This is a genomic window from Microbacterium sp. UFMG61 (assembly GCF_015354505.1).
GTDB lineage: Bacteria > Actinomycetota > Actinomycetes > Actinomycetales > Microbacteriaceae > Microbacterium.
Genome location: NZ_JACAFP010000004.1, coordinates 103,497 through 218,144, shown reverse-complemented (window position 1 = coordinate 218,144; position 114,648 = coordinate 103,497). Strand labels below are relative to the sequence as shown.

Here is a 114,648-nt window from a genome sequence, read left to right as displayed (position 1 = left end):
ACGGGTTCGTCATCGGACGAGAGCGCTGCATGCACATCGCTGGCATCGGTCTCGTAGGCGAGTCTGGCAGCGAAGTAGTCGGCACGATCGATCATGACGCCAGCCTAGGAGGCGCGATGTCCAGCCCGCCGCTGTCTTTCGGACGCCGGCGCATGCCTTCTTGCCAACCTGCGCGGGCGCGAAGTTCCGCGAGCGGCGAAGCTCAGAGCTCTGCGGTCATCTGCAGGCGTCGACCGTAGCGATCCAGACCCAGGTCAGCTTCCGTGTCGACGAGCCCCCGCTGGAACGCCGTCTCCGGGAGGCTCTCGAGGAAGCCGCAGGACGCGTAGAAGGGGGCGTTCCAGGGAATCTCCGCATATGTACGCAGGGTGATCCGCGTGTATCCGCGCTCTCGCGCCTCCGCGAGCGCAGCGTCGACGAGGAGACGCCCGAAACCCTGTCGTCCCGATGCCGGGAGCACCGACAGCTGTTCGAGATGGGCGTGCCCCTCTGCATCGAGAACGTGAACGAAGCCAACAGGGGAGGAGTCCACCGGATCCTCGAGAATCAGGACGAATCCGGGACTGCCCAGTCGCTCGAGGGCATCCCCGGCCGGAGGCCACTCGGGTGCGCCGAGGCTGTCGGTGAGCAGGGCGTCGGCGTGCGCTTCGATCATCCCGATGATCTGAGCGTCATCCGCGACCGCCGGGCGGATCACGGGGGTCATCGGACGCCCTCCGCGACGTCTGTGACATCCGCGACGGCGGCCACGGCTTCGATCTCGACGAGTTGGTGATCGTAGCCGAGGACAGTCACTCCGAGAAGAGTGCTCGGCACGTCGTGTGAGCCGAACGCCGAGTGGATGACGTCCCAGGCGGTGACGAGATCTGCCTGCCGCGTCGATGCGACCAGGACTCGTGTGCTGATCACGTCTGTCATTGCGGCGCCGCTCGCGCGTAGCGCGGCCTGCAGCGTCTCGATGCAGCGCGCGGCCTGCGCGGCGTAATCGCCCGGAGCAGTGGTCGTGCCGTCGTCCTCGAGCGGACAGGCGCCGGCGAGGAAGATGAGCCGAGAAGTGGCCGGAGCGGTGGCCGCATACGCGTAGGGAGCGGCGGCGAGGTCGGTCGAACGGATGAGTTGGACTGCGGAGCTCATGCCACGATCCTTCCACGCCGAGATGGGAGGTGCCCGGACAGAAGAAAGGCCCTGTCCGAAGCAGACAGGGCCTTTCACGGGGGAGGGGCGGACTTACTCGCCCTCCTCCGTCTTCTTCTTGCGAGGCTTCTTCACCGGCTCCGTGGAGATGACGGTGCTCGGCGTGTTGGGCGTCTCGTCGACGTGCGTCTCGCTGACCGTGAGCGGGGCATCCGGGAACCCGGCGCGCTCGTGCGCTCCCTGGATCTCGGCGGCCTCGGTCTCTTCGTTGTGAGCCGTGACGTGGTGCTGGTGAGCATCTGCGGCCTCGATCTCGGCCTGCGTGAGCGGGGCGAGACGGTCCTCGAAGAACCACCGCGACACGGAGGAACGCAGGTTCTCAGTCCACGAGATGCGGCCCTTGGCGTTCGGACGGACGACGAGCGGCTCGTAGCCGTCGACATCGATGAGCTTCCAGCGGTCGTACTTGTCGACCGGCTGGTGCACCTCGATGAATTCGCCGCCGGGGAGACGCACGATGCGGCCCGACTCGTAGCCGTGCAGCACGATCTCGCGGTCCTTCTTCTGCAGAGCGATCGCGATGCGCTTCGTGACGAAGTATCCGAGGATCGGGCCGACGAACAGCAGGGCCTGCAGGGTGTGGATCACACCTTCCATCGTGAGCATGAAATGCGTCGCGATGAGGTCGGAAGATGCCGCAGCCCAGAGCACTGCGTAGAAGATGACACCGGCCACGCCGATGGCGGTGCGGGTCGCGGCGTTGCGGGGACGCTGCGCGATGTGGTGCTCGCGCTTGTCGCCCGTGACCCACGCCTCGAGGAAGGGGTAGATCGCGACGAGCACGATGAACAGACCGAGCACCGCGACCGGGAGCAGGATGCCGAACGACCAGGTGCGGTCGAGGAACACCACGTCGAGGTTCGACGGAGCGAGTCGGAGCGCGCCGTCCGCGAAGCCGATGTACCAGTCGGGCTGGGTACCGGCGGACACGGGAGACGGGTCGTACGGGCCGTAGTTCCAGATCGGGTTGATCTGGAAGAACGTCGCGATCAGGACGATCGTGCCGAAGACGATGAACAGGTAGCCGCCCATCTTCGACATGTAGACCGGCATCATCGGGTACCCCACGACGTTGTCGTTCGTGCGGCCGGGGCCGGCGAACTGCGTGTGCTTGTTGACGATCATCAGCATCAGGTGCACGACGATCAGGCCGATGACCAGCAGCGGCAGCAGCAGGATGTGCAGCGTGTAGAGGCGGCCGACGATGTCGGTGCCCGGGAACTCGCCGCCGAAGAGCAGGAACGAGATCCAGGTGCCCACGACCGGGAAGCCCTTGATCATGCCGTCGATGATGCGGAGGCCGTTGCCCGAGAGCAGGTCATCGGGGAGCGAGTAGCCGGTGAATCCCTCGGCCATGGCCAGGATGAAGAGCACGAAGCCGATGACCCAGTTGAGCTCGCGCGGCTTGCGGAAGGCCCCGGTGAAGAAGACGCGCAGCATGTGCACGCCGATACCGGCGACGAACACCAGAGCGGCCCAGTGGTGGATCTGGCGGACCAGGAGACCACCGCGGAGGTCGAACGAGATGTGCAGCGACGACTCGAGGGCAGCCGACATCTCGATGCCACGCATCGGGGCGTAGGCACCGGTGTAGTGCGTCTCGACCATGGATGCCTGGAAGAAGAACGTCAGGAAGGTTCCGGAGAGGAACACGACCACGAAGCTCCACAGCGCGATCTCGCCGAGCATGAACGACCAGTGGTCGGGGAAGATCTTGCGTCCGAGCTCCTTGACGAAGCCGGAGATGCTGGTGCGCTCATCGATGTAGTTCGACGCGGCGCCGACGAATCGGCCGCCGAGAGGCGCCTTGTTGTCCTTGTCCTCTTTGGACAGCGTTGCGGTGCTCAATGGCGCTCCCAGAAGCTCGGGCCGACGGGCTCGGTGAAGTCACTGCGTGCGATGAGGTAGCCCTCGTCGTCGACGGTGATGGGCAGCTGCGGCAGCGGACGTGCGGCAGGTCCGAAGATGACCTTGGCGTGATCCGTGACGTCGAACTGCGACTGGTGGCAGGGGCAGAGGAGGTGGTGGGTCTGCTGCTCGTACAGCGCCACGGGGCAGCCGACGTGGGTGCAGACCTTCGAGTACGCGACGATGCCGTCGTACGACCAGTCCTTGCGGTCTTCGGCCTCGATCAGCTGCTCGGGGCGCAGGCGCATCATCAGCACGATGGCCTTGGCCTTCTCCTCGAGGTAGCCGTCGTGGTGGCTGAGGTCTGCGAGGTCTTCCGGGATCACGTGGAACGCGGAGCCGAGGGTGACGTCCGCTGCGCGGATCGGCGTGCCGTCGGGGTCGCGCACCAGGCGCGCGCCCTTCTCCCACATCGTGTGCTTGAGCAGCGCGACCGGGTCGCCGGCAGTCGGGTCGTCGGGTGTGCTGTGCGGGGCGAGCCCGCGGAACAGCGTCACGCCGGGGATGATCGAGGCCACGATCGCTGCGAACAGCGAGTTGCGGATCATCGTGCGACGTCCGAAGCCGGACTCCTCGTTGGCGGTGGCGAATGCCTCGACAACCGCCTCACGGGTCGAGTCCTTGCCACGCGTCGGGTGGCGGTGCTCGATGTGCTCCTTGTCGCTCATCAGAGCCTTGGACCAGTGGATCGCACCGATTCCGATCGCGAGCAGTGCGAGCGAGATGCCGAGACCGATGAAGAGGTTGTTCTGACGGATGTCGATGAGCGCGCCGCTCTCGATGGGGAAGAGCATGTAGGCGGCGACCGCCCAGATGCTTCCCGCCAGCGAGAGATAGAACAGGGTGTAGACCGTGCGCTCCGCAGCCTTCTCGGCGCGCGGGTCCTTGTCGGTCATCCGCGCGCGGTGCGGCGGCAGCCCGGGGTTCTGCACGGGATCGCTGACTGCGACACCCAGCCCCGGAGAGGGCTGGTAGGCCCTGTCAAGAGCCTGCGAGTCGTCGTCGTGTGCCATGGTGCTCCTCGTACGTTCCTCTTCGATGAATAAGCGTCAGTTGGACTTCGCCGTGATCCACACGGTGATGGCGACGAGCGCGCCGATTCCGAAGATCCAGACGAACAGGCCCTCGGACACGGGACCCAGCGAACCGAGCGAGAAGCCGCCGATCTGCACCGACTGCTGCTGGTAGAGCAGAGCCGAGATGATGTCGCGCTTGTCTTCGTCGGACAGGTTCATGTCGCCGAACACGGGCATGTTCTGGGGGCCGGTGACCATCGCGGCGTACATGTGCAGCGCGCTGGTCTCGGTGAGTGCCGGAGCGTACTTGCCCTCGGTGAGTGCGCCACCCGCGGCGGCCACGTTGTGGCACATCGCGCAGTTGACGCGGAACAGCTCCGCGCCGTTCGCAACATCGCCCTCCCCGTCGAGAATGTGCTTGTCGGGGAACGTCGGGCCGGGAGCGGACTCCTGCACGAACGACGAGATCGCGAGGATCTGGTCCTCGGTGAACTGAGGCTGCTTCTGCGGTGCCTGCGGCCCCTGCATCTGCAGGGGCATGCGACCGGTGGAGAGCTGGAACTCGGTCGCGAGCTCACCCACGCCGTAGAGGCTGGGGCCGTTGGCGGTGCCCTGCAGGTCGAGTCCGTGACAGGTCGCGCAGTTCGCCTGGAACAGCTTCTCGCCGTCCTCGACGGTGAGCGTGCTCTCCGCAGCGGTCGTGGTGTCGGTCGCGGCGAACGCAGCCGATGCGCCGGCGTACACGGCGCCGGTGATCATGAGTCCTGCTCCGATGAGGGCCACCGCAGCCAGGGGGCTGCGACGGCCGTTCGAACGGCGCTTCTTCTCTCGTGCCATCTCGGGGATCAGCTCCGCTCTTATTTCAGGAAGTAGATAACGACGAACAGCACGATCCAGACGACGTCGACGAAGTGCCAGTAGTAGGACACCACGATCGAGGAGGTCGCCTCCTTGTGCCGGAAATTCTTGACGGCGTACGCACGTCCGATGACGAGCAGGAACGCGATGAGGCCGCCGGTGACGTGCAGTGCGTGGAAACCGGTCGTCAGGTAGAAGGCCGAGGCATACGAGTCGGCGCTGATCGGCATTCCTTCAGCGACGAGCGTCGCGTACTCCCACACCTGACCCGCGACGAAGATCGAGCCGAGAGCGAAGGTGAGGAAGAACCACTCGACCATGCCCCAGCCGAAGAGGCGACGGCGTCCCGCGCCGTTCTTCTGGCCCTTGGCGATCCGGTAGGGCTGCAGGTCCTCGGCCGCGAACACGCCCATCTGGCACGTGAACGAGGAGAGCACCAGGATGGCCGTGTTGACGAACGCGAACGGAACGTTCAGCAGTTCGGTGCGGTCGGCCCAGAGCTCGGGGGAGGTGCTGCGGAGTGTGAAGTAGATCGCGAAGAGTCCCGCGAAGAACATCACCTCGCTGCCGAGCCACACAATGGTGCCGACAGCTACCGGGTTGGGGCGCTTGATCGTTCTTGCCGCCGGGGCATACGTCGCTGAGGTCGTCACCCTTCCATTATGGCCGATCCTCGGGCGTGATTCTCGCACCGACGACCCTCAAATGGACCGGATTCGACTTAGGCAACCCTAAGAAAACACTGCGAATCCTCGGTGAATCCGCGGGAAACGGGGGATGCCGCGAGCGGGACCACTCGTGTGGAAGAGTCTGCACGTTTTCCCCGCGCCGATAGGATCGCACACATGGCTGATTCCCTGACCTGGTCCGACGTGCTCACCACTCTTCTGGAGCGTCGCGACCTCAGTGTCTGGGAGTCGACGTGGGCGATGCGGAAGATCATGCGCGGGGATGTCACCGAGGCGCAGCTCGCGGGCTTCCTCGTGGCGCTGCGCGCCAAGGGCGAGACCATCGACGAGATCGTCGGCTTCCGCGACGCGATCCTCGAAGCCGCCGTTCCTCTTCCCGTCTCGCCCGATGTGCTCGACATCGTCGGCACCGGGGGCGACCGTGTCGGAACAGTGAACGTGTCGACGACCGCGGCGGTGATCATCGGCGCGACCGGAGTGCCCGTGGTGAAGCACGGCAACCGAGCGGCGAGCTCGTCGTCCGGGTCGTCCGACGTGCTCAGCGCTCTCGGCCTCGAGCTGACGCTCGATCCGGCGTCGGTCGCGTCGATCCTCGACAGGACCGGCATCACCTTCGCCTGGGCGGGTGCCTTTCACCCCGGCTTCAAGCACGCCGGGGCCGTGCGCGCCGAGCTCGGGGTTCCGACGGTCTTCAACATGCTCGGACCGCTCTGCAACCCGGCGCGCGCGGAGGCGAACGCGGTCGGAGTCGCACAGCTCGAGCGGGTGCCGCTGATCACGGGCGTGTTCCGCACCCGCGGCGCGACCGCGCTGGTGTTCCGCGGCGACGACGGTCTCGATGAGCTGACGACGACAGGTCACAGCCGCATCTGGGAAGTCACCCGAGGCGACATCCATGAGCACGATCTCGACCCGCGTGACCTCGGAATCCCGCTCGCAGACCTGAGCGATCTCATCGGGGGATCGCCGGAGCACAATGCCGAGGTGCTCCGCCGGACGCTCTCGGGCGAGATCGGCCCGGTCCGCGACATCGTGCTGCTGAATGCGGCCGCGGGCATCGTCGCCTACGAGCTCTCCCAGGACGCGAATCAGGTGCAGCGCCCGATCCTCGAGAGGCTGCGCGAGGGGTACGCCCGTGCTGCGGCGGCCGTCGACGACGGTCGCGCCGCCGCGAAGCTCGACGAGTGGATCGGCGTGAGCCGGGAACTCGCCACGGCGTAGGTCGCACATGGACCCGGTCGCCGCGCTGCTCGAGATCGCATCGCTGCTCGAGCGCGAGCGGGCGTCCCGATATCGGGCGAAGGCGTTCCGTCAGGCGGCGGCCAGTCTGCAGCAGCTGCCGGATGACGTCCGCTCAGACCCGACCAGGCTCCGCGCGGCCAAGGGCATCGGCGAGTCGACGTTCGCGGTCATCCGGCAGGCCCAGGGGGGAGAGGTCCCCGACTATCTCGTGGAGCTGCGTGGCGAGGTCGAACCGGAGATCGTGTCGGAGCTCAGGGGAAAGCTGCGCGGCGATCTGCACGCGCATACGGACTGGTCCGACGGCACGACGTCGATCCCGGTGATGGCGGCCGCCGCGCGAGCACTGGGACACGAGTATCAGGCCGTGACGGATCACTCGCCGCGGCTCAGGGTGGCACGGGGGCTGTCTGCAGACCGGCTGCGCGAGCAGATGCCGCTCGTCCGGGCCGAGTCGGGGGAGGGTTTCGCTCTTCTCGCCGGCATCGAGGTCGACATCCTCGACGACGGTGCCCTCGACCAGGAGGACGCGCTGCTCGGCGAGCTCGACATCGTCGTGGCGTCCGTCCATTCGAAGCTGCGGATGGACGCGAGGCCGATGACCGCGCGCATGATCGACGCGGTGTCGAATCCCCGAGTCAACGTTCTCGGGCACTGCACGGGACGCCTCGTGCAGGGTGAGCGCGGAACTCGACCGGCTTCCGCCTTCGATGCCGAAGCGGTCTTCGCCGCGTGCGCGGACAACGGCGTCGCCGTCGAGATCAACTCCCGACCGGAGCGGCAGGATCCGCCGGACGAGCTCATCGCGATCGCGCTCAAGGCGGGATGCCTGTTCTCCATTGACTCCGACGCCCACGCTCCGGGGCAGCTGTCGCTGCTCGACCATGGGGCCGCACGAGCGGAACGTGCCGGCGTGCCCGCATCGCGCATCATCACGACCTGGGGGCTCGAACGTCTTCTCGCCTGGGCCGGCTGACCCCGTCGCCCGAGGGCGTGGGCGAGCTCAATCTCCTGTCGTCGCCACGGCGGCGATCGCGCGGGTCATCGAGGTGCCGAGGTTCCACTTCTCCGCGACAGCGGTCGCCACATCGACGTCCGACGGGTCCAGCGGACGGAGCGCGGCATCGGGTGCCGTGATCTCGAGAGCGGTCGCGACGGCGACGACCGTCGGCGCGACGTCGAGGTAGTCCGATGCGGCGAGCACCTTGGCCCGCACGCCGGCACTCATGCCTTCACCGGATTCCGCGGCGGCGCGGACTCCCGCGAGGTCTCCGTGCGCCTGCAGCAGGGTGGCCGCCGTCTTCTCGCCGACCCCGGCGACGCCGGGCAGGCCGTCGGATGCGTCGCCGCGCATCGTGGCGAAGTCGGCGTACTGGCTAGGCAGCACTCCGTACTTCGTGACGACGACCGAATCCGTGACGATCTCGAGGTTGCTCATGCCGCGCGCCGTGTAGACGACGCGAACGTCCCGTGCGTCATCGACGAGTTGGAACAGGTCGCGATCCCCCGTGACGATGTCGACCGGCATGGTGGCGTGCGTCGCCAGGGTGCCGATCACATCGTCGGCCTCATGCTCGGCCACGCCGATGATCGGAATCCCGAGCAGCCCGAGGGTCTCGCGGATCAGAGGGATCTGCGCCTCGAGCGGATCCGGCACCTCTTCGACGTCGGGTCCGGTCGGGACGGCCTCCACCACGCGATGCGACTTGTAGCTCGGGATCAGATCGACCCTCCACTGGGGGCGCCAGTCGTCGTCCCAGCAGGCCACGACGTGGGTCGGTTCGTACAGCGTCACGAGCTTCGCGACGATGTCGAGCATGCCCCGCACCGCGTTGATCGGAGAGCCGTCGGGAGCCGTCACCTTGTCGGGCACGCCGTAGAAGGCGCGGAAGTAGAGGCTTGCGGTGTCGAGCAGGAGGAGCTTGTCGGCGCGAGGCATGAGCACAGTCTTGCAGTGCCCGCCGGATTCCGTCATCGTCATCCTCCGTCGGCGCCCGACATCTGATAGCCTGAAGTGTCACTCGTGGCGTGCCTGTGCATGCCCTCGTGGCATCGAACACCCCATCAACCGCTGTGGAGCATGCTGTCGGACGTGCGCGTCCGTTGCCCCGCAGCCCGAGACTCCATTCAACAAGGACAACCCACTACATGACTACCGCAACGACCGCCCCGGCCACCAAGCAGGTCGCCATCAACGACATCGGATCTGCTGAGGACTTCCTGGCCGCGGTCGAGAAGACCCTGAAGTTCTTCAACGACGGCGACATCATCGAAGGCACGATCGTCAAGATCGACCGCGACGAGGTCCTGCTCGATGTCGGATACAAGACCGAGGGTGTCATCCCCTCGCGCGAGCTCTCGATCAAGCACGACGTCGACCCCAACGAGGTCGTCAAGGTCGGCGACGAGGTCGAGGCCCTGGTTCTCCAGAAGGAGGACAAGGAAGGCCGTCTGATCCTCTCCAAGAAGCGTGCTCAGTACGAGCGTGCCTGGGGAGACGTCGAGAAGATCAAGGAGAACGACGGCGTCGTCACCGGCACCGTCATCGAGGTCGTCAAGGGTGGCCTCATCGTCGACATCGGCCTCCGTGGCTTCCTCCCGGCCTCGCTCATCGAGCTGCGCCGCGTCCGCGACCTCACGCCGTACCTCGGCCAGGAGATCGAGGCGAAGATCCTCGAGCTCGACAAGAACCGCAACAACGTGGTCCTGTCGCGCCGCGCTCTGCTCGAGCAGACGCAGTCCGAGTCCCGCACGACGTTCCTCAACAACCTGCACAAGGGTCAGGTCCGCAAGGGTGTCGTCTCGTCGATCGTCAACTTCGGTGCGTTCGTCGACCTGGGTGGCGTGGACGGCCTCGTGCACGTCTCCGAGCTGTCCTGGAAGCACATCGAGCACGCCTCCGAGGTCGTCGAGGTGGGCCAGGAGGTCACCGTCGAGATCCTCGAGGTCGACCTCGACCGCGAGCGCGTCTCCCTGTCGCTGAAGGCGACGCAGGAGGACCCGTGGCAGGTGTTCGCCCGTACCCACGCGATCGGTCAGGTCACGCCGGGTAAGGTCACCAAGCTCGTTCCGTTCGGTGCGTTCGTGCGCGTCGCAGACGGCATCGAGGGCCTCGTCCACATCTCCGAGCTCTCCAGCAAGCACGTCGAGCTGGCCGAGCAGGTCGTCTCCGTCGGCGAAGAGGTGTTCGTCAAGGTCATCGACATCGACCTCGAGCGTCGCCGCATCTCGCTGTCGCTGAAGCAGGCCAACGAGTCGGTCGACCCCAACGGCACCGAGTTCGACCCGGCTCTCTACGGCATGCTCGCTGAGTACGACGAGAACGGCGAGTACAAGTACCCGGAGGGCTTCGACGCCGAGACCGGTGCGTGGAAGGACGGCTTCGACGCTCAGCGCGAGGCATGGGAGCAGGAGTACGCTGCAGCCCAGGCTCGCTGGGAGGCCCACAAGGCTCAGGTCACCAAGGCGGCCGAGGCCGAGGCTGCTGCCGGCGAGGACTTCGGCGGCCAGGCGTTCTCGAGCGAATCCGCCGGTGCGGGCACGCTCGCTGACGACGAGGCACTCGCGGCTCTGCGCGAGAAGCTCTCGGGCGGCAACGCGTAAGCATCACGCTTTCTGGAACGGGCCGTCATCCTTCGGGATGGCGGCCCGTTCCGCGTATCCGCCCGTCCCGGCGGAGTGTGGGGGTCCGTGACCGAACATTACGTTCGCATTCGTCACATTTCGTCCGGTTGGACAGCATAGGGACATGACCTCTCTGCTCTCCGCGCCCTCGACGGCGCGCGGTCCGGCCGTCGCCGGCACTGCGCAGCCCGTGCGCCTGCACGGGGTGGAGCGGAGCTTCGCCGTCACACGTGGCCGCCGCGAGGTCCTCCGCGGAGTCGACGTCGACGTCGCCGCCGGCGAGATCGTCGCGATCGTCGGGCCGTCCGGATGCGGGAAGTCGACGCTCCTGCGCCTTGTCGGCGGGTTGGATGCGCCGACGGGCGGACGCATCCTGATCGATGACTCCGGTGTCGCCGATGTCGACGAGCGCACCGCGATCGCCTTCCAGGAGCCGCGGCTCCTGCCGTGGCGAACCATCGCGCAGAATGTCGAGCTCGGACTTCCTCGCGGCACCGCGCGACGTGAGGGCCGCGAACGAGTGCGCGAGCTGCTCGCTCTCGTCGGACTCGAGCAGGCGGCCGACCAGCGCCCACGCGAGGTGTCCGGAGGGATGGCGCAGCGCGCCTCTCTGGCCCGCGCGCTCGCCCGCAATCCCGGCGTCCTTCTGCTCGACGAGCCCTTCGGCGCGCTCGACGCCCTCACGCGATTGCGGATGCACGATCTGCTCCTGAAGATCCACGCCGCCGAGCCCACCACCGTCCTCCTCGTCACCCACGACGTCGAGGAGGCCCTCTACCTCGCCGATCGCGTGCTGCTTCTACGCACTCTCGTCGGCGACGACGAGTCGGATGCGCCATCCATCGCGCGAACGATCACCGTGCCCGGCTTCCGCCCCCGTGACCGCGCCGATCGCGGCCTCGCGAACCTCCGTGCCGAGCTCCTCGAGGGACTCGGCGTCGACACCCACCACAGCACCGCCACCGAGGAGACCCGATGAGCACCATCACCCGCCGAATCATCCCCGCGATCGCCATCGCCGGGACGATGATGCTCGTCGCATCCGGCTGCGTCGCCGGAGAGAACGCCACGGCCTCGGACACGACGACGGACTATGCGGCCGCGTCGGGCGAATGGTCCGCAGACACGCTGTCGATCGACTTCGCGACCTACAACCCGCTCAGCCTCGTGATCCGCGACCAGGGAATCCTCGAGGACATCCTCGGTGACGACGTCGCGGTCGAGTGGGTGCAGTCCGCCGGCTCCAACAAGGCGAACGAACTGCTGCGCTCCGGATCGATCGACGTGGGGTCGACCGCCGGCTCGGCCGCGCTGCTGGCCCGATCGAACGGCTCGCCCATCCAGGTCATCGACATCTTCTCGCAGCCCGAGTGGTCGGCCATCGTCGTCGGTCCTGACAGCGACATCACGTCGGTCGAGGATCTCGCGGGCAAGTCGGTCGCCGCGACGAAGGGCACGGATCCCTATTTCTTCCTGCTGCAGTCGCTCGAGGAGGCGGGCCTCTCGGTCGACGACGTCGAGGTGCAGAACCTCCAGCACGCGGACGGGCGCGCTGCGCTCGACGGCGGTTCGGTCGACGCCTGGGCCGGACTCGACCCGATCATGGCCGCGGCCGAGGTGGAGTCGGCCGACCAGCTGGTCTACCGCAACGTCGACTTCAACACGTACGGGTTCCTGAACGCCTCCGAGGATTTCATCGAGAACCACGCCGATCTCGCTCAGGCCGTCGTCGACGCATACGAGCAGGCGCGCGAGTGGGCCCTCGAGAACCCCGATGAGACGGCTGCGCTGCTCGCCGAAGTCGCCGGCATCGACATCGAGGTCGCGGAGACCGTGATCACCGAGCGCTCGAACCTCGACGTGAGCGGCATCCCGGGCGACGATCAGATCGCCGTGCTCGAGAAGATCGCCCCCGTGCTCGTCGATTCCGGCGATGTCCAGGGCGGCAAGGATTCGGTCGACAAGGCACTCGACTCGATCGTGAACGCGACGTTCGCCGAGAAGGCGGTCGGGGACGAGTGATCCTTCCCGACCAGCGCGTGGTGGTGCCCGCAGACACGAGGGACGCGCTCGACGCCGGCCGCGGCGTCCGTCGGCACTCTGAGGTGGGCGCTCGGCATGCGTGGGACCGCCCTGCGGTGCGGATCGCCGGTGGGTTCCTGCTGCCTGTCCTCATCGTCATCACCTGGCAGATCGCGACGACCACCGGGTTCGTCGCGCCCTACCTCCTCCCGTCTCCGGAGTCCGTCTTCTCCGCGGGCGTCGAGCTGGCCGAGCGCGGGCAGCTGTGGACGCACATCGCGATCTCGGTGCAGCGCGTGCTGCTCGGTTTCGCGATCGGATCGGTGATCGGACTCGTGATCGCGGGTATCGTCGGGCTCTCGCGGATCGGCGACGTGCTGCTCAGTCCCACGCTCTCGGCGGTCCGCGCTGTGCCGTCGCTGGCCTGGGTGCCGCTGCTGATCCTGTGGATGCAGATCGGCGAGGAGTCCAAGGTGACGCTGATCGCCATCGGCGCCTTCTTCCCCGTGTACACGACCGTCGCCTCGGCCCTCCGTCACGTCGACCCTCAGCTCGTGGAGGCAGGTCGCTCGTTCAGCCTCCGAGGCTGGTCGCTGTTCCGCACCGTGCAGCTGCCCGCCGTCGTGCCATCGGTCGTCGCAGGACTCCGCCTCGCTCTCGCGCAGGCCTGGCTGTTCCTCGTCGCCGCCGAGCTGATCGCCTCGTCGATGGGACTCGGGTTCCTGCTCACGGACTCGCAGAACAGCGGCCGAGTGGACAGGATCATCCTGTCGATCGTCCTGCTCGCGCTTCTCGGGACGATCACCAACGCTCTTCTCGTGCTGGTCGAGAAGTATCTGCTCCGACGGTGGGTGTGACCGTGACGGAAGCACGACTGCACGAGACCCGCACGTACCCGGCGCCCGCAGGGATAGCCTCGACGGCGAACGTGACCGCCGAGGCGTACGCGCGGGCGGCGTCGGATCCGACCCTCTTCTGGGAGCAGGCGGCGACGCGGCTCGACTGGGCCGAGACCTGGCACACGGCTCACGAGTGGGAGCCGCCCGTCGGGGATGCCGTTCCCGCCGCACGATGGTTCGTCGGCGGACGGCTCAACGTCGCGTACAACTGCGTCGACCGCCACGTCGAGGCCGGACGCGGCGACAAGGTCGCTCTGCACTTCGAAGGCGAGCCGGGCGACCGCATCGTCGTGACGTACTCCGACCTGCAGGAGAGGGTGTCGCGCGCGGCCAACGCGCTGATCGCACTCGGCATCCGGCCCGGTGACCGCGTCGTGGTCTACCTCCCGGTGCTGATCGAGACGGTCGTGATCACGCTCGCCTGTGCGCGGATCGGCGCCGTGCACTCGCTCGTGTTCGGCGGGTTCTCCGCTGAGGCGGTGCGATTCCGGCTCGCCGACACCGGAGCCAAGCTGCTCGTGACGAGCGACGGCCAGTTCCGCCGCGGCACCGCCACCGAGGTCAAGTCCACCGCCGATGTCGCGGCCGCCGACCTCCCCGACCTCGAGCACGTCCTCGTGCTCCGGCGCACCGGGCAGGACGTGCCCTGGACCGAGGGACGCGACGTGTGGTGGCACGACGTCGTCGACACCGCCTCGTCCGAGCACGTGGCAGAAGCGTTCGATTCCGAGCATCCGCTCTTCATCATCTACACGTCGGGCACCACCGGGAAGCCGAAGGGACTCGTCCACACCTCCGGCGGCTACCTCACGCACGCGAGTTGGGCGCATTGGGCCCACTTCGACGCGAAGCCCGATGACGTGCACTGGTGCACGGCGGATCTCGCCTGGGTGACCGCCCACACGTATGAGATCTACGGTCCGCTCTCGAACGGCCTGACGCAGGTCATCTACGAGGGCACGCCGGACACGCCGAGCCGCGAGCGACACCTCGAGATCATCGAGCGCTACGGGGTGACCGTCTACTACACCGCGCCCACGCTCATCCGCACCTTCATGACCTGGTTCGGCGCCGATCTGCCGGAGGGGCACGACCTCTCGACCCTGCGTCTGCTGGGAACGGTCGGCGAAGCGATCAACCCCGAGGCGTGGATCTGGTTCCGCCGGAACTTCGGGCGCGACGAGCTCCCGGTGGTCGACACCTGGTGGCAGTCCGAGACCGGGGCAGCGATGATCGCACCGCTTCCCGGCGTCACGACGCTCAAGCCCGGATCGGCGTCCGTGCCGCTGCCGGGCATCGACGCGACGGTCGTGGACGCGAACGGTGATGAGGTGGCGCCGGGGAGATCCGGCACGCTCGTCGTGCGCCGTCCGTGGCCGGGGATGGCGCGGACCGTGTGGGGCAACTCGCAGCGCTACCGCGACGCGTACTGGTCGGCGTATGCCGGACGCGGTGAGCACGGCGGATACTACGTCGCCGGTGACGGGGCGACCCGAGACGCGGACGGGTACATCTGGATCCTCGGTCGACTCGACGATGTCGTGAACGTGTCGGGACATCGCCTGTCGACGATCGAGATCGAATCCGCCCTCGTGGCGCATGACACGGTCGGGGAGGCGGGCACCGCCGGCGTGGCCGATGCGGTCACCGGGCAGGCCGTGGTCGCGTTCGTCACCGCATCCGGACGCTCTGAGGTCTCGACCAGCGAGCTCCGGGGCCAGGTCGCCACCGCCATCGGCCCTGTCGCGAAGCCGAAGCACATCGTCGTGGTGCCCGACCTGCCGAAGACCCGTTCGGGCAAGATCATGCGGCGACTGCTCGCACAGCTCTGGGAGGCCGAACAGGACCGACGAGCAGGACGCGCGCCCGCGCCGCTCGGGGACACGACATCTCTGCAGAACCCGTGGGCCGTCGACGACATCGCCGCCGTGCTCGAGAACGCTGAACTGAGGACACCATGACGGAAGAACATCGCTTCGGATTCCGGACGAGGGCGCTGCACGCCGGCGGCACCCCCGATGCCGCCACGGGCGCTCGCGCGGTGCCCATCTACCAGACGACCTCGTTCGTCTTCGAGGATGCGGCGGACGCGGGCAACCTCTTCGCTCTGCAGAAGTACGGCAACATCTACTCCCGCATCGGCAATCCCACCGTCGCCGCACTCGAGGAGCGCCTGGCCTCGCTCGAGGGCGGAATCGGTGCCGTCGCCACCGCCTCGGGCATGAGCGCGGAGTTCATCACGTTCGCGGCGCTCGTCGGAGCGGGTGACCATGTAGTGGCCTCCGCGCAGCTCTACGGCGGCACGGTGACGCAGCTCGATGTGACGCTGCGCCGCTTCGGCGTCGAGACGACGTTCGTCGCCTCGACCGACCCGGCCGACTATGCCGCCGCGATCCGCCCCGAGACGAAGGTCATCTACGTCGAGATGATCGGCAACCCGTCGGGCGAGATCGCCGACATCGAGGGGCTCGCCGACGTCGCGCACGCCGCCGGTGTACCGCTCGTCGTCGACGCGACACTGGCCACTCCGTACCTCGCGCGTCCGCTCGAGCACGGCGCCGACATCGTCATCCATTCGGTGACGAAGTTCCTCGGCGGTCACGGGACGACCCTCGGCGGTGTCGTGATCGAGAAGGGCACGTTCGACTGGGGCAACGGACGCTTCCCGCAGATGACGGAGCCGGTCGAGTCCTACGGCGGGATCAAGTGGTGGGACAACTTCGGCGAGTACGGGTTCCTCACCAAGCTCCGCACCGAGCAGCTGCGCGACATCGGGCCGGCGCTGAGCCCGCAGTCCGCGTTCAACCTGCTGCAGGGTATCGAGACGCTTCCGCAGCGCATCGACGCGCACCTCGCGAACGCCCGCATCGTCGCGGACTGGCTGGCCTCGGACCCCCGCGTGGAGTACGTGACCTGGGCGGGGCTCGAGGGGCATCCGCACCATGAGCGCGCCGCGAAGTACCTGCCGCTCGGACCGGGGTCGGTCTTCGCCTTCGGGGTCAAGGCCGAAGACGGCCGCGCGGCGGGGGAGAAGCTCATCGAGAACCTGCAGCTCGCCTCGCATCTGGCGAACATCGGCGACGCGAGGACGCTCGTCATCCATCCGGCATCCACGACCCACCGCCAGCTCACCGAGGCGCAGCTCACGGCGGCCGGTGTTCGCCCCGACCTGATCCGCATCTCGGTCGGCCTCGAAGACGCCGATGACATCATCTGGGACCTCGACCAGGCACTGACGACCGCGACGGGAACGAACCGATGAGCTCGACGGATACGGGATCCGCAGCATCCTGCGCCCTTCCGGCGCCCACTGAGGCCGCGGCCTGCGAGCTGCCCGGGACTGCTTCGGCGGCTCCGGGGCGCTCGTGGGTCGGGCCAGGCCAGCAGTCGCGGTTCGCGTTGCTTCGGCGCTCCACCTCCGTCGCGATCGTGGGCGCATCGAACAACCCGGCCCGAGCGTCGTACTTCGTCGGCACGTACCTGCTGTCGAGTTCGTCGTACGACGTCTACTTCGTCAATCCGCGCGAGACCGAGATTCTCGGGCAGCCGGTCTACGCGTCGCTCGCGGACCTGCCCGTGGTCCCCGACATCGTCGACGTCTTCCGCAGGCACGATGACCTGCCGGGCGTCGCGCAGGAGGCCGTCGACGTCGGCGCTCGTGCGCTGTGGCTGCAGCTCGGATCGTGGAACGAGGATGCCGCTGCCATCGCCGAGGCTGAGGGGCTCTCCGTCGTCATGGATCGATGCATCAAGATCGAGCATGCGCGATTCCACGGTGGACTGCACCTCGCCGGATTCGACACCGGAGTGATCAGCTCGCGTCGGCAGCTGCTCGGCCGCTGAGCCTCCGCATCGCCGAAGCCTAGACTGGCGGGATGCCACTCATCGCGCTCACCGGCGGCATCGCGTCGGGGAAGTCGACCATCGCACGGCGACTCGCCGATCACGGGGCCACCATCGTGGACGCCGATCAGATCGTCCGCGACGTCCAGGCTCCGGGATCGCCCGTGCTCGCAGAGATCGCCTCGACGTTCGGCGCTGAGGTCATCGCCCCTGACGGCTCACTCGATCGGGCGGCCCTCGGTGCCGTCGTGTTCGCCGACAAGGACAAGCTCGGGCAGCTGAACGCGATCGTGCATCCGGCGGTCCGTGCCGAATCGCAGCGACGCTTCGACGAGGCGGGGCACCGTGATCCGCAGTCCGTGGTCGTGTACGACGTGCCTCTGCTCGTCGAGGCCAGGGTCGACGATCCCTGGGATCTGATCGTCGTCGCGCATGCACCGGCGGACATCAGGAGGCGGCGACTCGTCGACCTGCGCGGCATGACGGACGCGGAAGCCGAGGGACGGATCGACGCCCAGGTGTCGGACGAGAAGCGGCTCGCCATCGCGGACGAGGTCATCGACACGTCCGGTTCGATCGCGAAGACGCTCGAGCAGACGGATGCTCTGTGGGAGCGGATCACGCCGCGGTGACGTTCTCCGGTCACGCGCCCGGCTCTCCCGAGTACCGACGGCTGATCGCCGGACTCTTCTTCGCAGGCATCGCGACCTTCGCGCAGCTCTACTCGCCGCAGGCCGTTCTGCCGGCGTTGTCGGTCGACCTCGGCATCGCGCCGGCGTCGGCGGCACTCGCCGTGTCTGCGGCGACGCTCGGACTCGCTGCAGCCGTGATCCCGTGGTCGATGGTCGCGGATCGCCTGGGGCGCGTGCAGGCCATGGTGATCGGCGTACTCACCGCGACGGCGCTCGGGCTCGTCGCGCCGCTGAGCACGGGCCTGGAGATGCTGCTCGCGCTGCGGCTTCTCGAGGGGATGGCCCTCGGTGCGGTCCCGGCGGTGGCACTTGCCTATCTGAGCGAGGAGATACGTGCTCGCAACGCGGCGACCGCGGCGGGCAGCTACATCGCGGGCACGACGGTGGGGGGACTCCTCGGACGCATCGTGTCGGGAATCGTCGGTGAGCAGATCGGTTGGCGTGCCGGCATGTGGACGGTGGCCGCCGTGTGCGCCCTCGCGGACGTGCTGTTCCTGTGGCTCGCGCCCCGGGCTCGAGGCTTCGTCCCGGGCAGACACCGCGAACACGCCGCAACCGGGATGCTGACGCGGTTGTTGACGCCGCTGCGTTCGGCCACGCAGCTCGCGCTCTACGCTCAGGGCTTCCTTCTCATGGGCGCGTTCGTGGCGGTGTACAACTACCTCGGCTTCCATCTCGTCGAGCCGCCCTTCGCCCTTCCCGTCTGGCTCGTGACCCTGCTGTTCCTGGCCTACCTCGCCGGGACCGTGTCATCGCCCTGGGCGGGGGTGCTGGCCTCTCGGCTGGGGCGGTTCCCGGTGCTGCTGGGGTCGATCGCCGTGATGTCGGCAGGAGCGATGGCGATGCTCGCTCCCGTGACCTTCGTGGTGCTCGCCGGCCTCGTGCTCTTCACCGGCGGCTTCTTCGGAGCGCACGCGGTGGCGTCCGGCTGGGTGCCGGTTGTGGCCGATCCGGATCATCGGGCTCAGGCCTCGTCGCTCTACTACTTCGGCTACTACGCCGGTTCGAGCCTGTTCGGCTGGGTGCTCGGAGTGGTGTTCGGAGCGGCTGATTGGGTGTGGTTCATCGTCGCCGTTCTCGCGATGTGCGGGATCGCCGCGATGCTCGCCGCCGCCGCTCTGCGCGGGATGCCGTACGGACGTCGCTGAGAGGCCCAGCCGGGGAGCGGCCTCAGCGCGGCCGCGTCACGCGCCCGACGGGCTGACGCTCGCGCCGCAGGCGAGCCCGTCGGCGGAGGAGCGCGATGACGGCGACGACGAGCCCGATGAGCAGCGCGGCTGCCAGGATCGGGACGATGATCGCGGCCGCCGCGAGGGCGAAGGACGCGCCGTCCTCCGCCGCGCTGAGGACGGGGGCGGCGAGCCCTCCTGTCGCCGCATTGGCGGTCACCCGCGCCGTCGCCTTGACGATGTGGACCACGAGTGCGACGGCGATGCCCACCGCCACGGGAACCCATTGATTGTCGGCGAAGAGCGAGGCCGGATCGTCGACGGCGACGGTCTGCGCGCCCGCACCCGCTCCGAAGGCGATGCCCCCGGCCGCCGGACGCAGGATGCTCTGGACGATGTCGTTCATCGAGTCGAGAGCGGGGATCTTGTCGGCGATGATCTCGAGGAGCAGCAGAGCTCCCACGATCCACAGGGCGAGGTCGCTCGACAGCCACGCCCACGCGGACGGCAGCTCGACGGCGGGCAGGAGCCGATCCGCGAGGCCGAGCAGGAACAGCGGCATCCAGGCGTTGAGGCCCGCCGACGCTGCAAGGCTGGTGCCGATGATGAACTCGATCACGCCCCCACTCTAGGTGCGGCCTCCGACACGGCCCCGATGTCGGTGGCCACGCCTACGCTGGAGGTATGCAACCCACCCGCAGTGTCCGTCCGTTCGAGGTCATCAGCGAGTACGCGCCGGCCGGTGACCAGCCGAAGGCCATCGCCGAGCTCGCATCGCGCATCAATGCGGGCGAGACCGACGTCGTGCTCCTCGGTGCGACGGGTACCGGCAAGTCTGCGACCACCGCCTGGCTGGTCGAGCAGGTGCAGCGTCCGACACTCGTGCTCGCGCACAACAAGACACTGGCCGCGCAGCTCGCCAATGAGTTCCGCGAGCTCATGCCCAACAACGCGGTCGAGTACTTCGTGTCGTACTACGACTACTACCAGCCCGAGGCGTACGTGCCGCAGACCGACACCTTCATCGAGAAGGACTCGTCGATCAACGCCGAGGTCGAGCGTCTGCGCCACTCGACCACGAACTCTCTCCTCAGCCGCCGCGATGTGATCGTCGTGTCGACCGTCTCCTGCATCTACGGCCTCGGCGCGCCGGAGGAGTACCTCCGGGCGATGGTCGCCCTCCAGGTGGGGGAGCGGTACGACCGCGACGCGCTCATCCGGCAGTTCATCGCGATGCAGTACAACCGCAACGATGTCGACTTCTCGCGCGGCAACTTCCGCGTGCGAGGCGACACGATCGAGATCATCCCGGTGTACGAAGAGCACGCGATCCGCATCGAGCTGTTCGGCGATGAGATCGAGGCCCTCTATTCGCTGCACCCTCTCACGGGCGAGGTGATCGAGAAGCTCGATGCGGTGCCGATCTTTCCCGCCTCGCACTACGTGGCGGGGACCGACGTGATCCAGCGTTCGATCGGCACGATCGAACACGAGCTCGAGGAGCGTCTCCAGGAGTTCGAGCGGCAGGGCAAGCTTCTCGAGGCGCAGCGTCTGCGCATGCGCACCACGTTCGATCTCGAGATGCTGCAGCAGCTGGGCTTCTGCTCCGGTATCGAGAACTATTCGCGGCACATGGACGGTCGTCAGCCCGGCGAGCCTCCGCACACGCTGCTCGACTTCTTCCCCGACGACTTCCTGCTCGTGATCGACGAGTCGCATGTCACCGTGCCGCAGATCGGTGCGATGTACGAGGGCGACGCGTCGCGCAAGCGCACACTCGTCGACCATGGGTTCCGCCTGCCGAGCGCGATGGACAACAGGCCCCTGCGCTGGGACGAGTTCAAGAATCGCATCGGTCAGACCGTGTACCTCTCGGCGACTCCCGGAAAGTACGAGATGGGCATCGCCGACGGGGTGGTCGAGCAGATCATCCGCCCGACGGGACTCGTCGATCCTCACATCATCGTGAAGCCCTCGAAGGGGCAGATCGACGACCTGCTCGAGGAGATCCGAGTGCGCGTCGGCCGTGACGAGCGCGTCCTCGTCACCACGCTCACGAAGAAGATGTCCGAGGAGCTCACCGACTTCCTGGGCGAGCATGGCGTGCGGGTGCGGTACCTGCACTCAGACGTCGACACCCTTCGTCGCGTCGAGCTGCTCAGCGAGCTGCGGGCGGGTGTCTACGACGTGCTCGTCGGCATCAACCTGCTGCGTGAGGGCCTCGACCTTCCCGAGGTGTCGCTGGTCGCGATCCTCGACGCCGACAAGGAGGGCTTCCTGCGCTCGGGTACGTCGCTCATCCAGACCATCGGGCGAGCAGCGCGAAACGTGTCGGGCGAGGTGCACATGTACGCCGACAAGATCACCGATTCGATGGCCAAGGCGATCGAGGAGACCGATCGTCGTCGCGAGAAGCAGATCGCCTACAACACGGAGAACGGCATCGATCCGCAGCCGCTGCGCAAGCGCATCGCCGACATCACCGAGGTGCTGGCGCGCGAGGGCGCGGACACGGCCGAAATGATGTCCGGTCGCGGGCGGGCGACCGGCAAGGGCAAGTCGCCGACGCCGAACCTGCGACGCACGGGTATCGCCGCCGAGGGGGCGCAGCAGCTCGAAGCCGTCATCCAGGACCTGTCCGATCAGATGCTCGCGGCAGCGGCCGAACTCAAGTTCGAACTCGCGGGTCGACTGCGCGACGAGGTGCAGGACCTCAAGAAGGAACTGCGCGCCATGGAGAAGGCCGGGCACGCCTGAGGTCGAGGCCGAGCACGAGGGGCGAGGTGGGAGAGGGCCGCGGACGATGGGGACCGGCTGGTTGGACGTCTCGCCCGCTGCTGTCGCGACCGATGACGACCTGGCTTTCTGGCTCGACGTGGCGCGAGGCGACGCTGCCCCTTCGGGCTGAGGCGCCCGCAGAAGAACCCGTCGGAGGCCGTCGTCGCCCCCCGCCGCGATCAGGGGCAGTGCACCAGTGTCTTCGGACCCGAGCGGTCGATCTCGTGCGCGCTCATCGCGGCGCCGCAGAGCGGGCAGGCGCGCTCTGCGCGTTCGGTCGCGGTCGGCGGCGGCGTCGTCTCGTAGGGGCCGACAGACGCGGGGCCGGCGAGTCGGATGAGGTTCGAGTTGATCCAGGCGTACAGGCCGCCGGCTTCCCTGATCCGGGAGCGGAGGGGAGGGCGATCCTTCGGGTGGGCCATGTTGCTTAGTGTACTAATCATTAGTGCCGTTGTATAGTCGATGCCGTGACGGCATCCGAGGACCTGCTCAAGCTCGACAACCAGCTCTGCTTCGCGCTGGTCACCGCCGCGCGGAATGTCGTCGCGATCTACCGCCCGATCCTCGAGCCACTCGGTCTCACGCATCCGCAGTACCTCGTGATGCTGGCGCTGTGGGAGCGGTCACCACGACCGCTCAACGATCTCGCCGCCGACCTCGCGCTCGAGCCGGCCACAGCTTCGCCCCTGGTGAAGCGACTCGAAGCGGATGGTCTGGTGGCCAGACAGCGCAGTGCACAGGATGAGCGTCGTCTGGACATCACCCTGACCGAAACCGGGCGCGCGCTGCGTGATCGAGCGCTCGACGTGCCCGGACAGGTCATGGCCGCGGTGGGGATGGACTTGCAGCAGGTCGCGACCCTGCGCGACGGCTTGTCCGCTTTCGCGGGTCGCCGCCCCGTCCAGGAGTGACCGCGGCATAGGGTGTGGGGCATGCCGGCCGCTCACTCGACACGTCACGCGCGTGCGAGCATCCGCGGGGTGGCGACCGTGGGCTCGGTCATCTTCCTCTTCGCCGTCGCGATGCTCGCATCGGGTCTGCAGGAGGCGCCGACCTTCCGCCCCGACTCGCTGTTCGCTCCGGCGACAGCGGAGCCGGTGCCGACGGTCGCCCCTGCCGTGACCGGTCTGCCCGAAGAGGTGGAGATCGACCCCGCCGGAGCCGCGATCGCGCAGACGTTGGGGATCATCCTCCTGGTTCTCGTGGGTGCCGCACTGATCGCCCTCCTCATGCTGATCGTGCGGGCGCTCATCCGGGCATGGCGCAACAGGCCGCTGGGACGCCGGGATGCCGCCGACGTCGCCTCGGAGTTCGGGGAGATCGACGCCGCTCCGGACTCGGATGCGGCCGCCCCGGTGATCCAGCGGGGCATCCTCGGCGCTCTGCGATCGATCGATGACAGAGCTGATCCCTCCGACGCCATCGTCGCGGCATGGGTCGGACTCGAGGAGACCGCGGCGGATGCCGGCGTCCGGCGCGACGCGAGCGAGACGCCAGGGGAGTTCGCACTCCGCATCATCACCCTGCGATCCGGCGTCGCCGACGAGGCCGCCCGGTTGCTGGTGCTCTATGAGCGGGTCCGGTTCGGTGCGCACATCGCCTCCGAGCGTGACCGCGAGAGCGCGAGGCAGGCTCTCCGGCGCATCGAGGGGGCGTGGCGATGACGCTGCGCGGAAATCTCCTCGCGGTCGGGGCCACGGTCTCCACCGCGCTCGCACTGTTCGTCTTCGGATTCACCGAGCCCTTCATCGTCGGCTGGAGCCTGCTCGCAGGGGCGGTGGCACTGCTGGCGCAGCTCGCCTTTCCCGAGGAGCCGCAGTCCGACGCGCCGCACATCGTCGCCGAGCTCAAACGTCGACCCACGGAGATCTCACGGATGTCGTGGGCGCTGAACACGCACACGGGTCTTGCAGGTCAGCAGATCACGAAGAGGGTGCGAGAGATCCTGCGCCATCGGCTGCAGCGAGTGGGTGTCGATCCGGACGACCCCGATCACCGCGACGCTGCCGCAGCACTGCTCGGGCCCGACCTGTGGGCCCGGCTGACCGGTCCGCGCACGACGATCGTCGACATCGAGCATGCGCTCGACGCGATCGATCGACTCGCGCCCGATCGCACCTCGCCACCCCCTCGATCAAGGAGCTGACATGACCGCCGCCACCGAGATCGCCGACACCGGAGCGCAGATCCTCACAGCTGTGCGTACCGTCGTGGTCGGCATGGACGACCCACTCGAGATCGCGCTCGCGTCGATCCTGGCCGGCGGGCACCTCCTGTTCGAGGACGTGCCCGGTCTGGGGAAGACTCTTGCGGCCAGGAGTCTCGCCTCCGCTCTGGGGCTGTCGTTCCGGCGGCTCCAGTGCACCCCCGACATGTTGCCGGGCGATGTGACGGGTTCCTACGTGTATTCACCGGATTCCGGCGAGTTCGTCTTCCGCCCCGGGCCGATCTTCACCGGACTGCTTCTCGCCGATGAGATCAATCGCACCACTCCGAAGACGCAGTCGGCGATGCTCGAGGCGATGGCCGAGCGCCAGGTCACGGTGGAAGGGAACAGCTTCGCGCTGCCCGCGCCGTTCCATGTGATCGCGACGTCGAATCCGATCGAGTACGAGGGCACCTATGCGCTCCCGGAGGCGCAGCTCGACAGATTCATGGTCCGCCTCTCGATCGGCTACCCCGAGGTGGAGGGGGAGGCACGGATCCTGCAGAACCGCGTCCTGCGACGGGAGGAGGCCACGCATGTTCCACCCGTCATCGACGCCGCCCGTCTCGTGCAGCTCCAGACGGCGGTGGAGGCGATCCATGTGGATCAGGACATCACGCGATACTGCGTCGAGGTCGCGCGCGCGACGCGCTCGGCACCGCAGGTCGAGGTCGGGGCCTCGCCGCGCGGCTCGCTCGGCCTCGTGCTGCTGGGGCGGGCGCTGGCGGCGCTCGACGGCCGCGACTTCGTGCGTCCCGACGACATCAAACGCATCGCCGTGCCGGTTCTGGCGCACCGTCTCACACTCACTCCGCAGGCCTGGTCGCAGGGGGCATCGGCAGCGGACGTGGTGCGATCGGTCGTGGGCCAAGTCGCGGTGCCTCCGACGGTCCGAGCGCTCGGATGACGACGCGGACCACGGACGGTCGGTGGAGTCCGGCGCTGGCGGTGGCGATCGGCGGGGCCGTGCTCCTCGCGGTGCTCGGTCTTCTGTTCTCCCGCCCGGACATCGTCGCGATGGGAGTACCGCCCGCTCTCTGGAGTGCGTTCGCCCTGTCGAGGCGAGCCGGAGGGATCGAGGCCCGGGTGATCGTCGACGCGCTGCCCGCCGCCGACGGCGAACTGCGCACGTCGATCGCCGTCGAGAGCGATGCGGATGCCGTCGAGGTGCTCATCGTCCAGTCGGAGCGCCGGACCCGCCGCGTGTTCGTGCCGGGCGGCGGGCGCCCGATCGTCGCCCGCAGCCGCGTGCTGCACTCCGGTCCGGGTGTGCCCGTGCAGCTGTCCACCCGGGCGCTCGCATTCGACGGCGCAGTGCTCGGCGTCGCTTCGCCGACCGTGACCAGCTCTCGGCAGGTGGCGCCCGCGCTCGTCCGCATCGACGACGTGCCGCTCCCGAGGCGACTCACCGGTCTGCACGGCACTCACGAGGGCCGCAGGCCAGGACAAGGCGGGGATTTCCGCGACATCCATGCCTTCGCGCCGGGAGATGAGTTGAGGCGGGTCGACTGGCGGGCCACCGCGAGGCTGGCTCGGCGGCCAGGTGACCTCCTCGTGCGTCGCACCCATACGCTGAGCGACGCATCTGTCGTGATCGCCATCGACACTTCGGAGGATCTCGGCGAGGTCGTCTCCCTGTGGGGGAGCGGCGACGACGAGCGAAGCGGCGTGACCTCTCTCGATCACGCCCGTCAGGCGGCTCGATCGATCGCCGCCGAGACGATCGCCGACGGCGACCGCGTCGCGCTGCATGTCCTCGTCAACGGCGGTCGCTCGCTGCGCAGCGGTGGCGGTTCGCGCCACCTCGCGCGGGTGGAGGCGGCGATAGCAGCGACAGGGCAGGCGCGTGAGGATGCGTCGTTCCGAAGGACTCCCCACGTGCCGCATGGGTCCGTCGTCTTCGTGCTGTCGTCCTTCTTCGAGGGGGCGGCCGCACAGACCGCCCTCCTCTGGCGTGCGAGCGGCCATCGCGTGGTCGCCGTCGATGTGCTGCCCCGCCTCGACCGTGCGCGTCTGACCCGTACGCAGACGATCGGTCTGCGCACCGTGCTGGCGGAGAGGGAGAACGTCTTCGCCGATCTCGAGGGAGCCGGTGTCGATGTGGTGACCTGGGCTGAGGACCCGGCCGCCGCGCTCGCGAGCATCGCGGGAGCCCGGCGGTGAGAGTGCGCAACGATTCTCTCGAGACGGCACCAGCGGTGTCGTGGCTGGTCCTGCGCCTCGCGCTCGTGGCGGTCGCGGCCACGGGCGCGTTCGTCCTGTGCCCGCTGGTCGGATGGCAATGGGCGGCCGTGGTCCTCGCGCTCCTCGGCGCCGCGCTTCCCCCCACGTTCGGCGGGTGGGGGGCGATCGCGTGCATCGTGATCGGGATGCTCGTCTCGGAGCCCGATCTCGGTCGCGCGATGCTCGCCGTTCTCATCGTGCACCTCATCCACGTGCTCACATCACTCACCCTGGTCGTACCGCGCGGATCGCGCGTCGTGCTCGCAGCCCTGCGTCGGAGTGGAGTACGGCTGGTGGCCGTGCAGACGATCGCTCAGCCGGTGACCGTCGCCGCTCTTCTCGTCACAGCGGGAGCGGCGGGTGCGACCCCCTGGGCGGTGGTCGCGGCTGCCGTCGCCGTCGCGGCGGCAGCGGCGGTGTTGATCAGCGGGTCTCACCGCGGCGCTCGATGACCATCGGCCTCTTCCTGTGAGGCCTCACGGAGCCAATGTCCGTGGCCCCTCGTAGACTTGGTCGGTGCCTATCGTCCCGGTTGCAACCCCAGGAAAACTCAGTGTTCGCGGTGCCCGCGTGCACAATCTCAAGAACGTCGACATCGACATCCCACGCGACTCGCTCGTCGTGTTCACCGGCCTGTCCGGTTCCGGAAAGTCCAGCCTCGCGTTCGACACGATCTTCGCCGAGGGGCAGCGTCGTTATGTCGAATCGCTGAGCGCGTATGCGCGGCAGTTCCTGGGCCAGGTCGATCGACCGGACGTCGATTTCATCGAGGGGCTGAGCCCTGCGGTGTCGATCGACCAGAAGTCGACCAACCGCAATCCGCGGTCGACCGTCGGCACGATCACCGAGATCTACGACTACATGCGACTCCTCTGGGCGAGGATCGGCATCCCGCACTGCCCCGAGTGCGGTGAGCGCATCCAGCGGCAGACCGTGCAGCAGATCGCCGACCAGCTCATGGGCTTGCCCGAGCGCACCCGATATCAGATCGTCGCGCCGATCGTCTCGCAGAAGAAGGGCGAGTTCGTCGACCTGTTCCGTGAGCTCGGCGCCAAGGGATACTCGCGTGCCATCGTCGACGGCGACCTGATCCAGCTCGCCGAGCCTCCCACACTCAAGAAGAGCTACAAGCACGACATCGCGGTCGTCGTCGATCGCCTCGTGACCGCCGACGACATCCTCGGCCGTGTCACGGACTCGGTCGAGACCGCGCTGGGCCTCGCCGGTGGCGTCGTGCAGGTGAACTTCGTCGATGAAGAGGGCGATGACGCCTGGCAGTCGTTCTCCGAGAAGCTCGCCTGCCCCAACGGCCACGCGCTCACCCTCACCGAGATCGAGCCGCGCACCTTCTCGTTCAACGCGCCCTTCGGTGCGTGTCCTGCGTGCTCGGGCCTCGGTACCCGCATGTCGGTGGACGTCGACCTGATGCTCGGCGACGAGGAGCTCTCGATCCGCGAAGGCGCGATCATCCCGTGGACCACCCAGGGCAAGGGGCTCTTCCAGTATTACGAGCGACTGCTCGAGGGCCTGGCTGCTGACCTCAACTTCTCGCTCGACACCCCGTGGCAGGATCTGCGGGTCGATGTACAGGATGCGATCCTTCGCGGCGACAACTACAAGGTCACGGTCAAGTTCAAGAACCGATACGGCCGCGAGATGCGCTACGCCTCGGGATTCGAGGGCGTGGTGCCGTACATCGAGCGCCAGTACGCGCAGGCCGAGTCCGACACGCAGCGCGCGCGCTGGGGCGAATACCTCCGCGAGGTGCCGTGCCCGGTGTGCGACGGCAACAGGTTGAAGCCTGAGGTGCTCGCGGTGCAGGTGCACGGGCACTCGATCGCCGAGGTCTCGCACCTCAGCCTCGTCGACGCCCGCGAGTTCATGGAGACGCTGACTCTCACCGACCGTGAGGCGAAGATCGCAGCGCAGGTGCTCCGCGAGATCCGTCTTCGGCTCGACTTCCTGCTGCAGGTCGGGCTCTCGTACCTCAACCTCAGCCGCTCCGCCGGCTCGCTCTCGGGTGGTGAGGCGCAGCGCATCCGCCTGGCAACGCAGATCGGCTCCGGTCTCACCGGCGTCCTGTACGTGCTCGACGAGCCGTCGATCGGGCTCCACCAGCGTGACAACCGACGCCTGATCGACACACTGCTCAAACTGCGTGATCTGGGCAACACCCTCATCGTCGTCGAGCACGACGAAGAGACGATCGAGGCGGCCGACTGGGTCGTCGACATCGGACCGGGTGCCGGCGTGAACGGTGGCGCGGTCGTGCACTCGGGGCCGTATGCTGCCCTGCTGGACGAGCCCGACTCGATGACGGGGGAGTACCTCTCGGGAGTCCGAGAGATCCCGACGCCGACCACGCGACGCAAGCTCGACAAGAAGCGCAAGATCAGCGTCGTCGGGGCCCGGGAGAACAACCTCAAGAACGTGAGCGTCGACTTCCCGCTCGGAGTCCTGACGGCGGTCACCGGCGTCTCCGGATCGGGCAAGTCCTCGCTGGTCAACGACATCCTGTACCAGGTGCTCGCCTCGCGGCTCAACGGAGCGCGCACCGTTCCCGGCAAGCACACGCGCGTCTCGGGACTCGACAACCTCGACAAGGTCGTGCATGTCGACCAGGCGCCGATCGGTCGCACGCCGCGGTCGAACCCGGCGACGTACACCGGAGTCTTCGACAGGATCCGCTCGCTGTTCAGCGAGACCCCCGAGGCGAAGGTGCGCGGCTACCAGCCCGGCCGATTCAGCTTCAACGTCAAGGGCGGGCGCTGCGACGCCTGCTCGGGCGACGGCACGATCAAGATCGAGATGAACTTCCTCCCCGACGTGTACGTCGACTGCGAGGTCTGCCACGGCAAGCGCTACAACCGCGACACGCTCGCCGTGCACTACAAGGGCAAGAACATCGCCGAGGTCCTCGAGATGCCGATCGCCGAGGCGGCAGAGTTCTTCGAGCCGATTCAGGCGATCCACCGGTACATGAAGACGCTGGTCGACGTGGGTCTCGGATACGTGCGCCTCGGTCAGTCGGCGACGACCCTGTCCGGCGGAGAGGCGCAGCGCGTCAAGCTCGCGACCGAGCTCCAGCGGCGCAGCAACGGCCGCAGCATCTACGTGCTCGACGAACCGACCACGGGTCTGCATTTCGAAGACGTGCGCAAGCTGCTCGAGGTCTTGAACGGCCTCGTCGACAAGGGGAACACGGTCATCGTGATCGAGCACAACCTCGATGTGATCAAGTCGGCGGACTGGGTGATCGACCTCGGCCCCGAGGGTGGATCGGGCGGTGGCGAGATCCTCGCCACCGGAACACCCGAGCAGATCGCCCGAGTGCAGGAGAGCCATACCGGGCAGTTCCTCGCCGAGATCCTGGATGAGGGGCGCTCCGCGCGGAAGGCCAGCTGATGGCCGACGTGCTCCACTACAAGCCGAGGGCGGGTGAGATTCCCACCAACCCCGGCGTGTATCGGTTCCGGGACGCCGATGGGCGTGTGCTCTACGTGGGGAAGGCGAAGAACCTTCGGCAGCGACTGTCGAACTACTTCGCTCCTCTGCGCACCCTGCACGAGCGCACTCGTCGGATGGTGACGACGGCTTCGTCGGTCGAGTGGACGGTCGTGCCGACGGACGTCGACTCGCTGCAACTGGAGTACATGTGGATCAAGGAGTTCGATCCGCCCTTCAACGTCCGATATAAAGACGACAAGTCATACCCGTTCATGGCGGTCACCCTCGGTGACGAAGCGCCCAGGGTGATCGTCACCAGGAACCGCAAGATCCCCGGCGCACGATACTTCGGCCCGTACCCCAAGGTCTGGGCGGTGCACGAGACGATCGATCTGATGGTCAAGGCGTTCCCGATCCGCACGTGCAGCGATTCGAGCTACAAGCGAGCCATGCAGACCGGGAGGCCCTGCTTCCCCGGACAGATAGGCAAGTGCGGCGGCCCGTGCTCCATGACCGTGACGATCGAAGAGCACCGTGCCATGGTCGACGACTTCGTCGCATTCATGGCCGGTGGAGACGAACGGTTCACGCGAGAGCTGACCAAGCGGATGCTCGCGGCCTCGGCGGCGATGGACTACGAAGCGGCGGCCAAGTACCGCGACAAGCTCTCCGCGATCGAAGCCGTGCTCGGCAAGAGCGCCCTGGTGCTGGCGAGCGACGAGGACGCCGATCTGTTCGGCATCGCAGAAGACGAGCTCGCGGCCGCCGTGCAGCACTTCGTGATCCGAGGCGGACGCGTGCGCGGTGTCCGTGCGATGACGATCGAGAAGGAGATCGACATCTCGTCGGCCGACCTCGTCGATCAGGTGCTCCAGCGCGCGTACGGTGACGCGCAGGATGTGCCCCGTCGCATCATCGTGCCGACGATGCCGGACGATGCTGCCGAGCTCGAGGAGTGGTTGCGGGAGCGACGGGGCAAGAAGGTCGAGATCGCGGTCGCTCAGCGCGGGCAGCGCGCCGATCTCATGCGCACCGCCACTCTCAACGCCCAGCAGGCCCTGATCCGGTACAAGACCCGTCGTACGAGCGACTACGTCGCGCGCACCCAGGCGCTCACCGACCTGCAGGAGGCTCTGGGTATGACCGAAGCACCCCTGCGCATCGAGTGCTTCGACATCTCGCACCTCAGCGGCACGAACGTCGTCGCATCGATGGTGGTGTTCGAAGACGGGCTGCCGAGGAAAGACCAGTACCGGTCGTTCAACATCCCAGAGACGACAGACGACACGGATTCGATGTACCAGGTGCTGCGGCGTCGTCTGGCGTATCTCGATCGCCCCGAGGAGCAGGATCCGCAGGAGCAGGCCGCCGAGGACGCCCTCGCTGAGGGGGTCGTGACCGAGGTCAAACGCAAGCCGCGTTTCGCGTATCCGCCTCAGCTGCTGCTCGTCGACGGTGGCCAGCCGCAGGTCGAAGCCGCGGCGCGGGCGCTCCGCGATGCGGGACACAGCGAGATCGCGGTGTGCGGTATCGCGAAGCGACTCGAGGAGATCTGGCTGCCGGGGGAGGACTTCCCGGTGATCCTGCCGCGCACGAGCGAGTCCCTCTACCTCCTGCAGCGCCTGCGCGACGAGGCCCACCGATTCGCCATCACCCACCAGCGGAAGCGGCGAAAGGGAGATATCACCACGGTCCTCGCGGAGGTTCCCGGACTCGGCGCCTCGCGCATCAAGGTGCTTCTCAAGCATTTCGGATCAGTGACCGCGCTCAAGTCGGCGGCTCCGGCGGAGATCGAAGAGGTGCAGGGCATCGGCCCCGTGCTCGCACGGAACATCCACTCGCATCTGTCCACGCGGTAGCGCGCAGTCGATAGGCTTGACGTCAGCGGGGGAGAAGGAGTCAACCATGGCGGACGGCGATAAAGGCGAGTTCCTCATCGTCACGGGCATGTCGGGTGCAGGACGCACGACTGCCGCCAACGCACTCGAGGACCTCGGGTGGTATGTCGTCGACAACCTTCCGCCCCAGATCCTCCGTCCGCTCCTCGACCTCACCGACATGGGTGGCACCTCGCTGCCGAAGATCGCTGCGGTGGTCGACGTCCGTGGGCGCAATCTCTTCGACGATTTTCCCGGCGTGACACGCGCCCTGCGCTCTCGAGGGTCGATCCGGATCCTCTTCCTCGACGCCTCCGATGACGTGCTCGTCCGTCGTTTCGAGGCCGTGCGTCGTCCGCAGCCGCTGCAGGGCGACGGAACGCTGCTCGACGGCATCCGCACCGAGCGCGCCAAACTCGCTCCGATCCGCGAAGCGGCCGACCTCGTGATCGACACCTCGTCGCTCAACATCCATCAGCTCGCCACCCAGGTGTCCGAGCTGTTCTCCGAAGAGGGGGCGGCCCGTCACCGCGTGACTCTGATGAGCTTCGGGTTCAAGTACGGACTCCCGACCGACGTCGACCTCGTGGCGGACATGCGATTCCTCCCGAACCCCTTCTGGAACGAGGAACTGCGCGGTCTCACCGGCCAGGACGAGCCCGTGCGCGACTACGTGCTCTCTCGCGAAGGCGCCGCAGAGTTCCTCGATGCCTACGCGGCCGCCCTGACGCCCGTGCTCGAGGGATATCAGCGAGAGAACAAGAGCCATTCGACCGTCGCGATCGGGTGCACGGGGGGCAAGCATCGCTCCGTCGCGATGGCCGAGGAGCTCGCTCGGCGCCTCGCGGCGGTGCCCGGAGTGGCCGTCAACGTGCGGCACCGGGACCTCGGCCGGGAGTAGGAACCGCCTTGGGCCGAGTAAGCTGGAGGTTTGCGTCGCGATCCGGCGCGTGAGCGTAGAGGAGTGTCGTGGCACTAACCACCGACGTCAAGGCTGAGCTGGTCAGCATCCGCAATGCACCCCCCACGGTGCGCGTCGCGGAGGTCACATCGATCCTCCGGTTCGCCGGTGGGCTGCACTCGATCGCCGGGCGGGTCGCCGTCGAGGCCGAGGTGGATGCCGAGGTGCTCGCTCAGCGCGTCGCCCGCGATCTGGCCGAGATCTACGGCGTCCGCCCGGAGATCGCCCAGGTGCAGTCGAGCACCGCGAACGACGGCGCGCGATGGGCTGTCCGAGTGATCGCGGCAGGCGAGACCCTCGCTCGTCAGACCGGGCTGCTCGACCAGCGCCGCCGCCCCGTTCGCGGCCTTCCCAACCGCCTCACGACCGGCTCGCGAGCCGAGATCGCCGGTCTGTGGCGAGGGGCGTTCCTCGCCGCCGGCACTCTCAGCGAGCCCGGCCGCTCGGCCATGCTCGAGGTGTCGTGCCCGTCGTCGGAAGCAGCGATGGCCCTCGTCGGTGCCGCGCATCGACTGGGCGTCGCTGCGAAGGCCCGCGAGGTGCGCGGCATGCCGCGCGTCGTCGTGCGCGAGGGTGAGGCCATCCGCACGATCCTCAGCGAGATGGGCGCCCAGAAGACGGCTGTGGCGTGGGAGGAGATGCGTCAGCGCCGCGAGGTGCGCGCGGGAGTCAACCGCCTGGTCAACTTCGACGATGCCAACCTCCGCCGTTCGGCGCAGGCCGCGGTCGCCGCGTGCGCCCGGGTCGAGCGGGCTCTCGAGATCCTCGCGGACGACGTGCCCGACCACCTCAAGGTCGCAGGCGAGCTGCGTCTCGCTCATCGCGACGCCAGCCTCGACGAGCTGGGCCACCACGCCGACCCGCCGATGACGAAGGACGCCGTCGCCGGCCGCATCCGTCGCCTCCTGGCGATGGCCGACAAGCGCGCGCAGCAGGAGGGCATCCCCGGCACGGAGGCCGCGGTCCCGGCCGGACTCGACGTCTGAGACGTTCACGGACATCAGCGAGGCGATCCCTGTCAAGGGGTCGCCTCGCTTCGTCATATCGGGGAAGGATCAGGGTCGACGACGCGTTGTCGTCACTAGGATGAGTTAAGTCCGCTCCGCACCGCACTTCGGTGGCGCGGAGGATCGGCAAGCGCCGCGGCGCGGCGCGGATTGGATGAAAGCGATATGGCGACCTACACGCTCCCCGACCTTCCGTATGACTTCGCAGCACTGGAGCCGCACATCAGCGGCAAGATCATGGAGCTGCACCATGACAAGCACCACGCGACCTACGTCGCGGGCGCGAACACGGCACTCGAGCAGCTCGCCGAGGCTCGTGAGACCGGCAACCTGGCCAACGTGAACAAGCTCGAGAAGGACCTCGCGTTCAACCTCGGCGGTCACGTCAACCACTCCATCTTCTGGACCAACCTGTCGCCCACCGGCGGTGGACAGCCCGAAGGCGAGCTCAAGGCCGCCATCGACGAGTTCTTCGGCTCGTTCGAGAAGTTCCAGGCTCACTTCACCGCCAACGCACTCGGCATCCAGGGCTCCGGCTGGTCGGTGCTCAGCTGGGACTCGATCGGTCAGCGCCTGATCATCCAGCAGCTGTTCGACCAGCAGTCGAACACGGCTCAGGGCACAGTGCCCCTGTTCCAGCTCGACATGTGGGAGCACGCCTTCTACCTCGACTACCTGAATGTGAAGGCCGACTACGTCAAGGCCGCCTGGAACATCGCCAACTGGGAGAACGTGGCCCAGCGCTTCGAGGTCGCCCGCGAGAAGACGAACGGCCTGCTGGTACTGTCGTAATCGGGTCGCGTCCCGACGGGCTCAGTCTCGTCGGGACGCCATCTCAGCCAAAAACCCCCGCGCATCGCGTATGCACTTTTGCTGCGCACCGCGCACGAGAAACAGGGAGACCTGAGTGTCTGTCAAGATCGGTATCAACGGCTTCGGCCGCATCGGACGCAACTACTTCCGCGCGGCTCTCGCGCAGGGAGCGGACATCGAGATCGTCGCGGTCAACGACCTCACCGACAACAAGACCCTTGCCCACCTTCTGAAGTACGACTCCGTGGGCGGCGTCCTCGACGCTGACATCAGCTACGACGACGAGAGCATCACGGTCAACGGCAAGACGATCAAGGCGTTCGCCGAGCGCGACCCCGCCGGCCTCCCGTGGGGCGAGCTGGGCGTCGACATCGTCATTGAGTCGACCGGCTTCTTCACCAAGGCCGAGCTCGCCAAGAAGCACATCGAGGCAGGCGCCAAGAAGGTCCTCATCTCGGCACCGGGCACCGGCGTCGACGGCACGTTCGTCATGGGCGTGAACGAGGACACGTACAACCCGGAGACCGACCACATCATCTCCAACGCGTCCTGCACGACCAACTGCCTCGCACCGCTGGCGCAGGTCTTCAACGACGCCTTCGGCATCGACCGCGGCTTCATGATGACGGCGCACGCGTACACCGCTGACCAGAACCTGCAGGACGGCCCGCACAGCGACCTGCGCCGTGCCCGTGCCGCCGCGATCAACATCACGCCGGCCTCGACCGGTGCTGCCAAGGCGATCGGCGAAGTCCTGCCCGAACTCCAGGGCAAGCTCAGCGGCTCGTCGTACCGCGTTCCGGTTCCCACCGGCTCGATCGTCGACCTGACGCTGATCACCGACCGCGAGAACCTCACGGTCGATGAGGTCAACGAGGCCTACAAGAAGGCTGCTGCCGACGGACGCCTCGCCGGCTTCCTGCAGTACAACGAAGACCAGATCGTCTCGAGCGACATCGTGCACAACCCGCACTCGTCGATCTTCGACGCGACGCTCACCAACGTCAGCGGCAACCTGGTCAAGGTCTCCAGCTGGTACGACAACGAGTGGGGCTACTCCAACCGTCTCGTCGACCTGACCGAGTACGTGGCAGAGCGTCTCTGAGACACCTCCCATGACTCTGCGCACCCTGGATTCACTGGGTTCGCTCGAGGGCAAGCGCGTCATCGTCCGTTGTGATCTCAACGTCCCCCTGCGGGATGGGATCATCACGGACGATGGCCGTGTCCGCGCCTCGTTGCCGACCCTCAATGCACTCATCAACGCGGACGCCCGCGTCGTCGTGTGCTCGCACCTCGGACGCCCCGACGGTGCGCCCGACCCGCAGTACAGCCTCGAGCCGGTCGCCCAGCGACTGTCCGAGCTGCTCGGCAAGCCGGTCGCGTTCGCGCGCGACACCGTCGGCGAGTCCGCTCAGGAGGCCGTGTCCTCGCTGGAAGACGGCGGCATCGTCGTCATCGAGAACCTGCGGTTCAACCCGGGGGAGACCTCGAAGGACGACGCCGAGCGCGGCGCCTTCGCGGCTCAGCTCGCAGAGCTCGGCGACGTGCTCGTCTCCGACGGTTTCGGTGTCGTGCACCGCAAGCAGGCGAGCGTCTACGACCTCGCCGAGCTGCTGCCGTCCGCTGCCGGTCTGCTCATCGCTGCCGAGCTCGACGTGCTCGACCGCCTCACCGAGAACCCCGAGCGCCCGTACGCGGTCGTGCTCGGCGGGTCGAAGGTGAGCGACAAGCTCGGAGTGATCTCGCACCTGCTGCCGCGGGTCGACCGCATCCTCGTCGGCGGCGGCATGCTGTTCACCTTCCTGAAGGCGCAGGGCCACGCCGTGGCATCCAGCCTGCTCGAAGAGGACCAGCTCGAGACCGTTCGCGGCTACATCGCCGAGGCCGAGAAGCGCGGCGTCGAGCTCGTGCTCCCGACCGATGTCGTCGTGGCAGCGTCGTTCTCAGCGGATGCCGACCACGAGGTCACCGCTGCTGACGCGATCGAGAGCACCGCTTTCGGTTCGTCCGGGATCGGCCTCGACATCGGACCTGAGACGGCTGCGCGGTTCGCGGAGGTCATCCGCGGCTCGAAGACGGTGTTCTGGAACGGCCCGATGGGCGTGTTCGAGTTCCCCGCGTTCGCGCACGGAACGAAGACCGTCGCGCAGGCGCTCACCGAGGTCGACGGCCTGAGCGTCGTCGGCGGCGGCGACTCCGCCGCGGCGGTGCGCCAGCTCGGATTCGCCGACGATCGCTTCGGTCACATCTCGACCGGTGGCGGCGCCAGCCTCGAGTTCCTCGAGGGCAAGAAACTACCCGGCCTGGAGGTGCTCGGATGGGTGTGAACACCCGTACCCCGCTGATCGCGGGAAACTGGAAGATGAACCTCGACCACCTGCAGGCGGTCGCGTTCGTGCAGAAGCTGCACTGGACGTTGAAGGACGCGAAGCACGAGGACGGTTCGGTCGAGGTCGCGGTCTTCCCGCCCTTCACCGACATCCGCAGCGTGCAGACGCTGATCGACGCGGACAAGATCCCCTTCGCGCTCGGCGCGCAGGACATCTCGGCCCACGACTCCGGTGCCTACACCGGTGAGGTGTCGGGAGCCTTCCTGGCCAAGCTCGACGCGAAGTACGTCATCATCGGCCACTCCGAGCGCCGCGAGTATCACGCGGAGTCGAATGACGTCGTCGCTGCGAAGACGAAGGCGGCGCTGAAGAACGGCCTCTCGCCGGTCATCTGCGTGGGCGAGACGGCTGAGGATCTCGAGAAGTTCGGCGCCAGCGCCGTGCCCGTCGGTCAGCTCGAGGCTGCGCTTCAGGGGCTGTCGAAGGATGCCGACATCGTCGTGGCCTACGAGCCCGTCTGGGCGATCGGATCGGGTCAGGCCGCCACGCCCCAGCAGGCGCAGGATGTCTGCGCCGCGCTGCGCGCGGTGATCGCCAAGGTCCTCGGTGACGACGCTGCCGCGCGCACCCGGATCCTGTACGGCGGATCGGTCAAGGCGGCGAACATCGCCAGCTTCATGCGTGAGCCCGATGTCGACGGCGCACTCGTCGGAGGCGCAAGCCTCGTCGTCGACGAGTTCGCGGCGATCATCCGCTTCGAGAAGCACGTCGGCGTGTGAGGGCGTGCGGCGGGGCTCCGGCCCCGCCGCACCGTATACTTGACCGTTACCGGGGCAATCCTGCCCCAGCGAAAGGCTCTTCCTCGTGGAAATTCTCGAGTTCGTCCTGCAGGTCGTGCTGGGTATCACCAGCGTCCTGCTGACTCTCCTCATCCTGCTCCACAAGGGTCGCGGTGGCGGCCTGTCCGACATGTTCGGCGGAGGCATGACATCGGCGGTCGGATCCTCCGGCCTCGCAGAGCGCAACCTCAATCGCTTCACGGTGATCCTCGCCCTGGCGTGGTTCGTGGCGATCGTCGCGCTCGGTCTCATCACGAAGTTCGAGGTGATCTGATGGCTACCGGTGGAAACGCCATTCGTGGGACCCGTGTCGGTTCCGGCCCCATGGGCGAACAGGACCACGGCTACCACGCCGACCGCATCGCGGTCTCCTACTGGGACGGTCTCGGCAACGAGACGGTCCGCTACTTCGCCGCCGGCCTGCCGGAGGAGGAGATCCCCGAGACGATCGATCACCCGCAGTCCGGGCTCCCGGCCGGTCGCGACAAGGAGAACCCTCCCGCGCTCGCCAAGACCGAGCCGTACAAGACTCACCTCGCGTATGTGAAGGAGCGTCGTACCGACGAGGAAGCCGTCCAGCTCCTCGAGGACGCACTCACTCAGCTGCGCGAACGTCGAGGTCAGTGACCTCGATCTGAACTCATGATGAAGCCGCCGCGATCCGTTCGCGGCGGCTTCTTCTGTGCCCGCTGCGCTCAGAGCCCGAGTCAGCGGCAGCCGTACGCGGCATCGATGTAGGACTGCGGAGGGTAGCCGTACGCCCAGACCCCGTTCGCGTCGTCGGTGAACCCCATGCTGATGGCCCACGCGGTCGCCCACTTCTCGATGCTGTCCTGGGTCGATGAGTCGTACATGTCCTCGCACTTGACACTGATCGCGTGGCCGACCTCATGCGCGACGAGTGCCCGGCTGCGCTCGGACGGCCACTGCTCGGCCACCGAGTTCGACAGCTCGATCGTCGCGCGATCGGGGTCGTCCCACCACCAGCGCGTGAGGCCGCCCATGCTGCCGTTGAGTCCGGCGCCGTTGACGATCTGGTTCCAGTCGAACTCCAGCAGCACTCCGGGCGCCAGCGAGCGCGCGAAGGCCTCGATCTCGAGGCGGGCCCCTTGCAGCGGGCCGGCCTTCTCCGCGAGCTCGACCTGTTCGGTCGCCACCACCTGGGCCGCAGCATCCTGCAGCGTCACCAGTGCGCCGACGGCGGACTCATCCAGCGTGGCGGTGAGGGATGCGGCCGACGCCGCGTTGCGGAGCGCGAGCACGGCGTCGTTCTTCGCCGACAGGTGCGCGGCCTCGAAAGCCGGGGCGGCTTCGGCTGCCGAAGCGAGAAGAGCGATCCCGGTGTCTGTCACACGCGTGGCCGCGTCAGCGATCGACGGCGCCACGTCGCCGAGATCACGGTCGAGCGTCTGAAGATCGCTCGTCTGCGCGGCGAGTTCACTCGATGCGGCGAAGAGGTCCCAGAACGGGTCGGGCTTGGGTCTGGCCACGGGGAGATCGGTGCCGAGCAGCTCCTGCGCCGGGACCGAGACCTCGCCGGCCGCGGTCGCGGCAGCGGACAGCTCGTCTCGTGCGGCGGGGAGGACGAGTGTGCCCGAGTCCGACTGCACCAGCAGGTCTGCGACGTCGGCAACCGCAGTGAGCTCGTCCACGTCCTGCCGAACGACCGCCGCCGTGCTCTCGGCGGACGTCAGGGCATCGTCGAAGGCCGCGCGCGCCTCGTCATAACCGATGTTCGCCGTGACCTGGATCGCGCCGACCATGACCGCCGCGACCGCCACCGCGAGGACGCCCACGACGAGTCCGGTGCGCGCGCGGGTGCGTGGCGGCGACTCGCCCACCGCGCTCGCGAAACGCACGGGGAGCGAATGGGTGCCGCTCGCGGAGCGGACCACGTCGACGGGTGCGGTCATGCGATGGACCTCCGAGGGGAACCTGCGTACTGAGACTCTGCCAGATGTGCCTGGCCTGGAGGATGCGGCAATGCAGAAAGGCCCCCGCGTCGCGGGGGCCTTTCTCGAGTGGAGGGGCTGACGAGAATCGAACTCGCATCATCTGTTTGGAAGACAGAGGCTTTACCACTAAGCTACAGCCCCGTTGTCGGCGGTGAACCCGGAGGAACTGTGCCGACTCATCGATCATAGCGGACTGTCGGACGTGCTCATGTCCGTTAGACTCGGTGGGGCTGAATCTGCGTGCAGATTCCCCGGGGCGTAGCTCAGTTTGGTAGAGCGCCCGCTTTGGGAGCGGGAGGTCGCAGGTTCAACTCCTGTCGCCCCGACACGGCTCGAACGGCCTGACAGCCGCGATTCAGCGCGGAAACCACAAGGAGAACACACCAGCATGGCGAACAGCACCGTCGAGAAGCTGACCCCGACCCGGGTCAAGCTCAGCATCACGGTCACCCCCGACGACCTCAAGCCCAGCATCTCGCACGCCTACGAGCACATCGCTCAGGACGTCCAGATCCCCGGCTTCCGCAAGGGCAAGGTCCCGGCCCCGATCATCGACCAGCGCATCGGGCGCGGCGCGGTCATCGAGCACGCGGTCAACGAAGGCCTCGACAAGTTCTTCCGCGAGGCGACTGCCGAGCACAAGCTGCGCATCGTCGGCCGCCCGGCAGCCGAGATCACCCAGTGGCCGAACGAGAAGGACTTCTCCGGAGACCTGCTCGTCGACATCGAGGTGGACGTCCGCCCCGAGATCGAGATCCCCGCGTACGACGGCATCACCCTGACGGTCGACGCCGTCGAGGCTGACGACGCCGCACTCGACGAGGAGATCGAGAAGCTCCGTGCCCGATTCGGCACGCTGGTTCCCGTCGACCGTCCCGCCGCGAAGGGTGACTTCGTCGAGCTCGACCTCGTCGCCACCATCGATGGCGCCGAGATCGACCGCGCCGAGGGCGTCTCGTACGAGGTCGGCTCGGGCGAGCTGCTCGAGGGCATCGACGACGCCATCGAGTCGCTGACCGCCGGTGAGGACACCACGTTCCGCTCGGCTCTCGTGGGCGGCGACCACGCCGGCTCCGAGGCCGAGGTCTCCGTGAGCGTCAAGGCCGTCAAGGAGCGCGAGCTCCCCGAGGCCGACGACGACTTCGCGCAGATCGCCAGCGAGTTCGACACGATCGCCGAGCTCCGCGAGAGCCTCGCCGAGCGCGTCGCGCAGCAGGGCGTCTTCACGCAGGGCTCCGCCGCGCGCGACAAGCTCGTCGAGACGCTTCTCGAGCAGATCGAGATCCCGGTCCCGCCGCAGCTCATCGAAGACGAGGTGCACAACCACCTCGAGGGTGAGAACCGCCTCGAGGACGACGTGCACCGTGCCGAGGTGACCGAGGCCAGCGAGAAGCAGTTCCGCACGCAGGTGCTGCTCGACACCATCGCCGAGCAGGCCGACGTGCAGGTCTCGCAGGAGGAGCTCTCGCAGTACCTCATCCAGTCCGCATCGCAGTACGGCATGGCGCCTCAGGAGTTCGTCGAGGCGCTGCAGTCCTCGAACCAGCTCCCGGCTCTCGTCGGTGAGGTCGCCCGTAACAAGGCGCTCGCCATCGCGCTCGGCAAGGTGAAGGTCGTCGACACCAACGGCAAGGCCGTCGATCTGTCCGACTTCGTCGTGACCGACGACGAGGCCGAGACCGAGGCTCCCGCCGAGGAGAAGCCCGCGAAGAAGGCGCCCGCCAAGAAGGCCGCTGCGAAGAAGGCCGACGACGCCGAGGCTGCGGAGAAGCCCGCTGCGAAGAAGCCGGCCGCCAAGAAGGCTCCGGCCAAGAAGGCCGACGACGCCGAGGCTGCGGAGAAGCCCGCTGCGAAGAAGCCCGCTGCCAAGAAGGCTCCGGCCAAGAAGGTAGCCGACAAGGCTGAGTGATCGACCACGATCTCTGAGGAAGGGGCGGATGCTGAGGCATCCGCCCCTTTCTCGTCACCAGACTGGACCGGATGAGGAGCAAGGACATGACGAAGACCTGGGATGAGCGCATCGACGAGGTGTGGGCTGATGCGTCGGGCGAGGAGGTCGGCACCGACACCATCGCGCGGATCGACGCATTGGCTGCCGAGCGTGGCTCGGACGATGCGCGTGCGGAGTTCGAGCGAGCCGGTGCCAGGGACTCCGCCGGGATGCCGGCTGAGGCCGTCCAGCTCTATCGACGCGCGCTCGCACTCGGCCTCGATGACGAGCACCGCCCGCAGTGCGTGATCCAGCTGGCCAGCTCTCTGCGCAACCTCGGTGAATACGACGAGGCGCTCGAGGTGATCCGCGCCGAGGGTGAGCTCTCCGCCGACGGGCCGTACCGAGACGCGGTGGCGACCGTGCACGCCCTGATCCTCGCGAGCGCGGGCAGGCCCGCGCAGGGACTCTCGGTCGCACTGCTGGCCCTGGTGCCGCACCTGCCCCGGTATCACCGTTCCATGACTGCCTACGCCCACGAGATCGCCGAGCTCGACCGCTGATATGCCGACGGCGAACACGGCCTGGGCGCCGCGTTGTCGCCGGTAGATTCGAATCACTGAAACACGGAATCAGGAGCTGACATGGCTGCAGAACCCCTCCTCGCTACGAGCGTCTTCGACAGGCTGTTGAAGGACCGCATCATCTGGCTGGGATCGGAGGTGCGCGACGAGAACGCCAATGAGATCTGCGCGAAGATCCTCCTTCTCGCCGCAGAGGACTCCGAGAAGGACATCTACCTCTACATCAACTCGCCCGGTGGATCGATCACTGCCGGTATGGCGATCTACGACACGATGCAGTTCGTGCCGAACGACATCGTCACGGTCGGAATCGGTATGGCCGCATCGATGGGTCAGCTGCTGCTGACGGCCGGCACGAAGGGCAAGCGCTACATCACCCCCAACGCCCGCGTGCTGTTGCACCAGCCGCACGGCGGCTTCGGCGGAACCTCGAGCGACATCCAGACGCAGGCGCAGCTCATCACCTCGATGAAGAACCGCCTCGCCGAGATCACCGCCTCGCAGACCGGCAAGTCCGTCGAGCAGATCAACGCAGACGGTGACCGCGACCGCTGGTTCACCGCTGACGAGGCGCTCGAATACGGCTTCGTCGACCACATCCGCGACTCGGCCACCGACGTCGTCGGCGGCGGCGGAACCGACCAGGACACCAAGTAACGGAAAGCGAAAGGACTCTCATGTACGCACCCACCTTCCGCTCTGCCGGCAACCTGCCCTCCAGCCGCTACGTGCTCCCTCAGTTCGAGGAGCGCACCGCGTACGGCTTCAAGCGCCAGGATCCCTACAACAAGCTGTTCGAAGACCGCGTGATCTTCCTCGGCGTGCAGGTCGACGACGCATCGGCCGACGATGTCATGGCGCAGCTGCTCGTGCTCGAGAGCCAGGACTCCGAGCGTGACATCACGATGTACATCAACTCGCCCGGCGGCTCGTTCACGGCCATGACGGCGATCTACGACACGATGCAGTACGTCGCGCCGCAGATCCAGACGGTCGTGCTCGGCCAGGCGGCATCCGCCGCATCCGTGCTGCTCGCCGCCGGACACCCCGGCAAGCGTCTCGCTCTGCCCAACGCCCGTGTGCTCATGCACCAGCCGGCGATGGGTGAGGCCGGACACGGTCAGGCATCCGACATCGAGATCCAGGCGGCGGAGATCCTCCGTATGCGCACCTGGCTCGAAGAGGCCATGGCCCGCCACACGGGCAAGCCCGTGGAGCAGGTCAACCGTGACATCGACCGCGACAAGATCCTGTCGGCCGCCGAGGCGCTCGATTACGGCATCGTCGATCAGGTTCTCACCTCGCGCAAGCGCATGTGATCACCCGCATCGGAAAGGACGTCGGCCTCCGGGCCGGCGTCCTTTCGTCGTCTCCGGCAGATGTGCGGATCACCTCCTAGGATTGCTCATATGAGCAGACGGGTGCGCGAAAGCCGCAGTCCGCGTACTCTGAGAACGAGGAGGATGCTGTGGATGACGAGCTGACGATGGTCCGCGTCGCCGAGTTGTATTACGACGAGGAGAAGACGCAGGACGAGATCGGAGCACTCCTCGGGCTCTCCCGCTGGAAGGTCGGGCGTCTGCTGATCCAGGCGCGCGAGCGAGGCATCGTCCGCATCGAGATCATCCATCCCCGTGCCCGCCGACTCGGACTCGAGCGTGAGCTCGTGGATCGACACGGTCTCGCGGCAGCCGTGGTCGTTCCGGCGCCCGAAGGCGACGACGGAACGCTCGAACGCGTCGCGCAGGCTGCCGCCGACTACCTCACGGCCATGCGTCCGGTGCCCCGCACTCTCGGCGTGAGCTGGGGGCGCACTCTGCGTGCTGTGGCCGAGGCGCTGCCGGACGGGTGGGCGACAGGTGTCACGGTCGTGCAGCTCAACGGCGGGGTGAGCCTCAATCGGCGATCCGGCGGAGCAGCTGGGCTCGCCGTCACGATCGCGCAGCGCGCCTCGGGGCAGGTATCGCTGCTCCCGAGTCCCGCCATTCTCGAGCGCGTCGAGACCAAGCAGGCCATCGAAGCCGACCGCACCGTCGCGGCCGTGCTCGAAGAGGCCGCGGAAGCACAGGCGTTCCTTTTCACGGCGGGACCGTGCGACGCCAGTTCGGCCCATGTCGAGAACGGCTACCTCTCGGCGTCCGAGGTCGAGGAGCTGTCGCGCCGTGGGGCCGTGGGGGACGTCCTCGGCCGATACATCGACGCCGACGGCAACATCGTCGATCCGCAGCTCGATGCGCGGACGGTCGGGGTCGATCTCGGCCGGCTTCGCGGAGCGAGCCGAGCGGTCTTCGTCACCGCGGGTGACGCCAAACATGACATCGCGCGTACAGTCGTGACCAGCGGCCTGTGCAGCGTTTTGGTGACAGATGAGAACACAGCACGAGCATTGTTGGAGGAACGATGACGACCCATGAACTCAGCCGCAGATCGGCGGTGGACGTTCTCGGCGGTGAGCCGGACGACGCCACACTCCGCCGCTTCCTGCATGGCCTTCCCGGCGTCGATGCGGTCGGTCTCGAGCAGCGCGCTGCCGGACTCGGCACGCGATCGATCAAGACGACGTCGAAGGCCTGGGCCCTCGACACGATCATCAAGCTGATCGACCTCACCACCCTCGAGGGCTCGGACACACCGGGCAAGGTCCGCTCGCTCGTCGCGAAGGCCAAGAACCCGGATGCCGCTGACCCGTCGACTCCGAAGGTCGCCGCCGTCTGCGTCTACGGTGACATGGTCGGCGACGCGGTCGAGGCGCTCGGCGCCCTGCACGGCGACCCCGACGACGGACTCATCTCGGTCGCGGCCGTCGCCACGGCCTTCCCGAGCGGGCGCTCGTCGCTGGCGATCAAGCTGGCCGATACCGCCGAGGCGGTCGCCGCCGGTGCAGACGAGATCGACATGGTCATCGACCGCGGAGCCTTCCTCTCCGGACGCTACGGTCTCGTCTTGGATCAGATCGCGCAGGTCAAGGAGGCGTGCCGTCGTGCCGACGGCTCCTACGCCTCGCTCAAGGTGATCCTCGAGACCGGCGAGCTGAACACCTACGACAACATCAAGCGGGCGTCGTGGCTCGGCATCCTCGCCGGAGGCGACTTCATCAAGACGTCCACGGGGAAGGTGCAGCCCGCGACCACCCTTCCGACGACACTGCTGATGCTCGAGACTGTGCGTGACTGGCACCGCGGCACGGGTGAGCGCATCGGCGTGAAGCCGGCCGGCGGGATCCGCTCGTCGAAGGATGCCGTGAAGTACCTCGTCACCGTCGCCGAGACCGTGGGGGAGGAATGGCTTCAGCCGCATCTCTTCCGTTTCGGCGCGTCGAGCCTGCTGAACGACGTGCTCCTGCAGCGCCAGAAGCTCACCACCGGCCACTACTCCGGCCCTGACTACGTCACGATCGACTAGGACCCCGATATGTCATTCCTGGAATATGCTCCGGCTCCGGAGTCGAAGGCAGTCCTGAACCTGAAGGACAGCTACGGCCTGTTCATCGACGGTGAGTTCGTCGACGGTTCGGGCTCGAGCTTCACCACCATCTCGCCGGCCGACGAGACCCGCATCGCTGAGATCGCCTCGGCGAGCGACGAGGATGTCGACCGGGCCGTCGCCGCTGCACGACGCGCGTACGACAAGACGTGGTCGAAGATGAGCGGTCGCGATCGGGGCAAGTACCTCTTCCGCATCGCCCGCCTCGTGCAGGAGCGCGCGCGAGAGCTCGCCGTCGCCGAGAGCCTCGACAACGGCAAGCCGATCAAGGAGAGTCGCGACGTCGACGTGCCGCTGGTGGCTTCGTGGTTCTTCTACTACGCGGGGTGGGCCGACAAGCTCGACTACGCCGGACTCGGCGCCAACCCGCGTGCACTCGGTGTGGCCGGGCAGATCATCCCGTGGAACTTCCCGCTGCTGATGCTCGCGTGGAAGCTCGCTCCGGCTCTCGCCGCCGGTAACACCGTCGTACTCAAGCCCGCAGAGACGACGCCGCTCACGGCGTTGATCTTCGCGGAGATCCTGCAGCAGGCCGACCTTCCCGCAGGCGTCGTGAACATCGTGACCGGTGCCGGTGACACCGGTGCCACTCTCGTTCGCCACCCGGATGTCGACAAGGTGGCCTTCACCGGCTCGACCGGCGTCGGCCGTGACATCGCCCGCGCCGTCGCCGGCACCGAGAAGAAGCTCACGCTCGAGCTCGGCGGCAAGGCCGCGAACATCGTGTTCGATGATGCGCCCGTCGATCAGGCGATCGAGGGCATCGTGAACGGCATCTTCTTCAATCAGGGGCACGTGTGCTGTGCGGGCAGTCGTCTGCTCGTGCAGGAGTCGATCCACGACGAGGTCATCGATCGTCTCAAGAACCGCCTCTCGACTTTGCGCCTCGGTGACCCGCTCGACAAGAACACCGACATCGGTGCGATCAACTCGGCAGCGCAGCTGGCGCGCATCCGCGAGCTCAGCGACATCGGCGAGGCCGAGGGTGCGGAGCGCTGGACTGCGGACTGCGCGATCCCCGACAAGGGGTTCTGGTTCGCGCCCACGATCTTCACCGGTGTCGAGGCCTCTCATCGCATCGCCCGCGATGAGGTCTTCGGTCCCGTCCTCTCCGTCCTCACCTTCCGCACGCCCGCCGAGGCGATCGCCAAGGCCAACAACACGCCGTACGGGCTCTCGGCCGGCATCTGGTCGGACAAGGGATCGCGGATCCTCGCGGTGGCCGATCGCCTCCGCGCCGGGGTCGTGTGGGCCAACACGTTCAACCGTTTCGACCCGTCGAGCCCGTTCGGCGGATACAAGGAGTCCGGATACGGCCGTGAGGGCGGACGTCAGGGCCTCACCGCGTACCTGAAGGGGGCCGCAGCATGAGCAAGCGACTCAGTGTTCCGAAGACGTACAAGCTCGCCATCGGCGGAGCATTCCCACGCAGCGAGTCCGGCCGCACCTACGAGGTGCTCTCGGCGAAGGGCGTGTTCCTCGCCAATGCCGCGCAGGCGTCCCGCAAGGATGCCCGAGACGCGGTCGTCGCCGCCCGTGCCGCTGTGAAGGGCTGGTCGGGTGCGACCGCCTACAACCGCGGACAGGTGCTGTATCGGGTCGCCGAGGTGCTCGAGGGGCGTCGTGCGCAGTTCATCGACGAGATCACCGCACAGGAAGGCGTGTCGGCCTCGGCTGCGGCGACCCAGGTCGACGACGCGATCGACCTGTGGGTCTGGTACGCGGGATGGTGCGACAAGTACGCCCAGGTCGCGGGCAACGCGAACCCGGTCTCGGGGCCGTACTTCAACATCTCCGTGCCCGAGCCGACCGGGGTCGTCGCGATCGTCGCGCCGCAGGACTCCGCGCTGCTTGGTCTCGTCTCGGTCGTGGCGCCCGCACTCGTTGCGGGCAACGCGGTCGTCGTTATCGCCAGTGAGCGGCATCCGCTCTCGGCCATCAGCCTCGCCGAGGTGCTCGCGACGAGCGACGTGCCAGGGGGAGTGGTCAACGTCCTCACCGGCTCGCCCGCCGAGATGGCGCCGTGGCTCGCGTCGCACCAGGACGTCAATGCCCTGGACCTCGCCGGTGCTGGCGCGCTGGATTGGGTCGACCTGCAGATCGCCGCGGCGGAGACGCTGAAGCGCGTCCTCGCGCCCGGCGAGGTCATCGCGTCGCCCGAGCGCATCGGCGCCTTCACCGAGGTCAAGACGGTCTGGCACACGAAGAGCATGGTCTGATCCGAACACCTCGGAGGCCCGTCCCGCGCAACGCTCGGGGCGGGCCTCCCGTGTACCGGTCGATACGGACTCGAGATGTCCCCCGACGCGCCAATGCGTCCCGGTGTCGGGTGCAGCGGTTAGGCTCAGTAGACGATCTCTGGATCCCCCTAGGAGGACGCGCATGGCCCGTATCGGTGAAAGCGCTGACCTGTTCAAGTGCTCGTTCTGTGGAAAGAGCCAGAAGCAGGTGCAGCAGCTCATCGCTGGCCCCGGTGTGTACATCTGCGACGAATGCGTCGAACTGTGCAACGAGATCATCGAGGAGCGGATGGCCGAGTCCTCCGCCGAGGGGAATGCAGACTTCGAGCTCCCCAAGCCTCGCGAGATCTTCTCGTTCCTCGAGGAGTACGTCGTCGGTCAGGAACCTGCGAAGAAGGCGCTCGCCGTCGCGGTCTACAACCACTACAAGCGCATCCGTGCGCATGGCACCCTGCAGACGGCCGAGCAGAAGGCCGAGAGCGTCGAGATCGCCAAGAGCAACATCCTGCTCATCGGTCCGACCGGCTGCGGCAAGACCTACCTCGCGCAGACTCTCGCAAAGCGCCTGAACGTGCCGTTCGCGGTTGCGGACGCCACAGCGCTCACCGAGGCCGGTTACGTCGGTGAGGATGTCGAGAACATCCTGCTCAAGCTGATCCAGGCCGCGGACTACGACGTCAAGCGGGCCGAGCAGGGCATCATCTACATCGACGAGGTCGACAAGATCGCCCGCAAGGCCGAGAACCCCTCGATCACCCGGGACGTCTCGGGCGAGGGTGTGCAGCAGGCACTGCTCAAGATCATCGAGGGCACGGTCGCGTCGGTGCCGCCGCAGGGCGGGCGCAAGCACCCGCACCAGGAGTTCCTGCAGATCGACACCTCGAACGTGCTGTTCATCGTCGCCGGCGCGTTCGCGGGGCTCGAGGACATCGTCTCGGCACGCGTCGGCAAGCACGGCATCGGTTTCGGCGCTCCGCTGCACGACAAGGGCAAAGACCTCGATCTGTTCAGCGAGGTCCTCCCGGAGGACCTGCACAAGTTCGGGCTCATTCCCGAGTTCATCGGACGCCTCCCGGTCGTCACGAATGTCTCGCCCCTCGATCAGGACGCGCTCATCGACATCCTCACGGGGCCGCGCAATGCGCTCGTGAAGCAGTACCAGCGCATGTTCGAGCTCGACGGCGTGCAGCTCGAGTTCGAGGAAGACGCGCTTCGGTCGATCGCCGACCTCGCGGTCGAGCGCAAGACCGGCGCCCGCGGCCTTCGCGCGATCCTCGAAGACGTGCTCGGTCCGATCATGTTCGAGATCCCTTCGGCCGAAGACGTCGCGAAGGTCATCGTGACCCGTGCGGCCGTCGACGAGGGTGCGCCTCCCACGATCGTGATGGAGCGCAAGCGCAAGAGCGCGTGAGTTCGGCTCCGGCGCCCTGGCGGGTCGTCGACCTCTCGCCCGCGATTGCATGCGCGTCGCAGAGCCGGAACTCTCACCCGGCGGCGCTGAGAAAGTCCGCGATCAGGACCGTGTCCGTCCCGTCAGTCCATGTCGTGTGGCTCGCGAGGATGAAGCCATGCGGCGCGAACGTCGCCGCGATCGCCTCAGCAGTGGCATACGGGTCGTGATCCGTCGGGTAGGGGCGCGCGGAGGTCGGCGACGTGATGCCGCTCAGATGCGGGGAGGCGAAGCTCGCGGTGACGAGATGTCCGCCCGCCCGCAGCACGCGCGTCCACTCGCCGAGGGCCGCAGGCACATCCGGGATGATGTGCAGTGCGGTGACGCACGTGGCGATGTCCACGGATCCGTCTGCGAGAGGAAGGTGCGACGCATCGGCCTCGATCCACTCCGCCGACGGAAGCTCGCGCTCTGCGACGCGGAGCATCTCAGGAGAGATGTCCACTCCGACGAGGCGGATGCCCGAAGCGCTGCCGGATCCGTCTATCGAGCGCAGCACCAGGCCGGTGCCGGTCGCGATGTCCACGATGGTCTCGACGCCGACGAGATCGAGCCCCTCGGCCACGGTTCCGGCCAACCCCCGGTGCATCGCGCTGTCGTCGTAGCGCTCGGCGCGCTGGTCGAATGCCGACCGAATGGGATCGAGCCGGTCAGGCATCGAGCCCCCGCCGCTTCAGCAGCGGACCGATCTCGGCATCCCTCCCGCGGAAGTCGCGGTAGGCGTCGAGCGGGTCCTTCGAGCCTCCCACGCCCAGGAGGCGTGCACGGAACCGATCGCCGTTCTCGCGTGTGAGCCCGCCGTTCTCGCGGAACCACTCGACGGTGTCGGCGTCGAGCACCTCACTCCAGATGTACGAGTAGTACCCGGCGCTGTACCCGCCCGAGAACACGTGCGCGAAGTAGGTCGACGAGTAGCGCGTCGGCACCACCGGGTCATCGAGGCCGATGTCGGCGAGCGCCGCAGCCTCGAACGCGGCGACGTCGGCGACCTCGGCATCGGAACCCACTCGGTGCCATGCCTGATCGAGCCACGCGGCCGCGAGATACTCGCTGGTGTCGTGCCCCTGGTTGAAGGTCTCTGTCGCGCGCAAACGCTCGACGATCGCCGGGTCGAGTGCCTCACCGGTCTCATGGTGCCGGGCGTAGTTGTCGAGGACCTCGGGCCAGAGGATCCACATCTCGTTCACCTGGCTGGGGAACTCGACGAAGTCGCGGAAGACGTTGGTCCCCGCGAAGTGCGGGTAGGTCACGACGGCGAAGAGACCGTGCAAGGCGTGCCCGAACTCGTGGAACAGCGTGGTGACCTCGTCGAGGGTGAGGAGGGTGGGCTCTCCGTCGCCAGGCAGCGGGACATTGAGGTTGTTCACCACGACCGGTAGTGTGCCGCGCAGCCGTGACTGGCTGACGATCGGGTTCATCCAGGCACCTCCCCGCTTCGAATCGCGCGTGTAGAGGTCGAGCACGTACAGCCCGAGCTCGGTGCCGTCAGTGTTGTGCACCTCGAACACGCGAGCGCCCGGGTGATAGGCCACCAGGTCGTGCCGTTCGCTGAAGGTGATGCCGTAGAGCTGTGTGGCGGCGAAGAAGACGCCGTCTTGCAGCACTCGCTCGGCTTCGAACCAGGGGCGCAGAGCGCTCGTGTCGACGTCGTATCGTGCGGTGCGCACCTTCTCGGTGAAGTAGGCCCAGTCGTGCGCCTCGACCGGGAAGGGAGCGCTCTCGGTCTCGTCGACGATGGCCTGCAGGGCTTCCCGCTCAGCGCGGGCGTTGCGCGCCGAGGGAGCGGCGAGTTCGCGCAGCATCCGCTCGACCGCCTCGGGAGTCCCCGCCGTCTCGTCGGCCGTGACGTAGGCCGCGTGCGAGGTGTAGCCGAGCAGCTCAGCGCGCTCTGCGCGGAGTCGCACGATCTCGCGCAGCACCGGGCGGTTGTCGTTCGCGTTGTCTCGTGATCCTCTGGCTCGAGAGGCGGCCATGATCCGCCGGCGCGCGTCGCGATCACGGAGTTGAGCCAGGTACGGGTGCCCGGTGAACAGCGGCAGCGAGACGACGAACTTCCCGTCGAGGCCGCGCTCCGCGGCAGCGCGCGACGCTGCCGAGAGCTCGCCCGCGCTGAGTCCCGCGAGCTCGTCTGCGGACTCGAACACGACCGCGAGGTCGTTCGTGTCGTTCAGCAGATTGCGTTCGAACGTGGTGCCGAGTGTCGACAGCTGCTGGTTCAGCGCAGTGAGCCGCGCCTTCGCGTCGTCGTCGAGGGCGGCTCCGGCGTGCGTCATCTCGCGGTGGTGTCGTTCGACGAGGTACCGTTGCTCGTCGTCGAGATCGAGTTCCGCGAGGTGCGCGTGCACCTGCTGCACCCGCCAGTACAGCGTGCCGTCGAGAGTGACCGCGTCGTTGTGAGCGGCCATCAACGGTGCGAGCTGCTCGTCGACCGCCTGGATCTCGGGCGTCGCGTCAGCGGAGCTCACCGTGTAGAATGCGTGGGCCACACGGTCGAGAAGCTCTCCCGACCGTTCGATCGCCTCGATCGTGTTCTCGAAGGTCGGCATCGAACGCACCATCGTGATCCGCGAGATCTCGTGCAGGTGCTCCGCGAACGCCGCCTCGAAGGCGGGCAGATAGTGCTCGGGCCTGATCGCGCGATAGTCGGGGAGCCCGTACGGGAGTTCTGACGGCTGGAGCAGCGGATTCGAGGCGTCGGTCATGGGTCGAGCCTAATGATCAGCAGTCCACGATGATCGAGACCCTCCGTCGCCCAGGGCAGCGGAGGGTCTCGATCATGACCGCAACGGGTCGATCAGTCCTCAAACGGACGGGCGATCACGTCACCCGTCGAGGTCTGCACGACCTCCCAGCCGGCGTCGAGTTCGGCGATCGCGCGACCCTCGAGCCAGGTCAGAGTCCAATGGCCGTCAAGGCCATGGGATTCCACTTCGGCGATCGATGGTCGCAAGGCTGCGGGTACGGATGCCGGCGGCTCGGACCCGGTAGCCCACCGCGTGCCCAGCTGCATCAGGCGCCCTCGACGGGCGCGAGCTCGATCGCGGTGACCGCGAACGCCTCGGCCTCGGTGAACTCGAGCTCGGCGATCCGGCCCACGGCGCGGAGATCGTCTGCTGCCGCCTGCAGCGACTCGAGCTTGGCAGCCGGCGCTGCGATGGCCGCGCGCGAGACCGGCGTCTTCTGGGACGCCTTCGCCTCGGTCTTGGCGCGGCGGATGCCGATCAGCGCCTCGCTCGCTGCCGACAGCACAGCGGTATCGCCCTCGATCCCGAGGGGCTCGGGCCAGGCGGCGGTGTGCACGGAGCCCTCTTCGAACCACGACCAGACCTCTTCGGTCGCGAACGAGATGATCGGGGCGAGCAGTCGCAGCAGCGTCGACAGTGCCAGGCGCAACGCGAGCGCGGCGGATGCCTGGCCTGTGTCGTTCTGGTTGTACGCGCGCTCCTTGACGAGCTCGAGGTAGTCGTCGCAGAAGGTCCAGAAGAACGCCTCGGTGACCTCGAGTGCCTTGGCCTGGTCGTAGTTCTCGAAGGCCTTCGTCGCCTCGACGACCACGGCGTCGAGAGCCGTCAGCATCGATGCATCGAGCGCGTGCGTGACCTGAGCGCCCTCGGGGACCGGGAACGACAGCACGAACTTCGCGGCGTTGAGCACCTTGATCGCCAGACGGCGACCGATCTTCACCTGCGTCGGGTTCTGCGGATCGAAGGCGGCGTCCATGCCGAGCCGGCTGGAGGCGGCCCAGTAGCGCACCGCATCCGATCCATGGGTGTCGAGGATGTCCGCCGGGGTCACGACGTTGCCCTTCGACTTCGACATCTTCTTGCGGTCCGGGTCGACGATGAAGCCGGAGATCGCGGCGTTGCGCCACGGCGAACGACCGTCTTCGAGAGTCGAGCGCAGCATGGTCGAGAAGAGCCAGGTGCGGATGATGTCCTGTCCCTGCGGGCGCAGGTCGAACGGAGCCGTGAGCTGCCAGAGCTCCTCGTCGCGCTGCCAGCCGCCGGCGAGCTGCGGAGTCAGCGAGGAGGTCGCCCACGTGTCGAGGATGTCTGCTTCGGCCTCGAATCCGCCGGCCACACCACGCTGATCCTCGGTGTACCCCGCCGGCACATCGGTGGTCGGATCGATGGGCAGAGATGCGTGGTCGGGGGAGAGGACGCGGTCGTAGTCGCGCTCGCCGTTCTCGTCGAGTCCGTACCAGAGGGGGATCGGCACGCCGAAGAAGCGCTGACGCGACACCAGCCAGTCACCGGTGAGGCCGCCGACCCAGTTCTCGTACCGTACACGCATGAACTCCGGGTGCCAGGCCAGCTCGGTGCCGTGGGCGAGCAGCTCGTCGCGGAGCTTCGCGTCGCGGGCGCCGTTGCGGATGTACCACTGGCGCGTCGAAACGATCTCGAGAGGACGGTCGCCCTTCTCGAAGAACTTCACCGCGTGGTTGAACGGCTTGCCGACCGCGGTCATGTCGCCGGTCTCCTGCAGCTTCTCGACGATCGCCTTGCGGGCCGAGAACACGGTCTTGCCGGCGAGCTCGGACGCGTACCAGTCGATGGCCTCGGCGTTCGCGACGATCGACGGAGCGGTGGGCAGGAAGCGCCCGTCGAGGCCGATCGTGGTCATGTTCGGCAGGTCGGCGCCGGTCGTCGTGCGCAGCTCGCGCCACCAGATGATGTCGGTCACGTCGCCGAAGGTGCAGACCATGGCCGCGCCCGTACCCTTGTCGGGCTGGGCGAGGTGGTGTCCGTGGATCTCGATCTCGGCGCCGAAGAACGGCGTGCGCACCTTCGTGCCGATGAGGTGCTTGTGCGGCCCCTCGGGGTGCGTCACGATCGCGATGCACGCGGGCAGAAGCTCGGGGCGGGTCGTCTCGATCGTGATCGAGCCGGAGCCGTCGGAGAAGGGGAAATCGATCGTGTGATAGGCGGCCTGCTGGTCGCGATCCTCGAGTTCCGCCTGAGCGATCGCCGAGCGGAAGTCGATGTCCCACAGGGTGGGTGCGAGCGACTGATAGGCCTCGCCGCGCTCGAGGTTGCGCAGGAACGCGAGCTGGCTCTGACGGATAGTGTCGTCGGAGATCGTGCGGTACGTCTGGGTCCAGTCGACCGAGAGGCCGAGCTGGCGGAACAGGGCTTCGAACTGCTTCTCATCCTCGATGGTCAGACGCTCGCACAGCTCGATGAAGTTGCGACGGCTGATCGGCACCTGGTCGGCAGCGCGGCTCGACTTGTTGTCCCCACCCTCGAAGGGCGGCGTGAAGTCGGTCTGGTACGGGAGGGTCGGATCGCAGCGCACGCCGTAGTAGTTCTGCACCCGGCGCTCGGTGGGCAGGCCGTTGTCGTCCCAGCCCATCGGGTAGAACACGTTCTTGCCGCGCATGCGCTCGAAGCGCGCCTTGACGTCGGTGTGGGTGTACGAGAACACGTGGCCGATGTGCAGGCTGCCGGATGCCGTGGGCGGGGGAGTGTCGATCGAGTACACACCCTCACGGCCGAACTGTGCGGCGCGGAGTCGGTCGAACAGGTAGGTGCCCTGCTCGGACCACGACTCACCCCACTTCGCTTCGAGGCCTTCGAGCACGGGCTTGTCGGGAATCACAGACATGGAGGTCTCCTCGAGCGATGTATGCGGCACTGTGTGAGCGTGCCTGAGTGTGGGTTGTGCCCCTCAGTCTAATCGCCCCAGACCGCCTTGACGATCTCGATGGCCTGCTCGTTGTCGACCAGCAGTGTCGTGTCGGAGGAGCCGAACAGCTCGACATCCGGCGCTGCCTCCAGAGCGATCGCTTCGAGATCGAGGAAATCTCCCTCCGCATTCTGCACTCTCAGACGAACTTCGTCTGTCGGCAGATCGTTGCTCTCCAGGATCGCTCGAAGGAAGCCCGCGAGGTCATCCGCGTCGACGGTCTCCCGATCCACATCGATCCCGACACTCAGATAGAAAGTGAAGCCGTCGAGGCCCTTCGCCGCATAAGAGTCTGTGACACCTCGATCGGACTCGGCGAGCGCTGCGGGAACGGTCTCCGCGAACTCTCCGTCCGACACCTCCTTGAGCACCACTCCGCACCCGCTCAGCGTCAGCGCGAGCGCGACGGCGGTGAATCCCGCCCCGACTCCCGGGATGGTGCGCCGACCATCGCGGTGTGAGCCCATCAACGCTCGACCCGTGCGATCTTCGAGTGCAGACGAACCTGCTCGGAAAGCCCCTCGCACACTGTTCCCCCTCCGCCGGTGTCTTCGCAGTATAGGAGGGCCCTGCGATATGTCGTATCGCGCCTGTACGCGCGACCAGGACGTAGAATTGGATCGAGTCCAAGAAATCGACGCGCTTCTGCGTCGTCCCCCTCCTTCCCTCTCGAGGATCCCCATGCCTGCCTCCCTCCTGCGCCGCGCTCTGCCGATCAGCGCCGTCGTCGCCGCGTCCGCACTTCTGCTCAGCTCCTGCGCCGCTCCCGCATCCGATTCCGACGGCGGCGAGCTCGTCTGGTCGATCGAGGGTGCGAACCTGTCGGCGGGGCACATGGATCCGCAGGTGAGCCAGCTCGACGTCTCGGGCATGGTGCAGCGCGCAGTACTGGACTCGCTGGTGTTCCAGGAGGACGACGGCTCGTTCACTCCGTGGCTGGCGAAGGAATGGACCGTGTCGGACGACAGCACCGAGTACACCTTCGTGCTCCGTGACGACGTCACGTTCACCGACGGCGAGCCGTTCGATGCCGAGGCGGTCAAGGCCAACTTCGATCGCATCGTGGACCCCGAGACGGAGTCGGCCCAGGCCGCGGCGATGCTCGGCGCTGACTTCTACGAGGGCACCGAGGTCGTCGATGAGCACACCGTGAAGGTGAGCTTCACACAGCCCTACGCGCCGTTCCTGCAGGCGGCCAGCACACCGCAGCTCGGCTTCTACTCGCCTGCGGTGCTCGCCGAGTCTGCCGATCAGCTGAAGGCCGGGGGCCCCGGCGTCACCGTCGGCACGGGTCCGTACGAGCTGACCGAGTACACGCCGGATCAGGAGCTCGTCTACGCCCGAAACGACGACTACGCCTGGGGCCCGCACGGCGAGGACGCGCCGAAGGTCGAGACGCTGCGCGTCGAGATCCAGCCGGAGGCCTCCGTGCGCACCGGCGTCGTGCAGAGCGGTGAGGCGGATCTCGCGAGCAACATCCCGCCGAACCTCGCGGGAGACCTCGGCGACGGCATCACGGTCGATTCGATCGAGTACCCGGGGCTGCCGTACTCGCTGTACCTCAACGAGAAGTACGGCGTCTTCGCCGACGAGAAGGTGCGTCAGGCGTTCGCGCGCGGGATCGACATCGATGCGGCGGTCGAGGAGATCTTCTTCGACCAGTTCCCCCGTGCGTGGAGCGTGCTCGGGTCGACCACTCCCGGATACGACGCATCGCTCGAAGGCACGTGGGCCTTCGATCAGGACGCGGCGAGCGCACTGCTCGACGAGGCGGGCTGGACGCAGCGCGACAGCGACGGCATCCGCATGAAGGACGGGCAGCGCCTCTCCGCGCGTTGGATCGCCTGGACGCCGGTTCCCGACGACAAGGCGGCTCTCGCGAACGCCATCCAGTCGGACCTGAAGGGGATCGGCTTCGAAGTCGTCCGCGAGGTGCTCGAGCCCGGGGCGTACAACGAGCAGTACGGTCCGAAGACCTTCGACCTCACGGACTGGGGCTTCTCGGGTGTCGACCCCGACTTCCTGCGCGCACACCTGCACACCGACGGATTCCAGAACGCCTCGCAGGTCACGGACCCCGAGATCGACACGCTGCTCGATCAGGCCGTCGCGTCGAGCGATCAGGCCCAGCGTGATGAGATCTACACGCAGCTCCAGGAGTGGAACGCCCGGTACACGGCCATCGTGCCGCTCTACAGCCCGTCGGCCATCACCGCCGTGGGTGAGCGCGTCAGCGGTCTCGACTACGACCTGTACGGGCGCCCCCTGTTCTACGACGTGAGCGTCGGCTGACGCCTGCGCCGTCGAGCGCCCTTCGCTGCCGCGCGATATCGTTCCTGAGCGAGCGCCGCGAGCCGAGGGGCGCCCAGGAGTCTTCGAGAGGGCGAGAACGGTGAAGGCAGCGCTCCTCCGCATCGCCGGTCTCGTGGCGTCGGTCGTGGTCGTGCTGTGGGGAGCGGCGACGCTGGTGTTCCTCGCGTTCCGCGTGATACCCGGCGATCCGGTATCGGTGATGCTCGGCCCCCAGGCTCAGGTCTCAGATGCCGTCAAGGACGGCATCCGCGCCGAGCTGGGACTCGATCGCCCGCCGCTCGAACAGTACATCGCCTTCATCGGGCAGCTCGCTCGTGGGGACCTGGGCGAGTCCTACCAGCTGCGGATGCCGGTGACCGAGGTCATCGGCCGTCAACTCGGTTCGACGCTGCAGCTCTCCGCCCTCGCCCTCGTGATCGCCGTGCTGCTGGCAGTGGCCGTCGCGCTGCTCGTCCGCGGTCAGGCCGGGCGTGCGGTCGCTGCGGGCGTCGAGCTCGTCATCCTGTCGTCTCCGGTGTTCTGGATCGGGCTGATCCTGCTCAGCGTCTTCGCCTTCGGACTCGGGTGGTTCCCCGTCTCCGGGGCCCGCAACCCCGCGACGATCGTCCTTCCGGCGATCACTCTCGCCCTGCCCGTCGCGGCGCTCCTGAGCCAGGTGCTGCGCGACGGACTCGTGCAGGCCGAGCGGATGCCGTTCGCCGAGACCGTGCGTGCGCGCGGAGCAGGTCCGTCGTGGTTCACGCTCCGACACGGCCTGAGGCACGGCGGGGCGAACGCGATCACGCTCGCCGCCTACCTCACCGGATCGGTGCTCGGGGGAGCGGTGCTCGTCGAGACGGTCTTCGCGCGGGCCGGGCTCGGCCGGGTCACGCTCGCCGCCATCACCAATCGCGACCTGCCCGTGATCACGGGCATCATCCTGCTCAGCGCGATCGTGTTCGTCATCGTCAACCTCGTCGTCGAGCTGCTGCATCCCATCATCGATCCCCGTCTGCGACGCGACGGCGAGGGCGTCCGATGAGGCGCGCTCAGGTCGTGTTGCTCTGGTGTGCGGCCGCAGTGCTGCTGGTGTTCGCTGTCGCCGCCGTCTTCCCCGGCCTGCTGGCCACGCATGACCCCCTCCAGACCGATGTGCGGGCCGCGCTGCTGCCGCCGAGTGCCGATCACCTGTTCGGTACCGATCAGAGTGGTCGCGACGTGTACTCACGGGTGGTCCACGGGGCGGGACGCTCGATCGGCATCGGTCTGCTGGCCACGGGGGTCGCGCTCGTCGCCGGGCTCGTCGTCGGCGCGCTGGCGGGTCTGGCACCGCGCGGCGTCGACGCGGCGATCATGCGCGTGAACGACGTGCTGATGGCGTTTCCGGAGTTCCTCGTCGCACTCGTCGTGGTGGCGGTTCTCGGGCCGGGCCCGGTGAACATCGCGATCGCCGTGACTCTTGCGGCTGTGCCCGTCTACATCCGTCTCGCGCGGGTGCAGACGCGCACGCTGCGTCGCGCCGAGCACGTCGAAGCCGCGCACATCCTCGGAGTCCGTCCGGCACAGGCATTCGTCCGGCACGTGGTGCCAGGGGTGATCGGCTCTCTGAGCGTGATCGCGACGATCGGGATCGGCTCCAGCATCCTCGCCGCCGCCGGCCTCAGCTTCCTCGGGCTCGGCCCGTCGGAGCCGACTCCCGAGTGGGGGCTGATGCTCTCGGGTGGGCGGAACGTGCTCGGTCAGGCCTGGTGGATCGCCGTGTTCCCCGGTTTGGCGATCACCCTCACGGTCATCTCCGCCACGATCGTCGGACGTATCCTGCGAGCCAGAGCAGAGGGGCGGCGGTCATGAGCGCGGCGCTGGAGCTGAGCGGTCTGCGAATCGACTTCGGGGGAGCCCCCGTCGTCGACGGAGTCTCGATGACGGTGTCTCCTGGCGAGTGCGTCGCGATCGTCGGCGAGTCCGGGGCGGGGAAATCGCTCACCGCGCGGGCGCTGCTGGGCCTGACCCCCGAGACGGCACGGGTGCGGTTCGACCGCTTGATCGTCGACGGAACGGACGTGGAAGGATTCGGTGAGCGGCGGTGGCGCTCGGTGCGGGGCACCGGCATCGCACTGGTGTCTCAGGATGCTCTCGTCTCTCTCGATCCCCTGCAGCGGGTGGGATCGGAGATCGCCGAGCCGCTGCGGATCCACGGACTCGCATCGGGTCGAGGGGCTGTGCGTGCGCGCGTGCAGGGTCTTCTCCGCCGTGTCTGGATGCCGGACCCGGAGCGCAGAGCGCGGCAGTACCCGCATCAGCTCTCCGGCGGGCTCCGGCAGCGGGCGCTGATCGCCTCGGCCATCGCCGCCGATCCGGCCATCCTCGTCGCGGATGAGCCGACCACGGCGCTCGACGCGACCGTGCAGGCGCGCATCCTGACCCTGCTGCGAGACATCGCGGATGCGGGGACCGCGGTCGTCTTCATCAGCCACGATTTCGCCGCCGTGCGCCGAATCGCCGATCGCGTGCTCGTGATGCGCCATGGTGCGGTGATCGAGTCCGGCTCTGTCGCCGAGGTGCTCGAAGCGCCGGCGCACGCGTACACCCGTCAGCTGATCGCCGCGACCATGCACGAGCCGCGCGAGGGAACCGAGGACTCCGCCGAACCTGTGCTCGTCGCAACGGGGGCGACCAAGCGATTCGGCGAGCTCGTGGCCGTGCAGGACGCATCGTTCGCCCTCCCGCGGGGGCGCACGCTCGGCATCGTGGGGGAGTCGGGATCCGGTAAGACCACTGTCGCTCGGATGATCGTCGGGGTCGAACCGCCGGACGCCGGTGACCTGCGCTGGATCGGGGGGCACCGGGTGCAGCTCGTGCACCAGAATCCCCTCGGCGCGTTCGACCCGAGGTGGACGATCGGACGATCGCTGCGAGAGGCACTCGCCGCAGGGGGCGTTCCCCGCGACCGGCGAGCCGCGCGGGTCGCGGAACTCCTCGCCGAGGTCGACCTCGACTCGGCGCTGGCCGCCCGGCGGCCTCTCGCGCTCTCGGGTGGGCAGCGTCAGCGTGCGGCGATCGCACGAGCTCTGGCGGCCGAGCCCGAGGTCCTGGTACTCGACGAGCCCGTCTCGGCGCTGGACCCCTCGGTGCGCGAACGCGTGCTGCAGCTGCTGCTCCGCCTGCAACGCGAGCGACACCTCACGATGGTGTTCGTGTCGCACGATCTCGATGTGGTGGGTGCGATCGCAGACGAGGTGCTCGTGATGCAGGACGGCGTGATCGTCGAGCAGGGGGCGGTCGCGGACGTGTTCGCGGCCCCGCAGCATCCGTTCACTCGGGAGCTGCTGGAGGCGAACCGTCCCGTCAGTCCCTGACCTGGATGCCGAGGCCTGCCGCGAAGAGTGGAGCGAGCTGCTGCACCTGGAAGCTGCTGAGGGTCGTGCCGCGCAGACTGTTGGCGTCGAGGAACGATCTCGCGTCGAGGCCGCGGAGATCGACGTCCTTCGCGCGCAGTCCACGGGGATCCACCTCGTCCGAGATGCTCTCGGAGAAGCGCACGCGCGTGAGTTCGGCCTGCGGCATGTCGAGGGTGCGGATGCCGCAGTTCGAGATCTCGAGGTCGACTCCGCGCGCGCCGCCCAGGTTCAGGTAGTCGATGCGCACGTCATCGATCTCGAGCTCGTCGATGCGCGCGCCGCTCAGGTCCAGCGTGCCGATGCGCCCTCCGACGACCCGCAGGCGGCGGATGCTCGCATCCCGAAGGCGCAGCGATGCGATGCGCGCTCCGACGATCTCGGCATCGATGATCGTCGCGCCCTGGAGGTCGACGGACTCCGCGTCTGCGGAGATCGTGCACTGCTCGAGCGAGGCGTAGGCGAGATCGACCGTGCCCGTGAGATCGAGTCGTGCGGCGAGCAGATCCGCCCCGCGGGCGGGCGAGGCCGGGTCCAGCTGCGGTGGCAGATCGGGAGGGGAGACGCGGGGCGCGGCGGGGGATCGCGTGGTGCGGGCCATGCTCGGAGGCTACCGTTTTCCGGGCACAGGAACGGAATGCCGGAATGCGCGCTCCGGTTTCGGCGCTTTCGTCGAATCGGGGGCCCGAGTGGGGAGTAACGTTGCTGACCAATCTGGGGATTTGGGGAAGTGGCGGCTGGGGCATGTCACCTCGACGTCGTTCGTGAGTATCGCCTGTGGGTACGGAGATGACTCGACACGACAGCAGGACGGGTGCATCGATCGCGCCCGGTGGCGAACGGCCCATCTCCTCGAAATTCTGAAGGGGAGACCATGAGGCGCGAGACCTGGGTGCGGATTCTGCCGCACGAGATGCGCATCACCGCGAAGCAGTCGTTCGCGACTCGACGCGTTCCGCTCGAGTCGATGCGGACGCTCGTCGGGGGTGCGATCCGTCCGCGTTCGGGCGATGTGGTCGTCGCCCGCATCGAGAGGCTCGGCCACCATCGCCACGTCGAGCAGCCGCACGGTCGTCGCAGCCTGCTGCACGTCGGCGATCTGATCATCGTCGCCTACGCGGACCGCTACGCGACGGATCAGTTCGAGTCCTACGTGCCCAGGCACCTGGGGCCGGTCAACCTCGTCGCGAGCGGAGGTATCGCGTCTGCGGCGATCTCTCGGAGCAGATCGGTGCGGGCGGCCACGGACATCGTGCCGATCGGGCTCATCGGCGATGAGGCAGGTCGACCGCTCAACGTCGCCGACTTCCGATTGCCGACGTTGACGCCACCCGCCGAGAGACCGCGCACGATCGGCGTGCTGGGCACCTCGATGAATGCGGGCAAGACGACGACGATCCACTACATGGCGCACGGGCTGTCGAAGGTCGGGATGCGACCGGGGGTCACGAAGGTGACGGGCACCGGATCGGGCAACGATTACTGGGTCATGCTCGACGCCGGAGCGCACATGATGCTCGACTTCACGGACGCAGGACTCGCGTCATCCTTCCGACAGCCCACGTCCGTGCTCGAAGAGGTGATGACGCAGCTGGTGGCCAACCTCTCCCTCGGCGGAAGTCGGGTGAACTTCGTCGAGATCGCCGACGGGGTCTTCCAACGCGACAACAAGAGCCTGCTGGAATCGGCGGTCGTGCACGAACTCATAGACGGCGTCGTGCTGGCGGCATCCGATGCGATGGGAGCGGCGCAGGGCCTTCGATCGCTGACGGAGCACGGCTTCGACGTCGTCGCGTTGTCGGGCACTCTGACGAAATCGCCGCTCGCCATGCAGGAGGCCGCTGAGGAACTCGGCCTCCCGATCTGGGGGATTCCGGAGCTCGAGAATCCCGATCTCGTCGCACCGGTGCTGGGCATCGATCCCGCCCTGATGAGCCCGCCGATGCCGCTGCCGCAGCCCGCATGGCCGATCGACCTCGACGGCCTCGCGAACGTGTCGGAGATGACGCGGAGCGCCCAGGCCACCGAACTGGGAGGTCGTCGGGGCGGGTTCGTCGATTCGCGCGAACTTATCGAGCATGTTCGCGCATCGTCGATGGTGCTCTCATGACGATGGAGATCGATGACATCGATGAGATGGATGCCGCGGGTGGATCGGCCCCGCGGCGTCTCCGACCCCTGTTCCGACTGCGCCGCCGAGACTTCCTCGTGGTCGGTCTGCTGGGCTTCCTGCAGGCTGCTCTGCTGGTCGACTTCATCCTGATCACCCGGCTCGTGGTCGATCAGCTCGTTCCCGCGGGCGTCGGCGACGCCGCCGAGGCGACGTATCAGCAGTCGCTCTGGTTCTGCGCGGCGCTCGCCGGGGCCGCCATCCTGTTGGGCCTGGCTCGGTCCTGGGAGTTCACCTGGGCGGAGCGCGCAGGTTACGACGTCGTGCGGAGGTTGCGGATGGAGATGTATGCGCACCTCCAGCGCATGCGACCCGAGCATCTGCGGCATCGAGCTCGCGGGGGACTCCTGCTGCGTCTCACCGGAGATCTGTCGATGCTGCGCATGTGGATGAGCCGCGGACTCCTCGAGGGGCTCTCGGCCGCCATCGTGCTCATCGCTGCACTCGGTGTGCTCGTCGTGCTGGACCTGTGGCTCGCGCTCGCGGTCGTCAGCGTGCTCGCGTCGGGCGCGGCTCTGTCGCTCAGTCTCGGACGGTCGATGCGCGATGCGACTCGATCGATGCGGCGGCGCAGGTCGTCGCTCATGAGCACGGTCGACGAGCAGATCAATGCCATCCGTGTCAGTCAGGTATCAGGTCGTGTGCGCGGCGAGTTCCGTCGACTGTCCCGCCAGAACGACGCGCTCACGGTCTCGCTCTCCCGGGTCGCCGGACTGAGAGGCCGCCTGCGGGGCATATCTGCGGCCACGTCGCTGATGAGCGTGGTGGCCGTCCTCGCCATCGGTGTCATTCAGGTCCAGCGCGGGGCGACGACCGTGGGCGGCGTCGTCGTCGGAGTCCTGCTCGCCCGCTATCTCGCACGTCCCGTGCGCACACTGGGTCTCGCTCACGACTACTGGCATCGGGGATTGATCTCACGGCAGAAGGTCGTGGACTTCCTGACCAGCTCCAGTCGTGGTATCGAGGAGGAGTCGAAGCCGCCGTTGGTGGTCAGGGGCGGGCGCATCGAGTTCGTCGACGTCACGGTTCCCGGCGCCCTGGCCGGGTTCGCTGCCGTGGCCGACCGTGGGGAGTTCATCGCCATCACCGGTCCGTCCGGCGCAGGCAAGTCGGCCGTGCTCGACGTGCTCACCCGAATGGTGGAGCCGACCTCGGGTGGCGTCGTGATCGACGGACAGCCACTGTCGGACACGGCACCGTCGTCGATCGGGTCGATGATGGGCGTCGCGGGGCCGGATCTTCCTCTGCTGCGCGGAACCGTGCTGCGCAATCTGACGTATGCCGATCGCGGGGTCGCCCCTGGTGAGGTTCAGAGGATCGTGAAGACGCTCGGGCTCGACGACGCGCTCAGGCGCCACGATGACCAGGGGGTCATGGGCTGGGTCATGGAGGGCGGAGCGAATCTCCCCGCCGGCGATCGCCAGCTGGTAGCGCTCGCCCGGGCCATGATGGGGACGCCCCGCATCCTGCTTCTGGACGAACCACTGGCCGGAATGGGCGCCGAGGCGCGGTCTCTCGCGCGCGAAGCCATCCTGCGTCACCGGGGAACCGTGCTGATGGTCACGCAAGACCCCGATGCGCTCTCGCTGGCCGACACCATCTGGGTGATGGAGGAGGACGGCACGGCGACGACGCTCACCGGCGAGGAGTATCGAGATCACCTCTGGCGCAACCGAAACGCGAGGAGCAAGAGATGGACGGCGAGCGCATGATGACGACCCGTCGCAGGACGCGAAGGCGCCGTGCAGGACGCAACCTCCGGCGAGACCGCCGTCTGATCGGGGGGAGCCTCGTGCTCGCGGTCGGCTCTGCGGGGCTGCTCGGCAGCCAGCTGGCGTTCGCCACTCCGGAACCCCCGCCGGTCGTCGCGGCAGAGGCGCCGGCGCTCGACGACGGTGTCCTCGATCTCGGGTTCGCCGGGGACACGATGTTCGGCGACGGCTCCGAAGAGAAGCTCGCGGCATCCGGCGCGGCACCGCTGCTGGCGGGGGTCGCACCGCTGTTGGACGGCTTCGACTACACGATCGTCAACGCGGAGGTTCCGTTCACGACGATCCAGACGCCGGCCAACCCGGGAGCGAAGTACACCTACGCCAGCGATCCCGCCCATCTCTCCGCACTGCGCGAGATCGGAGTGGACGCTGTGAACCTCGGCAACAACCACGCGATGGACCGAGGCGGAGCGGGACTCGACGACACGATCCGCCATGCGGGCGAGGGCGGACTCGCCGCGTTCGGAGCCGGTGCGACCAGAGCCGAGGCGTCGATGCCGCTGCTCGTGCGTTCTGAGCAGCTCAATGTGGCCGTGGTGTCGTTCGGCGAGGACTTCGGCGCGCTCCATCGCAGCACCGAGACGACGCCCGGTATGGTTCCTCTCCGTCTGGATCGCGTCGAGCAGGTGCTGCGCGCGGCGCGGGACAACGGCGCCGACAAGGTGGTGGCCTTCGTGCACTGGGGGAACAACTACGAAGACGTCAACGCGCAGCAGCGCTACTGGGCAGGGGTCTTCGCCGACGCCGGCTATGACGCCGTGATAGGCAGTGGATCGCATACCCTGCAGGCGGTCGAGATGGTCGGCGGTGTTCCGGTGGTCTACGGGATCGGCAACTTCGTGTTCGGAGCTCCGGGGCGCTTCGCGAGCTACGGCAAACCGGGTCTCGGGGCGATCGTCGGCCTGCGCTGGAACCAGAGCGGGGTCGGCTCGATCACTCTCCGCGTGATCGAGACGGACAACAAGATCGTCGACTACGTCGCTCGCCCGCTGCCGGAAGGCGAGCTTGCGACGGCGAAAGCCATCATCGGCGATTCCGTGACCTGGCGCGCGGATCACGCGGTGCTGCGCTTCTGATGCGCCGACGGTGGGGGATCCTGATCATCATGGCACTCGTGCTGTCCGGCGCGCTCGCCGCCTGTTCTCCGTCGCCGCCGGCTTCCGGGCTGCTCGGCAGCGGCAAGTTCGAGCTCCGCATCGAGGGGCGGGAGTCGATCCCGGTGTATTACGTCACGGGAGCCCGTGCGACCGAGGAGGCGACGATCATCGTCGTGATGCACGGGGTCGAGCGCAATGCCGCCGAGTACCGGAACACCTGGACCGAACTCGTGCGGGACCGCGATGTGGTGGTGGTGGCGCCGCGGTTCAGCGATGACGACTTCCCCGATGCCGAGGGGTACAACCTCGGCGGTCTCGCCGACACCGATGGCGACAACGACGACGACTCGCGCGTGCTCGACGGGGCGTACGGATACATCGAGCCGCTCTTCGAGAGCGTACGCGCGAGGATCGGTGGCGAGCAGGCAGGATTCTCGATCTTCGGGCACTCTGCGGGTGCGCAGTTCGTGCATCGATACGTGGAGTTCGTGCCGCACGCTCCCGTGAATGTCGCCGTGGCCGCCAACGCGGGGTGGTACACCATGCCGGACGAGTCGGCACGATTCCCCTTCGGTCTCGGCGGCGACGCCCCTCAGTTCGATGCCTCCGCGGCCTTCGGTCGGCACCTGGTCATCCTGCTCGGAACCGATGACGTCGGGACCAAGAACCTGCGGCGGGACGATGAGGCGCGGGCACAGGGGGACACACGTCTCGAACGCGGCAGGGAGTTCTTCGATCGGGCGCTGCGCGCGTCGGCTCGCGAGGACGTGGCTCTCCGGTGGGAGATGCACGAGGTCGACGGCGTCGATCACGATCAGGTCGCGATGGCGGCCGCAGCCGTGCACTTCCTCGTGGAGTGAGGGTGCGGCGCGGGCGAACCGCCTACGGTGTTTCCGGTTGACGCGTACAATGGACGTACGAGCTGTGATCCGATATCACCGGGGAGCTCTCGGAAGAACACTTCGGCAGGCTCAGTGCAGGCGGGGGTAAGTAGAACCGAGCGGGGCAGGCCCGTCACAGCCGCAGTGAGAGTGGTCCCGCCGTGAGGCGCGGCACGCGAGGTGGTACCGCGGTCCCCGGAACGACAAGCCGGACGGATCGTCCTCGCAGCAGCATCCGCCACGACTCCTGCGAGACGACATGACCTACCCGCGTTCCTCCTTCGGCCCCGCCGCCGACGCTTCGACGAGCTCAGCATCCCAGAGCGTCGCCCCGAGCCCTCGGTTCCCCGAGATCGAGCGCGACGTGCTCGACTTCTGGGAGACCGACCAGACCTTCCGCGCCTCGATCGAGCAGCGTGAGGGCAACGACGAGTGGGTGTTCTACGACGGACCGCCGTTCGCCAACGGCCTGCCGCACTACGGGCACCTGCTGACCGGTTACGCGAAGGATGTCTTCCCGCGCTTCCAGACCATGATCGGCAAGAAGGTCGACCGGGTGTTCGGGTGGGACACGCACGGTCTGCCCGCCGAGCTCGAGGCGATGAAGCAGCTCGGCATCACCGAGAAGAGCCAGATCGAGTCCATGGGCATCGACGTCTTCAACGCGAAGGCGAAGGACTCGGTTCTCAAGTACACGCACGAGTGGCAGGACTACGTCACGCGTCAGGCTCGCTGGGTCGACTTCGAGCGCGGCTACAAGACCCTCGACCTCGGGTACATGGAGAGCGTGCTCTGGGCGTTCAAGACCCTGTACGACAAGGGTCTCGCCTACGAGGGCTACCGCGTGCTGCCCTACTGCTGGCGTGACGAGACGCCGCTGTCGGCGCACGAGCTGCGCATGGACGACGACGTCTATCAGAACCGTCAGGACCCGTCGGTCACCGTCACGTTCCCGCTGACCGGTGCCAAGGCCGAAGCCCTCGGGCTCACCGCTGTGCGCGCGCTCGCCTGGACGACCACGCCCTGGACCCTGCCGACCAACCTCGCGCTCGCCGTCGGACCCGACATCGAGTACGTCGTCCTCCCTGCCGGCCCGAACGGAGCCGCCGATGTGCACGCGGCGGCAGGGACCACCGATGCCGCGATCGAGGCGTCGGCGCACCGCTACCTCCTCGCCCGCGAACTGCTCGGCGGCTATGTCAAGGACCTCGGCTACGAGAGCGTCGATGACGCGCTCGCCGCGGTCGACGCCACCGTGCGCGGTGCCGACCTGCAGGACGTCACGTACGACCGGCTCTTCGACTACTACGCCGACACCGAGACCTACGGCACCGAGAACGCCTGGCGGATCCTCGTCGACGACTACGTCACCGTCAGCGACGGCACCGGCATCGTCCACCAGGCTCCGGCGTATGGTGAGGACGACCAGCGAGTGGCAGGGGCCGCCGGCATCCCGACGATCCTGTCTCTCGACGACGGTGGAAAGTTCCTCCCGAACGTCACCGACGTCGCCGGCCAGCTCTGGATGGACGCCAACACGCCTCTCATCCGCGTGCTGCGCTCCGAGGGCCGCCTGCTGCGCGAGCAGAGCTACGTGCACTCGTACCCGCACTGCTGGCGGTGCCGGAACCCCCTGATCTACAAGGCCGTGTCGAGCTGGTTCATCCGCGTCACCGACATCAAGGACGACCTGCTCGCGAACAACGAGCAGATCACCTGGGTGCCCGACAACGTCAAGCACGGCCAGTTCGGCAAGTGGCTCGAGGGCGCACGTGATTGGTCGATCAGCCGCAACCGCTACTGGGGCTCGCCGATCCCGATCTGGAAGAGCGATGACCCCGAGTACCCGCGCGTCGACGCGTACGGTTCGCTCGAGGAGCTCGAGCGCGACTTCGGCACGCTGCCGCGCAACCCCGAGGGCGAGATCGACCTGCACCGTCCGTACATCGACGACCTCACCCGTCCGAACCCCGACGACCCGACCGGCACGAGCACCATGCGCCGCATCGAAGACGTCTTCGACGTGTGGTTCGACTCAGGGTCGATGCCGTACGCGCAGGTGCACTACCCGTTCGAGAACCAGGAGTGGTTCGACACGCACGCGCCCGCCGACTTCATCGTCGAGTACATCGGGCAGACCCGCGGATGGTTCTACGTCATGCACGTGCTGTCGACCGCACTGTTCGACCGCCCGGCGTTCACCGGTGTGAGCTGCCACGGCATCGTCCTCGGCAACGACGGCTACAAGATGTCGAAGTCGCTGCGCAACTACCCGGACGTCTCCGAGGTGCTCGACCGGGACGGTTCCGACGCGATGCGCTGGTTCCTCATGTCGAGCTCCGTGCTCCGCGGAGGCAACCTCGCGGTGACCGAGGAGGGCATCCGCTCGGGCGTGCGCGAATTCCTGCTTCCGCTGTGGAACTCGTGGTACTTCTTCGCCACGTATGCGAACGCGGCGAAGCCCGGCGGATACGAGGCGACCTGGCGCACGGACTCGACCGACGTTCTCGACCGCTACATCCTGGCCCGTCTCGGCGACCTCGTGCGCGAGGTGCGCGCCGACCTCGAGGGACTCGACTCCACCACGGCCTCCGCGCGGCTGCGCGACTTCGCCGAGGTGCTCACCAACTGGTACATCCGCCGCTCGCGCGATCGGTTCTGGGAAGGATCCAGCACCGACGCGTTCGACACGCTCTACACCGTGCTCGAGACGCTGACTCGCGTCGCTGCTCCGCTCGTGCCGCTCATCAGCGAGCGCGTGTGGCAGGGGCTCACGGGTGGACGCAGCGTGCACCTGCAGGACTGGCCTGATGCCTCGGCATTCCCCGCGGCGGACGAGATCCGCGATGCGATGGATGCCGTGCGCGAGCTCTCGAGCGTCGGCAACGCCCTGCGTAAGAAGGAGAAGCTGCGCGTGCGTCTGCCGCTCGCGCGTCTCACGGTCGTGTCGCCGCTGGCGGCGACGCTGGGCCAGTTCGAGGACATCCTGCGCGAGGAGCTCAACGTCAAGTCCGTGGAGCTCGTGCAGCAGTCGGAGACGACGGCAGGGGAGTACGGTATCAGTCACCGCCTGAGCGTCAACGCCCGCGCTGCCGGTCCGCGACTCGGCAAGAACGTGCAGACGGTGATCAAGGCCGCGAAGGCGGGCGACTGGTCGGAGTCCGACGGGGTCGTGACCGCCGGCGGGATCGCGCTCGAGCCTGCCGAGTACGAGCTCGCGTTCGAGACGACCGGACGGCCGGAGGGCGAGGCGCTCGCCCTGGTGCCGACGGGTGGATTCGTGCTGCTCGACACGCAGACGACGCCCGAACTCGAGGCTGAAGGACTCGCCCGTGACGCGATCCGAGTCGTGCAGGAGGCGCGCAAGAACGCCGGTCTCGACGTCAGCGATCGCATCGTGCTGGCCCTCAACGCGACCCCGGAGGACGCTGCGGCGCTGACGGCCCACGCGGAGCTCATCTCTCGTGAGACCCTGGCGATCGCCTTCGCCGCGCAGCCGACGGACGGACTGGACGCGGTCGTCGACGATGTCGCGAGCCCGGGCGACGGCGTGTTCCGCTCCGGAGCCCGCGCGCTCGGATCGGCGAAGGGACCGGTCATCGTCACGATCGACGCCACCGCCGTGGTGCGGGAAGCAACGAAGGGGGGAGCGGCCTGATGAGCGCACGGGACAGGGCGGATGCCGTCTATGAGACCCTCCTGAGCCGCGCCGGTGAGCGCTGGGTGCAGCCCCGCAAGGAGCGCACCGCGCGCCTCCTCGCATTCCTCGACGATCCGCAGCGCACCTATCGCGTCGTGCACATCACCGGTACCAACGGCAAGACGTCGACGGCGCGCATGATCGAGAGCCTGCTCCGGGCTCACGGACTGCGCACGGGGCTCTTCACCAGCCCGCACCTCGAGCGCTTCACCGAGCGCATCATGATCGACGGTGAGCCGATCGAGGACGCCGCGGTCGCTGACGCCTGGGACGAGATCGAGCCCTTCGTCGAGATCGTCGACGGCGAGCTCGAGGCCGCGGGAGAGGAGCCGCTCACGTTCTTCGAGCTGCTCACGGTGCTCGCCTTCGTCGCGGTGGCCGACGCGCCCGTCGACGTGCTCGTGCTCGAGGTCGGGATGGGGGGCGAGTGGGACTCGACGAACACGGCTGACGGCGACGTCGCGGTCTTCGCGCCCATCGACATCGATCACGCGGACCGCCTGGGGAACACGATCACCGAGATCGCGACGGTCAAAGCGGGGATCATCAAGCAGGGTGCGGCCGTAGTCTCGGCGCAGCAGCCTGCCGAGGCGGCGGAGGTGCTTCGCCGCGTCACCGCGGAGAAGAGTGCGACGATCGTCTTCGAGGGCGACGAGTTCGGTCTGACCGATCAGAAGCTCGCGGTGGGCGGCCAGCTCATCTCCATTCGCGGACTCGCGGGCGAGTACCTCGAGGAGTACCTGCCGCAGTACGGCGCACACCAGGGGCACAATGCGGCCCTCGCGGTCGCGGCCGTCGAGTCGCTCATCGGCGGGGCGGAGCGGCGGATCGCCGATGACATCATCTCCGAGGGTCTGCAGGGCGCGACCTCTCCGGGAAGACTTCAACTGCTCGGCATCTCGCCCACGGTAATCGTCGACGCGGCACACAATCCGCACGGTGCAGCGGCGCTCGCGCAGGCGATGGACGACAGCTTCGACTTCGACGAATGGGGGGTCGTGCTCGGCATCCTCGCCGACAAGGATGCCGCAGGCATCGTCGCGAAGCTCGCTCCGGCTGCTGCGCACGTGTTCGCGACCGCGCCGGATTCGGATCGCGCGAGCGATGCGGATGCCATCGCCGACCTCGTCGAGGCAGCCGGCCACCGCGCGACCGTGCACCCCACGCTCGCGGATGCCGCGGATGCGGCACGCGAATGGGCTGCCTCGACAGACCGTCGGGCGGTCGTGATCGCCGGTTCGGTCGTGCTGGCCGGTGAAGCGATCGCGCTCTCGGAAGACGAGGACTGGAAGTCCGGGTGGCGCGCGTGAGGGACGGATCCGCACCCACTCGGGCGCCTCGACCACAGCGTCCTCCGCGCACGCTGGTGCAGAAACTCGCCCCGATCGTGCTCGGCTTCGAGTCGATCGTCGTGTTCCTCGCCGGTCTGACGGTCTTCGGACTGAAAGCGCTGCCTGCCGGAGTCCCGCCGTGGTGGGGGATCGTCGGCGGTGGCATCGTCGGTCTCGCATGCATCGCGGTCGCGGGCATGATCACGAAGCCCTGGGCGATCACTGCGGGCTGGGTGCTCCAGGCGATCATCGCCCTCTCCGCGATCCTCGTTCCCGCGATCCTGCTGGTCGTCGTGATTTTCGGCGGCATGTGGGGGTATGCGACGATCATGGGGGCCCGATTGGACGCACGACGTCCCGCCGCGCCCGCCACCGAGACTCAGACAGAGAGTGAATGACATGGCCACTGAAGAAACCCTCGTCCTCGTCAAGCCCGATGGAGTCGCCCGCGGCCTCACCGGAGCGATCCTGGCGCGCATCGAGTCGAAGGGCTATGCGCTCGTCGACATCCGCCTGGTCGAGCCCGACCGTGACCTGCTCGCCGCCCACTACGCCGAGCACGAGGGCAAGCCCTTCTACGAGCCGCTCCTCGAGTTCATGCTCTCCGGCCCCTCGGTCGCGATCCGACTTGCCGGCAACCGGGTGATCGAAGGCTTCCGCTCGCTCGCCGGTACGACCGATCCGACCACCGCCGCGCCCGGCACGATCCGCGGCGACTTCGGCCGTGACTGGGGTCTCAAGGTGCAGCAGAACCTCGTGCACGGCTCCGACAGCGTCGAGTCGGCCGAGCGTGAACTGGCGATCTGGTTCGACTGACCTGAAGAACGCCGCGCACCGCGCAGACGACGAAGCCCGCCCCACTGGTTCGTGGGGCGGGCTTCGTCGTCGATCGACGGTGCGATCAGAAGATCATCCCGACGACCTCGCCGAGCAGGTCGAGCCCGCGCAGCTGCGCGAGCAGGATCACGAGCGCATAGGCGAGGATCGTCGCGAGCGGCACCCAGGGCATCAGCTTCGCGCCCGCGTCCATGACCTTGGGGTTGCGCGAGAATGTCCCGTTCCGCGCGAGATGCACCAGCGTGGCGAAGAAAGTCGGGATGGTCACCGCCCACGTGAGCATGCACCAGGGGCACAGCACGCCGAGGTTCGGGGCGTACAGGCTCTGCCAGATGAGCCAGCACACGAGGCCGAAGGCGAACGTGACGCCGACGCCGAACAGACCCCAGAACCAGCGCGGGAATCGCGCACCGGCCAGGATCGCGACGCCGATGACGAGCGGCGCCGTCCAAAGTGTGAGCCCGATCAGCGGGTTGGGGAAGCCGAAGATCTCGCCCTGCCAGGAGCCGAGGTTCTTTCCGCACTGGATCATCACGCTGACATTGCAGCTCAGATCGGCGTCGGGGTTCTCGAGCTGGATGAACTTGTCGATCGTCAGCTGGAAGGCGGCGAACCACCCGAGCACGCTGGCGATGATCAGCCAGACGGCGTAGACGACGGGGCGGGTGCGCTGCTCGCTCATATGTGGATTATCCCAGCGATCGCTATGGATCGGGCGAGAGCGCACCGGCGAAAATGAAGCGGAGGCGGGGATGATGCCATGAACCGGGCCAGTTGGTGCGATAATGGCCTGTGATGCACCGCTCGACCCTGTCGAGGCCGGCATCGACGCAGACTTCGGGGCCGTATGCCCCTCGCGACCAGAGCCATGAGCCGGTCGCACACCGAGTGAGTTCGCGGCATCCACGGATGCCGCATGAGAATTCGCGGGGCACCAGGTGCACCGCGCGAGGAGTAAGCCAGAGATGGCCGATGAGAACAATGACTACGACGCCCCTACCCTCGACTTCCCTGCGGATGCTGACGCGCCCGCAGAGGTGACGACCGACGCTCCGCAGGAGCCCGGCACCGTCGAGGATTCGCCTGCTCAGGAGGCTCCTGCTGTCGAGGAGGCTCCCGCTGTTGAGGAGGCTCCTGCTGCCGAGGAGGGTCCTGCAGTTGAGGAGGCTCCTGCAGTTGAGGAGGCTCCTGCTGTTGAGGAGGCTCCCGCTGTTGAGGAGGCTCCTGCTGTCGAGGAGGCTCCCGCTGTTGAGGAGGCTCCTGCTGCCGAGGAGGCTCCTGCTGTTGAGGAGGCTCCTGCTGTTGAGGAGGCTCCTGCTGTTGAGGAGGCTCCTGCTGTTGAGGAGGCTCCTGCTGTTGAGGAGGCTCCTGCAGTTGAGGAGGCTCCTGCAGTTGAGGAGGCTCCTGCAGTTGAGGAGGCTCCTGCAGTTGAGGAGGCTCCTGCAGTTGAGGAGGCTCCTGCAGTTGAGGAGGCTCCCGCTGCCGAGGAAGCTCCCGCTGCGGAGGAGGCTCCCGCTGTCGAGGAACTGAAGACCGAGATGCCGTCCGCTCCGGAGCCGCTGACCGCGGTGTCGCTCGGCCTGCTGCCTGAGGTGTTCGTGTCCCAGGTCTCGACCCAGCTGCACTTCTACGCGCCCGAGATCGTTCCGCTTCCGGCACGTCCCGGACGCGAACGCGTGTTCGATCGCATCGCCGAGCGCGAGCAGCAGGACGAGCCGGTGTCCGGCCGTCGTGGCCGCCGCCGCCGCGGAGGATCCGACGAGGGAGAGCACCGCGAGCAGCGCGATGAACCTCGCCAGCCGCGTCAGCGCGTCGTCGAGTACATCACCGAGCCGAAGGCGATCAAAGGATCGACGAGACTCGAGGCCAAGAAGCAGCGTCGGCGTGACGGTCGCGATGCAGGGCGTCGCCGTCCGGTCGTGACGGAGGCCGAGTTCCTCGCCCGCCGCGAATCCGTCGACCGCAAGATGGTCGTGCGCTCGAAGAACGGCCGCACCCAGATTGGCGTCCTGGAAGACGGCGTGCTCGTGGAGCACTACGTCGCCCGCAACCAGGATGCATCGCTGATCGGCAACGTCTACCTCGGTCGCGTGCAGAACGTGCTGCCGAGCATGGAAGCCGCGTTCGTCGACATCGGTCGCGGACGCAACGCCGTGCTGTACTCGGGTGAGGTCGACTGGGACGGTGTCGAGACCGGCAACCAGCCGCGTCGCATCGAGCTTGCGCTCAAGGCAGGCGACCGTGTTCTCGTGCAGGTGACGAAGGACCCGGTGGGCCACAAGGGCGCTCGTCTGACCAGCCAGATCTCGCTCCCGGGTCGCTACCTCGTGTACGTGCCCGGCGGATCGATGAACGGCATCAGCCGCAAGCTGCCCGACAACGAGCGCGCGCGCCTCAAGCGGATCCTCAAGGAGGTCCTCCCGGAGTCGTCCGGCGTGATCGTCCGCACCGCGGCGGAGGGCGCCACGGAAGACCAGCTCACGCGCGACGTGCAGCGTCTCACGACCCAGTGGGAGCACATCCGCACCCAGGTCGAGAACCAGCAGGCGCCCGCGCTCCTGCATGCAGAGCCCGACCTTCTGGTGAAGATCGTCCGCGATGTCTTCAACGAGGACTTCACGAAGATGCTCATCCAGGGTGAGGAATCGCAGCGGACCATCCGCGCGTACCTCGAGAGCGTCGCCCCCGATCTTCTCGAGCGCGTCGAGTCCTACGAGGACGAGGCCGACCCCTTCGACGCGTTCCGCATCACCGAGCAGATCGAGAAGGCGCTCGACCGCAAGGTCTGGCTGCCATCGGGCGGTTCGCTCGTGATCGACCGCACCGAGGCCATGACGGTCGTCGACGTCAACACCGGCAAGTTCGTCGGCTCCGGCGGAAACCTCGAGGAGACCGTCACCAAGAACAACCTCGAGGCTGCTGAGGAGATCGTCCGCCAGCTGCGTCTGCGCGACATCGGCGGCATCATCGTCGTCGACTTCATCGACATGGTGCTCGAGTCCAATCGCGATCTCGTGCTGCGTCGCCTCATCGAGTGCCTCAGCCGCGACCGCACGAAGCACCAGGTCGCCGAGGTCACCTCGCTCGGCCTCGTGCAGATGACCCGCAAGAAGCTCGGCCTCGGACTCCTCGAGACGTTCAGCGAGGCGTGCGACGTGTGCGCCGGACGTGGGGTGATCGTGCACCACGACCCCGTCATGAAGCACCGTGCCAGCAACAACGGGAACGGCAACGGCAACGGCAACTCGTCGTCGAACCGTCGCCAGCGGGGCGGGAACAACCAGAGCCAGAACCAGGCTCCTGCATCCGTGACGACCCACAGCATCCCCGAGGGAGCCAAGTCAGCGCTCGCCCAGATCGCTGCGTCGACGCGCGCACCGAGCGCGGACGATGCGGCGTCCGACGCCGTCGAGCCGGAGCAGCCCGTCGAGGCGCCGATCGCTCAGGAGCGCCCGAAGAAGCCCCGCAAGAAGCGCGGCTCCGATCGGAACTCTCCGAAGTCGCCTGCAGAGGCACTTCTCGACTCGGTTCTCGACGCTCTCCCGGAGCCGAAGGCGCCGGGTCAGGGGCGTGGCCGTCGCCGCGTCTCCACGGCGGCTCTGACGGGTACTCCGGTCTCCGTCAACTCCGAGCCGTCAGCGCCGGTCGCGGGCGGGGATTCGCAGTCCTGATGCGATGAGCCGCCGGACCAGCTCCTTGCCGTCGACGTGTTCCGCGCCGGCGGCGATGAGCCGGGGGATGAGCTCTTCGGGGACGTCGTAATGGTCGAGGTCGAAGGCGCGCGCAGGCACATCGTGCGACCTCGCGAAGGCATGCAGCTCGTCCAGGTTGTCGTCGCTCACGAGATGAGCCCAGAGTCGCCCGTGCGCGGGCCAGCGGGCGTCATCCACGAGAACGGTCATCACGTCAGCCTACGGCCGGACACACCGGCCGGTACGTTTTGCCAGAGTGTCCTGCATCCGGTAAAGTAGTCCCTTGGTGCGTATGCCGCGTCGTCCTGGACGGTCGAAGCGGAGAGTCTTGCGTTCGTGCCCGTCGCCCCCGCGATGCATGCAAGCAACAGTCTTCCCGTGAGATCTCGGAGCTGCGAGCTCCCCAACGAAACAGGTATGAAGTGGTTTACGCAGTAGTGCGCGCCGGTGGGCGGCAGGAGAAGGTCGAGGTCGGCACGATCGTTCAGCTCGACCGTGTCAAGGCTGCCCAGGGCGAGAAGATCGAGCTGGCCGCAGTGCTGCTCGTCGACGGCGCCACGGTGACCACCGACGCTGATTCGCTGGCGAAGGTCAAGGTCACGGCAGAGGTCATCGGCAACCTGCGCGGCCCGAAGATCATCATCCAGAAGTACAAGAACAAGACCGGCTACAAGAAGCGTCAGGGCCACCGCCAGGAGCTCACGCGCGTCAAGATCACCGGCATCAAGTAAAGACCGAGGAGACCAGGACATGGCACATAAAAAGGGCGCAAGCTCCACCCGTAACGGTCGTGACTCCAACGCTCAGCGACTTGGCGTCAAGCGCTTCGGCGGACAGCAGGTTCTCGCCGGCGAGATCATCGTCCGCCAGCGCGGCACGCACTTCCACCCCGGCGTGAACGTCGGCCGCGGAGGCGACGACACGCTTTTCGCTCTGGCCGCCGGCGCGGTCCAGTTCGGCGCGAAGGGCGGCCGCAAGGTCGTCAACATCGTCGCCGCTGCTGAGTGATCACAGCACGACAGTAGACATCCGATTCGGGGCGGGCTTCGGCCCGTCCCGAATTGCTGTATCAGGCCGAGCCGCCGCGTCACGCGCGGTTCACTATCGAGGAGAGAGACATGGTCAGCTTCGTCGACACCGTGACGCTGCACCTGCGCGCGGGTAAGGGCGGCAACGGCTGTGTCTCGGTGCACCGCGAGAAGTTCAAGCCGCTCGGCGGACCCGACGGCGGCAACGGTGGTGACGGTGGCGACGTCGTCCTCGTGGCTGACACGCAGACGGGCACGCTTCTCTCGTACCACCACTCGCCGCACCGCAGCTCCGGCAACGGGGGCCCTGGAATGGGTGACCACCGCGCCGGCTTCATGGGCGAGGACCTCGAACTCCCGGTGCCCGTCGGAACCGTGGTGAAGAACACCGCCGGTGAAGTGCTGATCGACATGATCGAGCCCGGAGAGCGATTCGTCGTCGCGAAGGGCGGCCACGGCGGCCTCGGCAACGCCGCCCTCGCCACGCCCAAGCGCAAGGCGCCCGGATTCGCGCTGCTCGGCACCCCCGGCTACGAGGGCGACGTCGTCCTCGAACTCAAGACCGTCGCCGACGTCGCTCTGGTGGGCTATCCGTCCGCCGGCAAGTCGAGCCTCATCGGCGCGATCTCGGCGGCCCGGCCGAAGATCGCCGACTACCCGTTCACCACGCTGCACCCCAACCTGGGTGTCGTGCAGCAGGGTGACTTCCGCTTCACCGTCGCCGACGTCCCCGGTCTGATCGAAGGCGCCAGCGAGGGCCGTGGCCTCGGACTCGAGTTCCTGCGCCACGTCGAGCGCTGTTCCGCACTGCTGCACGTGCTCGACTGCGCGACCCTCGAGCCCGGGCGCGACCCGATCTCCGACCTCGACGTGATCCTCGCCGAGCTCGCCGCGTACGAGGTTCCCGAGGGGCAGGCCCCTCTGCTCGAGCGCCCTCAGCTCATCGCGCTGAACAAGGTCGATGTGCCAGAGGCCCGCGATCTCGCAGACCTCGTGCGCCCCGACCTCGAGGCGCGCGGCTTCCGGGTCTTCGACATCTCGACCATCTCGCACGAGGGACTCCGGCCGCTCACTTTCGCGCTCGGTGAGATCGTCGACAAGTACCGCGCGGAGCTGGCGGCTGCAGAGCCCGTGCGCGAGCGCGTCGTCATCCGACCTCGGGGATCGAAGAAGGAGTTCACGATCCGTGTCGAGGGCGGCTCCTACGGCGACCTGTACCGGATCCTCGGCGAGAAGCCCGTCCGCTGGGTGCAGCAGACCGATTTCCAGAACGAAGAGGCCGTCGGCTATCTCGCGGACCGTCTCGAGAAGCTCGGTGTCGAGGATGAGCTGTTCCGCCTCGGTGCGGTACAGGGATCCACCGTCGTCATCGGCGAGGGCGACAGCATCGTCTTCGACTGGGAGCCGACCATGACCTCCGCCGCCGAGCTGATGACCGCTCCGCGAGGCACCGACCCGCGGCTCGCGCCGAACTCGCGTCGCACGACGTCCGAGCGTCGCGAGCAGTACTACGAGCGCATGGATGCCAAGGCCGAGGCACGTGCCGAGGCCGAGACGCGTCGTCTCGCCACCCGCGACGAGGGCGAGGCGTGACGGCTCGCACGCGCGCGGACCTCGCGACCGCGTCGCGCATCGTCGTGAAGGTCGGCTCGTCGTCGATCAGCGGCGAGGCGTCGTGGCGCATCCCGGTTCTCGTGGAGGCTCTCGCGGCTGCGCATGCGCGCGGCGCAGAGGTCATCCTCGTCTCGTCGGGTGCGATCGCCAGCGGCATCCCCTTCCTCCGCCTCGACGCCCGACCGACGGATCTCGCGACGCAGCAGGCCGCCGCTGCCGTGGGGCAGAACATCCTGGTCTATCGCTATCAGGAGGCTCTGCGCCCGTTCGACATCGTGGCCGGCCAGGTGCTGCTGACGACGGGGGATCTCGAGAATCCCACCTCCCGCAGCAACGCCCGTCGCGCCATGGAGCGTCTGCTGGGTCTGCGCGTGCTGCCGATCGTGAACGAGAACGACACGGTCGCCACGCAGGAGATCCGGTTCGGTGACAACGACAGGCTCGGCGCTCTGGTGGCACAGCTCACACAGGCCGACGCGCTGGTGCTCCTGAGCGACATCGAGTCGCTCTACACGAAGCCGCCGTCGGACCCCACGGCCGAGCCGATCGATGTCGTGGCTCCGGACGCCGACCTCTCGGGCCTGGAGTTCGGCTCCACGGTCGTGAACAGCGTCGGCACCGGGGGAGCGGCCACCAAGGTCTCCGCCGCCCGCCTCGCCGCAGCATCCGGAATCGGCGTGCTCGTGACGAGCGCCGATCTCGTCGGCAAGGCCCTCGACGGGGCTGAAATAGGGACCTGGTTCGAGCCGGCCCTCTCCTAGACTGGGCGGATGACCGACCAGACTCCGCAGGTGCGCCTGGAGCGCGCGAAAGAGGCGTCCCGCGCCATCGCCGCGCTCACGAGCGACGACAAGGAACGCGCACTCGAGGCCATCGCCGTGGCTCTGGAGCAGAACGCCGAGTCGATCATCCAGGCCAATGGACTCGACATCGATCGAGGGCGGGCCGAAGGGATCGGCGAGTCGCTGATCGACCGTCTGCGGCTCGACGAGAAGCGTGTCGCCGCCCTCGCCTCGGCCGTCCGTCAGGTCGCGACACTGGCCGATCCCGTGGGGCGGGTCGTAGGCGGCCATCGCATGCCCAACGGCGTGGCGCTCGAACAGGTCCGTGTGCCGTTCGGCGTGGTCGGCGCGATCTACGAGGCACGCCCCAATGTCACGGTCGACATCGCCGCTCTCGCTCTGCGATCCGGCAACGCCGTCGTCCTTCGCGGGGGCAGCGCGGCGAAGGAGTCGAACACCGTACTGGTCGAGGTGATGCGGAATGCACTCGAGGGCGCGGGCGTCACAGCGGAGGCCGTTCAGACCGTGGATGACTTCGGCCGCGACGGCGCGAAGGCGCTCATGCACGGACGCGGATTCATCGACGTGCTGGTGCCTCGCGGCAGTGCCGGGCTCATCGAGACGGTCGTCACCGAATCGACCGTCCCCGTGATCGAGACCGGGGCGGGCAACGTCCACATCGTGCTCGACGAGAGTGCGCCCGACGAGTGGGCGCGAGACATCGTCGTGAACGCCAAAGTCCAGCGCCCCAGCGTCTGCAACGCGGTGGAGACCGTGCTGGTGCTGCGCCAGGCCGCACCGCGTCTGATCCCGCTCGTCGCGAGCGCACTGCAGAGCGAAGGCGTCGCGATCCACGGCGACGACATCGTCGCGGGTCTCGTCTCGAACGTGATCCCCGCGACCGAGGACGATTGGGCCACCGAGTACCTCAGCCTCGACATCGCGATGAAGGTCGTCGATTCGCTCGACGATGCGCTGGATCACATCCGCCGCTACAGCACGGGGCACACGGAGTCGATCATCACGACGGATGCGCGGAACGTGGAGCGATTCCTCGCAGAGGTGGACTCGGCCGTGGTGATGGCGAACACGTCGACCCGCTTCACCGACGGCGGCGAGTTCGGATTCGGTGCTGAGGTCGGCATCTCCACCCAGAAGCTGCACGCTCGGGGGCCGATGGGGCTTTCCGAGCTGACCAGCACGAAGTGGCTGGCGCGTGGAGCGGGGCAGACCCGCGGCTGAGGGCTAGACTAGGTGGCGCTGAGGCGTCATGCGCGCCCGCCCACCAGCCACGAAACGGAGTCAGGATGAACCTCGTCGCACAGATCGCGATGGTCGCCGCCGAGACCGAACACCACGGCAACGTCCAGGCAGAGACGCTGATCTTCGGGGTGATCGCCATCATCCTGTTCGCGTTCCTCGGTCTGGTCACGCTGTCGTACAAGAACGTCGCCAACCGCCGCTCCGCGAAGGCCGAGGCATGGGCCGCGCAGCACGGCAAGGACGGTCACGAGGCAGGGCACGGCCACTAGGCCCCTATGAACGACACGACCTCGCGTCCGGCGCGCATCGGAGTGATGGGCGGCACCTTCGACCCCATCCACCACGGGCACCTGGTCGCCGCCAGCGAGGTCGCGCACTCCTTCGATCTCGACGAGGTCGTGTTCGTGCCGACCGGGCGGCCATGGCAGAAGGCCGAAGTCACGCCGAGCGAGCACCGCTACCTGATGACGGTCATCGCCACCGCATCCAACCCGCAGTTCACGGTGAGCCGCGTCGATGTCGATCGTGAGGGACCGACGTACACGATCGACACGCTGCGTGATCTCAAGAAGGCTCGGCCCGATGCGGAGCTGTTCTTCATCACGGGAGCGGACGCCGTAGCGCAAATTCTCAGTTGGAGGGACCATGATGAGTTGTGGGAACTGGCCCACTTCGTCGCGGTCTCACGTCCAGGTCACATCCTGAGCACAGACGGCCTCCCGAGCGACAACGTCAGCCAGTTGGAGGTGCCGGCCCTGTCGATCTCGTCGACGGCGTGCCGCGCGCGGGTTCGCGAGGACGAGCCGGTCTGGTACCTGGTTCCCGACGGAGTCGTTCAATACATCGCGAAGCATCATCTGTATCGGAGCAAGGCATGAGTACATCGGATCGGCATGAGCAGGGTCCGCTGACGCGAAAGCAGCTGCGTGAGATCCGGCTGACCGGTTCCACGCCGGTGATCACGCCCGAGGAGGCCGCCGCGGCGGCTGCATCGGTGCCCCCGGCATCACCCGAGCCGCGAGCCGCCGAGCCGGTCGATCCGACGCCCGCGCCCATCCCGTCCGATGCCGATGCCGGTGCCGCAACTCGGCTGACCCGTCGCCAGGTGCGTGAACTCGAGCGCTCGCGATCCGGCTCGGACACAGAGTCCGACACCGATGCGTATGCGGAGCCGAGCTCGTCGAACGATGTGGACGGTGCGCATTCCGACGAGTCTCCTGCGGACGACTCGTCGACCGATGCTCACGCCGACGAATCGGCGGCCGAGCAGGAGGAGCCTTCGGTGCCCGCGGATGACGTGGACGACTCCGACGACGACATCGACGAAGAGATCGCCGCCGCTCCCGTGAGCGCTGCAGCGCGTGCCCACCAGGCCTCGGACGTCTCCGTGGTCCCTGAGCAGAACGCCGTTTCGGACGAGGCCGATGCAGCCCTCTCTGACGCCGAGCCCGCCACCGAGGACGACGCCGAAGAGGCGCGTCCCGTGGTCAGCTCCACCTTCGGGCAGGGCGTGCTGGAAGACCAGGCGGAGCCTGCGAAGCCGTTCACCCCGTCGTTCGACGAACTCCTCACGGTGGGCGACTCCGCCGGGTCGCAGCATCGCGGCGGCAACACACTGATCTTCAACCCCGCGCCCGGCGACGGTTCGCTCTCCGGACCCGTCGCCTCGACGGGTGAGATCCTCGTCACGGGCTCGTACGAGCTTCCCAAGGGTCTCGGCTCGCAGGGACACGCTCATGGAACGACCGACGGCAAGGAGGTGGACGCCGTTCTCATCGACGGTGAGCTTCCGCCCGCATCCTCGCCGACGCCGATCGCAGCGAGCGCCGCGGTCAGCACCATCAAGCCCGCCGGAGAGGTCATCCGCCCTCCGGCCCCCGAAAAGGGCAACAAACTCATGCTCATCCTCGCGATCGTGGCGGGTGGTCTCGCGCTCGCGCTGGGCGTCGCCCTGATCGTGGCCTTCACCGGAAATGTGTTCTGAATCTGATGCAGTCACCTGAAACCGCCGTAGAGATGCTGCAGCTCGCAGCCGACGCAGCCGTCTCGAAGGGCGGTGAAGACCTCGTCGCGCTGAACGTGTCGGAGCCTCTTCCGCTCGTCGACATCTTCCTGCTCGTCACCGGGAACAGCGAGCGCAACGTCGCCGCGATCGCCGATGAGATCGAGGACAAGCTCATCGAGTCGGGTCACAAGCGCGTGCGCCGCGAGGGCCGCGCGGAGGCACGATGGGTGCTGCTCGACTTCGGCGACCTCATCGTCCACGTCTTCCACCAGGAGGAGCGGGTCTACTACGGTCTCGAGCGACTCTGGAAGGACTGCCCCGTCGTTCCGTTCGAGATCGCTGACCCCGCCCCTGCGGATCACTCCTGACGTGCCGGTCCATCTGATCACCGGCGCCGGCTCCGGCATCGGTGCGGCTGTGGCTCGACGCCTGCTCGATCGCGGTGATCAGATCGTCCTCCTCGCGCGTGATGCCGGTCGGGCGCGAGAGATCGCAGGGACCTTTCCCGGTTCCTCCACGATCGTGGGCGACCTGGCGCAGCCCGGGCGACTCTCCTGGGCACTGTCGAAGCAGGCTCTGCCCGAGCGCATCGACTCGATCGTGCACGCGGCGGGTGTCGTCGACCTCGGGCCCGTGGCTGATCTGCCCGCGACGCTCTGGGAGAGACAGCTCGCCGTGAACCTCGTCGGTCCTGCCGAACTCACGCGGCTTCTGCTTCCGCTCCTGCGGATGCAGAAGGGTCGGGTCGTGTTCGTGAACTCGGGGGCAGGCCTGCACGCGCATGCCGACTGGTCGGCCTACGCGGCGTCGAAGCACGGTCTGAAGGCGCTGGCCGACTCTCTGCGCGCCGAAGAGGCGGAGCACGGAGTGCGGGTCACATCGATCTATCCGGGTCGAACAGCGACCCCGATGCAGGAGCGCGTCCACCAGCAGGAGGGCCGCGACTACGACGCGTCCCGGTTCATCACGGCGGACTCCGTGGCGACGACGATCCTGACCGCGCTCGATCTGCCGGATGACGCGGCACTCACAGACCTCACTATCCGGCCACGGGGCTGACGACTGCGGCACTGCCTGAGTGCCGCGACCTGTCAAGGCCCTATCGGCATCCCCTGCTCTCACCCATGATCAGAGTGGGGGAAAGAGCAGTGGAGGTCAACGAATGTCCGGAGATCCAGAGCCCAGATACGTGCTCACACGCATCACGCCGTCGGAGTGGGTCATCAACGACCTGCGCTACGCGGCGGATGATCCTCGCCACGTCGTCGCGTGCGTCTATGAGTATGCCGAGACCGAGGTCGAGGTGGTGTGGCTACGCGATCTGCCTCTCGCAGTCCGCTACGCGAACGCGTACGAGGTGTTGTCCGAGGTCGCTCGCGTGCAGGATCCGAGCCGCGCCACGCGGCCGATCGTCATCCCGCATCTGCCGCCGTTATTGGCGACATGACGAATCGCGGCAGGCTCCCTCGGAGCCTGCCGCGTCGTCGTTCACGTGCGGTCGTTCACGCGTCGTCCTGATCGGCGTCGCCGTTCTCGGCGGCGATGCGATCGGCAGCGGCGCTGTCGATCTGGTCGGGGTCGGCGTCGGCGTCGAGAACTCGTTCTCCGTCGACCTCCTGACGGGGAATGCTGTCGTGCGGATCACCGTCGTCGGGCAGCGGCACCAGCGGGGGAATGGGTGTGGACATCGTCGTCTCCTCTCGTTTCGGTGTCGCCCACGATAGGTAGCTTCGGTCTCGGGCGGCAGATGCTTGACCGGAGAGAGCGAGAGGAGTATCGAGCGGTCGCCCCCGGAAGGGCGACCGCTCGACTCACACGGTCTCTTCTCGCTTCTTGCGGAAGGGGCGCGCAGCCGTGTGCGGACCGTCCCAGACGGTGATGATGCCCCACGCCACCGCGGCGATCGGCACCGACAGCACAGCGCCGACGATCCCACCGAGGATGGTGCCCGTGGTCAGGGCGAGCAGGATCACGAGCGCGTGCAGCTTGAGGGACCGCGCCATGACGACCGGCTGCAGGAAGTTGCCCTCGAGCTGGTTGACGAGCACGACGATTCCGACGACGATCAGAGCGGCGAGGGGTCCGTGGGTCACGAGTGCGACGAGAGCGGCGAGGATGCCGGCCGCCGTCGCGCCGACGAGCGGAATGAACGCCGTCAGGAAGACGATGACCGCGAGGGGGAGAGCGAGCGGGATCTGGAGGATCGCCAGACCCACGCCGATACCGACGGCGTCCGCAGCGGCCACGATCGATGTTCCGCGGATGTACCCGCCGAAGACGTCGACCGTCTTGTCGCCGATGCGCCGAGCGCGCTCGTAGCTCGCCCCTGTGAACGGGCGCAGGAGGAACTCCCAGATGCGAGGACCGTCCTTGAGGAAGAAGAAGAGCACGACGATCATCAGAGCGAGTCCGGTGAAGAAGCTCGCCGTCGCCGAGACGCCGGCGAGAGCACCGCGACCGAACGACGCGCTGGTGAGGAAATCGCCGGCGCTGGCCCACAGGTCGTCGAGGTCGATCGCCGCGATGTCGAAGGGCAGTGTGTCGAGCCAGGCGGTCACCTGAGCGATGCCGTCGGTCGCGGACTCGACCAGGTCGTCCCACTGCGAGCGCACGGTGAGCACGATCACCCAGACGACCCCGCCCAGGATGGCGAGGATCCCGATCAGCGCGATCCAGGTCGCGAGGATCGACGGCACTCCGCGTCGGCGCATGAACGCCACGAGCGGATGGATGGCGGACGCAAGGATCAGCGCGATCGTCACCGGGATGAACACGAGTGACAGCTGCGTGATCACCAGGACGCCCACCGCCACGAGGGCGAGGACGGAGAGGGTCTGCAGGCTGCGTGTGGCGGCGAGTCCCCACCCTCGGGCCCAGAGGCTGCTCGCGCCCGGGGTCGTCGAGTCTGCTGTCGTCGGCTCCGGTCGTCGGAACAGTCCCATCACGTGCGCCTCCTGCTGTACGCGCCGACGCCGGAATGACGAACGATCGCCCCGTCTTTCTATCCAGGCCCGACTCCGATAGCAAGTCCCTGGCGCTGGCGCCGCGTGCTGCTGTACGCGGCGCCCCGGCTTTCCAGGTCAGGCGAACCGGCGGCGATGCAGCTCTCTATCGCCGGCCCACCGGGACGAGAGCGAGGAGGATGCCGGCCGCGATACCACCGAGCCCGCCCAGCACCATGTCACCGATCGTGTCCTGGTATGTGACGAAGATGTCGTCGCTGAGATACCTCCAGCCGAGCCACTCGATCATCTCCCAGACCGCGCTGATCGCGAGCGCGACCAGCGGTACGAGGACGACCGGTGTGCGTCGCCGCAGCGAGGGCCCGCTCCCGTCGACTGCCGCGGCGAGGGGGACGATGCCCGTGCGGGTGAGGATGACGGCGGCGATGACCGCCAGCACTCCGGTGCAGAGGAAGTGCAGCACGAGATCCCAGCCGGTGACGGTGCGGTAGAGGTCGAAGACGTTGCTCCACGCTGCGACGAGCACTGTCGCACAGGCGGTGACGTCGAACCAGGCTGCGAGGCCCAGCATCCGGGGGAGCATGAGCGCGGGCAGCGCGAGCGCGGCGATCCCGACATCCGTGGGTTTCAGCCAGATCGCGGCGGCGATCAGCCCGAGCACGCCGATCAGGCGCAGCCCATCGGCGAGCCAGTCGCCCAGCGTCGCCGGCGGTCGCAGGAAGTCGTCTTTCACGTGGTTCCTCCGATGCGCAGGATGCCGTGCACCGCCAGGTGGTCGGACGGGGAGATTCCGTCGAAGCGCCGCGCGTCGATGGCCACCGATCGGACGTCGATGTCAGGCGTGGTGAGGATCCCGTCGATCCGTCTCGCGCCGGTCCGCGGCCGCCGGTAGTTGGCGTGGGTGCCCCACTCCGGAGTGTGCCGCGTGCGCGCGGCCGTCCAGGCATCGACCAAGGGCCCACCGTCGAGCATCCGTCGCAGGGTCTTCGAACGGGGACTGGCGTTGAAGTCCCCGAGCACGATCGTCGGCAGCGTCCGGTCCCGGAGCAGAGCGTGCGTGCGGGACACCGACCGGTCGCGGGAGCGAGCGGACAGCGGATCGAGGTGTGCGTTGACCACGAGGAACACCGATCCCGTGCGTCGGTCCTCGAAGTCGGCCCACACGAGGATCCTCGGGAACGGGGTTCCCCGATCTCGGGACCCCGCGCGGTCAGGCTCGTCGGACAGTGCTTCCTGCCTCCACGTCCGCACGATCAGTCGGGTGCTGTCGTACAGCAGCGGAGTGCCCTCGCCGCGCCCTTCGGGTCCGCGACCGCGCCCCAGGCTGCGGTAGGCGTCGCCCAGGGCATCGCGGACGGTCGGCATGGCGTGCGGCAGCGCCTCCTGGAGCGCGAGCACGGCGGGACGGCTGGTGCGCAGCAGTGCCGAGACCGCCGGAGCCCTGGTGCTCCACCGATCCGCTCGCCGCTGCAGGGCGCTGTCTGTCGGACGACGGAGATTGAAGGTCATCACGTGCAGATCGTCGGGGTCGATCGCTCCCATGGGCGTCTCGCCGCTCCTCGCGGGGCTCTCTGGGTCGGATGCCGTCATGCTGCGATCCCTGCCGATGCGCGAACGGGCGTCGCACGGCGATGTCGCGCGGCGAGACGACGGCGTGCGACGAGACGACGCCAGCGGCGGGGCGGGAAGTCCTCTGGCCAGTGCATCATCACGCTCCGGAACCCTCGACGCACGCGGCGGCCGAACGCGCCCTGAGTCAGCGGTCGCATCGACATGCCCATCGATGAACCGGGCAGTCGAGCGATCGTGAACGCGTCACCGAGGTGGAACGCGAGGTCGAGGTCGTCGTGGACCTCGGCGTCTTCGCGGTGCACGTCGCCCTTGACCTGTTCCCAGGCTGAACGGCGGAAGGCGAGGTTCGACCCGAAGAGCGGCAGATGACCGAGCGCCACGCCGGTCATCGCCGCGTACGCGCCGAGATAGAGCAGCGAGAGCGGTGCGCGGAGAGCGCGCGGGCCGTCGGTGAAGTGCGCGCGTCCCGTGAACGCCGCGACCTGCTCGGCGCTCGAGAAGGCTTCGCGCACCTCCGCGACCCAGGTCGGTGCCGGCACGCAATCGGCGTCGAGGCGCAGTACGAGCGCTCCTCGCGCGGCGTCGTATCCGGCCGCCGCTGCGGCAGGAATGCCCGGGACGGGGCACGGGATGACACGGGCGCCGGCGGCGAGCGCCATGGCCGCCGAGTCGTCGGTCGAGCCGTTGTCGACGACGATCACCTCATCGGGCGGAACGGTCTGCGCCGCGAGCGCGTCGAGGCAGCGGGCGAGCAGCGGGGCGTCGTCCTTGACCGGGATGACCACCGAGGTTCGGAGGTGCCCCGCATCGACCGACAGCTCCGGCATCCGTGCGCCTCCCGTGACGTCGCCTGCACGGACGTTCGTCGGTGCTCTCCTCCCACCCTACGGAGCGTGCGGGATCGACGTGGCTGGGTTGACGACGGTCAGACGCTCAGCTAGTGCTGCTGGGCGCCGCGGCTGCGCAGTCGCGTGCGCGTGCGGATCCTGCGCTCAGAAGCCACGAGGACAACAAAAAACCCGCGATCTCTCGCGGGTTTCGTTGTGGACCTGAGGGGACTCGAACCCCTGACCCCCTGCATGCCATGCAGGTGCGCTACCAGCTGCGCCACAGGCCCAGAATCGCTTCGTGAACTCCCGAAGCAACCTGATCAGAGTACTACACGGATCGCGCGCAGCACCAATCGGGGCTGGTCTCCCGGGCGCGTCGTCATGAGCGGATGAATAGTGTGGAGGACATGACCACGATCAGCCCCATCACTGAGAACGACTTCGATGAATGGTCCGGCCTGTGGGCCGGTTACCTCACGTTCTACGGGGCCGAGATCGATGGTGAGGTCACTGCGGAGACCTTCGCCCGGATCGTCGTGGATGAGGAGCTGCATGGCGCCATCGCCCGCGATGATGACGGTCGAGCGGTGGGAATCGTGCACTGGCTCACGCATCCGGCGACCTGGAGTCGCGGCGAGTACTGCTATCTGGAGGACCTCTTCGTCGATCCCGAGTCACGGGGCGCGGGCGCAGGACGGATGCTGATCGCACACGTGCGCGAGTGGGCGGCCGCGCGCGGATGCGCCAAGGTGTACTGGCTGACGCAAGAGGGAAACGAGACCGCCCGATCGCTGTACGACCGTGTCGCGACGCACACCGGATACACGCACTATCAGATCGCCCTCTGACGCGACTCGAGCGGGCTGAGGCGTGCGGAACAACGGCGCTGTCGCTCACGTTCAGTCCAGTGTGAACCTCCTCGACAGCATCGTCATCGGTGCAGGGCAGGCCGGACTCTCGGCCTCGTTCCATCTGACACGCCTCGGCATCTCGCACGTCGTGCTCGACGGAGACAGCGAGCCGGGTGGGGCATGGCGGCATCGCTGGGATGCTCTCACGATGCGCGATGTGCATGGTGTCGCGGAGCTGCCGGGAGCCACCCCGCCGCCCCGCGACGGTCGGCGGGCGAACGAGGCCGTTCCCGAGTACTTCGCCGCGTATGAGCGTGAGCACCGGCTGCCGGTCATCCGCCCGGTCAGGGTCGACCGTGTCGACGACGAGGAGGGCCTCCTCGTCGTGCGTGCGGGGGAGAGGCAGTGGCACGCGCGCACCGTGATCAACGCGACCGGCACATGGACGCATCCGTTCCTGCCGCACTATCCCGGCATGGAGACGTTCCTGGGCGAGCAGCTGCACACCGTCGACTACCCGGGGCCCGAGCACTTCCGCGGCAAGCGCGTGCTCGTCGTCGGCGGCGGCGCCTCGGCGGTACAGTTCCTCGGTGCCCTCGCGCCGATCACCGACACTCTCTGGGCGACTCGCCGAGAGGCGGTCTGGCGCACCGACGACTTCACGCCGGAGGCCGGCGCTGCGGCCGTCGCGCTCGTCGAGCAGCGGGTCGCCCGTGGACTTCCACCCGAGAGCGTGGTCAGTGTCACCGGCCTCATGCTGCGGGATCAGGAGCGCGAGGCCGAGCGACTGGGCGCCTACGCGGCTCGCCGACCGATGTTCGCCCGCATCGAACCGGACGGGGTGCGCTGGGCGGACGGCGCTTTCGAACGGGTGGACGTGATCCTCTGGGCGACGGGGTTCCGCCCCGCGATCGCACACCTCGCCCCGCTGCACCTGCGAAACAAGTCGGGCGGGATCCAGCTCGATCGGGTCGGGCGGGGAACCACGGCCGTGAGGGACCATCGCATCCAGCTCGTCGGCTATGGGCCCTCCGCGAGCACGATAGGCGCGAACCGCGCCGGACGTTCGGCGGCGATGGGCGTGCAGAGGGCACTTCGCGAGGCATCCACGCGCAGCCGGTCCGTCTGAGCATCGCGATGGTGCTCGGATGGCGACGACGTCGAACGACGCCGCGCATGGCACGGTCGGAGTCCGACCGCAACCCCCGGATCCGGTGTCGGTGATGGCGCGTAGGGTGGATGACATGTCGCGCATCATCGTCTTCGGCGGCCACGGCCGCATCGCACTGCTGCTCGCTCCGATTCTCGTCGCCCGGGGCGACGAGGTCACGGCGGTCATCCGCAATCCCGATCATGTCGCAGAGGTCGAGCAAGGCGGCGCGCATGCGCTGGTCGCCGACATCGAACAACTCGGCACGGACGAGCTCGCCGACATCATCCGCGGGCATGACGCCGTGGTCTGGTCGGCCGGAGCCGGTGGCGGCTCGGCAGAGCGCACGTACGCCGTCGACCGAGACGCCGCCATTCGCACGATGGATGCCGCGGCGGACGCGGGCGTCACGCGGTACGTCATGGTCTCCTGGATCGGTTCGAAGGCCGACCACGGTGTCCCCGAGGACGCCGACTTCTTCCCCTACGCCGACGCCAAGTGGGCCGCCGACGAGCACCTGCGCGGCACCGACCTCGACGGCACGATCCTCGGGCCGGGCACGCTCACCTTCGACGAGCCGACCGGCCGCATCCTGCTCGACGCCGAGGGCAAGGCCGAGGTGTCTCGCGCCGACGTCGCCGCGGTGATCGCCGAGTCGCTCGGAAATCCCTCGACCTTCGGCCGCACGATCCGGTTCGGCAACGGCGGCGACGACTCGACGCCGATCGCCGACGCGCTCAGCGCCTGAGCTCCATGTCGCGTCGCCGCGCGTGGACTGCGGGAGCGGTGGCGCTCGTTGTGTTCTCGGTGGCGCTGGTTCCTGCGGCAGCGGCGGCAGGTTCCGGCCTGAGCCGCGCGACGACAGGCGGGAGCCTCGAGCGCGCGAGTGCCCCGGCATCCGGCCCGAGCGATCGGGCAGCCGAGACGGTGGCGGACATGACGACCGCAGAGCAGGCCGCGAGCGTCGTGATGGGGCACATCTCGACCACCGATCCGAGCGCGCTGCGCGCCTACATGGCGCAGGGGCTGGGCGGCTTCATCCTGATGGGCGGGAACATCCCGGCGACCGGTGCGGAGTTGAAGACGATCACGGCCGCGCTGGCGCCCGATCCCGACCTGCCGCCGCTCATCGCGATCGATCAGGAGGGAGGGATCGTCTCCCGCCTCTCCGGCGACGCATATCCGTCATCGACGACGCTGAAGACATTGCCCGTCGAACAGACGTCGGCGGCGTTCTCTGCCCGCGCATCGCTCGTCGCGCAGGCCGACATCACCGTCAACTTCGGGACGGTGGCGGACGTCACGGCCGACCCGTCGTCGTTCATCCACGGGCGAGCCCTGGGCACGGATCCGCGATCGTCCGCCGACCGCGTCGCCGCTGCCACTGACGCGCAGGAGCACTTCCTCGCCTCGACCCTCAAGCACTTTCCCGGCCACGGCGCGGCCCCCGGTGACTCGCACCACGCCATCCCCCGCACGACGGAGACGCTCGAGCAGTGGCGTGCATCCGATGCGATTCCCTTCGCCGCCGGCATCGACGCGGGCGCCTCGGTGCTCATGTTCGGCCATCTCGCCTACACCGCGATAGATGCGGCGCCGGCATCGCTGTCGCCGCGCTGGCACGAGATCGCGCGAGATGAGCTCGGTTTCGACGGAGTGATCGTGAGCGACGACCTCGGCATGCTCCAGTCCTCGGGGGTCGCGGACTACGCGGATCCGGTGCAGAACGCGGTATCGGCCCTCGCGGCGGGCACCGACCTGGTGCTCATGATCGCCGGTTCGACCGATCAGACGGCCGGGCAGATCGTCAGCGGGGTGACCGCGGCCGTCGACTCCGGTGCTCTGCCGGCCGAACGGCTCGCCGATGCCGCGACACGCGTCATGGCGCTGCGGCTGCAATCCAGCGCATCGAGCGCGGACTGGACACTCTGCGACGACTGTGCTCCGGTCGACTGACGGCCTCGATTGGACCGGGGCAGTGCGAGCAAGCGTCAGTCGGTCACGCGGAGAGCGATCGATCGATCGGCGCCGAGCCAGGACCCCAGTAATGCGGCTCGCAGCGCTGCGCCTCCGTCGGCGAACACCCGCTGGCGGCGCACGTACTCGGCCTTGCCCTCGGCGGTCTCGATGCGCACGGGAACGATGCCCCAGTCAGCGAGGTCGTAGGGGGCTGCCTGCATGTCGAGCAGACGGATGTCGCGTGCGTGCTCGAAGGCATCGAGCAGCAGCTCGCCCGGCACGAGCGGCCCCAGCTTCAGAGCCCACTTGTACAGATCCATCCCGGCGTGCAGGCAACCGGGCTGTTCGAACAGCGGCTGCTCGTCGCGGGTCAGGGCCGCGCGGTTGAGGGGAACCGCCTCGGGAGTGAAGAAGCGGAAGGCGTCGAAGTGCGTGCATCGCAGGTCGTGGCTCTCGACGACCGCGTCCGTGGCGGACTGACCGAGCCGCAGCGGCACGGGGTGGCGGTGCTCATCCGCGCGATAGACCATGGCCCACTCGTGGAGTCCGAAGCATCCGAACTGTCCGGGACGAGAGGCGGTGCGCCGCAGCATCCGCTCGACCAGCCCCGCGAGCTCCGGCTTCTCGCGCGCGAACGCGGCGGCATCCGGAACCGCCCCATCGGGCGTCGTGCCTCGGGAATACCAGCGCCAGCTCGCTCGCTCTGGCGCGTCTTCGAGCTCGACTCCTGCACCGGGGTGCCACCGGCGCAGCTGCGACGGCTTGTAGGAGTAGTAGGTGAAGAGGAAGTCCCAGACCGGATGCTTCTCGCCGCGTGCCGCTCGTTCGCGATGTGCGGCGGTGAGCGCGTCCGCCCGTTCGTGGTGAGCGGCCTCGCGGCGCTGCCATTCGGACCGGGTGAGGATCATCTCAGCGCAGGATGCCGGCTTCGCCGAGCAGGTCGCGCAGGCCCGCACCGTCTTCGGCGCTGACCCACGGGGCGACGTCCTCGGAGTGCGGCTCGCGTCCCGCACGGCCACCGGCGAGCACGGCCTCGGCGGGAAGCAGACGCCGGATGGCGACGCCGGCCACGGAGTCGGGGTGCTCGTCCATGAACTGGGAGTAGATCGCCTCGTCGTGCTGACCGTCGTCGCCGATGAGCAGCCACTTCATGTCGGGGAACTCGGTGGCCAGACGCCGCAGGTTCGTCAGCTTGTGCTCGCGGCCGCTGCGGAACCAGCGGTCGTGGGTCGGGCCCCAGTCGGTCAACAGCATGGAGCCGGCGGGGAAGAGGTGACGTCCGAGGAAGCGCGTCAGCGTCGGCGCCACGTTCCATGCACCCGTCGACAGATAGATCATGGGGGCGCCGGGATGCTCGCGCAGCACCTGATCGAGCAGAACGGCCATGCCGGGCACGGGGAGGCGGGCGTGCTCGTCGACGACGAAGGAGTTCCACGCCGCGATGAAGGGGCGGGGGAGCGCGGTGACCATCACAGTGTCGTCGACGTCGGACACGATGCCGAATCGGGTGGACTCCGAGACGATGAACGCCGTCGTCTCCACGGGCTCCTGACCCTCGACGGAGAACGTGAAGGTCTGCCATCCGGGTTCGAGCGTCGACTCGACCACGGAGTCGATCACTCCGCCGCGGTCGGCGATGACGTGGTGCACGGAGTCGCCGATCCGCACGGTGACCTTCGCGAAGCTCACCGGGATCCCGACGAAGCTCCGCCAGCCGCGCACGCTCGCCGGCTCACCGTTCTTCGTCCGGCGTTGGGGAGGAACGATCAGGACACGTCCGACGACGCGAACCCATCCGGGCCCGCCGTATCCGGGGAAGGGGAGGATGGTCGCCGTGCGACCGTTGCGGCGCGCTCGTCCCTCTCGCCACACGTGGAAGCGGTGTTCGAGACGCGCGAACCAGTGGATCCGGGGCGCCGGGGGTGCGGAAGCCATTGCTTCAGTCTTTCACGTCCGCGCTGCTCTGCGTGTCGGTGTCTCCGGTCTCGAGGTGACGTGCTTCGAGGCGGGCGAGCACCTTCTTGCCCACGAAGGCGAGCACGAGGAACAGCGCGATGATGCCCACGAACACATACCCGGCGAAATGGACCCGGTCGACGAGCTCGCGGAAGCTGCCTGCGGCGAGGGATGTGATGCTCACATACGCGGTGGCCCAGAGCAGGCACGCGGGGGTGGTCCACGCGATGAAGCGGCGGTAGGAGTAGTGGCTCATGCCCACGGTGAGCGGTACCAGGGAGTGCAGCACGGGCAGGAAGCGCGAGAGGAAGATCGCGATACCGCCCCGGCGGGCGAGATAGTTCTCCGCCCGAACCCAGTTCGCCTCACCGACTCGGCGACCGATCCAGGAGTGTCGGATGTGCGGACCGACCCAGCGTCCGAGCCAGAATCCGATGCTCTCGCCGATCAGCGCGCCGATCACGACCGCGATGACCATGGCGATCGCCTCCACGAGTCCGGAGACACCCATGGAGGCGATGATGACGATCGTGTCGCCGGGGACGACGAGTCCGATGAGGATGCTCGTCTCGAGCATTACCGCGACACCGGCGATGAGCGTGCGCGCGACCGGGTCGATCGACTGGATCAGGTCGAACAGCCACAGCAGCAGGTCATCCACTCCTTGAGAATACGGGAGCAGGAGAGGCCTAGGCTGAGAACGTGCCCGACCGTCTGACCGCTCGCGTCCTGCCCCACGCGGTCGATCCCGACGCCCTCTTCGTCGCCCTGGAGGCCGACGCCGAGGACCTGTTCTGGCTCGATGCCGGAGCCGGGGCGTCCGAGGGATGGAGTTACATCGGCACAGGCGACATCGCCACCGTGCCCGATGACATCCGGCTCGACATCGCGGCGCCGTCGGCGGACCCGACGGGCCCCCCTCTGCGCGGCGGCTGGGTCGGCTGGTTCGACTACGAGAGCGGGGCGGAGTCTGCGGGGGCACCGGTCGCGCGTACCCCTGACGAGCCTGTCACCACGGGTCTGCGCATCACCCGGATGGCCGCGTTCGACCATGCGACGGGAAGCGTGTGGGTGCTGGCCGATGAAGAGAGTCAGGACGGCTGGGCACGTTATGTCGCATCCGTGGGCACGGCACCCGGCATGCCCTCCGCTCCGTCGAGCGCTGCAGCCGTCGCCCGCCATACGCCGAAGGAGTACGCGCATCTCATCGAACGCTGCCGTGAGCTGATCCGAGCGGGGACCGCGTACCAGCTCTGCCTCACCACGCGCTTCACCGTTCCCGGCGTCCACGACGGCGTGTCGGTGTACCGGCGTCTGCGCTCAGCCACCCCGGCTCACCATGGCGGCTTCCTCCGGATGGCAGGGGAATCGCTGCTCAGCGCGAGTCCCGAGCAGTTCCTGCAGGCCGAGGACGGTGTGATCCGCACCCGCCCCATCAAGGGCACGCGTCCGCGCGGGCGGGATACTGCCGAAGACGTCGCGCTCGCCGCAGAGCTCGCGGCGGATCCGAAAGAGCGCGCCGAGAACGTCATGATCGTCGATCTCATGCGCAACGATCTCTCTCGGGTGTGCGTGCCGGGGTCGATTCGTGTCGACGCGCTCTGGGCCGTCGAGACCTACCCGGCAGTGCACCAGCTGGTCAGCACCGTCAGCGGCACAGCGGCTGAGGGGTTGACCGTCGGTGCTCTGCTCGCGGCGACGTTCCCCGCGGGGAGCATGACCGGGGCACCGAAGCTGTCGGCCATGACCGAGCTGCATTTGCTCGAGGGCGGGGCGCGCGGGGTGTATTCCGGATGCTTCGGCTTCGTCGGAGACGACGGGACGCTCGACCTGGCCATGGTGATCCGCAGCATCGTGCTCGATCGCTCCGGTGCGCGGGTCGGTGCGGGTGGGGGGATCACGTGGCGGTCGGTCGCGGCCTTCGAGGTGGCGGAGGTGGCGACGAAGGCGCGAGCGCCGCTGACCGCTCTCGGGGCGGAAATGCCCGGCGCCTGGGCTTCCGATATCCTGAACTGATCCCCTTTTCCTTCCAGATTGGTCGTGCGTTCGTTGTCTGAGAACCTGTCCACCTCTCCCGTCGACGAGGAGTCCTCCTCGGCGCACGCCATCCAGGCCAAGTGGCAGAAGTACTGGGCGGAGAACGGCACGTTCCTCACCGGCGGCGATGAGGACACCCGGCCGCGTCGGTATGTCCTCGCGATGTTCCCGTACCCGTCGGGTGACCTGCACATGGGGCACGCCGAGAACTACCTGTACTCCGACATCGTCGCCCGTTTCTGGCGCCACCGTGGGCACAACGTTCTGAACCCGATCGGGTGGGACTCGTTCGGTCTGCCGGCCGAGAACGCGGCCATCCGTCAGGGGGCGGACCCGCGCGAGTGGACCTACCAGAACATCGCACAGCAGAAGGTCGGCTTCGAGGCCTACGGCGTCTCGTTCGACTGGAGCCGGGTGCTGCACACCTCCGACCCCGAGTACTACCGCTGGAACCAGTGGCTGTTCCTCAAGATGTCCGAGCGCGGTCTGGCGTACCGCAAGAAGAGCCCGGTCAACTGGTGCCCCAACGACCAGACCGTGCTGGCGAACGAGCAGGTCGTCGACGGCCGGTGTGAGCGGTGCGGCTACGAGGTCGTCAAGAAGAAGCTGACCCAGTGGTACTTCCGCATCACCGACTACGCCGACCGTCTGCTCGACGACCTCAACCAGCTCGAGGGGCGCTGGCCGCACAAGGTGCTGCAGATGCAGCGCAACTGGATCGGCCGCTCGGTCGGTGCCGACGTCGACTTCCGCATCGAGGGACGCGAGGAGCCGGTCACGGTCTTCTCGACGCGCCCCGACACCCTGCACGGCGCGACGTTCTTCGTCGTCGCTCCCGACGGAGATCTCGCCGCCGAGCTGGCTGCCGAGGCTCCGGCCGAGGTGCGCGAGCGCTTCGAGAAGTACCTGGGAGATGTGCAGAAGACCACCGACATCGATCGCCAGTCGACCGATCGTCCGAAGACGGGCGTCTTCCTCGAGCGCTACGCCATCAACCCGGTGAACGGCGAGAAGCTGCCGATCTGGGCTGCCGACTACGTGCTGGCCGACTACGGCCACGGCGCGGTCATGGCCGTGCCCGCGCACGACCAGCGCGACCTCGACTTCGCCCGCGCCTTCGACCTGCCCGTCAAGGTCGTGGTCGACACGACCGCTCCGATCACCGGTGCCATGCCCGTGATCGAGGTCGACGACGAGGGTGTTCCGATCGACACCGGTGCCGCCATCGAGGAGCAGAACCCTGCGTCGACCGGCATCGCGCTCACCGGCGAGGGTCGCATGATCAACTCGGGCGCCCTCAACGGCCTCTCGAAGCGCAACGCGATCGCGCGCGCCATCGAGCAGCTCGAGGCGTCGGGAACCGGCCGTGCAGCGAAGAACTATCGTCTGCGTGACTGGCTGATCTCGCGCCAGCGCTTCTGGGGAACCCCGATCCCGATGCTGCACGCCGAAGACGGGAGCATCATGCCGGTGCCCGAAGACAAGCTGCCGGTGAAGCTGCCGAGCGTCGAGGGCCTCGACCTGAAGCCGAAGGGCACCTCGCCGCTGGGCGGCGCGGAGAGCTGGGTGCGCACCGTCGATCCCGTGTCCGGGGAACCGGTGCTGCGCGACCCCGACACGATGGACACGTTCGTCGACAGCTCGTGGTACTTCCTGCGGTTCCTGTCGCCGAACAGCGACACCGTCGCTTTCGATCCCGCGCAGGCGGCTCGTTGGGCGCCGGTCGACTCGTACATCGGCGGCGTCGAGCACGCGATCCTGCACCTGCTCTATGCGCGTTTCATCACCAAGGTGCTGTTCGACATGGGGCTGATCGACTTCACCGAGCCGTTCTCGAACCTGATCAACCAGGGCATGGTGCTGCTCGACGGACAGAAGATGTCGAAGAGCAAGGGCAACCTCGTTCTCTTCCAGGAGGAGCTCGACGCACACGGCGCCGACGCGCTGCGAGTGGGTCTCGCGTTCGCCGGCCCCGTCGAAGACGACAAGGACTGGGCCGACGTCTCGACGACCGGGGCTCAGAAGTTCCTCTCCCGGTCGGTGCGCATCGCGCACGAGGTCTCCAGCCCTGTCGACGTCGTGTTCGCGGGAGGCGACGCGGCACTGCGTCGCGCGACGCACAAGCTGCTGTCCGAGGCGCCCGGTCTCGTGGAGCAGACGAAGTTCAACGTGCTCGTCGCCCGCCTCATGGAGCTCGTGAACATCACGCGCAAGACCATCGACGGCGCCGGGGGAGCCGGAGACCCGGCTGTTCGCGAAGCCGCCGAGACGGTCGCCGTGATGCTCGACCTCATCGCTCCGCACACCGCGGAGGAGATGTGGGAGGCGCTCGGCCACGAGCCGTCGGTCGGACTGGTCACGTGGCGGTCTGCAGACCCGGTGCTGCTGGTCGAAGACACCGTCACCGCGGTCGTTCAGGTCGGTGGCAAGGTGCGTGCGCAGCTCGAGGTGTCCGCCCGCATCGGAGAGGCCGAGCTCGAAGCGCTCGCCCGTGCCGACGAGCGGGTGATCCGATCGATCGGCGATCGCGAGATCGTCAAGGTCGTGGTGCGCGCGCCGAAGATCGTCAGCATCGTCGTCAAGAACTGAACAGTCCTGCACAGCGTGCCGCTGCCCATGATTCTCCACGGACAGCGGCACGCGGCGTTCTGCGGGTCATCGAGCGCCTCTAGCGTGGCGGCATGTCCGACACGCTGCCGCCCCCGCCGCGACCACGCCGGTTGCAGCTGAGCCTGGGTGCGGCCGTGATCGTCGGGCTCGTCGTCCTGTCGGGAGCAGTAGGCCTCGGCCTGCTGAAGGGTCAGGCGGCGCCGACCGAATCCGTGTCCATCGACGCGGATGCCGATGAGTCGGGAGCTTCGGGAGAGCTCTATGTCCACGTGCTCGGCGCAGTCGAGCACCCGGGACTCTACGTTCTCGACCTCGACTCCCGCATGGTCGATGCCGTGGCAGCGGCCGGAGGCACAACCGACTCCGCCGACCTGGCAGGCATCAATCTCGCCCGGACCCTCGAAGACGGCGAGCAGATCATCGTGCCTGTCGCGGGTGTGGTGGATGGCGGGGGTGATGCGGTGGTGGCCCAGCCTGCGGACGACAGGGTCGACCTCAACGCCGCCGACCAGGCCGCCCTCGAGACACTGCCCCGCATCGGCCCTGCGTTGGCCGAGCGGATCATCGCGTGGCGCGAAGAGAACGGCGGCTTCCAATCGGTCGACGACCTGCTCGCGGTGCCCGGGATCGGCGAGAAGCTGCTTGCGGGCATTCGTGAGGCGGTGCGGGTATGACTCGTGATCGGCGCCTCACCGTCGATCAGGTCTTCCGTCACGACCGGACACGCCGCCACGAGACGACGTCAGCGGTGAAAGGTTCAGCGACCGCTCGAGGGTTCCACATCTCTCAGGATCGCGCGCGCGGCACGTTCGCCGGACGCGAGGGCACCCTGAATCGACGCGGTGTCGCGATGGTCCCCGGCGATGTAGGACCGATCGGCGTAGCGCGGTGATCGCGGTGCGCTCAGGGGCGCAGGCTGGGCCGGGAGCGCGTCGACGATGTCGTCGCGTCGGATGAGCTCCCACGCGCTGATGTCGGTGCCCCAGATCTCACCCAGGTGGCGACGGACATCTCTCTCGTCGGCGGGATCGCTGCCACGCGGCAACAGGCACGTCGCGGCGATGAGGTGGCGTCCGGCCGGGGCATACGAGGGCACCGTGTGCGTCATCACGACGGTGTTCACGACGGGGCCGCGTCCGACGCGCCCGTCGACGGTGAGCAGCGCAGACCCGGTGGGCGGTTCGGTAGCGGCGAACCACCATGTCTGCAGGCCGTTCGTCGCCGGCGCGGCAAGCCCGGTGAGGCCGGAGACCGCGTCGGGGCCCACCGCGACGACCACTCGAGAGGCAGCGACGGAGTCGCCGTCGGTCAGCTCCATCCGGATGCCTTCTCCGTGCGAAGACATCCGTTCGGCGCGGGCATCGAGTCGGATGTCTGCGCCCGCCGCGCGTGCGTGCGCGGCGAGCTGCTCCGGGACCGCAGCGATCCCCTGAGCGGGCAGGCCCGGGCAACCGAGGGCGAAATACCGCACGAGCGACTGGGTGAACGCGTTCGACGTCTCACCGTCGCGTTCGGCCAGGACCCCGGCGAGGAAAGGTTCGAGCACGGCGGTGCGCAATGGGCCGCGGAGCCCCGCGGCCTCCCATCCCTCGCCGACGGTGACATCGTTTCGGGCGAGACGCGAGAGCGGACGGATCAGTGCCGGCGCTGCCCAGCGCGCCAGTGCGACGGCATCCCGAGCGCTCACCAGACCGCTGCGCAGGGAGGTGGCGATCGACAGCGGATGCCGCACGGGATGCCGCAGTTCGGCCGTCCCGTCCGTCGTGCGCACTCGCACACCGACCGGGAAGCTCCCCAGCGCGAGCGCGTCGAGCTCGACACTGCGGCGGAGCGCCGGGTACGCGGGATTCAGCACCTGGAAGCCGCGGTCCAGCCGGAAGCCGTCGACGATGTCGGTGCGTTGACGTCCGCCGATGGCATCCGCGGCCTCGAGGACGACCACATCGAGCCCGCGTCCGGCGAGCAGTCCGGCGCAGCGGAGGCCTGCGAGACCGGCGCCGACCACGATGACGTCATGCATTCGACACCACCTCTCCTCGGCGGATCGCCGCCGCACGCAGGCCGATCGCCGCGCGTTCGTCGCCGTCGATCCGATCGATGTTGCGCACCTGCAGGGCCATTCGCGGGTTCGCGGCGAGCGTCTCATGGTGGCGCATCAGAAAGTCCCAATAGAGAGTGGTGATCGGGCAGGCGTCCGACCCCACGCGCTTCTTCGGGTCGAAGCGGCAGGTGCGACAGTGCGGGCTCATACGCGATATGTACGCGCCCGATGCCGCGTAGGGCTTGCTCCCCATCAACCCGCCGTCGGCGAACTGGCTCATTCCCAGGGTGTTGGGCAGCTCCACCCATTCGACCGCGTCGACGTAGACCGCGAGATACCAGGCGTGCACTTCTGTCGGCTCGACCCCCAGAAGCAGAGCATAGAGACCCGTGACCATCAGTCGCTGGATGTGGTGCGCGTAGCCGTTCTCCAGCGTGGTGGCGATCGCGTCGGCCATGCACGCCATCGAGGTGTCGCCCGTCCAGTACCAGTCAGGGAGCGGCTCGTGCGCGTCCAGCGCGTTGCGGCGGGCGTACCCCGGCATCTGAGTCCAGTAGATTCCCCGGACGTACTCGCGCCATCCGAGAATCTGCCGGATGAAGCCCTCGGTGGAGGCCAGCGGCGCCCGTCCGTCGCGGTATGCCGTCTCAGCCGCCGCGACGACCTCACGAGGGTGGAGGAGCTTCAGATTCATCGCGGCAGACAGGTGAGCGTGCCACAGCCAGGGCTCACCGGGCCACAGGGCGTCCTGCGAGTCGCCGAACTGAGGCAGGCGCTCCTCGATGAAGAGAGCGAGTGATTCGAGTGCCTGCGAGCGCGTCACGGGCCACGCGAACGTGTCGAGACGACCGGGGTGGTCGGAGAAGCGTTCGGTGACGAGCGCGAGAACGTCTCGGGTGATCTCATCCGGCTCGAACACGGCTCTCGGTGGCACGAGCCCCGGCCCCTGTGTGGGAAACGCCTTGCGATTCTCGGCATCGAAGTTCCACGCACCGCCCTCCGGCTTCCCATCCGGCGCCATCAGGATTCCGAAGCGCTGACGTTGCTCACGGTAGAAGTACTCCATCCGCAGGGTGCGGCGCTCCGTCATGTGGGCGGCGAACTCCTTCACCGTGCAGAAGAAATGGCGGTCCTCATGGATCTCGAGAGGGATGTCGGCTGCCGCCGCCGTCTCTCGCATCGACTCGAGGACGCGCCAGTCGCCGGGCGCGGTCATCTGCAGCGACGCCGGAGCCAGTCGTGCGATGTCGGCGGTGAGCTGATCGGCGAGAGAGCCGCCGACGCTCGGGTCATCGAGCGATGTGTAGTGGACCGTTCGTCCCGCGGCGCGCATCTCGGCTGCACAATGCCGCATGGCCGACAGGAACAGGGCAGTTCTCGGCTTGCTGCTCCAGACGTGAGTCGACTCTTCGATGACCTCGGCCATCCACACCGCATCCTGAAGCGGATCGAACCCGTCGAACGCACTGGCCTGGAGATCGAGCTGATCGCCGAGCACGATCACCAGATTGCGCAGCGGCTCCATGGCACCAGCGTACGACGGGAGAGGGGGGAGGGGGCGACCGCACGGCGGATGCGGGTATCGGCGGCATCGCCGGGTTACGCTGAGGACCATGCGGACACCGTCACCGCCTCTGGTCGTCGAGGGTTCAGCCGGGCTCACTTTCCACCCCCGAATTCGTACGCTGTCGATTCTCGGAGCGCTATGAGTCGGCAGCGCACTTCCCGCCCGCAGGGCGAGATGAAGACCTGCGCCTCCTGCGGTCGCGAGATGGCGTGGCGGGCGGAATGGTCGGCCGTCTGGGACGAGGTGAAGTACTGCTCGGCAGCGTGCCGTGCCCGCAAGGTGACGGCGAAGGACCGCGAACTCGAGGACGCGATCGTCGCGCTGCTCGTGTCGCGCACGGCGAAGGACACGATCGGTCCCGCGGACGCGGCGCGCGCCGTTGGCGGTGAAGACTGGCGGGAGCTTCGGGAATCCGCGCGTCGCGCCGCCCGGCGGCTGGTGGCCGCGGGTGTCGTCGAGATCGTGCAGGACGGACGTGTCGTGGATCCGTCCACGGCGAAGGGGGACATACGAATCCGTCGGCGCCTGCCCGCCGGGTGACGAATGCGGTCGCCGGCGTCAGCGTCGCATGAGATCCGTCTCATCGAATCGACCCCTCGTCGTCAGTCATCGGGGTCCGTGTCCAGGTCCGTCCCGCGGGGGATGCTCGGGACGATGCCGAGTCCGTAGTGTGGATCGTATGGATATCGCTTCGATGATCATGGGCGCCTCGATCGTCTCCATCGCGTGGATCGCCTTCTGGCCATGGTCGCAGCTGAAGCGACTTCGCGAGATCGAGGGACGCGCCTCTCCGAGCCCTGACTCGGATCCGACTCGGCGTCCGTAGCCTTGTCGCCCTGAGAACTCTGCACCGCGCGGCGAGCGATCGCTCCGCCACTCGCACCGCGGTGATTGCATCTCCTTCGGTTCGTGACGCGTCATCGATGGCGTTCGACCGTCGAAGACGTCCGTGTCCTGTTTCTGCACAAGCCACCGCGTCGCTCGGTTCTCCACGCGGATCATCACGCTGCTCATCGGCGCCGGCGGTCGGCCACTACGGTGTCCGGATGTGCAGACCGACAGCCACGACCGAGGTGCGCGGCACGGTGGTCGCCTCGGTCTCCGCCCCCGCTCCTAATGGGGCGCTCGTGTGAGGCGCGACCTCCGCCTGCTGCCCATCGCGGGTGCGGCGTGGATCGCGGCGCTGATCTGCGTGTTCGCGCCTGCGACGGCCGTATGGTGTGCACTCGCGGGGGTGGGTGGCGCGATCGTCGTGTGCGGGATCCTGCTGCGGCGCGCCGGTCGTGAGGCCACGCCCGCTGCTCTCGTCGTCGTCGTGCTCGCGGGGATCGCCGCAGTCTCGATCACCACGATCGCCGCACTTCCGGCCCGCGACGGCGTGGCCTCGTGGGACGGGCGTGTGGTCGAGGCCACGGGCGAGGTCACCTCATCCGCGTCGGTCGGTCGGGACGGGCGGCTGTGGATGGAGATCCAGCTCGTGGGCATCGGATCGCCCGGCGCGGTCCGCGCCGCCTCCGCGCCGGTGCGCATCGGGATCGATCCGGGTGACGGGTTCGATCTCGGTGCGAGAGTCAGGGTCATCGGCGAGGCGGCGGCGACGGAGCCGGGGGAGCGCGCAGCGCTGGTGGTGTTCGCGAGCGCCGCGTCGGTGGAGCGGCCGGCATCCGGGATCTTCGCTGCCGCAGCTGAACTGCGCAGGGTCTTCATCGATCGCGCGCGGCGGCTGCCCGAGCCCGGCGCGGGTCTGCTGCCGGGTCTGGCGGTCGGCGACACGCGCGCGGTGTCCCAGGAACTCACCGAGCAGATGAAGGCCAGCGGCCTCAGCCACCTCACCGCGGTCTCCGGTGCGAACTGCGCGATCGTCGTCGGTGCCCTGTTCTGGCTGACCGCACTCTGCAGTGGGGGGCGGCGCACCCGAGTGGTCGTCGCCGCTCTCGGACTGAGTGGCTTCATCGTTCTCGTCACTCCCGAGCCGAGCGTCATCCGTGCGGGCGTGATGGCCGGTGTGGCGATGCTCGCCGTGCTGCTCGGGCGTCCGAGCGCCGGTGCCGGGATGCTCGCGCTGAGCGCGACGGGCATCCTGCTCGTGGATCCGTGGCTGGCGGCGAGTGCCGGATTCGCGCTCTCGGTCGCGGCGTCCGGCGCATTGATCCTGCTCGCGCCGCATCTGGCGCGGGGGATGCAACGGTGGCTGCCGGGTCCGCTGGCCCTCGCGATCGCTGTGCCCCTGGCGGCTCAGCTCGTGTGCGGCCCGATCATCGCCCTGTTCGCCGATCAGCAGTCGTTGGTGGGTCTTGCCGCGAACCTGCTGGCCGCCCCGGCCGCGCCCCTCGCGACCGTGATCGGGATGCTGGCATGCCTCGCCGCCCCGATCCCACCCCTGGCCGACCTCCTTGCCGCCTCTGCGTGGCTCCCGGCAGCGTGGATCGCGGCGACGGCGCAGGTGAGCGCAGCTGTCCCCCTCGCGCAGATCGCGATGCCGGCGGGCATCCTCAGTGCCGCGGTGGTCGGTGCGGTGAGCGCTGCGATCGCGGTCGTGCTTATCGGTGGTACTTCGAGCGTCGGGGGTCGCGGCCTCCGGGCGCTCGCAGGGATGGTCGTCGCGGTCGTCGTGGCCGTGTTCGGTGCGCGCATGCTGCTCGACGGTCCCTTGGCCGGCTCGACCAGCCCCGACGGCTGGTCGATCGCCGCGTGCGATGTGGGCCAGGGTGATGCGCTGCTCGTGCGTTCCGCAGGGGAGGTGGCGTTGATCGACACAGGGCCGGAGCCCGAGTCGCTGGCAGAGTGCCTGCGGTCGCTGGGCATCGACAGGATCGACCTTCTCGTGCTCACGCATTTCGACCTCGACCACGCCGGTGGCGTCGAGGCGCTGCAGGGCCGTGTCGACGAGGTCGTGCACGGGCCGACGGGTGAGCACGGCGATGAGAGGACGCTGGATCGACTGGCAGACGGGGGCGCGACGGTCACGCTCGCCGTGGCGGGTATGCGCGGCGAGGTCGGAGGAGCGGAGTGGAAGGTGCTGTGGCCGCAGCGCACGGTGGCGGCGTTCCCGCCCGGCAACGACCTCAGTGTGGTGGTGGAGTTCGGAGGGGGAGCGGTGCCGCGCTCTGTCTTCCTGGGAGATCTGTCGGCCGAAGCCCAGCGGATGCTGCTGCGCACCGCGCACGTACGCGGTGCGTTCGACGTGGTCAAGGTCGCGCACCACGGCAGCGCGGATCAGGATGCCGGGCTGTACGAGGCTCTGCGTCCCGCCGCCGCGCTCATCAGCGTCGGCGAGGGCAACGACTACGGGCATCCGCGGACCGAGATCCTCGCGATCCTCGATGCGGTCGGTGCCCACGTGTTGCGGACGGACCTGCAGGGTCGGCTCCTGCTCGCCGAACGCGAGGGCGAGTTGCAGGTCTGGACCGAGGAGTAGGAGAGCAATGACGGAATGCACGTTCAGTCGAGCGGGACCCCCCGACGTACGGGGCGGTGTCCGACCTCGCCGGTAGGCTGGAGGAATGGCATCTTCGCGTACTCCGTCCCGTGGTGGAGCGAAGGCGACCAAGATCGCACAGGTCTCGTGGCGCGAGCCCCGACCGGCACCCCTGGTGCTCGTCTTCGGCCCTGAGGAGGTCTGCGCCGAGCGGGCCATCGCCGGGGTGCGCGACTATCTCCGCGCGGAGGACCCCGCCCTCGAGGTGACCGATGTCCGTGCCGACGACTATGCCCCCGGCACCCTTCTGGCGCTCACGTCGCCGTCGCTCTTCGGCGAGCCGAGACTCTTGCGCGTGTCCGGAGTCGAGAAGTGCTCCGACGCATTCCTGCAGGAGGCCGTGTCGTACCTCGACCACCCGCAGGACGGGGCGACCGTCATCCTGCGCCACACCGGGGCGAGCGTCCGCGGAAAGAAGCTGCTCGATGCGCTGAGGGCGGGAACCGGCGGAGGAATCGAGATCGCGACGCCGGCGATCAAGCGTGACGGCGACCGGGTCGATTTCGCCGCAGGGGAGTTCAAGGCGGCCAAGAAGCGCATCGCCCCACCCGCGCTGCGGGCACTCGTCTCGGCGTTCGCCGACGACCTGACCGAACTCGCCGCGGCCTGTCAGCAGCTGATCGGCGATGTCGAGGGCGACATCACCGAAGAGGTCGTCACGAAGTACTACGGCGGCCGCGTCGAGGTCTCGGCGTTCGTCGTGGCCGACACGGCGATCGCGGGTCGTTACGGCGAAGCGCTCGTGGCTCTGCGCCACGCGCTGGCGTCGGGCGCCGATCCGGTGCCGATGGTCGCGGCCTTCGCGATGAAGCTGCGCACGATGGCGCGTGTGGCCGGCAACCGCGAACCCAGTCGTCAGCTCGCGCAGCGGCTCGGCATGAAGGACTGGCAGGTCGATCGCGCGCGACGCGACCTCGCAGGCTGGAACGAGCGCTCGCTGGGGCTGGCCATCCAGGCGACCGCACGAGCGGATGCCGAGGTCAAGGGCGCGGCTCGTGATCCGATCTTCGCGCTCGAGCGGATGCTGACCGTGATCGCGACCCGCCGACCTTTCGGCGAGTAGCGACGCCGCGTCGATCCCGGTCTTGCGGTCGCGGGTGACCGTACTGGTACTGACGTGGGTACTCTTGCAGACACGAAAGAGCCCGTCCCGCGAACGGGACGGGCTCTTCACACCCATGCGGGTCTGAGCTCAGAGAGCGGCGACCTGCTTGGCGATGGCCGACTTCTTGTTGGCAGCCTGGTTCTGGTGGATGACACCCTTGCTGACGGCCTTGTCGAGCTTGCGGGAGGCGGTCTTCAGCGCGGCCTCAGCCGCAGCCTTGTCGCCGGAGACAACAGCGGCGCGGGTCGCGCGGATGTGCGTCTTCAGCTCGCTCTTCACGGCCTTGTTGCGCTCGTGAGCCTTGTCGTTGGTCTTGTTGCGCTTGATCTGCGACTTGATGTTTGCCACGTGTGGACGCTTTCTGTACAGGATTTGATGGGAGTGCCGGCAGAAGAAGAGGGCTTCCACACGGCGGTCGTGAGGGAAGAACCCACACGCAAGCCAAGAACCAACTCTACCAGCACTCGGGTCGTTCGCCCTAAACGGCTTCAGAGGTGCACAATCGTCTCAGCCGGAGCGTGTGCGGCCCACCGTGAGCGACGACGTCGAGGAGTCCCATGATCCGCTGTCCCGGCACCGCAGGCCCCCGATGACTGCGCGGGGCCCGGTCGGCGCGCGCTGGATGACCCTGTTCACCCTCGCCTGGCTCGCCGTGTGGACGGTGCAGCTCACCCCCGCGCAGCTTCTTCTTCCTCTACAGCTCGACACGCCTCAGGACGATTGGATCAGGGGAGTGGTGTCGTCGGGCCTCGTACTCGGCATCGGCGGGCTCGCCGGCATCATCGCGGGCCCCGTGGTAGGAGCGCTCTCGGACCGCACTCCTGCCGGCCGCCGGCGGCGACGCCCGTGGGCGCTCGGTGCGGTGTGGTTCACGGCCGTGTTCTTGGTCGTCACCGGTCTCGCCGAGGGGCCGTGGGCCGTGGGCGTGTCGTGGGTGGGGGTCTCGATCGGTGTGGCCGTCGCCTCTGCGGCCTTCGGTGCACTGATCGCCGACCAGCTTCCCCCTCGCCAACGCGGCGCGGCCTCGGCCGCCGTCGGATCCAGTCAGGCGGTCGGGATCGTCCTGGGAGTCGGCCTCGTCGTGCTGCTCGGGCTCGGCATCCGTGACGGCTACCTGCTGCTCGCCGCTCTGATCGCCGTGGTCGGATCCGGGGCAGCTCTCCTCCTTCCGGATGAGCCCGCCATCGATGCGCAGCGACCTTCTCGGCCGGCACGCCGCGTGCTCGCGTCACTGCGCGACAGAGACTTCGCCTGGATGCTGTCCGGTCGTCTCGTGACGAACATCGGAAATGCGCTCGGCACGTCGCTCTTCCTCTTCTTCCTGCTTCACGGTCTGCAGCAAGGGTCCGTCGAGGCGCAGGACAACCTCCTGCTGCTGATCGTCGTCTACACGGTGTTCGTCGTGATCGCGTCGGTGGTCACCGGGATCCTGTCGGATCGCATGGGTCGGCGCCGCGGACTGGCGGTCGCCGCGACCCTGGTGCAGGCGTGTTCGGGCGTCGTCATCGCCCTCGTGCCGACGTTGGAGGCGACGATGGTCGCCGCTGCGCTCATGGGGCTCGGCTATGGGGCGTTCTCGACGGTGGGCCTGGCGTTCGCCGCCGATCTGCTCCCCGACGAACAGGACCACGCTCGCGACCTCGGTGTGGTGAACGTCACCGCGGCGCTCGGTCAGCTCATCGGACCCGTGCTCGGCGCCGGGCTGGTCGCCCTCGTGGGCGGCTTCTGGCTGGTGTTCGCCACGGCCGCAGCGCTGTCGGTCGTCGGCGGGGTGCTCACGGCTCGCGCGCGTCAGCCCGTTCGCTGACCACGTCTGCCTCGATGGTCGCGATCCCCAGGCGGAGAACCGCATTGAAGACGTGCGGACGCATCGCGGTGACGAGATGTGTCGTGCGCGGCACGACGATCAGCTCGGCTCGTGGGGCAAGACGCTGGAACAGGGCTTCGTTCAGACGCAGCTGGTCGTACTGGCCGTTCACGAACCAGAGCGGCACGTCGATGCGTGCCACCGCGGTGGCGAGATCGAGCGTTGCCAGGTTTCTCAGCGCGGTGTCCTGCGTGTCGAGCGCGTAGCCGCCGGCGGCGAAGTCCGATCGGGTCTCCTCGGGAATCGTCGCTTCGAGGATGCGCTCTGTGAGCCACATGCCTCTGTCCGGCAGGCGGTCGACGGCCCGGGCGATCACACGATAGGCGGCGAGGCCGGTGCCTCGGGGGAGCGAGGTGCACGAGGCGGCGATGAGTCCGGCCACCGGTGGTCTCTGCGCTCCTCCGGTGTATGCCAGGGTCAGCAGCCCGCCCATCGAATGGCCGACGAGGAGGACCGGTCCTCGCGTCGCGGCGTCGCGGACCGCCGCGTCGATCGTGTGCAGCGCCTCGTGGAGGGTGAAGTCCTCCTGCATCCGGGTGCCGTGACCCGGGAGGTCGACGGCGGTGGCCGGGATGCCGGCCTCCTGCAGGAACGCGAGTTGAGACCTCCACATCGTCGCGGACGTGCGGATGCCGTGCACGAGGACGATCTGGACGGTCACGGGTTCAGCATACGAAAGCGGGGCCGGTGGATGAACCACCGACCCCGCTCTCGGAGGAAGAAGTGCTTACTTCTCCCAGCCGACGTTCTCGACGGGGCTGACCCCGAAGAGGTCGAGACCCACGTAGGGCTCAGGCGTCAGGTTGGCCAGGCCGTCCTTGACCGTGTAGATCGAGGGACCGTTGTAGAGCGGGATGACGCCCCAGGTCTCCTTGATGATCTCCGGCTCGAGCTTCATCGTGGCGGCGGTCCAGTCCTCGGCCGTCGTCTGCGACTCGACCTGGTCCGCGATCTTCTCGTCGATCTCGGGAGTTCCGGTGCCCGAGAGGTTCAGGCCGCTGTCAGAGCAGTACAGCTGGCAGAACCACAGCGGGCCGAACGGGTCGGAGTCGGTGAAGCGCAGCGAGAACGCATCCCAGTTCTTCGTGCTGAAGTCGGTCGAGAAGTCCGCGGGTGCGCGCTTCTCGATCGTCAGGTCGATGCCGATCGCCTTCTGCTGCTGCTGCAGCGCCTTGGCGAGCGCCTCCTGCGTCGGGTCGTCGCTGTGCACCGGGAAGACGATCGAGAGCTTCTCGCCGTCCTTCTCGCGGATGCCGTCTTCGCCCTCGGTCCAGCCGGCGTCGTCGAGCAGCTTCTTGGCCGCGTCGACGTCGAACTTCAGACCTGCTTCGGCGAACGAGTCCTTGTAGCCGTCCTGGAAGTCGTACAGGTTCAGCGAGCCGGCCGGAGCCTCCTCGTAGTCCAGTCCGTTCCAGGCGATCTGCTTCTGCTGATCGATGTCGATCGCCATGAAGAAGGCCTCACGAACCGCCGGGTCCGACAGCTGCGGCTTCTCACCGTCGAGGATGACGATGGTCTTGGCGGTCTGCTGCGAGCGGTAGGTCGTGACATCTTCCATGTCGGCGACCTGCGCGAGGCGGTCCTTGGTGTTCGTGCCGACCATGTCGATCTCGCCGTTCTTGAAGGCGTTGATCGAAGCCGAGGCGTCGAGACCGGTGAAGGTGACCTTGTCGAGCAGCGGCGCGTTGCCCCACCACTTCTCGTTGGGCTCGAACGTGACCGACTGGCCGTTCACGTCGTAGTCCGTCAGCTTGTACGGGCCTGCACCCCACTCGGGGTGCGGGTTCTCGATGAACGCCGTGTTGAAGATCTCCGGTGTGTTGACGGCCGGGTGCATGATGCCCGTGAGGAACGGCATCTTCGGCCAGGCGAACTCACCCTTGAAGGTGACGATGACGTCCTTGTCGGTCTCGCCGGCCGTGACCGACTCGATCTCCTTGTAGCCGTCGGTGGCGTTGGCCTCGTAGGCCTCGTCCGTGCCGCTGTTCGCCTTCCAGGTGGCCTCGAACGCGGTGTAGTCGATCGGGGTCCCGTCGTTCCAGGTCGCCTTCTCGTTCACCTTCATCGTGACGACGGTCTTGCCGTCCTTCTCGCTGATGTCCCAGGCGTCGAGGTAGGCGGGGTTCGCCGAGACGGTGCCGTCCGGGTCCATGAGGAAGACCTGAGGGGTGTACCAGGAAGCGAGTCGCTGGGTGTCCGCGCTGCCGTTGCCGTTGAACGCGTTCATCTGCGGCGTGACCTCGTTGATACCGAAGTTGACCTCGCCTCCTTCCTGCAGGTTCTCGCGGGGCTGCGGGTTGTAGTCCGACGCCTTCGTCTCCTGGGGCTCGTTGCCGCCATCGGTGCCGCTGTCTCCAGTGCCCGACGCACAGCCGCTGATCGCGAGTGCGAGGGCCCCACTGAGGGCGATGACGCCCGTCAGCTTGGTGGTGCCTTTCATGGTGCTCCTTTCGCCTTTCGGCGTGTCATAAAGGGGAGGTTAGTTCGCCGTCGTCCCAAACACTCGCGATGCACGTGAATATCGGAATACTGTTACACGACCTTAACCGGAGAGCATTCTCGGAGGTCGCCGTCAGGAGGCCAGCGGCTGGGTCGTCATGGTCTTGGCGTCGAAGATGATCCGCTGGCGACCGCGCTCGATGTCGGGGTCCGGAACGGGGATCGCCGAGAGCAGAGCCTTGGTGTACGGGTGCTGCGGATTGTCGAAGACTTCGTCGACGTCACCGTGCTCCACGAACTCGCCCAGGTACATCACGGCGACGCGGTCTGCGATGTGGCGCACGACCGACAGGTCGTGCGCCACGAACAGATACGACAGGCCGAGCTTGACCTTCAGTTCGTCGAGCAGGTTGATGACACCGGCCTGAATCGACACGTCGAGCGCCGAGACGGGCTCATCGAGCACCACGATCTTCGGGTTCGTCGACAACGCGCGGGCGATGCCGATGCGCTGTCGCTGGCCGCCCGAGAACGCGCCGGGGAATCGGTCGAGGTGCGCGGGGTTGAGCCCCACGAGATCCATCAACTCCTGCACGCGCACGTGGGCATCGGCGCGGCTGACACCGATCGCGATCATGGGCTCGGCGATGATCGCGCTCACGGTCATGCGGGGGTCGAGCGCACCCATCGGGTCCTGGAACACGATCTGGATGTCGCGCCGCAGCGCTCTCTCCTGCGCGCCGCTGGTGATGTCGCCCACGCTCGTGCCGGCGACGACGATGTCGCCGTCGTCCTGCTTCGCGAAGTCCATGATCTGCAGCAGGGTGGTCGTCTTGCCCGAGCCGGATTCGCCGACAATCGCCATGGTCTCGCCCTCGCGGACGTCGAAGCTGATGCCCTTGACCGCTTGCACCTCGCCGACCTTGCGCTTGAAGATCGCGCCCTTCATCAGAGGGAAGGTCTTCGTGAGGTTACGCACTTCGAGCGTGACCGGCCGCTGCTCGCGAGGGGTCAGCGTCAGGGCGCTTTCGGGAACCTCGGTCACGGGGTAGACCGGCAGACCGCCGATCAGGCCGCCGTCCTCGATCTCGCCCGAGCGGAAGCAGGCGGCGGTGTGCGCGGCATCGGTTCCGGTGGCGACGGGGAGGAGCTCCGGCTCGGATGCCCGGCAGGCGTCGACGACGATCGGGCAGCGATCCGCGAACGGGCAGGCGTGCGGCAGGTCGATGAGCAGGGGCGGGTTGCCCTTGATCGGCACGAGCGGCTGCTTCTCGGCCTTGTCGACGCGAGGGATCGCACCGAGCAGGCCGATCGAGTACGGCATCCGGGTGCGGTGGAAGAGCTCGCGCGCCTCGGCATGCTCGACGGGCTTGCCCGCGTACATGACGATGACGTCGTCGGCTGTGCGCGCGACCACGCCCATGTCGTGCGTGATCATGATGACCGCGGCGCCCGTCTCGCCCTGCGCCTTCTCGATGAGGTCGAGGATCTGCGCCTGGATCGTCACGTCGAGAGCGGTGGTCGGCTCATCGCAGATGATGAGCTTCGGGTTGTTGGCCATCGCGATCGCGATCACGACGCGCTGGCGCATACCGCCGGAGAACTCGTGCGGGAAGGACTTCATCCGCTTCTCGGGCTCGGGGATGCCGACGAGCGAGAGCAGTTCGACCGAGCGGTCCCACGACTCCTTCTTCGACAGGTTCCGATGCACGGTCAGTGCCTCGATGAGCTGATCCCCGATGGTGAACACGGGCGTCAGCGAGGTCAGCGGGTCCTGGAAGACCATGGTCATGCCGTTGCCGCGGATCATCGACATCTGCTTGTCGGTCTTGCCGAGCAGCTCTTCGCCGTCGAAGACGATCGAGCCGGTGACCTTGGCGTTGTCGTCGAGCAGGCCGATGATCGCGAGCGACGTGACGGACTTGCCCGATCCGGACTCGCCCACGATGCCGAGGGTCTTGCCGGCTTCGAGGTCGAACGAGACACCGCGCACGGCGTCGACGCGTCCGGCCTCGGAGGGGAAGCTGACCCGCAGGTCGCGGACGGAGAGCACGGGGGATGAGGAGATGGTGGTCATGCGCGGCCTCCTGCCGCAGAGGTGGGATCGAGCGCATCGCGCAGTCCGTCGGCGACGAGTGCCATCGAGACGGTGAGCAGCACCAGTGCGGCGGCGGGGAAGTAGAACAGCCACGGGGCGCTGGTGATGCTGTTGGCGCCGCTGCCGATGAGCGAGCCGAGCGACACATCGGGGATCTTCACTCCGAAGCCGATGAACGACAGTCCGGTCTCGGTCATAACCGCCGCGACGACACCGAGCGTGAAGTTGATGACGAGGAGCGAGCCGATGTTCGGGAGCAGGTGGCGCATGACGATGGTCATGCCCCGCACGCCCATGTACCGGGCGGCCTCGACGTACTCCCGCTCGCGCAGTGACAGTGCCATGGTCCAGATGACCCTGGCCTGGAAGAACCAGCCGATGAAGATCAGGGCCAGGGCGATGACCCGCCAGTCGCCGCCGGCGGTGTTCGACACCAGGGCGAGGATCAGGAAGGTCGGGATCACCATCAGGAAGTGGATGAGCAGCAGCGTGAAGCGCTCGATGCGTCCGCCGAAGTAGGCCGCGGCCGTGCCGACCACTGCGGAGAGCGCGGTGGTGCCGACGGAGACCGTGACGGCGATCATGAGCGAGCGCTGCAGACCGATCGACACCTGTGCGAACAGGTCGTTGCCTGCCGGGGTCGTGCCGAACCAGTGATCACCGGACGGGGGAGTGCCGAGGTTCAGGAAGTCGAGGTAGATGTGGTCGTAGCGCGCCACCAGCGGGCCGACGATCGAGAAGAGCACCAGCGCGAGGAACACGATGACGCCGAAGACCGCCGGCTTGTTGCGCATGAAGCGCCGGTAGTACAGCGCGAAGGTCGACATCCGCTTGCGCTGCACGGCCACAGGGGCCGGCTGCTCGGCGGTGTGCAGCGTGGGGTCGATCATTTCCGAGCTCATGTCAGCTCACTCTCACTCGCGGGTCGAGGGCGACGACGGCGATGTCCGCGAGGATCGCGCCGATTGCGGTCAGGACCGCACCGAAGGCGGCGACCGCCACGACGCCGTGCACGTCGTTCTTCGAGATCGTGTCGATGAAGTACTTGCCCATGCCGTTCCAGCCGAAGATCGACTCGGTCAGGATGGCGCCGGTGAACACCGTCGGGATCGTGAACGCGAGCTGCGTGGCCACGGGGATGAGCGACGGACGCAGTGCGTGCTTGCGGATCGCCTGCTGCTTCGTGAGGCCCTTCGCCCGGGCGGTGCGCACGTAGTCGGCCTTGATGTTGTCGAGCAGCAGAGACCGCTGCAGCAGGTGGTAGTTCGCGTAGCCGGTGAGGACCAGCGCGATCGTCGGCAG

General features: G+C 67.8%; 109 protein-coding genes and 3 tRNA genes (1 of these 112 cut by a window edge). 75 read left to right on the top strand and 37 right to left on the bottom strand.

Going from position 1 to position 114,648, the window contains the following annotated elements; translation table 11 throughout:
* From IXW21_RS06350 to IXW21_RS06320, 7 genes are all read right to left on the bottom strand, one after another.
* Positions 1–95, bottom strand: partial view of a rhodanese-like domain-containing protein gene (locus IXW21_RS06350; protein ID WP_194763421.1) — the 5' end (the start) only. It extends 325 nt beyond the left edge of the window; 95 of the gene's 420 nt are visible here — the first part of the coding sequence; its start codon is at positions 93–95; its stop codon lies beyond the left edge, outside the window.
* 107 nt (positions 96–202) lie between these two features.
* Positions 203–706 (bottom strand): GNAT family N-acetyltransferase, encoded by a 504-nt coding sequence (locus IXW21_RS06345; protein WP_194763420.1) that lies wholly within the window; start codon positions 704–706, stop codon positions 203–205.
* Positions 703–1,134, bottom strand: coding sequence for a RidA family protein (locus IXW21_RS06340; protein WP_194763419.1), 432 nt, complete (start codon positions 1,132–1,134; stop codon positions 703–705). Before IXW21_RS06340 ends, IXW21_RS06345 begins: the two co-directional genes overlap by 4 nt.
* Before the next feature lie 93 nt (positions 1,135–1,227).
* Positions 1,228–3,042 carry a cytochrome b gene (locus IXW21_RS06335; protein ID WP_194763418.1) on the bottom strand — a complete coding sequence of 605 codons (1,815 nt, stop codon included), beginning with the start codon at positions 3,040–3,042 and terminating at the stop codon, positions 1,228–1,230.
* A complete protein-coding gene (locus IXW21_RS06330) occupies positions 3,039–4,115 on the bottom strand; it encodes a ubiquinol-cytochrome c reductase iron-sulfur subunit (RefSeq protein ID WP_194763417.1) in 1,077 nt (358 codons plus the stop codon). The genes IXW21_RS06335 and IXW21_RS06330 overlap by 4 nt, the downstream gene beginning before the upstream one ends.
* A 36-nt stretch (positions 4,116–4,151) precedes the next feature.
* The gene (locus IXW21_RS06325; RefSeq protein WP_194763416.1) at positions 4,152–4,955 is read right to left on the bottom strand and encodes a c-type cytochrome; all 804 of its coding nucleotides are present in this window, start codon (positions 4,953–4,955) and stop codon (positions 4,152–4,154) included.
* A gap of 20 nt (positions 4,956–4,975) precedes the next feature.
* The gene (locus tag IXW21_RS06320) at positions 4,976–5,629 is read right to left on the bottom strand and encodes a cytochrome c oxidase subunit 3 (protein ID WP_194763415.1); all 654 of its coding nucleotides are present in this window, start codon (positions 5,627–5,629) and stop codon (positions 4,976–4,978) included.
* Positions 5,630–5,821: 192 nt separating this feature from the next.
* Between IXW21_RS06320 and trpD the strand changes: the two genes are divergently transcribed.
* Positions 5,822–6,886, top strand: a complete 1,065-nt coding sequence (trpD, locus tag IXW21_RS06315) for an anthranilate phosphoribosyltransferase (RefSeq protein WP_194763414.1) — start codon at positions 5,822–5,824, stop codon at positions 6,884–6,886.
* A gap of 7 nt (positions 6,887–6,893) precedes the next feature.
* Positions 6,894–7,880 carry a PHP domain-containing protein gene (locus tag IXW21_RS06310; protein WP_194763413.1) on the top strand — a complete coding sequence of 329 codons (987 nt, stop codon included), beginning with the start codon at positions 6,894–6,896 and terminating at the stop codon, positions 7,878–7,880.
* A 27-nt stretch (positions 7,881–7,907) separates the two neighbouring features.
* Here IXW21_RS06310 and IXW21_RS06305 read toward each other — a convergent pair whose 3' ends face one another.
* The gene (locus IXW21_RS06305; RefSeq protein ID WP_194763412.1) at positions 7,908–8,843 is read right to left on the bottom strand and encodes a 5'-3' exonuclease; all 936 of its coding nucleotides are present in this window, start codon (positions 8,841–8,843) and stop codon (positions 7,908–7,910) included.
* Between the two features lie 209 nt (positions 8,844–9,052).
* Between IXW21_RS06305 and rpsA the strand changes: the two genes are divergently transcribed.
* From rpsA to IXW21_RS06260, 9 genes are all read left to right on the top strand, one after another.
* Positions 9,053–10,507: a 30S ribosomal protein S1 gene (gene rpsA / locus IXW21_RS06300; RefSeq protein ID WP_194763411.1), complete on the top strand. Its 1,455-nt coding sequence runs from the start codon at positions 9,053–9,055 to the stop codon at positions 10,505–10,507.
* Between the two features lie 145 nt (positions 10,508–10,652).
* A complete protein-coding gene (locus tag IXW21_RS06295; RefSeq protein WP_194763410.1) occupies positions 10,653–11,507 on the top strand; it encodes an ABC transporter ATP-binding protein in 855 nt (284 codons plus the stop codon).
* A complete protein-coding gene (locus IXW21_RS06290; protein WP_194763409.1) occupies positions 11,504–12,550 on the top strand; it encodes an aliphatic sulfonate ABC transporter substrate-binding protein in 1,047 nt (348 codons plus the stop codon). The genes IXW21_RS06295 and IXW21_RS06290 overlap by 4 nt, the downstream gene beginning before the upstream one ends.
* A complete protein-coding gene (locus tag IXW21_RS06285) occupies positions 12,547–13,407 on the top strand; it encodes an ABC transporter permease (protein WP_194763408.1) in 861 nt (286 codons plus the stop codon). The genes IXW21_RS06290 and IXW21_RS06285 overlap by 4 nt, the downstream gene beginning before the upstream one ends.
* Positions 13,398–15,410: an acetate--CoA ligase gene (acs, locus tag IXW21_RS06280; protein WP_194763407.1), complete on the top strand. Its 2,013-nt coding sequence runs from the start codon at positions 13,398–13,400 to the stop codon at positions 15,408–15,410. Before IXW21_RS06285 ends, acs begins: the two co-directional genes overlap by 10 nt.
* Positions 15,407–16,711: an O-acetylhomoserine aminocarboxypropyltransferase/cysteine synthase family protein gene (locus IXW21_RS06275; RefSeq protein ID WP_194763406.1), complete on the top strand. Its 1,305-nt coding sequence runs from the start codon at positions 15,407–15,409 to the stop codon at positions 16,709–16,711. Before acs ends, IXW21_RS06275 begins: the two co-directional genes overlap by 4 nt.
* A complete protein-coding gene (locus IXW21_RS06270) occupies positions 16,708–17,292 on the top strand; it encodes a CoA-binding protein (protein WP_194763405.1) in 585 nt (194 codons plus the stop codon). Before IXW21_RS06275 ends, IXW21_RS06270 begins: the two co-directional genes overlap by 4 nt.
* A gap of 32 nt (positions 17,293–17,324) precedes the next feature.
* A complete protein-coding gene (coaE, locus tag IXW21_RS06265; RefSeq protein WP_194763404.1) occupies positions 17,325–17,924 on the top strand; it encodes a dephospho-CoA kinase in 600 nt (199 codons plus the stop codon).
* The gene (locus IXW21_RS06260) at positions 17,900–19,132 is read left to right on the top strand and encodes an MFS transporter (protein WP_323742178.1); all 1,233 of its coding nucleotides are present in this window, start codon (positions 17,900–17,902) and stop codon (positions 19,130–19,132) included. Before coaE ends, IXW21_RS06260 begins: the two co-directional genes overlap by 25 nt.
* A gap of 22 nt (positions 19,133–19,154) precedes the next feature.
* On the opposite strand, the gene IXW21_RS06255 is transcribed toward IXW21_RS06260, so the two are convergent.
* Positions 19,155–19,772, bottom strand: a complete 618-nt coding sequence (locus IXW21_RS06255; protein ID WP_194763403.1) for a DUF4126 domain-containing protein — start codon at positions 19,770–19,772, stop codon at positions 19,155–19,157.
* Between the two features lie 65 nt (positions 19,773–19,837).
* On the opposite strand from IXW21_RS06255, the gene uvrB reads away from it, so the two are divergent.
* Positions 19,838–21,910, top strand: a complete 2,073-nt coding sequence (gene uvrB / locus IXW21_RS06250; RefSeq protein ID WP_194763402.1) for an excinuclease ABC subunit UvrB — start codon at positions 19,838–19,840, stop codon at positions 21,908–21,910.
* A 200-nt stretch (positions 21,911–22,110) separates the two neighbouring features.
* On the opposite strand, the gene IXW21_RS06245 is transcribed toward uvrB, so the two are convergent.
* On the bottom strand, positions 22,111–22,353 hold the full coding sequence (locus tag IXW21_RS06245) for a hypothetical protein (protein ID WP_194763401.1): 243 nt from the start codon (positions 22,351–22,353) through the stop codon (positions 22,111–22,113).
* Between the two features lie 45 nt (positions 22,354–22,398).
* On the opposite strand from IXW21_RS06245, the gene IXW21_RS06240 reads away from it, so the two are divergent.
* From IXW21_RS06240 to IXW21_RS06165, 16 genes are all read left to right on the top strand, one after another.
* Positions 22,399–22,842, top strand: coding sequence for a MarR family winged helix-turn-helix transcriptional regulator (locus IXW21_RS06240; protein ID WP_194763400.1), 444 nt, complete (start codon positions 22,399–22,401; stop codon positions 22,840–22,842).
* A 21-nt stretch (positions 22,843–22,863) separates the two neighbouring features.
* Positions 22,864–23,595 carry a DUF4129 domain-containing protein gene (locus IXW21_RS06235; protein ID WP_194763399.1) on the top strand — a complete coding sequence of 244 codons (732 nt, stop codon included), beginning with the start codon at positions 22,864–22,866 and terminating at the stop codon, positions 23,593–23,595.
* Entirely contained in the window at positions 23,592–24,077 is a 486-nt protein-coding gene (locus IXW21_RS06230) for a hypothetical protein (RefSeq protein WP_194763398.1), read from the top strand. Before IXW21_RS06235 ends, IXW21_RS06230 begins: the two co-directional genes overlap by 4 nt.
* A gap of 1 nt (position 24,078) precedes the next feature.
* Complete coding sequence (locus IXW21_RS06225; protein ID WP_194763397.1) at positions 24,079–25,044, top strand: AAA family ATPase; 966 nt, start codon at positions 24,079–24,081, stop codon at positions 25,042–25,044.
* Complete coding sequence (locus IXW21_RS06220; protein ID WP_194763396.1) at positions 25,041–26,300, top strand: DUF58 domain-containing protein; 1,260 nt, start codon at positions 25,041–25,043, stop codon at positions 26,298–26,300. Before IXW21_RS06225 ends, IXW21_RS06220 begins: the two co-directional genes overlap by 4 nt.
* Before the next feature lie 2 nt (positions 26,301–26,302).
* Entirely contained in the window at positions 26,303–26,812 is a 510-nt protein-coding gene (locus tag IXW21_RS06215) for a hypothetical protein (RefSeq protein WP_194763395.1), read from the top strand.
* A gap of 64 nt (positions 26,813–26,876) precedes the next feature.
* Positions 26,877–29,765 carry an excinuclease ABC subunit UvrA gene (uvrA, locus tag IXW21_RS06210; protein WP_194763394.1) on the top strand — a complete coding sequence of 963 codons (2,889 nt, stop codon included), beginning with the start codon at positions 26,877–26,879 and terminating at the stop codon, positions 29,763–29,765.
* Positions 29,765–31,666 (top strand): excinuclease ABC subunit UvrC, encoded by a 1,902-nt coding sequence (uvrC, locus tag IXW21_RS06205; RefSeq protein WP_194763393.1) that lies wholly within the window; start codon positions 29,765–29,767, stop codon positions 31,664–31,666. Before uvrA ends, uvrC begins: the two co-directional genes overlap by 1 nt.
* Before the next feature lie 46 nt (positions 31,667–31,712).
* Complete coding sequence (gene rapZ, locus IXW21_RS06200; RefSeq protein ID WP_194763392.1) at positions 31,713–32,585, top strand: RNase adapter RapZ; 873 nt, start codon at positions 31,713–31,715, stop codon at positions 32,583–32,585.
* A 68-nt stretch (positions 32,586–32,653) separates the two neighbouring features.
* A complete protein-coding gene (gene whiA, locus IXW21_RS06195; RefSeq protein ID WP_194763391.1) occupies positions 32,654–33,631 on the top strand; it encodes a DNA-binding protein WhiA in 978 nt (325 codons plus the stop codon).
* A gap of 186 nt (positions 33,632–33,817) precedes the next feature.
* On the top strand, positions 33,818–34,444 hold the full coding sequence (locus IXW21_RS06190) for a superoxide dismutase (protein WP_194763390.1): 627 nt from the start codon (positions 33,818–33,820) through the stop codon (positions 34,442–34,444).
* A gap of 115 nt (positions 34,445–34,559) precedes the next feature.
* Entirely contained in the window at positions 34,560–35,570 is a 1,011-nt protein-coding gene (gene gap, locus IXW21_RS06185) for a type I glyceraldehyde-3-phosphate dehydrogenase (protein WP_194763389.1), read from the top strand.
* A 10-nt stretch (positions 35,571–35,580) separates the two neighbouring features.
* A complete protein-coding gene (locus IXW21_RS06180) occupies positions 35,581–36,795 on the top strand; it encodes a phosphoglycerate kinase (protein WP_194763388.1) in 1,215 nt (404 codons plus the stop codon).
* Positions 36,786–37,577: a triose-phosphate isomerase gene (tpiA, locus tag IXW21_RS06175; RefSeq protein ID WP_194763387.1), complete on the top strand. Its 792-nt coding sequence runs from the start codon at positions 36,786–36,788 to the stop codon at positions 37,575–37,577. The genes IXW21_RS06180 and tpiA overlap by 10 nt, the downstream gene beginning before the upstream one ends.
* 85 nt (positions 37,578–37,662) lie before the next feature.
* Positions 37,663–37,911 carry a preprotein translocase subunit SecG gene (secG, locus tag IXW21_RS06170; RefSeq protein ID WP_194763386.1) on the top strand — a complete coding sequence of 83 codons (249 nt, stop codon included), beginning with the start codon at positions 37,663–37,665 and terminating at the stop codon, positions 37,909–37,911.
* Positions 37,911–38,264: an RNA polymerase-binding protein RbpA gene (locus tag IXW21_RS06165; protein ID WP_194763385.1), complete on the top strand. Its 354-nt coding sequence runs from the start codon at positions 37,911–37,913 to the stop codon at positions 38,262–38,264. Before secG ends, IXW21_RS06165 begins: the two co-directional genes overlap by 1 nt.
* An 80-nt stretch (positions 38,265–38,344) precedes the next feature.
* On the opposite strand, the gene IXW21_RS06160 is transcribed toward IXW21_RS06165, so the two are convergent.
* On the bottom strand, positions 38,345–39,550 hold the full coding sequence (locus IXW21_RS06160) for a hypothetical protein (protein WP_194763384.1): 1,206 nt from the start codon (positions 39,548–39,550) through the stop codon (positions 38,345–38,347).
* A gap of 109 nt (positions 39,551–39,659) precedes the next feature.
* Positions 39,660–39,733 (bottom strand) — tRNA-Gly (locus IXW21_RS06155).
* Positions 39,734–39,844: 111 nt separating this feature from the next.
* Here IXW21_RS06155 and IXW21_RS06150 point away from each other — a divergent pair.
* From IXW21_RS06150 to clpX, 10 genes are all read left to right on the top strand, one after another.
* Positions 39,845–39,918 (top strand) — tRNA-Pro (locus IXW21_RS06150).
* Between the two features lie 62 nt (positions 39,919–39,980).
* Positions 39,981–41,501, top strand: coding sequence for a trigger factor (gene tig / locus IXW21_RS06145; RefSeq protein WP_194763383.1), 1,521 nt, complete (start codon positions 39,981–39,983; stop codon positions 41,499–41,501).
* 86 nt (positions 41,502–41,587) lie between these two features.
* Positions 41,588–42,085 carry a tetratricopeptide repeat protein gene (locus tag IXW21_RS06140; protein WP_194763382.1) on the top strand — a complete coding sequence of 166 codons (498 nt, stop codon included), beginning with the start codon at positions 41,588–41,590 and terminating at the stop codon, positions 42,083–42,085.
* Positions 42,086–42,166: 81 nt separating this feature from the next.
* Positions 42,167–42,763 (top strand): ATP-dependent Clp protease proteolytic subunit, encoded by a 597-nt coding sequence (locus tag IXW21_RS06135; protein WP_194763381.1) that lies wholly within the window; start codon positions 42,167–42,169, stop codon positions 42,761–42,763.
* Between the two features lie 20 nt (positions 42,764–42,783).
* Positions 42,784–43,425 carry an ATP-dependent Clp protease proteolytic subunit gene (locus IXW21_RS06130; protein ID WP_194763380.1) on the top strand — a complete coding sequence of 214 codons (642 nt, stop codon included), beginning with the start codon at positions 42,784–42,786 and terminating at the stop codon, positions 43,423–43,425.
* Between the two features lie 149 nt (positions 43,426–43,574).
* Positions 43,575–44,510 carry a sugar-binding transcriptional regulator gene (locus IXW21_RS06125; RefSeq protein ID WP_194763379.1) on the top strand — a complete coding sequence of 312 codons (936 nt, stop codon included), beginning with the start codon at positions 43,575–43,577 and terminating at the stop codon, positions 44,508–44,510.
* The gene (gene deoC, locus IXW21_RS06120) at positions 44,507–45,508 is read left to right on the top strand and encodes a deoxyribose-phosphate aldolase (RefSeq protein WP_194763378.1); all 1,002 of its coding nucleotides are present in this window, start codon (positions 44,507–44,509) and stop codon (positions 45,506–45,508) included. Before IXW21_RS06125 ends, deoC begins: the two co-directional genes overlap by 4 nt.
* Positions 45,509–45,517: 9 nt before the next feature.
* Positions 45,518–46,960, top strand: coding sequence for an aldehyde dehydrogenase family protein (locus tag IXW21_RS06115; RefSeq protein ID WP_194763377.1), 1,443 nt, complete (start codon positions 45,518–45,520; stop codon positions 46,958–46,960).
* Complete coding sequence (locus IXW21_RS06110; protein WP_194763376.1) at positions 46,957–47,808, top strand: aldehyde dehydrogenase family protein; 852 nt, start codon at positions 46,957–46,959, stop codon at positions 47,806–47,808. The genes IXW21_RS06115 and IXW21_RS06110 overlap by 4 nt, the downstream gene beginning before the upstream one ends.
* Positions 47,809–47,971: 163 nt before the next feature.
* The gene (gene clpX, locus IXW21_RS06105) at positions 47,972–49,240 is read left to right on the top strand and encodes an ATP-dependent Clp protease ATP-binding subunit ClpX (RefSeq protein ID WP_194763375.1); all 1,269 of its coding nucleotides are present in this window, start codon (positions 47,972–47,974) and stop codon (positions 49,238–49,240) included.
* Between the two features lie 73 nt (positions 49,241–49,313).
* Here clpX and IXW21_RS06100 read toward each other — a convergent pair whose 3' ends face one another.
* From IXW21_RS06100 to IXW21_RS06080, 5 genes are all read right to left on the bottom strand, one after another.
* Complete coding sequence (locus IXW21_RS06100; RefSeq protein ID WP_194763374.1) at positions 49,314–49,937, bottom strand: class I SAM-dependent methyltransferase; 624 nt, start codon at positions 49,935–49,937, stop codon at positions 49,314–49,316.
* On the bottom strand, positions 49,930–51,981 hold the full coding sequence (locus tag IXW21_RS06095) for a M3 family metallopeptidase (protein WP_194763373.1): 2,052 nt from the start codon (positions 51,979–51,981) through the stop codon (positions 49,930–49,932). The genes IXW21_RS06100 and IXW21_RS06095 overlap by 8 nt, the downstream gene beginning before the upstream one ends.
* A gap of 92 nt (positions 51,982–52,073) precedes the next feature.
* Positions 52,074–52,289, bottom strand: coding sequence for a hypothetical protein (locus IXW21_RS06090; protein WP_194763372.1), 216 nt, complete (start codon positions 52,287–52,289; stop codon positions 52,074–52,076).
* Positions 52,289–54,883 carry a valine--tRNA ligase gene (gene valS, locus IXW21_RS06085; RefSeq protein WP_194763371.1) on the bottom strand — a complete coding sequence of 865 codons (2,595 nt, stop codon included), beginning with the start codon at positions 54,881–54,883 and terminating at the stop codon, positions 52,289–52,291. Before valS ends, IXW21_RS06090 begins: the two co-directional genes overlap by 1 nt.
* Before the next feature lie 68 nt (positions 54,884–54,951).
* The gene (locus IXW21_RS06080) at positions 54,952–55,431 is read right to left on the bottom strand and encodes a hypothetical protein (protein ID WP_194763370.1); all 480 of its coding nucleotides are present in this window, start codon (positions 55,429–55,431) and stop codon (positions 54,952–54,954) included.
* Between the two features lie 214 nt (positions 55,432–55,645).
* Between IXW21_RS06080 and IXW21_RS06075 the strand changes: the two genes are divergently transcribed.
* The 4 genes from IXW21_RS06075 (at position 55,646) to IXW21_RS06060 (ending at position 60,612) form a co-directional block, all read left to right on the top strand.
* Positions 55,646–57,256 carry an ABC transporter substrate-binding protein gene (locus IXW21_RS06075; protein ID WP_194763369.1) on the top strand — a complete coding sequence of 537 codons (1,611 nt, stop codon included), beginning with the start codon at positions 55,646–55,648 and terminating at the stop codon, positions 57,254–57,256.
* Positions 57,257–57,356: 100 nt separating this feature from the next.
* A complete protein-coding gene (locus IXW21_RS06070; RefSeq protein WP_194763368.1) occupies positions 57,357–58,298 on the top strand; it encodes an ABC transporter permease in 942 nt (313 codons plus the stop codon).
* Positions 58,295–59,107: an ABC transporter permease gene (locus IXW21_RS06065; RefSeq protein ID WP_194763367.1), complete on the top strand. Its 813-nt coding sequence runs from the start codon at positions 58,295–58,297 to the stop codon at positions 59,105–59,107. Before IXW21_RS06070 ends, IXW21_RS06065 begins: the two co-directional genes overlap by 4 nt.
* Positions 59,104–60,612, top strand: coding sequence for an ATP-binding cassette domain-containing protein (locus tag IXW21_RS06060; protein WP_194763366.1), 1,509 nt, complete (start codon positions 59,104–59,106; stop codon positions 60,610–60,612). The genes IXW21_RS06065 and IXW21_RS06060 overlap by 4 nt, the downstream gene beginning before the upstream one ends.
* On the opposite strand, the gene IXW21_RS06055 is transcribed toward IXW21_RS06060, so the two are convergent.
* Complete coding sequence (locus IXW21_RS06055; protein WP_194763365.1) at positions 60,602–61,252, bottom strand: pentapeptide repeat-containing protein; 651 nt, start codon at positions 61,250–61,252, stop codon at positions 60,602–60,604. The two genes, IXW21_RS06060 and IXW21_RS06055, sit on opposite strands and share 11 nt — an antisense overlap.
* A gap of 273 nt (positions 61,253–61,525) precedes the next feature.
* Here IXW21_RS06055 and IXW21_RS06050 point away from each other — a divergent pair, with 273 nt between their 5' ends.
* The 8 genes from IXW21_RS06050 to ndk all read left to right on the top strand — a co-directional run bounded on the left by IXW21_RS06050 (position 61,526) and on the right by ndk (position 72,418).
* A complete protein-coding gene (locus IXW21_RS06050) occupies positions 61,526–62,761 on the top strand; it encodes a DUF1611 domain-containing protein (RefSeq protein ID WP_194763364.1) in 1,236 nt (411 codons plus the stop codon).
* Positions 62,758–64,533, top strand: a complete 1,776-nt coding sequence (locus tag IXW21_RS06045; protein WP_194763363.1) for an ABC transporter transmembrane domain-containing protein — start codon at positions 62,758–62,760, stop codon at positions 64,531–64,533. Before IXW21_RS06050 ends, IXW21_RS06045 begins: the two co-directional genes overlap by 4 nt.
* Entirely contained in the window at positions 64,515–65,669 is a 1,155-nt protein-coding gene (locus tag IXW21_RS06040) for a CapA family protein (RefSeq protein ID WP_194763362.1), read from the top strand. The genes IXW21_RS06045 and IXW21_RS06040 overlap by 19 nt, the downstream gene beginning before the upstream one ends.
* Positions 65,670–65,698: 29 nt before the next feature.
* On the top strand, positions 65,699–66,550 hold the full coding sequence (locus tag IXW21_RS06035; RefSeq protein ID WP_194763361.1) for a hypothetical protein: 852 nt from the start codon (positions 65,699–65,701) through the stop codon (positions 66,548–66,550).
* Between the two features lie 280 nt (positions 66,551–66,830).
* Positions 66,831–70,229, top strand: coding sequence for an isoleucine--tRNA ligase (gene ileS / locus IXW21_RS06030; protein ID WP_194763360.1), 3,399 nt, complete (start codon positions 66,831–66,833; stop codon positions 70,227–70,229).
* Positions 70,229–71,581 (top strand): bifunctional folylpolyglutamate synthase/dihydrofolate synthase, encoded by a 1,353-nt coding sequence (locus tag IXW21_RS06025; RefSeq protein ID WP_194763359.1) that lies wholly within the window; start codon positions 70,229–70,231, stop codon positions 71,579–71,581. The genes ileS and IXW21_RS06025 overlap by 1 nt, the downstream gene beginning before the upstream one ends.
* A gap of 56 nt (positions 71,582–71,637) precedes the next feature.
* A complete protein-coding gene (locus IXW21_RS06020) occupies positions 71,638–72,000 on the top strand; it encodes a DUF4233 domain-containing protein (protein WP_323742177.1) in 363 nt (120 codons plus the stop codon).
* Position 72,001: 1 nt separating this feature from the next.
* Positions 72,002–72,418, top strand: coding sequence for a nucleoside-diphosphate kinase (gene ndk, locus IXW21_RS06015; protein ID WP_194763357.1), 417 nt, complete (start codon positions 72,002–72,004; stop codon positions 72,416–72,418).
* Between the two features lie 85 nt (positions 72,419–72,503).
* Here the strand turns inward: ndk and IXW21_RS06010 are convergent, their stop codons facing one another.
* Positions 72,504–73,121, bottom strand: coding sequence for a vitamin K epoxide reductase family protein (locus IXW21_RS06010; protein WP_194763356.1), 618 nt, complete (start codon positions 73,119–73,121; stop codon positions 72,504–72,506).
* A 440-nt stretch (positions 73,122–73,561) separates the two neighbouring features.
* Between IXW21_RS06010 and IXW21_RS18230 the strand changes: the two genes are divergently transcribed.
* On the top strand, positions 73,562–73,969 hold the full coding sequence (locus IXW21_RS18230) for a hypothetical protein (RefSeq protein ID WP_228528216.1): 408 nt from the start codon (positions 73,562–73,564) through the stop codon (positions 73,967–73,969).
* Positions 73,970–73,977: 8 nt separating this feature from the next.
* Positions 73,978–76,110 (top strand): Rne/Rng family ribonuclease, encoded by a 2,133-nt coding sequence (locus IXW21_RS06005; protein WP_228528215.1) that lies wholly within the window; start codon positions 73,978–73,980, stop codon positions 76,108–76,110.
* Here the strand turns inward: IXW21_RS06005 and IXW21_RS06000 are convergent.
* The gene (locus IXW21_RS06000) at positions 76,075–76,341 is read right to left on the bottom strand and encodes a DUF4031 domain-containing protein (RefSeq protein ID WP_194763354.1); all 267 of its coding nucleotides are present in this window, start codon (positions 76,339–76,341) and stop codon (positions 76,075–76,077) included. The genes IXW21_RS06005 and IXW21_RS06000 overlap by 36 nt on opposite strands.
* 212 nt (positions 76,342–76,553) lie before the next feature.
* Here IXW21_RS06000 and rplU point away from each other — a divergent pair, with 212 nt between their 5' ends.
* The 11 genes from rplU (at position 76,554) to IXW21_RS05945 (ending at position 84,270) form a co-directional block, all read left to right on the top strand.
* Entirely contained in the window at positions 76,554–76,862 is a 309-nt protein-coding gene (gene rplU, locus IXW21_RS05995; RefSeq protein ID WP_028501602.1) for a 50S ribosomal protein L21, read from the top strand.
* A 19-nt stretch (positions 76,863–76,881) separates the two neighbouring features.
* Positions 76,882–77,139: a 50S ribosomal protein L27 gene (gene rpmA, locus IXW21_RS05990; protein WP_028501603.1), complete on the top strand. Its 258-nt coding sequence runs from the start codon at positions 76,882–76,884 to the stop codon at positions 77,137–77,139.
* Positions 77,140–77,249: 110 nt separating this feature from the next.
* Positions 77,250–78,752, top strand: a complete 1,503-nt coding sequence (gene obgE, locus IXW21_RS05985; RefSeq protein WP_194763353.1) for a GTPase ObgE — start codon at positions 77,250–77,252, stop codon at positions 78,750–78,752.
* A complete protein-coding gene (gene proB / locus IXW21_RS05980) occupies positions 78,749–79,534 on the top strand; it encodes a glutamate 5-kinase (protein ID WP_194763352.1) in 786 nt (261 codons plus the stop codon). The genes obgE and proB overlap by 4 nt, the downstream gene beginning before the upstream one ends.
* 9 nt (positions 79,535–79,543) lie before the next feature.
* A complete protein-coding gene (locus tag IXW21_RS05975) occupies positions 79,544–80,797 on the top strand; it encodes a glutamate-5-semialdehyde dehydrogenase (protein WP_194763351.1) in 1,254 nt (417 codons plus the stop codon).
* 65 nt (positions 80,798–80,862) lie between these two features.
* On the top strand, positions 80,863–81,087 hold the full coding sequence (locus IXW21_RS05970) for a hypothetical protein (RefSeq protein ID WP_194763350.1): 225 nt from the start codon (positions 80,863–80,865) through the stop codon (positions 81,085–81,087).
* Positions 81,088–81,093: 6 nt separating this feature from the next.
* Complete coding sequence (nadD, locus tag IXW21_RS05965; protein ID WP_194763349.1) at positions 81,094–81,696, top strand: nicotinate-nucleotide adenylyltransferase; 603 nt, start codon at positions 81,094–81,096, stop codon at positions 81,694–81,696.
* Positions 81,693–82,802, top strand: coding sequence for a hypothetical protein (locus IXW21_RS05960; protein WP_194763348.1), 1,110 nt, complete (start codon positions 81,693–81,695; stop codon positions 82,800–82,802). Before nadD ends, IXW21_RS05960 begins: the two co-directional genes overlap by 4 nt.
* 5 nt (positions 82,803–82,807) lie before the next feature.
* The gene (rsfS, locus tag IXW21_RS05955) at positions 82,808–83,191 is read left to right on the top strand and encodes a ribosome silencing factor (protein WP_194763347.1); all 384 of its coding nucleotides are present in this window, start codon (positions 82,808–82,810) and stop codon (positions 83,189–83,191) included.
* Between the two features lies 1 nt (position 83,192).
* A complete protein-coding gene (locus IXW21_RS05950; RefSeq protein WP_194763346.1) occupies positions 83,193–83,882 on the top strand; it encodes an SDR family oxidoreductase in 690 nt (229 codons plus the stop codon).
* 130 nt (positions 83,883–84,012) lie between these two features.
* Positions 84,013–84,270: a hypothetical protein gene (locus tag IXW21_RS05945; RefSeq protein ID WP_323742176.1), complete on the top strand. Its 258-nt coding sequence runs from the start codon at positions 84,013–84,015 to the stop codon at positions 84,268–84,270.
* 55 nt (positions 84,271–84,325) lie between these two features.
* On the opposite strand, the gene IXW21_RS05940 is transcribed toward IXW21_RS05945, so the two are convergent.
* The 6 genes from IXW21_RS05940 to IXW21_RS05915 all read right to left on the bottom strand — a co-directional run bounded on the left by IXW21_RS05940 (position 84,326) and on the right by IXW21_RS05915 (position 88,475).
* A complete protein-coding gene (locus IXW21_RS05940; RefSeq protein WP_194763344.1) occupies positions 84,326–84,511 on the bottom strand; it encodes a hypothetical protein in 186 nt (61 codons plus the stop codon).
* 123 nt (positions 84,512–84,634) lie between these two features.
* Positions 84,635–85,765 carry an AI-2E family transporter gene (locus tag IXW21_RS05935; RefSeq protein WP_194763343.1) on the bottom strand — a complete coding sequence of 377 codons (1,131 nt, stop codon included), beginning with the start codon at positions 85,763–85,765 and terminating at the stop codon, positions 84,635–84,637.
* 166 nt (positions 85,766–85,931) lie between these two features.
* Entirely contained in the window at positions 85,932–86,519 is a 588-nt protein-coding gene (locus IXW21_RS05930; protein ID WP_194763342.1) for a hypothetical protein, read from the bottom strand.
* Positions 86,516–87,376 (bottom strand): endonuclease/exonuclease/phosphatase family protein, encoded by an 861-nt coding sequence (locus tag IXW21_RS05925; protein ID WP_194763341.1) that lies wholly within the window; start codon positions 87,374–87,376, stop codon positions 86,516–86,518. Before IXW21_RS05925 ends, IXW21_RS05930 begins: the two co-directional genes overlap by 4 nt.
* Positions 87,373–88,185, bottom strand: coding sequence for a glycosyltransferase family A protein (locus IXW21_RS05920; protein ID WP_194763340.1), 813 nt, complete (start codon positions 88,183–88,185; stop codon positions 87,373–87,375). Before IXW21_RS05920 ends, IXW21_RS05925 begins: the two co-directional genes overlap by 4 nt.
* Positions 88,186–88,402: 217 nt before the next feature.
* Positions 88,403–88,475, bottom strand: a tRNA-Ala gene (locus IXW21_RS05915).
* Between the two features lie 120 nt (positions 88,476–88,595).
* Here IXW21_RS05915 and IXW21_RS05910 point away from each other — a divergent pair.
* The 4 genes from IXW21_RS05910 to IXW21_RS05895 all read left to right on the top strand — a co-directional run bounded on the left by IXW21_RS05910 (position 88,596) and on the right by IXW21_RS05895 (position 92,145).
* Complete coding sequence (locus IXW21_RS05910; protein ID WP_194763339.1) at positions 88,596–89,036, top strand: GNAT family N-acetyltransferase; 441 nt, start codon at positions 88,596–88,598, stop codon at positions 89,034–89,036.
* Between the two features lie 61 nt (positions 89,037–89,097).
* Entirely contained in the window at positions 89,098–90,168 is a 1,071-nt protein-coding gene (locus IXW21_RS05905; RefSeq protein WP_194763338.1) for an NAD(P)-binding domain-containing protein, read from the top strand.
* A 115-nt stretch (positions 90,169–90,283) separates the two neighbouring features.
* Positions 90,284–90,937: an SDR family oxidoreductase gene (locus tag IXW21_RS05900; protein ID WP_194763337.1), complete on the top strand. Its 654-nt coding sequence runs from the start codon at positions 90,284–90,286 to the stop codon at positions 90,935–90,937.
* Positions 90,938–90,942: 5 nt separating this feature from the next.
* Positions 90,943–92,145, top strand: a complete 1,203-nt coding sequence (locus tag IXW21_RS05895) for a glycoside hydrolase family 3 N-terminal domain-containing protein (RefSeq protein ID WP_194763336.1) — start codon at positions 90,943–90,945, stop codon at positions 92,143–92,145.
* 35 nt (positions 92,146–92,180) lie between these two features.
* Here the strand turns inward: IXW21_RS05895 and IXW21_RS05890 are convergent, their stop codons facing one another.
* Genes IXW21_RS05890 through IXW21_RS05880 form a run of 3 tightly spaced genes read right to left on the bottom strand, consistent with a single transcriptional unit; the run spans position 92,181 to position 94,765 of the window.
* Positions 92,181–93,056 carry a 3-methyladenine DNA glycosylase gene (locus IXW21_RS05890; protein ID WP_194763335.1) on the bottom strand — a complete coding sequence of 292 codons (876 nt, stop codon included), beginning with the start codon at positions 93,054–93,056 and terminating at the stop codon, positions 92,181–92,183.
* A 1-nt stretch (position 93,057) separates the two neighbouring features.
* Positions 93,058–94,083: an App1 family protein gene (locus IXW21_RS05885; RefSeq protein ID WP_194763334.1), complete on the bottom strand. Its 1,026-nt coding sequence runs from the start codon at positions 94,081–94,083 to the stop codon at positions 93,058–93,060.
* Positions 94,084–94,087: 4 nt separating this feature from the next.
* Positions 94,088–94,765 (bottom strand): DedA family protein, encoded by a 678-nt coding sequence (locus tag IXW21_RS05880; RefSeq protein WP_194763333.1) that lies wholly within the window; start codon positions 94,763–94,765, stop codon positions 94,088–94,090.
* 41 nt (positions 94,766–94,806) lie between these two features.
* Here IXW21_RS05880 and IXW21_RS05875 point away from each other — a divergent pair, with 41 nt between their 5' ends.
* The 3 genes from IXW21_RS05875 to IXW21_RS05865 all read left to right on the top strand — a co-directional run bounded on the left by IXW21_RS05875 (position 94,807) and on the right by IXW21_RS05865 (position 99,425).
* Positions 94,807–96,120, top strand: coding sequence for an anthranilate synthase component I family protein (locus IXW21_RS05875; RefSeq protein ID WP_194763332.1), 1,314 nt, complete (start codon positions 94,807–94,809; stop codon positions 96,118–96,120).
* A 33-nt stretch (positions 96,121–96,153) separates the two neighbouring features.
* On the top strand, positions 96,154–98,730 hold the full coding sequence (gene leuS, locus IXW21_RS05870) for a leucine--tRNA ligase (RefSeq protein WP_228528214.1): 2,577 nt from the start codon (positions 96,154–96,156) through the stop codon (positions 98,728–98,730).
* A gap of 92 nt (positions 98,731–98,822) precedes the next feature.
* Positions 98,823–99,425 carry a helix-hairpin-helix domain-containing protein gene (locus tag IXW21_RS05865; protein WP_194763330.1) on the top strand — a complete coding sequence of 201 codons (603 nt, stop codon included), beginning with the start codon at positions 98,823–98,825 and terminating at the stop codon, positions 99,423–99,425.
* A gap of 83 nt (positions 99,426–99,508) precedes the next feature.
* On the opposite strand, the gene IXW21_RS05860 is transcribed toward IXW21_RS05865, so the two are convergent.
* Together IXW21_RS05860 and IXW21_RS05855 are read right to left on the bottom strand one after the other, a co-directional pair.
* The gene (locus tag IXW21_RS05860) at positions 99,509–100,771 is read right to left on the bottom strand and encodes an FAD-dependent oxidoreductase (protein WP_194763329.1); all 1,263 of its coding nucleotides are present in this window, start codon (positions 100,769–100,771) and stop codon (positions 99,509–99,511) included.
* Positions 100,764–102,317 (bottom strand): cryptochrome/photolyase family protein, encoded by a 1,554-nt coding sequence (locus tag IXW21_RS05855; RefSeq protein ID WP_194763328.1) that lies wholly within the window; start codon positions 102,315–102,317, stop codon positions 100,764–100,766. Before IXW21_RS05855 ends, IXW21_RS05860 begins: the two co-directional genes overlap by 8 nt.
* A 180-nt stretch (positions 102,318–102,497) precedes the next feature.
* Between IXW21_RS05855 and IXW21_RS05850 the strand changes: the two genes are divergently transcribed.
* From IXW21_RS05850 to holA, 4 genes are all read left to right on the top strand, one after another.
* A complete protein-coding gene (locus tag IXW21_RS05850) occupies positions 102,498–102,899 on the top strand; it encodes a DUF3253 domain-containing protein (RefSeq protein ID WP_194763327.1) in 402 nt (133 codons plus the stop codon).
* A gap of 139 nt (positions 102,900–103,038) precedes the next feature.
* A complete protein-coding gene (locus IXW21_RS05845) occupies positions 103,039–103,185 on the top strand; it encodes a hypothetical protein (RefSeq protein WP_194763326.1) in 147 nt (48 codons plus the stop codon).
* 303 nt (positions 103,186–103,488) lie between these two features.
* Positions 103,489–105,777, top strand: coding sequence for a ComEC/Rec2 family competence protein (locus tag IXW21_RS05840; protein WP_194763325.1), 2,289 nt, complete (start codon positions 103,489–103,491; stop codon positions 105,775–105,777).
* Positions 105,778–105,862: 85 nt separating this feature from the next.
* On the top strand, positions 105,863–106,900 hold the full coding sequence (gene holA / locus IXW21_RS05835; protein ID WP_194763324.1) for a DNA polymerase III subunit delta: 1,038 nt from the start codon (positions 105,863–105,865) through the stop codon (positions 106,898–106,900).
* Between the two features lie 129 nt (positions 106,901–107,029).
* Here holA and rpsT read toward each other — a convergent pair whose 3' ends face one another.
* Positions 107,030–107,290 (bottom strand): 30S ribosomal protein S20, encoded by a 261-nt coding sequence (gene rpsT / locus IXW21_RS05830; protein WP_194763323.1) that lies wholly within the window; start codon positions 107,288–107,290, stop codon positions 107,030–107,032.
* 172 nt (positions 107,291–107,462) lie between these two features.
* Here rpsT and IXW21_RS05825 point away from each other — a divergent pair, with 172 nt between their 5' ends.
* Positions 107,463–108,749 carry an MFS transporter gene (locus IXW21_RS05825; RefSeq protein WP_323742175.1) on the top strand — a complete coding sequence of 429 codons (1,287 nt, stop codon included), beginning with the start codon at positions 107,463–107,465 and terminating at the stop codon, positions 108,747–108,749.
* On the opposite strand, the gene IXW21_RS05820 is transcribed toward IXW21_RS05825, so the two are convergent.
* The 5 genes from IXW21_RS05820 to IXW21_RS18225 form a co-directional block, all read right to left on the bottom strand.
* Entirely contained in the window at positions 108,718–109,470 is a 753-nt protein-coding gene (locus tag IXW21_RS05820) for an alpha/beta fold hydrolase (protein WP_194763321.1), read from the bottom strand. The two genes, IXW21_RS05825 and IXW21_RS05820, sit on opposite strands and share 32 nt — an antisense overlap.
* 66 nt (positions 109,471–109,536) lie before the next feature.
* On the bottom strand, positions 109,537–111,249 hold the full coding sequence (locus IXW21_RS05815; protein ID WP_194763320.1) for an ABC transporter family substrate-binding protein: 1,713 nt from the start codon (positions 111,247–111,249) through the stop codon (positions 109,537–109,539).
* Between the two features lie 132 nt (positions 111,250–111,381).
* The gene (locus IXW21_RS05810) at positions 111,382–113,325 is read right to left on the bottom strand and encodes an ABC transporter ATP-binding protein (RefSeq protein WP_194763319.1); all 1,944 of its coding nucleotides are present in this window, start codon (positions 113,323–113,325) and stop codon (positions 111,382–111,384) included.
* Positions 113,322–114,248 (bottom strand): ABC transporter permease, encoded by a 927-nt coding sequence (locus IXW21_RS05805; protein ID WP_194763318.1) that lies wholly within the window; start codon positions 114,246–114,248, stop codon positions 113,322–113,324. The genes IXW21_RS05810 and IXW21_RS05805 overlap by 4 nt, the downstream gene beginning before the upstream one ends.
* 1 nt (position 114,249) lies before the next feature.
* Positions 114,250–114,648, bottom strand: a 399-nt coding sequence (locus tag IXW21_RS18225) for an ABC transporter permease (protein WP_228528213.1), incomplete at its 5' end; no start/stop codon positions are given.

Bases quoted from the DNA above. Each gene is read 5' to 3' on its own strand.
- IXW21_RS06345 (WP_194763420.1), bottom strand. From the start codon at position 706: ATGACCCCCGTGATCCGCCCGGCGGTCGCGGATGACGCTCAGATCATC.
- IXW21_RS06340 (WP_194763419.1), bottom strand. From the start codon at position 1,134: ATGAGCTCCGCAGTCCAACTCATCCGTTCGACCGACCTCGCCGCCGCT.
- IXW21_RS06330 (WP_194763417.1), bottom strand. From the start codon at position 4,115: ATGGCACACGACGACGACTCGCAGGCTCTTGACAGGGCCTACCAGCCC.
- IXW21_RS06325 (WP_194763416.1), bottom strand. From the start codon at position 4,955: ATGGCACGAGAGAAGAAGCGCCGTTCGAACGGCCGTCGCAGCCCCCTG.
- trpD (WP_194763414.1), top strand. From the start codon at position 5,822: ATGGCTGATTCCCTGACCTGGTCCGACGTGCTCACCACTCTTCTGGAG.
- IXW21_RS06310 (WP_194763413.1), top strand. From the start codon at position 6,894: ATGGACCCGGTCGCCGCGCTGCTCGAGATCGCATCGCTGCTCGAGCGC.
- IXW21_RS06305 (WP_194763412.1), bottom strand. From the start codon at position 8,843: ATGCCTCGCGCCGACAAGCTCCTCCTGCTCGACACCGCAAGCCTCTAC.
- rpsA (WP_194763411.1), top strand. From the start codon at position 9,053: ATGACTACCGCAACGACCGCCCCGGCCACCAAGCAGGTCGCCATCAAC.
- IXW21_RS06295 (WP_194763410.1), top strand. From the start codon at position 10,653: ATGACCTCTCTGCTCTCCGCGCCCTCGACGGCGCGCGGTCCGGCCGTC.
- IXW21_RS06290 (WP_194763409.1), top strand. From the start codon at position 11,504: ATGAGCACCATCACCCGCCGAATCATCCCCGCGATCGCCATCGCCGGG.
- IXW21_RS06275 (WP_194763406.1), top strand. From the start codon at position 15,407: ATGACGGAAGAACATCGCTTCGGATTCCGGACGAGGGCGCTGCACGCC.
- IXW21_RS06270 (WP_194763405.1), top strand. From the start codon at position 16,708: ATGAGCTCGACGGATACGGGATCCGCAGCATCCTGCGCCCTTCCGGCG.
- coaE (WP_194763404.1), top strand. From the start codon at position 17,325: ATGCCACTCATCGCGCTCACCGGCGGCATCGCGTCGGGGAAGTCGACC.
- uvrB (WP_194763402.1), top strand. From the start codon at position 19,838: ATGCAACCCACCCGCAGTGTCCGTCCGTTCGAGGTCATCAGCGAGTAC.
- IXW21_RS06245 (WP_194763401.1), bottom strand. From the start codon at position 22,353: ATGGCCCACCCGAAGGATCGCCCTCCCCTCCGCTCCCGGATCAGGGAA.
- IXW21_RS06235 (WP_194763399.1), top strand. From the start codon at position 22,864: ATGCCGGCCGCTCACTCGACACGTCACGCGCGTGCGAGCATCCGCGGG.
- IXW21_RS06230 (WP_194763398.1), top strand. From the start codon at position 23,592: ATGACGCTGCGCGGAAATCTCCTCGCGGTCGGGGCCACGGTCTCCACC.
- IXW21_RS06225 (WP_194763397.1), top strand. From the start codon at position 24,079: ATGACCGCCGCCACCGAGATCGCCGACACCGGAGCGCAGATCCTCACA.
- IXW21_RS06220 (WP_194763396.1), top strand. From the start codon at position 25,041: ATGACGACGCGGACCACGGACGGTCGGTGGAGTCCGGCGCTGGCGGTG.
- uvrC (WP_194763393.1), top strand. From the start codon at position 29,765: ATGGCCGACGTGCTCCACTACAAGCCGAGGGCGGGTGAGATTCCCACC.
- rapZ (WP_194763392.1), top strand. From the start codon at position 31,713: ATGGCGGACGGCGATAAAGGCGAGTTCCTCATCGTCACGGGCATGTCG.
- IXW21_RS06190 (WP_194763390.1), top strand. From the start codon at position 33,818: ATGGCGACCTACACGCTCCCCGACCTTCCGTATGACTTCGCAGCACTG.
- IXW21_RS06180 (WP_194763388.1), top strand. From the start codon at position 35,581: ATGACTCTGCGCACCCTGGATTCACTGGGTTCGCTCGAGGGCAAGCGC.
- tpiA (WP_194763387.1), top strand. From the start codon at position 36,786: ATGGGTGTGAACACCCGTACCCCGCTGATCGCGGGAAACTGGAAGATG.
- IXW21_RS06165 (WP_194763385.1), top strand. From the start codon at position 37,911: ATGGCTACCGGTGGAAACGCCATTCGTGGGACCCGTGTCGGTTCCGGC.
- IXW21_RS06160 (WP_194763384.1), bottom strand. From the start codon at position 39,550: ATGACCGCACCCGTCGACGTGGTCCGCTCCGCGAGCGGCACCCATTCG.
- tig (WP_194763383.1), top strand. From the start codon at position 39,981: ATGGCGAACAGCACCGTCGAGAAGCTGACCCCGACCCGGGTCAAGCTC.
- IXW21_RS06140 (WP_194763382.1), top strand. From the start codon at position 41,588: ATGACGAAGACCTGGGATGAGCGCATCGACGAGGTGTGGGCTGATGCG.
- IXW21_RS06135 (WP_194763381.1), top strand. From the start codon at position 42,167: ATGGCTGCAGAACCCCTCCTCGCTACGAGCGTCTTCGACAGGCTGTTG.
- IXW21_RS06130 (WP_194763380.1), top strand. From the start codon at position 42,784: ATGTACGCACCCACCTTCCGCTCTGCCGGCAACCTGCCCTCCAGCCGC.
- deoC (WP_194763378.1), top strand. From the start codon at position 44,507: ATGACGACCCATGAACTCAGCCGCAGATCGGCGGTGGACGTTCTCGGC.
- IXW21_RS06115 (WP_194763377.1), top strand. From the start codon at position 45,518: ATGTCATTCCTGGAATATGCTCCGGCTCCGGAGTCGAAGGCAGTCCTG.
- IXW21_RS06110 (WP_194763376.1), top strand. From the start codon at position 46,957: ATGAGCAAGCGACTCAGTGTTCCGAAGACGTACAAGCTCGCCATCGGC.
- clpX (WP_194763375.1), top strand. From the start codon at position 47,972: ATGGCCCGTATCGGTGAAAGCGCTGACCTGTTCAAGTGCTCGTTCTGT.
- IXW21_RS06100 (WP_194763374.1), bottom strand. From the start codon at position 49,937: ATGCCTGACCGGCTCGATCCCATTCGGTCGGCATTCGACCAGCGCGCC.
- IXW21_RS06095 (WP_194763373.1), bottom strand. From the start codon at position 51,981: ATGACCGACGCCTCGAATCCGCTGCTCCAGCCGTCAGAACTCCCGTAC.
- IXW21_RS06090 (WP_194763372.1), bottom strand. From the start codon at position 52,289: ATGCAGCTGGGCACGCGGTGGGCTACCGGGTCCGAGCCGCCGGCATCC.
- valS (WP_194763371.1), bottom strand. From the start codon at position 54,883: ATGTCTGTGATTCCCGACAAGCCCGTGCTCGAAGGCCTCGAAGCGAAG.
- IXW21_RS06080 (WP_194763370.1), bottom strand. From the start codon at position 55,431: ATGGGCTCACACCGCGATGGTCGGCGCACCATCCCGGGAGTCGGGGCG.
- IXW21_RS06075 (WP_194763369.1), top strand. From the start codon at position 55,646: ATGCCTGCCTCCCTCCTGCGCCGCGCTCTGCCGATCAGCGCCGTCGTC.
- IXW21_RS06065 (WP_194763367.1), top strand. From the start codon at position 58,295: ATGAGGCGCGCTCAGGTCGTGTTGCTCTGGTGTGCGGCCGCAGTGCTG.
- IXW21_RS06060 (WP_194763366.1), top strand. From the start codon at position 59,104: ATGAGCGCGGCGCTGGAGCTGAGCGGTCTGCGAATCGACTTCGGGGGA.
- IXW21_RS06055 (WP_194763365.1), bottom strand. From the start codon at position 61,252: ATGGCCCGCACCACGCGATCCCCCGCCGCGCCCCGCGTCTCCCCTCCC.
- IXW21_RS06050 (WP_194763364.1), top strand. From the start codon at position 61,526: ATGAGGCGCGAGACCTGGGTGCGGATTCTGCCGCACGAGATGCGCATC.
- IXW21_RS06045 (WP_194763363.1), top strand. From the start codon at position 62,758: ATGACGATGGAGATCGATGACATCGATGAGATGGATGCCGCGGGTGGA.
- IXW21_RS06040 (WP_194763362.1), top strand. From the start codon at position 64,515: ATGGACGGCGAGCGCATGATGACGACCCGTCGCAGGACGCGAAGGCGC.
- IXW21_RS06035 (WP_194763361.1), top strand. From the start codon at position 65,699: ATGGCACTCGTGCTGTCCGGCGCGCTCGCCGCCTGTTCTCCGTCGCCG.
- ileS (WP_194763360.1), top strand. From the start codon at position 66,831: ATGACCTACCCGCGTTCCTCCTTCGGCCCCGCCGCCGACGCTTCGACG.
- IXW21_RS06025 (WP_194763359.1), top strand. From the start codon at position 70,229: ATGAGCGCACGGGACAGGGCGGATGCCGTCTATGAGACCCTCCTGAGC.
- ndk (WP_194763357.1), top strand. From the start codon at position 72,002: ATGGCCACTGAAGAAACCCTCGTCCTCGTCAAGCCCGATGGAGTCGCC.
- IXW21_RS06010 (WP_194763356.1), bottom strand. From the start codon at position 73,121: ATGAGCGAGCAGCGCACCCGCCCCGTCGTCTACGCCGTCTGGCTGATC.
- IXW21_RS06005 (WP_228528215.1), top strand. From the start codon at position 73,978: ATGCCGTCCGCTCCGGAGCCGCTGACCGCGGTGTCGCTCGGCCTGCTG.
- IXW21_RS06000 (WP_194763354.1), bottom strand. From the start codon at position 76,341: ATGACCGTTCTCGTGGATGACGCCCGCTGGCCCGCGCACGGGCGACTC.
- rpmA (WP_028501603.1), top strand. From the start codon at position 76,882: ATGGCACATAAAAAGGGCGCAAGCTCCACCCGTAACGGTCGTGACTCC.
- obgE (WP_194763353.1), top strand. From the start codon at position 77,250: ATGGTCAGCTTCGTCGACACCGTGACGCTGCACCTGCGCGCGGGTAAG.
- IXW21_RS05975 (WP_194763351.1), top strand. From the start codon at position 79,544: ATGACCGACCAGACTCCGCAGGTGCGCCTGGAGCGCGCGAAAGAGGCG.
- IXW21_RS05970 (WP_194763350.1), top strand. From the start codon at position 80,863: ATGAACCTCGTCGCACAGATCGCGATGGTCGCCGCCGAGACCGAACAC.
- nadD (WP_194763349.1), top strand. From the start codon at position 81,094: ATGAACGACACGACCTCGCGTCCGGCGCGCATCGGAGTGATGGGCGGC.
- IXW21_RS05960 (WP_194763348.1), top strand. From the start codon at position 81,693: ATGAGTACATCGGATCGGCATGAGCAGGGTCCGCTGACGCGAAAGCAG.
- rsfS (WP_194763347.1), top strand. From the start codon at position 82,808: ATGCAGTCACCTGAAACCGCCGTAGAGATGCTGCAGCTCGCAGCCGAC.
- IXW21_RS05940 (WP_194763344.1), bottom strand. From the start codon at position 84,511: ATGTCCACACCCATTCCCCCGCTGGTGCCGCTGCCCGACGACGGTGAT.
- IXW21_RS05935 (WP_194763343.1), bottom strand. From the start codon at position 85,765: ATGGGACTGTTCCGACGACCGGAGCCGACGACAGCAGACTCGACGACC.
- IXW21_RS05925 (WP_194763341.1), bottom strand. From the start codon at position 87,376: ATGACGGCATCCGACCCAGAGAGCCCCGCGAGGAGCGGCGAGACGCCC.
- IXW21_RS05920 (WP_194763340.1), bottom strand. From the start codon at position 88,185: ATGCCGGAGCTGTCGGTCGATGCGGGGCACCTCCGAACCTCGGTGGTC.
- IXW21_RS05910 (WP_194763339.1), top strand. From the start codon at position 88,596: ATGACCACGATCAGCCCCATCACTGAGAACGACTTCGATGAATGGTCC.
- IXW21_RS05900 (WP_194763337.1), top strand. From the start codon at position 90,284: ATGTCGCGCATCATCGTCTTCGGCGGCCACGGCCGCATCGCACTGCTG.
- IXW21_RS05895 (WP_194763336.1), top strand. From the start codon at position 90,943: ATGTCGCGTCGCCGCGCGTGGACTGCGGGAGCGGTGGCGCTCGTTGTG.
- IXW21_RS05890 (WP_194763335.1), bottom strand. From the start codon at position 93,056: ATGATCCTCACCCGGTCCGAATGGCAGCGCCGCGAGGCCGCTCACCAC.
- IXW21_RS05885 (WP_194763334.1), bottom strand. From the start codon at position 94,083: ATGGCTTCCGCACCCCCGGCGCCCCGGATCCACTGGTTCGCGCGTCTC.
- IXW21_RS05865 (WP_194763330.1), top strand. From the start codon at position 98,823: ATGTCCGACACGCTGCCGCCCCCGCCGCGACCACGCCGGTTGCAGCTG.
- IXW21_RS05860 (WP_194763329.1), bottom strand. From the start codon at position 100,771: ATGCATGACGTCATCGTGGTCGGCGCCGGTCTCGCAGGCCTCCGCTGC.
- IXW21_RS05855 (WP_194763328.1), bottom strand. From the start codon at position 102,317: ATGGAGCCGCTGCGCAATCTGGTGATCGTGCTCGGCGATCAGCTCGAT.
- IXW21_RS05850 (WP_194763327.1), top strand. From the start codon at position 102,498: ATGAGTCGGCAGCGCACTTCCCGCCCGCAGGGCGAGATGAAGACCTGC.
- IXW21_RS05845 (WP_194763326.1), top strand. From the start codon at position 103,039: ATGGATATCGCTTCGATGATCATGGGCGCCTCGATCGTCTCCATCGCG.
- holA (WP_194763324.1), top strand. From the start codon at position 105,863: ATGGCATCTTCGCGTACTCCGTCCCGTGGTGGAGCGAAGGCGACCAAG.
- IXW21_RS05815 (WP_194763320.1), bottom strand. From the start codon at position 111,249: ATGAAAGGCACCACCAAGCTGACGGGCGTCATCGCCCTCAGTGGGGCC.
- IXW21_RS05810 (WP_194763319.1), bottom strand. From the start codon at position 113,325: ATGACCACCATCTCCTCATCCCCCGTGCTCTCCGTCCGCGACCTGCGG.
- IXW21_RS05805 (WP_194763318.1), bottom strand. From the start codon at position 114,248: ATGAGCTCGGAAATGATCGACCCCACGCTGCACACCGCCGAGCAGCCG.